Origin of the sequence: Psychrobacillus sp. FSL W7-1493 (assembly GCF_038004905.1) — a bacterium.
Lineage (GTDB): Bacteria > Bacillota > Bacilli > Bacillales_A > Planococcaceae > Psychrobacillus.
This window is the reverse complement of sequence record NZ_JBBOSB010000001.1, coordinates 1692228-1807570: the sequence shown is the minus strand read 5'-3', so window position 1 is coordinate 1807570 and position 115343 is coordinate 1692228. Positions and strand designations below refer to the sequence as shown.

At 36.3% G+C, this 115343-nt stretch carries 122 protein-coding genes, 1 pseudogene and 1 riboswitch (2 of these 124 cut by a window edge); of the genes and pseudogenes, 21 read left to right on the top strand and 102 right to left on the bottom strand.

Annotation, left to right across the window (positions count from 1 at the left end; genetic code table 11):
* The 15 genes from accC to MKX96_RS09070 form a co-directional block, all read right to left on the bottom strand.
* Window positions 1-452: the start of an acetyl-CoA carboxylase biotin carboxylase subunit gene (accC, locus tag MKX96_RS09140; protein WP_340885953.1), read on the bottom strand. 901 nt of this gene lie to the left of the window's left edge; the window shows 452 of its 1353 coding nt (coding positions 1-452); its start codon is at window positions 450-452; the stop codon falls past the left edge of the window.
* Window positions 453-483: 31 nt separating this feature from the next.
* A complete protein-coding gene (gene accB / locus MKX96_RS09135) occupies window positions 484-993 on the bottom strand; it encodes an acetyl-CoA carboxylase biotin carboxyl carrier protein (protein WP_340883272.1) in 510 nt (169 codons plus the stop codon).
* 639 nt (window positions 994-1632) lie between these two features.
* A complete protein-coding gene (locus MKX96_RS09130; protein WP_169358133.1) occupies window positions 1633-2166 on the bottom strand; it encodes a SpoIIIAH-like family protein in 534 nt (177 codons plus the stop codon).
* A 1-nt stretch (window position 2167) separates the two neighbouring features.
* Window positions 2168-2602, bottom strand: a complete 435-nt coding sequence (locus MKX96_RS09125) for a hypothetical protein (RefSeq protein WP_340883271.1) — start codon at window positions 2600-2602, stop codon at window positions 2168-2170.
* 200 nt (window positions 2603-2802) lie between these two features.
* The gene (locus MKX96_RS09120) at window positions 2803-3714 is read right to left on the bottom strand and encodes a stage III sporulation protein AE (RefSeq protein WP_169358131.1); all 912 of its coding nucleotides are present in this window, start codon (window positions 3712-3714) and stop codon (window positions 2803-2805) included.
* Window positions 3715-4115: 401 nt separating this feature from the next.
* The gene (locus tag MKX96_RS09115; RefSeq protein WP_144536004.1) at window positions 4116-4325 is read right to left on the bottom strand and encodes a SpoIIIAC/SpoIIIAD family protein; all 210 of its coding nucleotides are present in this window, start codon (window positions 4323-4325) and stop codon (window positions 4116-4118) included.
* Window positions 4326-4610: 285 nt separating this feature from the next.
* On the bottom strand, window positions 4611-5168 hold the full coding sequence (efp, locus tag MKX96_RS09110; protein ID WP_340883270.1) for an elongation factor P: 558 nt from the start codon (window positions 5166-5168) through the stop codon (window positions 4611-4613).
* 15 nt (window positions 5169-5183) lie between these two features.
* Window positions 5184-6248 carry a M24 family metallopeptidase gene (locus MKX96_RS09105; protein ID WP_340883269.1) on the bottom strand — a complete coding sequence of 355 codons (1065 nt, stop codon included), beginning with the start codon at window positions 6246-6248 and terminating at the stop codon, window positions 5184-5186.
* Between the two features lie 70 nt (window positions 6249-6318).
* Window positions 6319-6741 (bottom strand): DNA helicase, encoded by a 423-nt coding sequence (locus tag MKX96_RS09100; protein WP_340883268.1) that lies wholly within the window; start codon window positions 6739-6741, stop codon window positions 6319-6321.
* 442 nt (window positions 6742-7183) lie between these two features.
* Window positions 7184-7951 carry an HAD family hydrolase gene (locus tag MKX96_RS09095; protein WP_340883267.1) on the bottom strand — a complete coding sequence of 256 codons (768 nt, stop codon included), beginning with the start codon at window positions 7949-7951 and terminating at the stop codon, window positions 7184-7186.
* Window positions 7951-8775, bottom strand: a complete 825-nt coding sequence (locus MKX96_RS09090) for a carbohydrate ABC transporter permease (RefSeq protein WP_340883266.1) — start codon at window positions 8773-8775, stop codon at window positions 7951-7953. Before MKX96_RS09090 ends, MKX96_RS09095 begins: the two co-directional genes overlap by 1 nt.
* 12 nt (window positions 8776-8787) lie before the next feature.
* Window positions 8788-9750: a carbohydrate ABC transporter permease gene (locus MKX96_RS09085; protein WP_340883265.1), complete on the bottom strand. Its 963-nt coding sequence runs from the start codon at window positions 9748-9750 to the stop codon at window positions 8788-8790.
* A gap of 69 nt (window positions 9751-9819) precedes the next feature.
* A complete protein-coding gene (locus tag MKX96_RS09080) occupies window positions 9820-11106 on the bottom strand; it encodes an ABC transporter substrate-binding protein (RefSeq protein ID WP_340883264.1) in 1287 nt (428 codons plus the stop codon).
* A gap of 295 nt (window positions 11107-11401) precedes the next feature.
* Window positions 11402-13969, bottom strand: coding sequence for a vitamin B12-dependent ribonucleotide reductase (locus MKX96_RS09075; RefSeq protein ID WP_298472699.1), 2568 nt, complete (start codon window positions 13967-13969; stop codon window positions 11402-11404).
* Between the two features lie 158 nt (window positions 13970-14127).
* Complete coding sequence (locus MKX96_RS09070) at window positions 14128-14964, bottom strand: lipoate--protein ligase family protein (protein ID WP_340883263.1); 837 nt, start codon at window positions 14962-14964, stop codon at window positions 14128-14130.
* Between the two features lie 103 nt (window positions 14965-15067).
* Between MKX96_RS09070 and MKX96_RS09065 the strand changes: the two genes are divergently transcribed.
* Both MKX96_RS09065 and MKX96_RS09060 read left to right on the top strand, forming a co-directional pair.
* A complete protein-coding gene (locus MKX96_RS09065) occupies window positions 15068-15451 on the top strand; it encodes a rhodanese-like domain-containing protein (RefSeq protein WP_169358126.1) in 384 nt (127 codons plus the stop codon).
* A gap of 73 nt (window positions 15452-15524) precedes the next feature.
* Complete coding sequence (locus MKX96_RS09060; protein ID WP_340883262.1) at window positions 15525-16787, top strand: ATP-binding protein; 1263 nt, start codon at window positions 15525-15527, stop codon at window positions 16785-16787.
* A gap of 244 nt (window positions 16788-17031) precedes the next feature.
* Here MKX96_RS09060 and MKX96_RS09055 read toward each other — a convergent pair whose 3' ends face one another.
* From MKX96_RS09055 to comGA, 16 genes are all read right to left on the bottom strand, one after another.
* Window positions 17032-17820 carry an alpha/beta fold hydrolase gene (locus MKX96_RS09055; protein ID WP_340883261.1) on the bottom strand — a complete coding sequence of 263 codons (789 nt, stop codon included), beginning with the start codon at window positions 17818-17820 and terminating at the stop codon, window positions 17032-17034.
* Window positions 17775-19730 carry an ABC transporter permease subunit gene (locus MKX96_RS09050; RefSeq protein WP_340883260.1) on the bottom strand — a complete coding sequence of 652 codons (1956 nt, stop codon included), beginning with the start codon at window positions 19728-19730 and terminating at the stop codon, window positions 17775-17777. Before MKX96_RS09050 ends, MKX96_RS09055 begins: the two co-directional genes overlap by 46 nt.
* A gap of 283 nt (window positions 19731-20013) precedes the next feature.
* Entirely contained in the window at window positions 20014-20676 is a 663-nt protein-coding gene (locus MKX96_RS09045; RefSeq protein WP_340883259.1) for a suppressor of fused domain protein, read from the bottom strand.
* Between the two features lie 196 nt (window positions 20677-20872).
* Window positions 20873-21439, bottom strand: a complete 567-nt coding sequence (locus tag MKX96_RS09040) for an NUDIX hydrolase (protein ID WP_340885951.1) — start codon at window positions 21437-21439, stop codon at window positions 20873-20875.
* A 377-nt stretch (window positions 21440-21816) separates the two neighbouring features.
* Complete coding sequence (locus MKX96_RS09035; protein ID WP_340883258.1) at window positions 21817-22311, bottom strand: hypothetical protein; 495 nt, start codon at window positions 22309-22311, stop codon at window positions 21817-21819.
* A 403-nt stretch (window positions 22312-22714) separates the two neighbouring features.
* Window positions 22715-24175 (bottom strand): aminomethyl-transferring glycine dehydrogenase subunit GcvPB, encoded by a 1461-nt coding sequence (gene gcvPB / locus MKX96_RS09030; protein WP_169358121.1) that lies wholly within the window; start codon window positions 24173-24175, stop codon window positions 22715-22717.
* On the bottom strand, window positions 24168-25517 hold the full coding sequence (gene gcvPA, locus MKX96_RS09025; RefSeq protein ID WP_340885949.1) for an aminomethyl-transferring glycine dehydrogenase subunit GcvPA: 1350 nt from the start codon (window positions 25515-25517) through the stop codon (window positions 24168-24170). Before gcvPA ends, gcvPB begins: the two co-directional genes overlap by 8 nt.
* A 24-nt stretch (window positions 25518-25541) precedes the next feature.
* A complete protein-coding gene (gcvT, locus tag MKX96_RS09020) occupies window positions 25542-26687 on the bottom strand; it encodes a glycine cleavage system aminomethyltransferase GcvT (protein WP_340883257.1) in 1146 nt (381 codons plus the stop codon).
* Between the two features lie 151 nt (window positions 26688-26838).
* Window positions 26839-26930, bottom strand: a riboswitch (glycine riboswitch).
* Between the two features lie 118 nt (window positions 26931-27048).
* A complete protein-coding gene (locus MKX96_RS09015; protein WP_169358119.1) occupies window positions 27049-27561 on the bottom strand; it encodes a shikimate kinase in 513 nt (170 codons plus the stop codon).
* Window positions 27562-27575: 14 nt separating this feature from the next.
* On the bottom strand, window positions 27576-27782 hold the full coding sequence (locus MKX96_RS09010) for a hypothetical protein (protein WP_169358118.1): 207 nt from the start codon (window positions 27780-27782) through the stop codon (window positions 27576-27578).
* Window positions 27763-28131, bottom strand: a complete 369-nt coding sequence (locus MKX96_RS09005) for a ComGF family competence protein (protein WP_298472918.1) — start codon at window positions 28129-28131, stop codon at window positions 27763-27765. The genes MKX96_RS09010 and MKX96_RS09005 overlap by 20 nt, the downstream gene beginning before the upstream one ends.
* A gap of 56 nt (window positions 28132-28187) precedes the next feature.
* Window positions 28188-28499, bottom strand: coding sequence for a hypothetical protein (locus tag MKX96_RS09000; protein ID WP_340883256.1), 312 nt, complete (start codon window positions 28497-28499; stop codon window positions 28188-28190).
* Window positions 28489-28926, bottom strand: coding sequence for a competence type IV pilus minor pilin ComGD (gene comGD, locus MKX96_RS08995; protein ID WP_340883255.1), 438 nt, complete (start codon window positions 28924-28926; stop codon window positions 28489-28491). The genes MKX96_RS09000 and comGD overlap by 11 nt, the downstream gene beginning before the upstream one ends.
* Window positions 28913-29242: a competence type IV pilus major pilin ComGC gene (gene comGC / locus MKX96_RS08990; RefSeq protein ID WP_169358114.1), complete on the bottom strand. Its 330-nt coding sequence runs from the start codon at window positions 29240-29242 to the stop codon at window positions 28913-28915. The genes comGD and comGC overlap by 14 nt, the downstream gene beginning before the upstream one ends.
* A gap of 13 nt (window positions 29243-29255) precedes the next feature.
* On the bottom strand, window positions 29256-30317 hold the full coding sequence (gene comGB, locus MKX96_RS08985) for a competence type IV pilus assembly protein ComGB (protein WP_340883254.1): 1062 nt from the start codon (window positions 30315-30317) through the stop codon (window positions 29256-29258).
* Window positions 30298-31314 (bottom strand): competence type IV pilus ATPase ComGA, encoded by a 1017-nt coding sequence (comGA, locus tag MKX96_RS08980; RefSeq protein WP_340883253.1) that lies wholly within the window; start codon window positions 31312-31314, stop codon window positions 30298-30300. Before comGA ends, comGB begins: the two co-directional genes overlap by 20 nt.
* A 173-nt stretch (window positions 31315-31487) precedes the next feature.
* On the opposite strand from comGA, the gene MKX96_RS08975 reads away from it, so the two are divergent.
* Both MKX96_RS08975 and MKX96_RS08970 read left to right on the top strand, forming a co-directional pair.
* The gene (locus tag MKX96_RS08975) at window positions 31488-32168 is read left to right on the top strand and encodes a helix-turn-helix transcriptional regulator (protein ID WP_340883252.1); all 681 of its coding nucleotides are present in this window, start codon (window positions 31488-31490) and stop codon (window positions 32166-32168) included.
* A 141-nt stretch (window positions 32169-32309) separates the two neighbouring features.
* Window positions 32310-32549 carry a DUF2626 family protein gene (locus MKX96_RS08970; RefSeq protein ID WP_169358110.1) on the top strand — a complete coding sequence of 80 codons (240 nt, stop codon included), beginning with the start codon at window positions 32310-32312 and terminating at the stop codon, window positions 32547-32549.
* 55 nt (window positions 32550-32604) lie between these two features.
* On the opposite strand, the gene MKX96_RS08965 is transcribed toward MKX96_RS08970, so the two are convergent.
* A complete protein-coding gene (locus tag MKX96_RS08965) occupies window positions 32605-33243 on the bottom strand; it encodes an MBL fold metallo-hydrolase (RefSeq protein WP_340883251.1) in 639 nt (212 codons plus the stop codon).
* A 152-nt stretch (window positions 33244-33395) separates the two neighbouring features.
* Between MKX96_RS08965 and MKX96_RS08960 the strand changes: the two genes are divergently transcribed.
* Complete coding sequence (locus MKX96_RS08960; RefSeq protein ID WP_169358108.1) at window positions 33396-33575, top strand: DUF2759 domain-containing protein; 180 nt, start codon at window positions 33396-33398, stop codon at window positions 33573-33575.
* A gap of 45 nt (window positions 33576-33620) precedes the next feature.
* Here the strand turns inward: MKX96_RS08960 and MKX96_RS08955 are convergent, their stop codons facing one another.
* The 5 genes from MKX96_RS08955 to rpmG all read right to left on the bottom strand — a co-directional run bounded on the left by MKX96_RS08955 (window position 33621) and on the right by rpmG (window position 38181).
* Complete coding sequence (locus MKX96_RS08955) at window positions 33621-34730, bottom strand: YqgU-like beta propeller domain-containing protein (RefSeq protein ID WP_340883250.1); 1110 nt, start codon at window positions 34728-34730, stop codon at window positions 33621-33623.
* Window positions 34731-35054: 324 nt separating this feature from the next.
* Entirely contained in the window at window positions 35055-36956 is a 1902-nt protein-coding gene (locus MKX96_RS08950) for an LTA synthase family protein (RefSeq protein ID WP_340883249.1), read from the bottom strand.
* Window positions 36957-37174: 218 nt separating this feature from the next.
* Entirely contained in the window at window positions 37175-37375 is a 201-nt protein-coding gene (locus MKX96_RS08945) for a YqgQ family protein (RefSeq protein ID WP_340883248.1), read from the bottom strand.
* Window positions 37372-37962: a 5-formyltetrahydrofolate cyclo-ligase gene (locus MKX96_RS08940; protein WP_340883247.1), complete on the bottom strand. Its 591-nt coding sequence runs from the start codon at window positions 37960-37962 to the stop codon at window positions 37372-37374. Before MKX96_RS08940 ends, MKX96_RS08945 begins: the two co-directional genes overlap by 4 nt.
* 69 nt (window positions 37963-38031) lie before the next feature.
* The gene (rpmG, locus tag MKX96_RS08935; protein WP_053588882.1) at window positions 38032-38181 is read right to left on the bottom strand and encodes a 50S ribosomal protein L33; all 150 of its coding nucleotides are present in this window, start codon (window positions 38179-38181) and stop codon (window positions 38032-38034) included.
* 177 nt (window positions 38182-38358) lie between these two features.
* Between rpmG and MKX96_RS08930 the strand changes: the two genes are divergently transcribed.
* Both MKX96_RS08930 and MKX96_RS08925 read left to right on the top strand, forming a co-directional pair.
* Window positions 38359-38715, top strand: coding sequence for a hypothetical protein (locus MKX96_RS08930; protein ID WP_340883246.1), 357 nt, complete (start codon window positions 38359-38361; stop codon window positions 38713-38715).
* Complete coding sequence (locus MKX96_RS08925) at window positions 38712-39179, top strand: hypothetical protein (protein ID WP_340883245.1); 468 nt, start codon at window positions 38712-38714, stop codon at window positions 39177-39179. The genes MKX96_RS08930 and MKX96_RS08925 overlap by 4 nt, the downstream gene beginning before the upstream one ends.
* Window positions 39180-39288: 109 nt before the next feature.
* On the opposite strand, the gene phoU is transcribed toward MKX96_RS08925, so the two are convergent.
* The 5 genes from phoU to MKX96_RS08900 all read right to left on the bottom strand — a co-directional run bounded on the left by phoU (window position 39289) and on the right by MKX96_RS08900 (window position 43651).
* Window positions 39289-39948: a phosphate signaling complex protein PhoU gene (gene phoU, locus MKX96_RS08920; protein WP_340883244.1), complete on the bottom strand. Its 660-nt coding sequence runs from the start codon at window positions 39946-39948 to the stop codon at window positions 39289-39291.
* 18 nt (window positions 39949-39966) lie between these two features.
* Window positions 39967-40767, bottom strand: coding sequence for a phosphate ABC transporter ATP-binding protein PstB (gene pstB, locus MKX96_RS08915; protein WP_340883243.1), 801 nt, complete (start codon window positions 40765-40767; stop codon window positions 39967-39969).
* Between the two features lie 12 nt (window positions 40768-40779).
* Window positions 40780-41658, bottom strand: a complete 879-nt coding sequence (gene pstA / locus MKX96_RS08910) for a phosphate ABC transporter permease PstA (protein WP_340883242.1) — start codon at window positions 41656-41658, stop codon at window positions 40780-40782.
* Window positions 41659-42600 carry a phosphate ABC transporter permease subunit PstC gene (gene pstC, locus MKX96_RS08905; RefSeq protein ID WP_340883241.1) on the bottom strand — a complete coding sequence of 314 codons (942 nt, stop codon included), beginning with the start codon at window positions 42598-42600 and terminating at the stop codon, window positions 41659-41661. It lies immediately after the preceding gene.
* A gap of 76 nt (window positions 42601-42676) precedes the next feature.
* Window positions 42677-43651, bottom strand: coding sequence for a PstS family phosphate ABC transporter substrate-binding protein (locus MKX96_RS08900; protein ID WP_340883240.1), 975 nt, complete (start codon window positions 43649-43651; stop codon window positions 42677-42679).
* Window positions 43652-43807: 156 nt separating this feature from the next.
* On the opposite strand from MKX96_RS08900, the pseudogene MKX96_RS08895 reads away from it, so the two are divergent.
* A pseudogene (locus MKX96_RS08895) lies at window positions 43808-44817 on the top strand (IS1595 family transposase).
* 102 nt (window positions 44818-44919) lie between these two features.
* Here MKX96_RS08895 and MKX96_RS08890 read toward each other — a convergent pair.
* The 11 genes from MKX96_RS08890 to MKX96_RS08840 form a co-directional block, all read right to left on the bottom strand.
* Entirely contained in the window at window positions 44920-45534 is a 615-nt protein-coding gene (locus tag MKX96_RS08890) for a class I SAM-dependent methyltransferase (protein WP_340883239.1), read from the bottom strand.
* 324 nt (window positions 45535-45858) lie between these two features.
* A complete protein-coding gene (locus tag MKX96_RS08885) occupies window positions 45859-46059 on the bottom strand; it encodes a hypothetical protein (protein ID WP_340883238.1) in 201 nt (66 codons plus the stop codon).
* A 15-nt stretch (window positions 46060-46074) separates the two neighbouring features.
* Complete coding sequence (locus MKX96_RS08880) at window positions 46075-46566, bottom strand: peptide ABC transporter substrate-binding protein (RefSeq protein WP_340883237.1); 492 nt, start codon at window positions 46564-46566, stop codon at window positions 46075-46077.
* 545 nt (window positions 46567-47111) lie between these two features.
* Window positions 47112-47879: a CPBP family intramembrane glutamic endopeptidase gene (locus MKX96_RS08875; RefSeq protein WP_340885946.1), complete on the bottom strand. Its 768-nt coding sequence runs from the start codon at window positions 47877-47879 to the stop codon at window positions 47112-47114.
* Between the two features lie 121 nt (window positions 47880-48000).
* The gene (locus tag MKX96_RS08870; RefSeq protein WP_340883236.1) at window positions 48001-48810 is read right to left on the bottom strand and encodes a MerR family transcriptional regulator; all 810 of its coding nucleotides are present in this window, start codon (window positions 48808-48810) and stop codon (window positions 48001-48003) included.
* 337 nt (window positions 48811-49147) lie between these two features.
* Window positions 49148-49357 (bottom strand): hypothetical protein, encoded by a 210-nt coding sequence (locus MKX96_RS08865; protein ID WP_340883235.1) that lies wholly within the window; start codon window positions 49355-49357, stop codon window positions 49148-49150.
* Between the two features lie 236 nt (window positions 49358-49593).
* Window positions 49594-50853: a group II intron reverse transcriptase/maturase gene (gene ltrA, locus MKX96_RS08860; RefSeq protein ID WP_340885944.1), complete on the bottom strand. Its 1260-nt coding sequence runs from the start codon at window positions 50851-50853 to the stop codon at window positions 49594-49596.
* Window positions 50854-51478: 625 nt separating this feature from the next.
* Window positions 51479-53719 (bottom strand): peptidoglycan D,D-transpeptidase FtsI family protein, encoded by a 2241-nt coding sequence (locus MKX96_RS08855; RefSeq protein WP_340883234.1) that lies wholly within the window; start codon window positions 53717-53719, stop codon window positions 51479-51481.
* Window positions 53720-53835: 116 nt separating this feature from the next.
* Window positions 53836-54444 (bottom strand): superoxide dismutase, encoded by a 609-nt coding sequence (locus MKX96_RS08850; protein ID WP_169358095.1) that lies wholly within the window; start codon window positions 54442-54444, stop codon window positions 53836-53838.
* Window positions 54445-54560: 116 nt separating this feature from the next.
* Entirely contained in the window at window positions 54561-55040 is a 480-nt protein-coding gene (locus MKX96_RS08845; RefSeq protein WP_340885941.1) for a DUF456 domain-containing protein, read from the bottom strand.
* Entirely contained in the window at window positions 55040-56650 is a 1611-nt protein-coding gene (locus tag MKX96_RS08840; protein WP_340885940.1) for a Na/Pi cotransporter family protein, read from the bottom strand. The genes MKX96_RS08845 and MKX96_RS08840 overlap by 1 nt, the downstream gene beginning before the upstream one ends.
* Before the next feature lie 196 nt (window positions 56651-56846).
* Between MKX96_RS08840 and MKX96_RS08835 the strand changes: the two genes are divergently transcribed.
* The 5 genes from MKX96_RS08835 (at window position 56847) to MKX96_RS08815 (ending at window position 60281) form a co-directional block, all read left to right on the top strand.
* Window positions 56847-57347 carry a DUF1189 family protein gene (locus MKX96_RS08835; RefSeq protein WP_340883233.1) on the top strand — a complete coding sequence of 167 codons (501 nt, stop codon included), beginning with the start codon at window positions 56847-56849 and terminating at the stop codon, window positions 57345-57347.
* 48 nt (window positions 57348-57395) lie between these two features.
* Window positions 57396-57731 carry a hypothetical protein gene (locus MKX96_RS08830; RefSeq protein ID WP_340883232.1) on the top strand — a complete coding sequence of 112 codons (336 nt, stop codon included), beginning with the start codon at window positions 57396-57398 and terminating at the stop codon, window positions 57729-57731.
* Window positions 57732-57824: 93 nt separating this feature from the next.
* Window positions 57825-58943, top strand: coding sequence for a flavodoxin-dependent (E)-4-hydroxy-3-methylbut-2-enyl-diphosphate synthase (ispG, locus tag MKX96_RS08825; RefSeq protein ID WP_251555618.1), 1119 nt, complete (start codon window positions 57825-57827; stop codon window positions 58941-58943).
* A 12-nt stretch (window positions 58944-58955) separates the two neighbouring features.
* Window positions 58956-59534: a hypothetical protein gene (locus MKX96_RS08820; protein ID WP_340883231.1), complete on the top strand. Its 579-nt coding sequence runs from the start codon at window positions 58956-58958 to the stop codon at window positions 59532-59534.
* A gap of 129 nt (window positions 59535-59663) precedes the next feature.
* Window positions 59664-60281, top strand: coding sequence for an NAD(P)-dependent oxidoreductase (locus tag MKX96_RS08815; RefSeq protein ID WP_340883230.1), 618 nt, complete (start codon window positions 59664-59666; stop codon window positions 60279-60281).
* Window positions 60282-60873: 592 nt separating this feature from the next.
* Here the strand turns inward: MKX96_RS08815 and MKX96_RS08810 are convergent.
* Genes MKX96_RS08810 through MKX96_RS08800 form a run of 3 tightly spaced genes read right to left on the bottom strand, consistent with a single transcriptional unit; the run spans window position 60874 to window position 62893 of the window.
* Window positions 60874-61284, bottom strand: a complete 411-nt coding sequence (locus MKX96_RS08810) for a Fur family transcriptional regulator (RefSeq protein WP_169358088.1) — start codon at window positions 61282-61284, stop codon at window positions 60874-60876.
* Window positions 61281-62129, bottom strand: coding sequence for a metal ABC transporter permease (locus tag MKX96_RS08805; RefSeq protein ID WP_298472822.1), 849 nt, complete (start codon window positions 62127-62129; stop codon window positions 61281-61283). Before MKX96_RS08805 ends, MKX96_RS08810 begins: the two co-directional genes overlap by 4 nt.
* On the bottom strand, window positions 62126-62893 hold the full coding sequence (locus MKX96_RS08800) for a metal ABC transporter ATP-binding protein (RefSeq protein ID WP_169358086.1): 768 nt from the start codon (window positions 62891-62893) through the stop codon (window positions 62126-62128). The genes MKX96_RS08805 and MKX96_RS08800 overlap by 4 nt, the downstream gene beginning before the upstream one ends.
* A gap of 102 nt (window positions 62894-62995) precedes the next feature.
* On the opposite strand from MKX96_RS08800, the gene MKX96_RS08795 reads away from it, so the two are divergent.
* Window positions 62996-63256 carry a hypothetical protein gene (locus tag MKX96_RS08795; protein WP_169358085.1) on the top strand — a complete coding sequence of 87 codons (261 nt, stop codon included), beginning with the start codon at window positions 62996-62998 and terminating at the stop codon, window positions 63254-63256.
* 30 nt (window positions 63257-63286) lie between these two features.
* Here the strand turns inward: MKX96_RS08795 and MKX96_RS08790 are convergent, their stop codons facing one another.
* Window positions 63287-64174: a deoxyribonuclease IV gene (locus MKX96_RS08790; protein ID WP_340883229.1), complete on the bottom strand. Its 888-nt coding sequence runs from the start codon at window positions 64172-64174 to the stop codon at window positions 63287-63289.
* A 12-nt stretch (window positions 64175-64186) separates the two neighbouring features.
* On the bottom strand, window positions 64187-65485 hold the full coding sequence (locus MKX96_RS08785; protein ID WP_340883228.1) for a DEAD/DEAH box helicase: 1299 nt from the start codon (window positions 65483-65485) through the stop codon (window positions 64187-64189).
* A gap of 107 nt (window positions 65486-65592) precedes the next feature.
* On the opposite strand from MKX96_RS08785, the gene vrrA reads away from it, so the two are divergent.
* Together vrrA and MKX96_RS08775 are read left to right on the top strand one after the other, a co-directional pair.
* Entirely contained in the window at window positions 65593-66294 is a 702-nt protein-coding gene (vrrA, locus tag MKX96_RS08780) for a VrrA/YqfQ family protein (protein ID WP_340883227.1), read from the top strand.
* Window positions 66295-66362: 68 nt separating this feature from the next.
* Window positions 66363-67340, top strand: coding sequence for a 4-hydroxy-3-methylbut-2-enyl diphosphate reductase (locus MKX96_RS08775; protein ID WP_340883226.1), 978 nt, complete (start codon window positions 66363-66365; stop codon window positions 67338-67340).
* A gap of 99 nt (window positions 67341-67439) precedes the next feature.
* Here the strand turns inward: MKX96_RS08775 and MKX96_RS08770 are convergent, their stop codons facing one another.
* The 9 genes from MKX96_RS08770 to MKX96_RS08730 all read right to left on the bottom strand — a co-directional run bounded on the left by MKX96_RS08770 (window position 67440) and on the right by MKX96_RS08730 (window position 76718).
* On the bottom strand, window positions 67440-68558 hold the full coding sequence (locus tag MKX96_RS08770; protein ID WP_340883225.1) for a Nif3-like dinuclear metal center hexameric protein: 1119 nt from the start codon (window positions 68556-68558) through the stop codon (window positions 67440-67442).
* A gap of 2 nt (window positions 68559-68560) precedes the next feature.
* A complete protein-coding gene (locus tag MKX96_RS08765) occupies window positions 68561-69253 on the bottom strand; it encodes a tRNA (adenine(22)-N(1))-methyltransferase (RefSeq protein ID WP_340883224.1) in 693 nt (230 codons plus the stop codon).
* Window positions 69254-69336: 83 nt separating this feature from the next.
* Window positions 69337-69714 carry a cytochrome c550 gene (cccA, locus tag MKX96_RS08760; protein ID WP_340883223.1) on the bottom strand — a complete coding sequence of 126 codons (378 nt, stop codon included), beginning with the start codon at window positions 69712-69714 and terminating at the stop codon, window positions 69337-69339.
* Between the two features lie 141 nt (window positions 69715-69855).
* On the bottom strand, window positions 69856-70995 hold the full coding sequence (locus MKX96_RS08755; RefSeq protein ID WP_340883222.1) for an acyl-CoA dehydrogenase family protein: 1140 nt from the start codon (window positions 70993-70995) through the stop codon (window positions 69856-69858).
* A gap of 304 nt (window positions 70996-71299) precedes the next feature.
* A complete protein-coding gene (locus MKX96_RS08750) occupies window positions 71300-71869 on the bottom strand; it encodes a hypothetical protein (RefSeq protein ID WP_340883221.1) in 570 nt (189 codons plus the stop codon).
* 177 nt (window positions 71870-72046) lie between these two features.
* The gene (gene rpoD / locus MKX96_RS08745; RefSeq protein ID WP_169358075.1) at window positions 72047-73174 is read right to left on the bottom strand and encodes an RNA polymerase sigma factor RpoD; all 1128 of its coding nucleotides are present in this window, start codon (window positions 73172-73174) and stop codon (window positions 72047-72049) included.
* A gap of 28 nt (window positions 73175-73202) precedes the next feature.
* The gene (gene dnaG / locus MKX96_RS08740) at window positions 73203-75044 is read right to left on the bottom strand and encodes a DNA primase (protein WP_340883220.1); all 1842 of its coding nucleotides are present in this window, start codon (window positions 75042-75044) and stop codon (window positions 73203-73205) included.
* Between the two features lie 214 nt (window positions 75045-75258).
* Window positions 75259-76068, bottom strand: coding sequence for a pyruvate, water dikinase regulatory protein (locus MKX96_RS08735; RefSeq protein ID WP_340883219.1), 810 nt, complete (start codon window positions 76066-76068; stop codon window positions 75259-75261).
* A gap of 11 nt (window positions 76069-76079) precedes the next feature.
* Window positions 76080-76718: a helix-turn-helix transcriptional regulator gene (locus tag MKX96_RS08730; protein WP_340883218.1), complete on the bottom strand. Its 639-nt coding sequence runs from the start codon at window positions 76716-76718 to the stop codon at window positions 76080-76082.
* 341 nt (window positions 76719-77059) lie between these two features.
* Between MKX96_RS08730 and MKX96_RS08725 the strand changes: the two genes are divergently transcribed.
* Entirely contained in the window at window positions 77060-78442 is a 1383-nt protein-coding gene (locus tag MKX96_RS08725; RefSeq protein ID WP_340883217.1) for a glycine--tRNA ligase, read from the top strand.
* Window positions 78443-78750: 308 nt separating this feature from the next.
* Window positions 78751-79065, top strand: coding sequence for a putative quinol monooxygenase (locus tag MKX96_RS08720; RefSeq protein ID WP_340883216.1), 315 nt, complete (start codon window positions 78751-78753; stop codon window positions 79063-79065).
* A gap of 201 nt (window positions 79066-79266) precedes the next feature.
* Here the strand turns inward: MKX96_RS08720 and recO are convergent, their stop codons facing one another.
* The 22 genes from recO to hemW form a co-directional block, all read right to left on the bottom strand.
* Complete coding sequence (gene recO / locus MKX96_RS08715) at window positions 79267-80049, bottom strand: DNA repair protein RecO (protein WP_169358070.1); 783 nt, start codon at window positions 80047-80049, stop codon at window positions 79267-79269.
* A 32-nt stretch (window positions 80050-80081) separates the two neighbouring features.
* On the bottom strand, window positions 80082-81002 hold the full coding sequence (gene era, locus MKX96_RS08710) for a GTPase Era (RefSeq protein WP_340883215.1): 921 nt from the start codon (window positions 81000-81002) through the stop codon (window positions 80082-80084).
* Window positions 80986-81396 carry a cytidine deaminase gene (locus MKX96_RS08705; protein WP_340883214.1) on the bottom strand — a complete coding sequence of 137 codons (411 nt, stop codon included), beginning with the start codon at window positions 81394-81396 and terminating at the stop codon, window positions 80986-80988. Before MKX96_RS08705 ends, era begins: the two co-directional genes overlap by 17 nt.
* A 14-nt stretch (window positions 81397-81410) precedes the next feature.
* A complete protein-coding gene (locus tag MKX96_RS08700) occupies window positions 81411-81776 on the bottom strand; it encodes a diacylglycerol kinase family protein (RefSeq protein ID WP_340885938.1) in 366 nt (121 codons plus the stop codon).
* Complete coding sequence (gene ybeY / locus MKX96_RS08695) at window positions 81763-82248, bottom strand: rRNA maturation RNase YbeY (protein WP_340883213.1); 486 nt, start codon at window positions 82246-82248, stop codon at window positions 81763-81765. The genes MKX96_RS08700 and ybeY overlap by 14 nt, the downstream gene beginning before the upstream one ends.
* A gap of 19 nt (window positions 82249-82267) precedes the next feature.
* Entirely contained in the window at window positions 82268-84376 is a 2109-nt protein-coding gene (locus tag MKX96_RS08690; protein ID WP_340883212.1) for an HD family phosphohydrolase, read from the bottom strand.
* A 597-nt stretch (window positions 84377-84973) separates the two neighbouring features.
* On the bottom strand, window positions 84974-85927 hold the full coding sequence (locus MKX96_RS08685) for a PhoH family protein (RefSeq protein ID WP_251555578.1): 954 nt from the start codon (window positions 85925-85927) through the stop codon (window positions 84974-84976).
* Window positions 85924-87033 (bottom strand): sporulation protein YqfD, encoded by a 1110-nt coding sequence (locus tag MKX96_RS08680; RefSeq protein WP_340883211.1) that lies wholly within the window; start codon window positions 87031-87033, stop codon window positions 85924-85926. The genes MKX96_RS08685 and MKX96_RS08680 overlap by 4 nt, the downstream gene beginning before the upstream one ends.
* Before the next feature lie 289 nt (window positions 87034-87322).
* Window positions 87323-87790: a hypothetical protein gene (locus MKX96_RS08675; RefSeq protein WP_340883210.1), complete on the bottom strand. Its 468-nt coding sequence runs from the start codon at window positions 87788-87790 to the stop codon at window positions 87323-87325.
* A 27-nt stretch (window positions 87791-87817) separates the two neighbouring features.
* On the bottom strand, window positions 87818-88804 hold the full coding sequence (gene floA, locus MKX96_RS08670) for a flotillin-like protein FloA (RefSeq protein ID WP_340885935.1): 987 nt from the start codon (window positions 88802-88804) through the stop codon (window positions 87818-87820).
* An 11-nt stretch (window positions 88805-88815) separates the two neighbouring features.
* Window positions 88816-90144: an NfeD family protein gene (locus MKX96_RS08665; protein WP_445678183.1), complete on the bottom strand. Its 1329-nt coding sequence runs from the start codon at window positions 90142-90144 to the stop codon at window positions 88816-88818.
* A gap of 467 nt (window positions 90145-90611) precedes the next feature.
* Window positions 90612-91595, bottom strand: coding sequence for a phosphotransferase enzyme family protein (locus MKX96_RS08660; RefSeq protein WP_340883209.1), 984 nt, complete (start codon window positions 91593-91595; stop codon window positions 90612-90614).
* 367 nt (window positions 91596-91962) lie between these two features.
* Window positions 91963-92136, bottom strand: coding sequence for a 30S ribosomal protein S21 (gene rpsU, locus MKX96_RS08655; protein WP_004227078.1), 174 nt, complete (start codon window positions 92134-92136; stop codon window positions 91963-91965).
* Window positions 92137-92249: 113 nt separating this feature from the next.
* Window positions 92250-92921, bottom strand: coding sequence for a deoxyribose-phosphate aldolase (gene deoC / locus MKX96_RS08650; RefSeq protein ID WP_169358060.1), 672 nt, complete (start codon window positions 92919-92921; stop codon window positions 92250-92252).
* 169 nt (window positions 92922-93090) lie between these two features.
* On the bottom strand, window positions 93091-94431 hold the full coding sequence (gene mtaB / locus MKX96_RS08645) for a tRNA (N(6)-L-threonylcarbamoyladenosine(37)-C(2))-methylthiotransferase MtaB (protein ID WP_340883208.1): 1341 nt from the start codon (window positions 94429-94431) through the stop codon (window positions 93091-93093).
* 15 nt (window positions 94432-94446) lie between these two features.
* Complete coding sequence (locus MKX96_RS08640) at window positions 94447-95187, bottom strand: 16S rRNA (uracil(1498)-N(3))-methyltransferase (protein ID WP_298472890.1); 741 nt, start codon at window positions 95185-95187, stop codon at window positions 94447-94449.
* A 13-nt stretch (window positions 95188-95200) separates the two neighbouring features.
* Window positions 95201-96145: a 50S ribosomal protein L11 methyltransferase gene (gene prmA / locus MKX96_RS08635; protein ID WP_340883207.1), complete on the bottom strand. Its 945-nt coding sequence runs from the start codon at window positions 96143-96145 to the stop codon at window positions 95201-95203.
* Window positions 96146-96158: 13 nt separating this feature from the next.
* Complete coding sequence (gene dnaJ / locus MKX96_RS08630; protein ID WP_251555586.1) at window positions 96159-97280, bottom strand: molecular chaperone DnaJ; 1122 nt, start codon at window positions 97278-97280, stop codon at window positions 96159-96161.
* Between the two features lie 152 nt (window positions 97281-97432).
* Window positions 97433-99262, bottom strand: a complete 1830-nt coding sequence (gene dnaK / locus MKX96_RS08625; protein ID WP_169358055.1) for a molecular chaperone DnaK — start codon at window positions 99260-99262, stop codon at window positions 97433-97435.
* 87 nt (window positions 99263-99349) lie between these two features.
* Complete coding sequence (gene grpE / locus MKX96_RS08620) at window positions 99350-99931, bottom strand: nucleotide exchange factor GrpE (protein WP_340883206.1); 582 nt, start codon at window positions 99929-99931, stop codon at window positions 99350-99352.
* Window positions 99932-99948: 17 nt separating this feature from the next.
* Window positions 99949-100986: a heat-inducible transcriptional repressor HrcA gene (gene hrcA / locus MKX96_RS08615; RefSeq protein ID WP_340883205.1), complete on the bottom strand. Its 1038-nt coding sequence runs from the start codon at window positions 100984-100986 to the stop codon at window positions 99949-99951.
* Window positions 100987-101082: 96 nt separating this feature from the next.
* On the bottom strand, window positions 101083-102216 hold the full coding sequence (gene hemW / locus MKX96_RS08610) for a radical SAM family heme chaperone HemW (protein ID WP_340883204.1): 1134 nt from the start codon (window positions 102214-102216) through the stop codon (window positions 101083-101085).
* Window positions 102217-102472: 256 nt separating this feature from the next.
* Between hemW and MKX96_RS08605 the strand changes: the two genes are divergently transcribed.
* Window positions 102473-102805, top strand: coding sequence for a DUF3889 domain-containing protein (locus tag MKX96_RS08605; protein WP_340883203.1), 333 nt, complete (start codon window positions 102473-102475; stop codon window positions 102803-102805).
* Window positions 102806-103267: 462 nt separating this feature from the next.
* Here the strand turns inward: MKX96_RS08605 and lepA are convergent, their stop codons facing one another.
* The 3 genes from lepA to gpr form a co-directional block, all read right to left on the bottom strand.
* On the bottom strand, window positions 103268-105097 hold the full coding sequence (gene lepA, locus MKX96_RS08600; protein ID WP_169358050.1) for a translation elongation factor 4: 1830 nt from the start codon (window positions 105095-105097) through the stop codon (window positions 103268-103270).
* Between the two features lie 61 nt (window positions 105098-105158).
* A complete protein-coding gene (spoIIP, locus tag MKX96_RS08595) occupies window positions 105159-106013 on the bottom strand; it encodes a stage II sporulation protein P (protein WP_340883202.1) in 855 nt (284 codons plus the stop codon).
* 54 nt (window positions 106014-106067) lie between these two features.
* Window positions 106068-107078, bottom strand: coding sequence for a GPR endopeptidase (gene gpr, locus MKX96_RS08590; RefSeq protein WP_340883201.1), 1011 nt, complete (start codon window positions 107076-107078; stop codon window positions 106068-106070).
* 159 nt (window positions 107079-107237) lie between these two features.
* Between gpr and rpsT the strand changes: the two genes are divergently transcribed.
* Window positions 107238-107486: a 30S ribosomal protein S20 gene (gene rpsT / locus MKX96_RS08585; RefSeq protein ID WP_169358047.1), complete on the top strand. Its 249-nt coding sequence runs from the start codon at window positions 107238-107240 to the stop codon at window positions 107484-107486.
* A gap of 193 nt (window positions 107487-107679) precedes the next feature.
* Here the strand turns inward: rpsT and holA are convergent, their stop codons facing one another.
* Window positions 107680-108684, bottom strand: a complete 1005-nt coding sequence (holA, locus tag MKX96_RS08580; protein ID WP_340883200.1) for a DNA polymerase III subunit delta — start codon at window positions 108682-108684, stop codon at window positions 107680-107682.
* A 154-nt stretch (window positions 108685-108838) separates the two neighbouring features.
* Here holA and MKX96_RS08575 point away from each other — a divergent pair, with 154 nt between their 5' ends.
* Window positions 108839-108973 carry a YqzM family protein gene (locus MKX96_RS08575; RefSeq protein WP_169358045.1) on the top strand — a complete coding sequence of 45 codons (135 nt, stop codon included), beginning with the start codon at window positions 108839-108841 and terminating at the stop codon, window positions 108971-108973.
* A 50-nt stretch (window positions 108974-109023) separates the two neighbouring features.
* On the opposite strand, the gene MKX96_RS08570 is transcribed toward MKX96_RS08575, so the two are convergent.
* From MKX96_RS08570 to aroE, 9 genes are all read right to left on the bottom strand, one after another.
* Entirely contained in the window at window positions 109024-111174 is a 2151-nt protein-coding gene (locus MKX96_RS08570; RefSeq protein ID WP_340883199.1) for a DNA internalization-related competence protein ComEC/Rec2, read from the bottom strand.
* Between the two features lie 113 nt (window positions 111175-111287).
* Window positions 111288-111869: a ComE operon protein 2 gene (locus MKX96_RS08565; protein ID WP_169358043.1), complete on the bottom strand. Its 582-nt coding sequence runs from the start codon at window positions 111867-111869 to the stop codon at window positions 111288-111290.
* A 68-nt stretch (window positions 111870-111937) separates the two neighbouring features.
* A complete protein-coding gene (locus MKX96_RS08560; protein WP_340883198.1) occupies window positions 111938-112558 on the bottom strand; it encodes a helix-hairpin-helix domain-containing protein in 621 nt (206 codons plus the stop codon).
* Between the two features lie 79 nt (window positions 112559-112637).
* Window positions 112638-113378, bottom strand: coding sequence for a class I SAM-dependent DNA methyltransferase (locus tag MKX96_RS08555; RefSeq protein WP_298470412.1), 741 nt, complete (start codon window positions 113376-113378; stop codon window positions 112638-112640).
* Window positions 113378-113731, bottom strand: a complete 354-nt coding sequence (gene rsfS, locus MKX96_RS08550; protein ID WP_169358040.1) for a ribosome silencing factor — start codon at window positions 113729-113731, stop codon at window positions 113378-113380. The genes MKX96_RS08555 and rsfS overlap by 1 nt, the downstream gene beginning before the upstream one ends.
* Complete coding sequence (yqeK, locus tag MKX96_RS08545) at window positions 113728-114303, bottom strand: bis(5'-nucleosyl)-tetraphosphatase (symmetrical) YqeK (protein WP_169358039.1); 576 nt, start codon at window positions 114301-114303, stop codon at window positions 113728-113730. The genes rsfS and yqeK overlap by 4 nt, the downstream gene beginning before the upstream one ends.
* Window positions 114293-114865, bottom strand: coding sequence for a nicotinate-nucleotide adenylyltransferase (locus tag MKX96_RS08540; RefSeq protein WP_340883197.1), 573 nt, complete (start codon window positions 114863-114865; stop codon window positions 114293-114295). The genes yqeK and MKX96_RS08540 overlap by 11 nt, the downstream gene beginning before the upstream one ends.
* The gene (gene yhbY, locus MKX96_RS08535; protein ID WP_169358037.1) at window positions 114862-115167 is read right to left on the bottom strand and encodes a ribosome assembly RNA-binding protein YhbY; all 306 of its coding nucleotides are present in this window, start codon (window positions 115165-115167) and stop codon (window positions 114862-114864) included. Before yhbY ends, MKX96_RS08540 begins: the two co-directional genes overlap by 4 nt.
* Before the next feature lies 1 nt (window position 115168).
* On the bottom strand, window positions 115169-115343 hold the end of the coding sequence (gene aroE, locus MKX96_RS08530; RefSeq protein WP_340883196.1) for a shikimate dehydrogenase. It continues 641 nt past the right edge of the window; the window shows 175 of its 816 coding nt (coding positions 642-816); its start codon lies beyond the right edge, outside the window; the stop codon is at window positions 115169-115171.

The following is a 115343-nucleotide window of genomic DNA, read 5'->3' as shown; positions in this document are numbered from 1 at the left end:
ATTTCATTTGCTACCTTAAGTGCATCCTCTTCCGTTTTAACGATACCCTTAGAGCCAGGAACTGTAGGAACTCCAGCCTTTTGCATAGTTTCCTTTGCTACATCCTTTATACCCATGCTTTTGATGGCCTGAGATGTAGGACCGATAAACTTAATATCACATTCCTCACATAGCTCAGCGAATTCTGCATTTTCCGCTAGAAAACCATAACCAGGATGTATTCCTTCACAGCCCGTTAACTTGGCAACGCTGATAATATTTGAAAAGTTTAAATAGGAATCCTTCGATAATCTAGGCCCTATACAATAAGCTTCATCTGCCAGTTGCACATGTAAAGCCTCTCGATCCGCTTCAGAATATACAGCAACAGTTTCAATATCTAGCTCCTTGCATGCTCTAATAATACGTACAGCTATTTCACCACGATTGGCAATTAACACTTTTTTCATGATGCTTACCCCTTTCCTTATTTAATTCATATTTTTAAGCTTTAACTAAGAATAGAGGTTGACCGTATTCTACTAATTGACCGTCTTTAACAAGAATTTCAACGATTTCTCCATCTACTTCTGCTTCAATTTCATTGAACAGTTTCATCGCTTCTACTATACAAACAATTGAATCTGCAGTAACCTTGCTGCCGACCTCAACGTATGCAGGAGAATCTGGTGATGAAGATTGATAGAATGTCCCAACCATTGGAGAAGTAATTTTATGTAAAGAGCTATTTTCCTCTTCAACTGGAGCTTGTTTTGTTACAGAGCTTTCTACAGCCGCTGCTTTTGGAGATTCCTCTACAGCTGGTGTCTGAACTTCTTGTACTTTAGGAAGTTCCCCTACCGAAGAGCTTTCTATCGTTTGAACAGTAGATTTATGAGAGTTTTTATCCCCTCTTTTAATTTTAATTTTTGTCCCCTCTGTTTCGTATGAAAATTCATCTAGTGTAGATTGATCGATCAGTTTAATAATTTCTCTGATTTCTTGGATTTTCAATTATCCCATCTCCTTTTAGTTGCATTTTAATACTTCCTTATTCATTTTAGTCGTTTTTAAGGTAATTGAAAATAGAAACGTGCAAATGTTCTTAACTTTTAGGGAATAAAAATCTTATATAATCCAATAATTGTATTTTATGCAGTAGCTTTAAGATAGTAAAATGTTCCACTTTTTTATCTTTTTATTTCAAAATAAGCTTTGTTAAAGTGAATGGTTGATTTTGGCTAACAATTCTTTTTATTGTGACTGTAAACATAAAAAAAGAATATTCAAGTGGCTATTTAGAACATAAATAGATGATGAAATTTAAGTTGGTTACAGTTTTTTCAGCTTTGTTTATGCGAGTAAATTAATTAGCACTTTATCGATGCTAAAGCTGTTCCCATTTATTGATTGCAGCGCCAGACGGCGACTCCAGCGGGAGGAGGGAGACAGATAAGACATCACAACCACGCGCGTCAGCGATGGGTGGTGGCTTATCGCTCCCCCCGCGGAAAGCGTCCGACTGGTGCGGAAATCAATTCTACTCTCTGCTTTAGGATTTCTTTGCATTAAAAAAGGACTATTCATATACAACAATTCCGCGTTATAACTAATTGAAAACAAAAGAAAAAGTGCCCTTTAAAGGCACTTTTGTTATAGTCCGTCAAATTTCACTTCGACATTGTATGCTTGAGGGTATTCTCGCTTTACTGCGTATATAATAGCATCAGCCTTTTTGGAAGATTGTTCATTTGAAACTACATCGATCAGCACTTTGTTTTGGTCAATACGAACAAGTGCATCGTCATATCCTAATGATTTTATAATTAGCTCCAACATCGCTTCTGTAGAGTTTATCTTTACTAATTGTTCAATTTCGTTGTATGCTTCATTTTTTTCTTCAGGAGAGAAATCATTTGAAGCGACCTTAGATTCTAATTGCTCATGTAACTGTGAACGTTTTTCCTGCACTTCCATACGTAATTCTTCATATTGATTACTGTGAGAAACAAACGATTCTTCATTTGTTGAGGATGTTTCTACCAATTTCACATCATCAACTGAGTCATTAGAAAATAGGGCTATTCCATCAAAAGGGGATGGCTTTTCTGTTGCATAATACACCGTCACTACTGCCACTAAGCTTAGTAAAGTTAAAAACCATACGGATCTTTTTTTAATGTTCATATCATTTATCCTCCAATTCCATTTCTTCTATTACTATTCGATGTGGAGATATTTGCAATACAGATGAAAGGGTTTTAATAAGATTATTTTTTATACGTTTATCGCTCGCTCCTTCCGCAACTACCAGTATTCCAATCAGTTCTTCTTTTTCCATCTTGCTGTCACTTGTCCATTGGAAAAATGATAAATCACTTTCCGTTTTATTTTCAGCTCGTTCTGCGTAATGAAAGTAAATAGATACTTTTCCAACCCCATGGATTTTTTCCAATATAGCGGAAAGCTCATCTTTTGTGTGAACCTCTGGTGGGCTAGTGTTTTTATTTACATCATCCGTCAGTCCGAAAATCTCTGAAAATAAGAGACTAATAACCAAAACCGCTAAACTTATTATTACAAAACGAAAAGTGGGTTTTTTTTTTAATGAGATAGTGTTCACCCTTCTTTTCATATTGGATAACATACTTTATGCAGGACAATCTATTTATATGAAGAAAAAGGAGATAATCCATGAGATTATAGAAAGTTTTATAAGAAAGCTCGTCTTCTCCTTGTCCAAATGATCAATTAGAATAGATAGAATCTCTCCGATTATGACAATCATTAAAATCCCATATAGTAATGTAGAGAAGTTAAACATTATCCCTTCACACCTATCAATAATTTGGCGAAAAGCATGATTAATATCACTGTAAAGAAAAAGGCAAAGGCTATTAATACGGAAATGATAGAAAGTACAAATAGCGTTTTTCCAATATCGTCTAATAGACCACTAATTTGTCCATCTACAAAAGGCTCAAGAATAGCACTTAGAAATCGATAGAGAAAAGCAATCAGGATCGTTTGAATAGTTGGAATAGAAATTAGAACTAGAATTGATATCAAAACAGAATTCCCAGTGACAGCAGCAGCAGTAGATGAGTAGCTTTTCATCGTACTAATACTCTCTGTAAGCAAGGAACCGACAAAGGGAATATTATTGGAGATTAATCTCTTTACTGTTTCGTTTACAGCACCACTTACTGACCAGGTTACTACACCGTTTACGGTTATAAACAGACTATATAATACGAGAATAATAGAGGTAGCCCCAACTAAAGTCATTCGTATTAGGTCAGACATTCGAGAAAAAGATATAGAAGGTTGAATTCTAGTCATAAGATCGAATATAAAGGCTGACAATAAGGCTGGAATCATAATCTTGTCTGCCACAATACTAGTAAAAGAGGCGAAGAGCATTACAACTGGATTCCATAAAGTTATAAGAAAAGCGCCACCCGAAAGTGCTATTCCAGCAGTTAATACTGGATAGACTCCTATAAACACATTAACGAGTTCACCTGTTACTACTTGAATCATCTTTACAGAGCGAAAAGCTGGCTCTAAGCAATAAAAACAAATAATAAGAATAAACAATAACTTAAATAATCGCTTGCTACTGGGAATAAGCCATTCTAAACACATAAATACAAAACCGAACAGGAGAATATAAACAAACGTTTGCAGTACTTCTTTCGCGGGTTGCAAGATTGTTGCAATTAATTCTTCCATTACTGCTCATTCCTTCAAGAGAGTAGTCCCATAAATGAAAAAAAATTTTGATAGAATGGTTCCATATGCTGAATCCATACAACAAGTAATATTGCCTTGGTCGTAATTGTAATTAGTGAGGCTAAACTAGTATATTCATAGTCTTCCAGTAACTCTTCTATTATTTGTGAGATAAATAAAAGGATTACTGAAAATAATAGCAATTTCACAATAGGCAGAATTGCGGCCGGTACGTTTGAAATATACTGGTTTATAAAAGGAATAATGACCGAAGTGGAGAGGTAGGTTAAAAAAAGAAAAATATAAATAGTATAAATTAGGGAATGAAATTTGGGGTAGGTTTCTTTAACTAACTGCAACAAGCAAAATGCAACAATGATAGTAATATAGACAATCATTTGTTAACTCGTCATAACAAGCCATTCTAAAAATGAGGAAATTTCATAAAAGAACAGCCGCAGCAAACGTAGTAACTCAATAGTCATGTAAATATACCCCACAAAAAACAAGAAGAATGCAAACTCTTTTTTTCCAGTCGATTCAAAAAACAAGTGAAGAATTGCTATCAATAAGCCTATACCCGCAACTCGAAGTACATCGTGAAGTTCCACAATGCCTCCCCCTTCCCTATTACGTACTATATGTTGGACAGGTGGAGAATATGAACATACGGTTTGAAATTTACGAGTAATTGAGTGGCTATTTTCACTAGAAATATTGACTGACCTATATCCTTCAAGGGAGTGTTTAGTGAGTTTCAACTAATTTGTTCTGGTTGATGATTACTCTAGTGATTCAGGTTTGCAGGATGCTACTGTGCCATTTTCGATTTTTCCTTGCATGCCCAAAAAAAAAGACATCAAGAGGTTTCCCTCTTGATGTCTTTAAAAAGTCTCTTAAGCTCTTGAAACGTATGAACCTTCATCTGTATTAATAATTAGCTTGTCACCAACATTAATAAATAGAGGTACTGTTACAACTAAACCAGTTTCTAATTTAGCAGTTTTAGATCCACCACCAGAAGTATCGCCTTTGATCCCTGGTTCTGTTTCAATAACTTCTAGTGTTACTGATTTTGGTAACTCTACTCCAAGTGTTTCTCCTTGGTATTGGATTACTTGTAATTCCATGTTTTCACGTAGGAATTTTAGTTCATATTCGATTTGGTTTTCATTAAGCTCTAATTGCTCGTATGAATCTGTATCCATGAATACATGTTGATCTCCACTTGCATAAAGATATTGCATTTTTTTGTTATCAATTTGTGCTTTTTCTACTTTTTCACCAGCACGGAATGTTTTTTCGTTCACAGAGCCGTTACGTAAGTTTCTAAGTTTTGAACGAACAAACGCTGCCCCTTTACCAGGCTTTACGTGTTGGAAATCAAGAACACGGTAAAGAACACCATCTACTAAAATTGTTAAACCTGTTTTAAAATCATTTACTGAAATCATTTATTTCCCTCCAAATTACGATAATATAAGTAGCTCTTTCGTCGAATGTGTTAACTTCTCTAATCCATTCTCCGTAACTAGTGCGTCATCTTCTATGCGCACCCCACCGATGTTCGGCAGATAAATTCCCGGTTCAATTGTTATAACCATTCCTGGCTCTAAAACAATGTCTGATCGGAAGGATAAACCAGGTCCTTCATGTACCTCAAGACCAATACCATGACCAAGTGAATGACCAAATGCCTCACCATATCCTTTTGACGCAATATAGTCTCGTGCAATAGCATCCGCTTCTTTACCTGTCATTCCTGGTTGAACCTTTTCAAGAGCTAATAATTGAGCATCTAAAACTACTTGATAAATTTCTTTTAGTTTTTCACTCGGCTCTCCTACTGCAACTGTACGAGTAGTATCAGAAATATAACCGTTGTAAAGTGCTCCGAAATCTAATGTTACAAAATCGCCAACTTCAATTACTTTATCTGTTGCTACACCATGTGGCAATGCAGAACGCGTACCTGAAGCTACTATTGTATCAAAAGAAGAGGAGGTAGCGCCACGTTTACGCATAAAGAATTCTAGTTCATTCGAGACTTGAAGTTCTGTCATGCCGGGTTTTATGTAAGTCACGATATGCTCATATGCCTCATCTGCAATACGACAAGCTGCCTTTATTATACTAATCTCTTCGTCCGTCTTTATCAAGCGAATTTTTTCTACTACACCTGATAGAGGTACTAAATCTGCTGAAACAGCTTGTTTATATAATTCGTATACACCATATGTTACGTCATCTTTTTCAAAGCCAAGTGATTTAATACCCATTTCGTTTACTTGGTGGGAAATTTCCTCTATCAACGTTTTAGTATGTTGAACTATACGGAAATCCTTAATTTGACTAGCAGCTTGTTCTGTATATCTGAAGTCTGTAATAAAAACTGCATCATTTTTAGAAACTATGGCTACACCCGCTGTCCCAGTGAATCCGGTAATATACCGACGGCTGTAATCATTTGTTATTAATAATGCGTCAACGCCTCTTTCTTCTAATGCTAAACGCAGCTTTTCTAATTTCATCAATTTCCCTCTCCCCATATTCAAAATAAACACTATAGTCTATTTTATCATAGTAAAGAAGGGTGGTAAATTTTCATTTTCTGATGGGCTGATCCTTAGAATGAAAAATAGCTGACTCCATTAGAAAACGCATTCCAATAACTACAATACAAATAAATGGTATGGATAGTTTCTTCATCGTTTTAAGCACTGTAGGGGCATCGATAATTAACCACTCAACAACAAATGCTAAAAGTATCCCAAAAATAAGACTAGATATAGCAATCGGTACTTTGGCAGTTAAAATACTTATATAATAAATAACTATACTAATAGCCCAAATAACTAGAAATAAAACCAACCATCGTAAGTACACATTGGTATCCTCAAACATCTCGAAGGATTTTGAAAAACCTACTGGATTCCATTTAATAAAACTGAATAAGTGTAAAAATTTAAGTAACGCAGTAATGCCAATAGCCGCAGCCAAACTGGTTAATACCGATAAACTTTTCATTTCTGCTCTCCTCCTTTTAGAGACAGTTTGTACCTTTTCTTGTTTTACTAAACAAATAGCTAGAACATTTCTTCAAAAGAGGTTACGTAACATTAAGCGTCATGAAAGCGGGTAGAAAGTTCTCATCCAAAAATCATTCTCGGAAGTTCTACCGCTTTGTATAATTTTGGGGTTCTCTTTCAAATTTCAGTAGTTGTTTTTCGTTACAGCAGTTGCTTTCCGGGCACTGCTCCAATCTCCTCGTCGCTTTGCTCCTAATAAGGCCCCCTGTTCCCGCAAGAGTCGCCGTCTCCACAACTAGAATGAGGAGAATTCCAAATAGCTGCCTTAAAAAGAAAAAACGCGAAATCATGATACTGATTTCACATTTTTTAACTTATTGACTAGTTATGTCCCAGTCTTTTGAAAGGAACAAGTTTTGTTTACAAACATTGTTAATTCCTCACAAAACATCAATTAACTCTCGTATTGAATAAATAACGATATCTGGTATAGGTAAATTAGGAATTTCACTAGTCTTCGTGCCAGTTTCTTTTTGCCACTTGTGTTTATATAACTCTAAAAAAATTGGGTCTTTATTTCTTTCAAAAGGGGAACTATTTTGTAATTGTTTTGGAAGATCACGATAAATGAAAACTGATTTAATATTTATTTGAGCTGCTAAATACACATCATGATCAATTCTATCTCCTACGTGAGCAACCACCTTCCCTTTCTTCATTAAAGACTCAATAATCTTAATATTTGGCTTGGCACAATGTCCTTTTTCCGGAGTAATAAAATAATCAAATAAACCACTCAATTGCAAATGCTCAACTACAGGAAGTTGATACTTTGCATGACCATTCGTTATAACCGCAAGTCTATATCCACTTTTTTTCAACTGATTTAATATTTCTATAACATTTGTTTCCAGTAGTTTAATTTTTGGAGATACTGAATGCTTTTTTACAAGTTCCTCGATATTAACTTCACAATCAATCCCGCTACCATGGAGAAATTCTACTAATATATTATCCCAGTCATATGCTTCCACACTTTTATTTTGTTTCATACGGTTGATATGTTCAGAAAACATTGCATTTTTCACTTCTATCTTTCTCTTCGCCGCAGTTGATACTATCTCCTCGATTTCAGGGAAAACCCATTCTACAAATGGATTTTGCATAAGTGTCCCATCAAGATCAAAGGTAATCCATCGTTCATTCATTACTTCATCGCTCCTGACGTCAAACCATCTATAAACAATCTAGAGGCAAAAATAAATGCTAATAATAAGGGTAATGATGAGATTGTCAATCCTGAAAATAGCAGATTCCACTCTGTATCATACTCACCGAAAAGGGTTAACATTCCGATTGGAATAGTTCTAAGTTCATCAGTTTTAATAAAAATTAAGGGATAAAAAAAGTCATTCCAAACATTTACTAAATTAACAATTCCCACTATTGCTATTGATGGCTTCATTAATGGTAAAACAATTTTGTAGTATACTTGAAAATCATTACATCCATCTAATCTCGCAGATTGTTCTAAATCTTTAGGGAGGGTTTTAAAGAAACCGTAAAACAAAAATACAGCAAAAGGAATCCCACCAGCCACATAAACAGCAATTAATGAATAATGGGTATCTAATAATCCAAAATCTCTCATAATCAAATAAAGTGGAATAATCGCAAGTTTCATAGGTAACATTAGACCAATCATAAAAAAGAACAGAATAAATGCATTCCACTTGAACGAATATCTGGACAAATAAAAGGCAGCTAAGGACGACACAAAAATCACTATGAATACAGAAGCTGAACTAACAAGGATACTATTCCATATGTAATCTGAAAAATTAACTTTTTCCCAAACAATTTGATAATTTTCAAATGATAGCTTTTTTGGTAAACCCAGAGGAGATGTGAAAATTTCAAGTTTAGATTTAAAGGATGAACTAATCATTAAAAAAATAGGATAAGCAATAATAAAAGTCATTATAATTAAAATAAAATACTTTAATAACTGTACATACCATTTTGTCCTCATGCCTTCTCCCTCCTACCTCTCAAAGTCTTTTCGCTTGAAATAAAACATTAGGATAGCTGTTGAACAAGCAATGATTAAAAATAGTACAACTGCAATTGCAGAACCTAAACCTATTGATTGTCCTCCATCAGCTGACCCGAATGCTAACCGGTAAAAATATGTACCTAAAACATCCGTAGAATAATATGGTCCGCCTGAAGAGCCTTGCAATGCAAAAATGAGTTCAAAAGTTTCGAAGCTACCTATAAATGTTAAAACAGCCATAGTCATGATTGCAGTCATTGTCATTGGAATCGTTACTTTAAAAATTAATTTTAAGCCCGAAGCGCCATCTATTTTGGCAGCTTCAAAAATTTCTTTATCTATAGTTTGTAAACTTGCTAAAAAAATCAACATAGAGAAACCAATACCAGCCCAGCTACTAATAAGAATAATTGTAATAAGAGCTGTATTTGTACTACCTAACCAAGGCTGTGCTAAAAAGTCCAACCCTACCGCCTTTAACATTACGTTTAATGCTCCGGATGTTGGATTAAGTATTAAGTTAAATAAAAAACCAATCACGATTACTGAAAGAAGTTTCGGAAGGAAGAAAATGGTCTTGAAAAATTCCTTTCCTTTTAGCCTACTATTAATAATTAAAGCTAAGATATATGCAATTACTAATTCAGAAAATACATTGACTATAAAGAATATCCAATTATGTTTAAATGCATTATAAAAAGTTTCTTTAAAGGGTGATTCGGTAAATATCAAAATAAAGTTATCAATTCCAATAAAGGTATCCCGATTGAAGCCATTCCATGAATAAAAGCTGTTTATTACAGCCGTAATAAGTGGATAAAGCTGAAATATTCCATATAATAAGACCGCAGGTAATAGAAATAAATGAACAAGATGTTTTTTAAAATTAAAATTTTTCTTGAATTTCCTATTAGCAGCACCCATAGATTTCGAAGGCTTAATTTCTACCATTTTATCCCTCCTTAAAATAATTTAGAGCTGAAATTCAGCTCTAAATTAAATTGAATAAATTTACTTCACTTATTTACCGGCTGCTCTATCAGCATTTAGTTGAGACTCTTGAATAACAGCCTCTACCGATAATTCATCTAGATACATACCTTGTAGTGCATTCTCAAAAGTTGTTTTTGTTGTTGGCTCACCTTCACCAAAATGAACTAGCATTAAATATGGAGTTGAGTGCTTTTCACTAGCCTCTGAAACTAATTTAACCAGTGGATGCTGAGGTTCTACTCCATTCACTGCACTTAACCTATTTGATTCGTTTGTAAAAATTTGACCAAACTCTGATGATGTTAAAAATTCCATAAATAACTTTGCTTCTTCTTGATACTCAGAATTTTTAACAGCTGCGTAGGATCCATCCACCCAAGTCACTACTGCAGGATCTTCACTCTCTTCGTTAGACAGACCCGGAATGATACCAACAGGTAAATCCGGAGCAGTAGTCTCAATATTACTCAACCGATAGTCTCCGTTAATGTACATGGCTGCTTGCTCGGTGAAAAACAATGTTTGTGCATCTGAATCTTCCAATGCGATAAAATCTTTCGGGAAAAATTCCTTTAATTCACCCATTCTTTTAACTGATTCCACAAATTTATTATCTTTTAAATTTGTACTTCCAGATATAATTTTTTCTACATATGCATTATTGTCATAAGCACCAGGTGCGATGACTCCGTGGGTCATCGACAACAAGTATGCAGCTCTTCCCGATTGAGCAATTGGAATTATATCTGCATCCTTAAGCTTTTTACATGCTTCTATAAACTCGACCCATGTTTTAGGCTCTTTTATGCCATTCTCTTCTAGAAGTTTTTTATTATAAAAAATAACACCGGCATTTAAAGATAAAGGTACACCATAAACCTTGCCGTCACTGCCTTTAGCTGCATCCAGATAAGTTTCGCTAATATTATCAATTCCATTAAGATCATCTAACGCAAGAAGGTATTCGTTATCAGCTATAGATTTAGCTCCACTGTATGGTCGAAGTTGAATAATATCAGGTCCATCTCCAGAAATCAGTGCATTTGATAGTATCGTATTATACTCAGTAGATTTATATGGCTGAAAATCTATTTTAATATGAGGGTAAGTTTCTTGAAACTTCGTAATTGCCTTTTCATACATTTCTCGGTCCTCTGGTCTCCAGCTATACATAACCAAATTTACTTCCTCTAGAGTTTTTCCTCCATCGGTTTCTTTGTTCCCGTTGCTTGATGTCTCATCACTGCACCCAAAAACTAATAAGCTTAAAATAAATAGAAGAAAAATTTTAGTCATTAACCTTTTTGTTTGCATACAATCAATCCCCTTTCGAATTATTTTGAATATTAACATAATTCAAATATAAGAGAATACATATCGAGCGTCAATATAAAATTTTAGAATTATTTTATATATTTGAAATAAAATACCAAAATAATATTTTAATCTATATAAGTATGATGATGTTGATTTTAAGAAGCACCTATCCCTTATTTAGGTGTTTTGGACATAATAAAACCCCTTTGGATAAAATAATCCAAAGGGGTGTAATTTTATTTGAAATTGTACAAACTTAATTCAAATCCATATCAAATGCTCTCTATAAAATTTACAGTCCACATTTCAACTGGGCATTACAATTTGTACAAGTGTTGCATCCGCCCATTTCCTCTACCGTTCCTTTACGGCAGACAGGACAGGTATTACCAACCTCTGAACCGATTGTAACGTTAGTAGAACGTATATCTTGAATCGTATCAATTAATACGATTGGACGTTTTTCCATCACTTTTTCTTCCTTCACCGTATCATCGTTTACAGTGTTTTCTTCCGCCTTAAGGGTAAGAACTTGGGAGTCACGGCTTCCATCCACATATACTGTTCCGCCTTTTGCTCCACCATTATATAGACGTTCGTAAACACCTTCTACTTGTTCTACTGTATATCCTCGAGGAGCATTTACAGTCTTCGAAATAGAGCTATCAATCCAACGTTGAATGATACATTGTACGTCTGCATGGGCTTCTGGTGGCAATTCCATTGCGGTTACAAACCAATTAGGTAATTCATCTTCTTTGGTATCCGGATTTGCATCCAAGTATTCTTGTACAATATCCGCTTTTACCTCGATAAATTTACCTAAACGACCACTACGGTAATACGTAAATGAATAATAAGGTTCTAAACCAGTAGAAACTCCAACCATAGTACCCGTGGATCCAGTAGGTGCAACAGTCAATAAGTGAGAATTGCGGATACCTTTTTCAAGTACAGCTTCACGAATCTCCTGTGGCATTGTTTGCATAAATCCAGTTTCCGTAAATGCCTTACGAAGTCTGTTCGTTTCCTCTTCTGTTTCTCCAGTCAAGAACGGGAAGCTACCTCTTTCGTTTGCTAGGTCTGCAGATGTTTCGTACGCAGCTATAGCAATCGTCTTGAAGATTTCATCAACAAGAAGATTTCCTTCCTCAGAGCCGTATTCTTTTTGGCAATAGATTAAAAGGTCAGCTAATCCCATGACACCTAGACCTACACGTCTTTCACCAAGTGCTTGAACTTTATTTTCCTCTAAGAAATAAGGCGTAGCATCGATTACGTTATCTTGCATACGAACTCCCACACGAACAGTTTCTTTTAATGCTTCAAAATCAACTGTTTTTGTATCTTTGTTAGCAAACTGAGCTAGGTTGACTGCTGCAAGGTTACATACTGAATACGGAGCAAGTGGCTGCTCTCCACATGGGTTTGTTGCAACAACCTTTTGACCATATGCAGTTGCATTTGTTTTTTCGTTAGCATTATCGATAAAGAATACGCCTGGCTCAGCAGAGTAAGTTGCACAAATATTGATTAAGTTCCACAATTCTTTCGCTTTCACTGTGCGATATGTACGAACCTTGTAGCCCATACGCTCCCACTCACGAACATCACCAATTTTGTGCCAATTTTCGTTATAAAAAGCCATCTCTTCTTCTGTATAAGTTTCTGTTGCAGGGAAGCGAAGAGCGAAGTCTTCATCTTTTTCTACAGCTTTCATGAAATCCTCAGTTAAAGTTACAGAAATATTCGCTCCTGTTAAAAACTCCGGATTGTGAACAGAAAAAGTTCCGCCATCTCTTAGTTTCGTTTGAGCATCGCGTATGATTTCATCGCTAAATCCACCTAAACCAGGGATGTGTTGGTAGTTTACAATTCCTTGGTACATTGCTTCCTCTTGTGCAGTTAGCGGCTTAAACTTAAGCTTGTCCTTTGCAAGTTGTTTGATTGTTTCATCATTTGTGTTCTCAATCAAGAAGCGAAGAATACGTGGGTTTTGCATTTTAGAAATGATAAACTCTGCGATGTCTGGATGCCAGTCTGCAAGCATAATCATTTGAGCACCGCGTCTTGAACCGCCTTGTTCAACTAGGTGCGTCAGCTTAGCAATGTCATCTAACCAAGAAACCGAACCTGAAGACTTACCATTAACTCCTCGAGCTAAAGTATTACGAGGACGTAATGTAGATCCGTTTGTTCCAACTCCACCACCACGACTCATGATCTCCATCACTTGTTTTCGATGATCACTGATGCCTTCACGTGAGTCAGCAACAAAAGGCATAACGTAACAATTAAAGTAAGTTACATCTGTACCTGTACCTGCTCCATATAGCACTCGTCCAGCTGGGATAAATTTTAGCGATACTAATTGCTGATAGAACTTTTCGAACCATTCTGCTCTTTTTTCTTCTGTCACTTCAACAGAAGCTAGTCCAGTCGCATTACGCTTAGCAATTTGCTCATAGAAAACCTCCAAAGGTTTTTCAATAACACTTAAAGGACGGCGTACGATTCCTGATTTAACTTTAGTACTATCATCGATTGCACTACGATAATCTTCCTCGATTAAAACTTCTGCCGTTTTATCTTCCTGGTTAATGGATACAATATAACCAAGACCTCGTGCAGGAAATTTAGGGTCTTCTTTCACCGTTAATACGACAAAATCCCCTACTTTTAGTGTTTTCTTTTCGGTATCCTTGAATGAATATCGATCAATCATCACCAAACGTGACACACCTTTGTGTGTTAGATTCATATCTTCTGTTATTGGATGTACTTGAGGAAATAATTCGATATCGTGATTTAATTCTTTTACATTTAATTTTATTTGAGATTCATTTGTAGTAGTTACCAATTCTTTTCCTCCTTTCTACAACTCGTATTGACACAAGATGTAGTAGTTTCATTTATCATACGGCACTACATATAGAGGTGTAAAGCAATTTAGTTCTTCAAATTAATTTTTAAGTATTAATTCCTATACCTCATATTCTCCATATGTCTTTCATACTTTTATTTTTTAAAATTCCAGGCGTCATTTGCATAACGCCGTCTTTCCAGCATTTTCACGTATTCATTTTGTTCATTATTTAAATGAAATGGCACCAATTCAATGTTTAAGGCTTCCGAAAATCCCTTTTTAAAAGCACCCTTACATATGTCTATTGGTATCGATTTTTGTAATAATTTGTTTATAGCAACAGCTTTTTGATTAATGCTATTTTTCACTTTTTCCCGGACTTCATCGGAAGAAAATTTGAAAGTCTGCACAAGTTTTTCATCATCTAAGTCTAAAAGAATTGCACCATGCTGAAGTATAACACCCTTTTGTCTAGTTTGAGCACTTCCAGCTACTTTCCTGCCTTCTACTACGAGCTCATACCAGCTTGGTGTGTCAAAGCAAACAGCAGTTTTCGGACTTTTTAAGGCTTGTAGTTTATCTGGAGTATTAGGAATAGAAAAATAAGCCTCTAATCCCAGACTTTGAAATCCCTTTAATAGTCCTTCACTGATCACTCGATAAGCTTCTGTCACTGTTGCTGGCATATCTGGATAGTTTTCCGAAACAATCACGCTATATGTAAGTTCATGTTCATGAAGAACTCCTCGTCCTCCCGTCGGTCTGCGGACAAATCCTAAACCGAGCCTTTTAACTGCTTCCATATCTATCTCTTTTTCTACCGATTGAAAGTAACCAATCGATAGAGTTGCAGGATTCCATTCATAGAATCGAATCACTGGTGGAATCAACCCTTCACTATGCCAATCTAAAAGGGCCTCGTCAAGCGCCATATTATAGGACGGGGCGCACGGACCTGAATCAATAAAATACCATTTTGTCTTTTTCAAACTTTCTCCCCCCTAACAACGCTATTCATTTTACCAAAATGATTGAATTGTATCTAGCAAATCTTTTATAATAGATAATGGAAGTATAGAAAGGGGAAAGACCGTGTTAGAGACTCTTTATATTATTATAGCAATATTGGTCGTATTATTAGTTTATGCAGGAATTTCAGCATACCGACTAAAGAAAACAGTTACAAACCTTACGCAGGAGCAATTCATCGAGGGCTATCGTAAAGCTCAATTAATCGATGTACGCGAGCCTAAAGAATTTGATGGTGGCCATATCCTTGGAGCAAGAAATATTCCTTCCTCACAGTTAAGACAACGCCACAAAGAAATTCGCCCAGACAAACCAGTATATCTGTATTGTCAAAATGGTGCAAGAAGTGGACGTGCAGCTATGTTCTTAAAGAAAAAAGGTCATACGCAACTTAACCAGTTACAAGGCGGCTTTAAGGGCTGGACCGGCAAAATCAAATCTAAATAGTATAACATAAGGTTCTTCTTAACAAGAGGAACCTTTTTTGTTTAGAGCTTACACTAAGGGGGCATGAACTACTATGAAAGTATTATTTTCCCATGAAGAACAATTTCGGGAGATTCATCCAAGTTATGAGGATTTTGCTATTCTGACAAGACGAATCACTAATCTTTTAAATGAGGAACAGGCAGGCAACTGGCAAATAGTCAACATTGACAATCAATTTAATCAATTAGATACTAGTCTAATCGAAATGATGGAACATCAATTGATTCCTTATAAAATTTTAGCAAATATTTACGACACTAAGCCTTTAAGTAAAATCTCCAGTAAATCTTTACTTTCCATGGAAAACCATTTGGAAATTGTGAGTACATTTGAAAATACACTTGTTTTGTTTCCAGATTATCAAGTAGCTATCACAATGGCATTTAACTACTCTGAAGGAAACTCTTGGCCGGAATACTTCTTCTTTTCAACTTCACCTAAAGCTGCCCTATTCTTTTTAGAAGAGATAAATGAAAAGCTTCGTGAGCTTCTTATGCAGTCTGTTACTTTTTTAGTAGACACAGAGCACGGGGTGCAACGAAGAAAATATAGTGAACAAGCAGTTGTTCCACGAGAAGAAGTTTTACTAGAGAATCATATTAAACAAGATATTTTTCGTTCAATCGATGAATTTTTCAAAGAGGATGGACATTTTTTCAAGGATTATGGCCTTCCCTACAAAAGAGGGATATTACTATATGGTTCCCCTGGTAATGGAAAGACTACATTAGTTAAATCTATAACCGGATCTACTAATGCCCCCGTTGTGTATTGGCAAATCACTGAGTTCACAGGAAGTCACTCCATCCAAGAGGTTTTTGGAATTGTTTCTAGATTAGCCCCAGCTATTCTGGTGATTGAGGACATTGACTCGATGCCCGAGTATACAAGATCTGTCTTTTTAAACACATTAGACGGAACACAATCTAGAGAGGGTCTATTTATCATTGGAACAACTAACTACCCACAGAAGATTGATCCAGCATTAATTAACCGTGCCGGAAGATTCGATCGTGCATATGAGATTCCTTCACCACCCCAACAAGTGAGAGAAAATTATTTACGTAAGCTTGATATAAAGAAGATTCTTCTTGACCACGTCTTAGTAGATATAGCTAAACGATCAAAAGGCTTATCCGTTTCTCAACTAAACGAGCTGTACATGTCCATTGCACTAAACTGGCATTATGATGGTAAGCTGGAATACGAAACACGGATCGACGAGCTGATTAAACAAAATAAACGAACCATAAAAAATGACTGGGAAGAAGACAATCATTCTATTGGTTTTTAGAAAAAGCAAAACACTCCTAACACTAAAAAAGGGAGTGTTTTGCTTTTTTTAAGATAACATTTAAGGTAAAAAGCATACGACAATTAAATTTTAACTTAAAAAAATATTGAGTTTCTTCTATATATTAGAAGAATTTTGCGTTAATAAAAATTCTGAATAGTAGTTGGGATGCAATGAAACATTCTAACAGTCATTCTTCTTACTAGATTACGTGATTCCTGGTTAAAGAAGCTCCATTATTAGTTCAACATTTCGTTATTACTTTAGTGTTCAGAAGTAGTCCTGCACCTTCTAACCAGTTTTCTAATATATCATTAAAAAACTCTGGAGCTGCTAATGGAATTCCATGACCAATACCAGTGATAGTAATTGCCTGAGCCCTGTCTTGCTTGCATAAAAGGTCAATTGCTGAACTTTTCATCACTTTTCTTTCTTTCTCGCCTACTGTTATTAAAAGCCTTGCTTTTACGTCAGAGTAGGAATCTGGTACTTGAAAAGACATATTCTCTTCTAGAACCATTGTCAATGTATCTAAAGACATTCGATTGCTATCTTTAAAGTATTTTTCAAAAAGGCTTGGACCAATATACAATTGTTTAGCTTGTAGCTTGGAAAAGAATCTATATTTTATCAAAGGATATGTTAACTTTATAGTAGGTTTAACCATTTCCTTTCCAAATGGTACTTTTCTTACGAGAGCACTGTTAATCATTGCATAATCGATTAAATTGGGAGACTGACTAAGCATCTGAATCGCAATTTGGGCACCAAGTGAAAATCCCACGACTATTATCTTTTTATCTTCTTTTTTTCCCTCAAGTAAGTGTAAGAGTTGAAATGCGCAATCTTTAATAGAGACAAAATCAGTCTCCCTACTACGACCATGCCCTGGGAGATCAGGTACTATACAATGATATTTTTCTTTAAAGTACTGAACCTGTTCGTCCCACATCCAACCTCCGACCCCGCCGCCATGTAGAAAGAAAATTATTTGTTCATTTTGTTCGCCATCTTCCTTGTAATATAAAGCCATTTAAACTCCCGCCGTTTCTTTTGTATACCTAACTGCATTTGTTTTTCTGTGAAGCCCTCTGCTATCTTCTGAAAGCTAAAGATAAGCAGCATAAATATAGCTAATGGTGGTAGAATCAGCCATAGTTGTCTCGTTAAAAATACTTCCTTTGCAATAGATATCATTCCAGATAATTCGTAAATGACTGGAGAGAGTCTAGCACTATCTGGAAAGCTTATCGCTCCACCGACAAAAATAGATAAAACCCCTAAATGTACTAGTGTTTGAAGTACTTGTACTACATGCTGAGACCAATATAACCAAAGCTTTCTTCCTATTTGTGGGTTGATATGCTTCAGAATAACCCATATTAATGACCCGCCCATTACAGCAGAACTTTGCACATATTCTTTTTTTATTGCCTCATTCATTTCATTCCCTATAAGACTAGTAGTTATGGGGAGGACTAACACGGACATGATCAAAACTTGGATGAAAAGCCTTTCTCCTAAGCTTGTTTCTAAGCCACTTGTTGAAATAGTTAAAATTGGTAAAAGTAATATAAACATTAATAATGTTAAAGGTAAAAAGTGCATACCATCGGCGATACTATTTATTACCTTCCTCCATCTTTCGTTCAGAAAGAACGCATATAGAATTCCTAGTAAATATCCGCCGCCTACTCTGATCGTAGCGATTAACACAGTCATACCAATTGTATATTTTGTTCCAACAAGCAGTTGCTGAAGAATAGAATATCCATATGGATCTGTACCAAAAATAATACTACTAGATGGAGGAAGTGGTGGCCTACCGATAAGCCTACAGTTCTCACCATATAAAAAATTTACCTGCTCTACATAGTCATGAAAGATAAAATAATAGGCGATGGACACACTGAATAGTCCAACAATTATTAATGCAGGAATTGTTATATCCAGACGTTGTCTGGAGAATATATTGAAGCTCCGTGTATGTGCCTTATTTTTGTATCGAAAAATTGCTTTCCACTGCAGTCGATCTAAGAGTGGCACTCGTAACCCTTCAAATATAACGCTTTTTTCCTGTCGACCCCTTTTAACCAGATTTTCAACAACCGAATAGAATAGAAAAAATGGTATGAATATCGATAGTAATATGAAAGTAATACCCTTTGGACTAAAATCATTCGTTAAATAGTGTAGAATCCCTTCTATCCCAAAAAGATACTCTACTATGAACAAGGAGGACAAAGTGAGCCAGACGATTGATTTTGATTGAAAGAAGACACTCTGCAGAACATTACGGGTACAGTGCTTAATCAGCACCTCGAGATTAGAAAGCCCCTTGGATCTAGCAAGCTCTACATATGGCTGGTCCAGCTCTTGTTTAAATAAAAGCACCAATAATTTATAAAACAAAATGGCTGGCATCACCGATAGGCAAATGATAGGAGCCGCATAAACCCTTTCTCCTCCTAAGCTATAAAAAGAAAGGAGTCGTAAACCTGTCATCGTATACAGTTGTACTACGGCTAATTGAATAAGAAATATGTATGCAAAATCAGGAATCGCACTTAGTATATTTGCAAATCGTAGTAAAAGCTTTTGGACCGGACCATTTGAAATAGTCGTAAAAATAGCTAATATAAATGAAATGAAAAAGGAAAACACAAAAGAGACTATCAATATAGTCATAGAATAGAAATAAGGACCCTTCAAGTATTCCGATATGCTAATCGGAATAATCTCCATTGTTTGCATTACGAGATAGCTAAGATGCCATTCAGATGGTAAAAACAAACTTTTACATACCTCAAAAATTGTTCGTAAATAGAAAGAAAAGTCAAAGAGGCTACCTACTTGAAACAAAACGATGGGAACGCAGCTAATTAAAATAATCCCAATAATACCTAAAAGAAATTTACCTAATATATTAATCCATCTGTGCATATTGTTCCCCCTAGGTAGACCTCTTCTATCGCTCTCTAAGGGTATACGAACCTATTTAGGTAAAAGTTTCAAAAATGTTAAATATTTGTTTCTTAATCATAAATTATCTTTTTCCTCTTTGATTTTGGAGGATGCAATTCCGTTGGGTAACTGATAAAACACCTCCAGTCGCTGTCGCTCGTAAGCTTGTAGCATCTTAACATTCTCATCCCACTGGAATCCTCTCTTACTTACCTCTACAAACAATAAGAAAATGTTGGTGTTTTTTGTAGTTGACGTTATATCAAATATACGACTGAGTTCTTTTCATATCAGTAATGAAATAAGGGTTATCTTTCTTCATTCTCTCAGAAAGAAGCACTACCTTACTTGGATCCTCTATTAAACTCTCTAATTCCCTCTGGGTGATTCCAACCAATTGAAGGAAGTCAACTCTACCATGGAGGCTATCCACCCCTGAGACCTCTGGGTCACCCAAAACAAGTAACGCTGTAATTGCAGAGTCTACTCCAATATGGATAGAACCCCCATTGCCAGCAACATACTGAAACGGCTCAAAAGGTTTTTTCTGCGTATATGTATAGTTGGCAAGATTAGAAAGCATGGATACCGCCCATAAACAATCCTCTACATTTTCCTCTGCCAATTTTATTGTCATTTCATATCCCCAACCACTCCATTTACCCCCAAATGATTGATCATTCACATATAAGTCGGTCATCCCATAAGTCACCATATGCTTGTACCCATTAGGTGACTGATAAATACTATATCCATCAATATATTGGTCTCCACCTAACCAAGCACGAGCATGTAAATCTGTCCCAAAATGAGCCGGCTCTTGATTCGGATACAACTCCTCAAAGACTCTATCTATTACATCCCATCCTGGTGACCAATCCTCTTGTTCCGCTGCTCGCTTTTTATACTCTTCTAGGTTCATCATAATATCTTCCTTTCGCCTTTACCTTTTATTAATGCTACGAAAAAATAGCAAATTAGTTTCAAATATAGGAGATTCTATTTCCTTCACCAACAATAAGAAAATCAAGACCTATTACTTTAGCTCAATAAAAAAGAGTTTACTCCTTCTGGAAGTAAAGCACCCAAAGTTTAAGTGTATAGTTTGGCAAACATCCTTATTATTTTATAATGAATAAACCTGAATGTTCTTTTAACAATTTTGAAAGAAACAATAGTTGAGGAAAAGGTGTTAAAACCAAATCTCTATTTATATTTCCTTTTAAGATCGCTTTTCCATTTTGTTTCATAAAATCAATTAAAGTAATTTTATTATTACAGATAAAATGAACATCTTTTGGAGTTAGTAGTAGAAGTCCATTCGTTTCTGAAGAGGGATTTGGTTCATTCTCAGAGTAGGAAAGATACATAATTGATAAAGATTCCTTTTCATTTCCTATAACTAAAATTGGAGCTATTTCCTCGCCTAGCTTTATTATGGCAGGCTTATTTCCCCACTCACTTATATGATATGTTACTGGAGAATTTAGTGGAGTTATTTTCATTGAAGCCTCTTCAAAAACTTCACGTCTAGCTGTCTGTAATGCGGTTTCTTCAAATTCTTTATGACCTCCGAGTCTAACTACCCCAAGTCTATCTGCCTCTTTTGTAGGACCTACCTGAAAAATAAACAACCCCCGATATAAAACGTAAGCACCTGATGTTTTTACATTTTGATTAATATTAATGTTAATCACTACTCCCCTTATAATTACATGATTGATAAGAATCCTAATCCTCCATGTTTATTCTCTACTCGTATTTCCTATTTCAATAATCCGAGACTTTAAAATAACAAGAAAAAGAATTCACTCTTCCTTGAAGTAACGCATCTGTTAGGGAAATCCATACTTTAGGCTCACTATTCAGTAGTATTCTTTAAAATCCCAAAATTCATAATAAGCAATATAGCTACAATTCCAATTCCATTTTTATGATATTACACAATATTAACTCCACGTTTCACATTCCTATTTTTATTCTTGGAACAAATTTAACTTATTCAACACAAATGCAAAAAACCTTTAATGGATTATTTCACTAACGCACCGGTTAATTGAATAAGTTAGTGGATATTTATGTAGAAAAAATAGCTTACCTTTCCTTCTTCCCAGTTTGCTAAGACTTGGAATATAACTTTCCCTTTGAGCTGTGAAAGATCTAATTCCTCATAAGTCCCAGTTATATTATGTTCCGATTCCCAAATTATGAACTGATAATCGATTGGAGATCTTTCAAATTTTAGTGTAACTTCTGAATTGGAATCTACTTTCGTTACCTTATCAATATTCCCTAAACTTGGTGGCGGCATAGTTTCTGTCTCTATGGCAGCCATGGAGCCTTCATTTTCGTCGTAATAACTCCAAGAGTAACCGAGTAAAAATGTTCTAATAGCCTCTTCGCCAATCGAGATTGTTAAAGTTGGGGGTGATTTGGATGTCATTTTATTTTCTACTGTACCTTTGTCATTATGAAGGTTTTCAATTCTTTCTTCCTTACTCGAACATCCCATTATGAGTGTATTAAGCAACAAGAAATAAACTACTATCTTGACTTTCAATTAGATCCCTCCCCCCTTTCTTTATCAGTCGATACAAATATCCAAAAGTTACATATGTTATTCTTAAGCTATTCAAAATCAAAAACAAAATCCTTCTATTACTAACCGACGACGATATTTTAATAAAAAAAAGCTTTACCCTTTCTTGATGTAAAGCATCCATTAATTGAATAAAGAATTTCAATTTAACTTCGAAACTGATCGCAAATATAATTTATTTTTAAACTAATCTATAAGACTTCCACTAATCTTTATACTGCATTAATGATAAAACGTACTTTTTAAACAGATGTCAGATGTAGCCTATTAGCCTACATGTCACCACCATACCATTTAAAACAATTAACCTTCCTTTTAACATAGCCATAGAAAAAAGTGCGACCCTTAAGGATCGCACTTTTCATTATGCTTTAGTGTATCGCAGTACTGGCTTACGTGCAGCTTTTGTTTCGTCTAAACGATTGATCACTGTTGTATGTGGTGCATTTTGAACGATTTCTGGGTTTTCTTCAACCTCTTTAGCAATTTGAATCATTGCATCACAGAATGCATCTAACGTTTCTTTGGATTCTGTTTCAGTAGGCTCAATCATCATGCCTTCTTCTACGTTCAATGGGAAGTAGATTGTTGGTGGATGATAACCAAAGTCTAACAGACGCTTAGCCATATCTAATGTACGAACGCCTAATTTCTTTTGACGACGTCCACTTAATACGAATTCATGCTTACAATGACGGTTGTATGGAAGGTCGTAATAAGCTTCCAAGCGTCTCATCATATAGTTAGCATTTAACACAGCGTATTCTGTTACTGCCTTTAGACCATCTGGGCCCATAGAACGAATATATGTGTACGCACGCACATTGATACCAAAGTTACCGTAGAACGGTTTCACTCGGCCAATAGATTGTGGACGGTTATAGTCAAACGTATATTTATTATCTTCTTTTACAAGAACTGGACTTGGAAGGAAGGGAATCAGATCCGCTTTCACTCCAACTGGTCCAGAACCCGGACCTCCACCACCATGAGGGCCAGTAAACGTCTTATGCAAGTTTAAATGAACACAGTCAAAGCCCATATCTCCTGGTCGCGCTTTAGACATAACGGCATTTAAGTTGGCACCATCGTAATAAAGCTTACCGCCTACCCCGTGAATGATTTCTGCTAGCTCTAGGATATGTTCTTCAAATAAACCTAACGTGTTTGGGTTAGTAAGCATCAAGGCAGCTGTATCAGGCCCAGCAACACGACGTAGATCTTCTAAGTCTACTAAGCCGTCCTCATTAGACTTAACAGTAATAGTTTCGAATCCAGCTACTGTTGCAGATGCTGGATTTGTACCATGCGCAGAGTCAGGTACGATTACCTTCGTGCGCTGTGTATCCCCATTCGATTCATGGAAAGCACGAATCATCATCAGCGCTGTCCACTCACCGTGGGCACCGGCTGCTGGTTGAAGTGTAACTTCATCCATACCAGTTATTTCAACTAGAGATGTTTGTAATTCATATAATAGTTCCATTGCACCTTGAACAGTTGACTCTTCTTGAAGTGGGTGAATGTTTGCAAATCCAGGGAATCTTGCAACAGATTCATTGATTTTCGGGTTGTATTTCATCGTACAAGAACCAAGTGGATAGAATCCTGTATCCACACCATGGTTTCGGTTAGATAAAGCTGTATAGTGACGCATAATGTCAAGCTCAGATACTTCTGGAAGCTCTGCCTCTTCTTCACGTAACATCCCTGCAGGCAAGATGGATGACAAATCTACTTCTGGAACATCTAGCTCAGGTAGGCTATATCCTACTCGACCTTCTTTTGTTATTTCAAAAATTAGTGGTTGATTGTCCTTATGCATAAAGAGCCCCCATTTCTTGCACGAGTGCATCTATTTCTTCTTTTGTGCGTTGTTCTGTTACTGCAACTAATACGTGGTTTTTCAAATCCGAGTTGATACGACCCAAATCAAATCCACCAATTATACCTTTTTCTAAAAGCTTACTATTTGCATCAGCTACTGAGCCATTCACTTTCACGACGATTTCATTAAAATGAGCTCCTTGGAAAGGTACTTCAAAACCAGCTTTTTCAAATGCTAGCTTTGCATAGTGGGTCTTTGTTATATTTTGAATAGCCATTTCTTTTACACCTTTTTTACCAAGAGCTGTCATCGCTACAGATGCAGCAAGTGCATTTAAAGCTTGGTTAGAACAGATATTAGAAGTAGCTTTGTCACGACGAATGTGCTGTTCACGCGCTTGTAATGTTAAGACAAACCCGCGGCGACCTTCCTCATCTGTTGTTTCTCCAACCAAACGTCCAGGGACCTTACGCATCAGCTTTGAAGTTACTGCGAAGTAACCACAATGTGGTCCACCAAATGCTTCTGCAATACCAAAAGGCTGTGCATCCCCTACTGTAATATCTGCACCAAACTTACCAGGTGGTGTTAAAGCACCTAATGCAAGAGGATTAGCTGAAACAACGAACAACGCTTTTTTCTCATGTGTTACTTGTTCAATTTTTGCTAGGTCTTCAATTTGACCAAAGAAGTTAGGATATTGAACCATAACTGCTGCTGTATCCTCATCGACTGCTTCTTCTAGCTTAACTAAGTCTGTAACCCCATCTTTCATTGGTACAGTAACAACCTCTACATTTTGACCCTTTGCATAAACCTTCACTACATCAATATACTCCGGATGGATTGCCTCAGAAACAACTAACTTTTTGCGCTTTGTGTGTCCTGCTGCAAGGTTACCCGCTTCAGCAAGCGCAGTACCTCCGTCATACATAGAGGAGTTTGCAAGATCCATTCCAGTCAATTCGCAAATCATCGTTTGGAATTCAAAAATAGCTTGAAGCTCCCCTTGAGAAATCTCAGGTTGATATGGTGTATAAGCTGTATAAAATTCAGAGCGTGAAATAACATGATCCACAATGATTGGCTTAAAATGATCATATACTCCAGCACCTAAGAAAGACGCATATTGTCTACTATCTGCATTTTTAGCAGCTAGCTGGCTTAATTCCTTAAGAAGAGCAGATTCTGCTTTAGCAGGTTTAATATTATATTCCCCTTTAAAACGAACCTTTTCTGGGATATCTGCAAACAATTCATCAATAGAAGAAATGCCGATTACGTCTAACATTTCTTTTTGATCTTGTTCAGTCATTGGTAAATAACGATGCTGCTTCATCAATGGACAACCTCTTTCTTTGTCTTATTTTTCTCTTTTATAAAACGGAGTAGCTACAGTTACTGCTTTTAATCGTTTGTTACGTATTTCAATTTCAAGTTCCTGTCCAATTTCAGCAAATGTTGCGTCAATTAAAGCTAGACCGATATTCTTTTTAGATGTAGGTGATTGCGTCCCGGTAGTAACAAAACCAATTTGAACTCCATCTTTGTATACTGGATAACCAGTACGTGGAATTCCTTTATCGATCATTTCGATTCCAATACTCTTTCTCGGAACACCATTTTCTTTTTGTTCTACCAATACTGACTTCCCATTAAAATCCTGCTCTTTATTCAGTTTCACTACGAATCCAAGCCCTGCTTCCAATGGAGTAATATCTTTAGATAATTCTTGACCATATAACGGCAGGCAAGCTTCAAAGCGTAATGTGTCTCGAGCTCCAAGCCCACATGGAAGTAATCCTTCCTCTTTACCTGCCTCTAGTATGCTGCTCCATAAATCTGTTAGATCATTACTAGATGCATAGATTTCAAAACCATCTTCTCCCGTATAACCAGTGCGAGACACGATTACTTCTTTGCCAGCGACTTCTACTTTGTCTTTAAAGCGGAAAAATTTAATTTCTGCTAAATCCTGTGTCGTTAACTTTTGAAGAATTTCTTGTGCTTTTGGACCTTGCAAAGCTAATAGTCCATAGTCATTGGAGCTATCATTTAACTCAACATCATCTATAAGATTTTCTTTCATCCACTCAAAATCTTTTTCTATATTACCAGCATTCACAACCAATAAATAATGCTGATCCTCTAGCTTATAAACTAATAGGTCGTCAACAATTCCGCCGTCTTTATAACACATTACATTATACTGTGCTTGACCATTAACTAATTTAGAAATGTCATTGGTAACTAAACCTTGTATGTAGTTTTCACTTTGTGGCCCACTTACGAAAATTTCTCCCATATGGGAAACATCAAACAATCCAGCCTTCGTACGAACAGCTTCGTGCTCTTCCTTAATACTTGAAAACTGAACAGGTAATTCCCAGCCACCAAAATCGATTGTTTTTCCTCCATACGATGAATAGACATCATACAACGGCGTTCGTTTTAACTGTTCTGACAATTTAAATTCCTCCTTTAAATAGGTAGAAAAAGCATAGGGCATTAAAGGTACATGGTTTGAAAATCACAAAAAGGACAGAAAACCCCCTTTAACTTAACAAGGGTTCTCTGTCCTGGCACCTGAAAGTTTACCATAAGATGGCTTTCCCCTTTGGTGGCTTTCCACTTAACTTTGAAAGCACTCTCCAGAGTTGCGTCCTATACGAGTCCATTTGCCTGAGAGATTCATAAATAATTACTTGCTCCTTCGGCGACGCAGTGATGCGTTCTCTCCCCGTATAATCATCCGCTAAATATAGAAATATCACTAGCTTTGTCTATATCCTAACATTGAACATAAGAGAGCGCAATCATTTTTACAAAAACTATCTAAAGACGAACGAACATTTAACTAAAATGATAAATCATTCGCCTTTGAGTCGATTTACTTGAAATCCTGCGTATTCTGTTATTTGTCGAATATGCCTGTTTTCGGTTCTAATAGTAATATGAGCAGCCTTTTTGTAGCTTCTTCTGCGCGTATTATAAAGTTGCTGTAATTCTTCCTTCGTACTCCTTTGAACGATTGGCCTATTTTTATCCGTTTTTATACGCATCCAAATATCTTCGAATGTTGCGTCTAAAAATAAAACTAGTCCATTATTTCTCATAATTTTAATATTCCGTTCAAGTGTGGCTACACCACCACCCGTAGAAATAATACAAGATTCATTTCGAAAGGTTTGCAAAAACTCCGTCTCTAATTTCCTAAAATATGCCTCACCGTGCTGCTCAAATATTTCAGGTATCGACATTTTCTGTTTTTTGACAATTTCTTTATCCATATCATAGTAAGGCATTTTTAAATGGTAGCTCAGCCTTCTTCCGACAGCGCTCTTACCGCTCCCCATAAAGCCTACTAAATAGATCTTGTACATTTTTCATCAACTCACTACATACCAGGATTATTTTCTTGATCAATAAAAATACTCATTTTATTGATAGTATCACTAATATGACGGATTTCCAACAAATCATACGTTCGATATTTAGATTGGTATGCGGCAGTAATGGTGAGAATGGAAAAACAGACAATGGAAAGTAGGATGGTGGAAGCTAGTAGCAAAGCACCTTTTTGCTCATTTAGAATACGTAACATACATGGTGTGCTCCTTCTGTTGACCATTAAAAAAAGTGACGAAGAATGTAATATTTTGTCCTTCCATACTAACTTTAAGCGCTTGTACATTTAAGAGGAGAGGCTCGTTACCCAATCTATTCTTTTGTTTTCGAATCACGTTTGATGCGTATTCTACATCAAACTCTTCCCCTTCTTTTATAAAGCGGATTCCTGGCTGGCTTTTTTGGACCATGATACTATCTACATTATTTAAGTAAGCTTCCACGTATTGTATGAATAAACCCCATTCCACTTCTTGTGGATCCGTCACCTTTTTTTCTGTCGTATATAACGACCACATTATTAGTACCAGTATTTGAGCAAAGATAATAAATACCGATAGTTGTAAAATACCATCGATAAAAGTATAACCATTTTGCTTTTTTAATTTACCGATGAGATTTCTATACAGTTAATCACCTCTCCTCTCACACCTTGATATTCAACACAAACCTGTTGTTCATCTATTTGAAAGTTAAATGTTACACTTTCTATAGTAAGAGAACCGTTTTTTATATCTTCTGTTACGAACATTTTAGCTGCTTCATTCATGACGATCGCCGAGTGGTATTTCCTCTTTTTGTCTTCAAGCTTTACATTCATATTTGTAAGTAAAGGTAGAAGTATTGTAGCGATCATAAAAGTTATAAATAAAGTTAATATGGTTTCTGCCCATGAAAATCCCTTATTGTTCATACACTAATTTACCAGTACCTATATGCACAGTAACTAGTTTCGTTTCTTTTGAAGTCAAGAAAGCAAAGCTCCCAAAATTTCTAAGCATACCACTCGGCAGAAAAATAAGTTCCTTTAATTTACTGTCCTCCGATAAACTAATATGTGAAGGCAGCCTATTTTCAAATAAAGTTATATTGGAGTTTGTCGTGGAATAGCTTGTTCCTTTGTTTCCAAATTTTAAAACGATATATTGCTCCTGACTTAACGCCAGAGCTTGCGCTCGTTGCACATCTAACTGAAATTGGCGAAAAAATCTTTTTTCCTCTAGCTCGATTACTTTATTAGATGTTCCATAAATAACCGCAGAGCTAATTACCATAACAATCATTAGAATTAACGTAGTCTCGATCAAAGTAAAACCAACTTGTTTTTTAATTTCCTCCATTAGCTACTTCCTTAATAATCACTTTTCCATTTTCAATATCAATTTCATCCCCGTTAGGGCAGCTTTTATTATTTGCTCCCAAATATTCATCTACAGTTAAATCTGAGAGTAAAGGAGTTTTATTATTATCTATTTTATAGGCTTGCACTTGTCCTTCGACCATTTTAATGTAGGCTGCACAGCCCTTCTTATCAATATTTGCTGAATGCTTTGTGACATTTGGAATCGAGATTAATATTAGTACAGATATAATTAGCAGTACAATCATCATTTCAATTAAAGTAAAACCTCTATTAGATTTTAATAAGTTTTTCATTTGATTAGCTCCTTTAAATTATATTAATCATTTCATATACTGGTAGTAAGATTGCCAAATAAGCACCCACTATAAAAACTGCAAGTATTAAGAACATCAAGGGTTGAATAATACTTAAGTATCGGGATAGCTTTTCCTCCACTCGCTTGTTTATAAAGTCACTATAAAGTGTAAGTTCTTTGCCTAGGTAGCCATTATTTTCTCCATGGACAATAAATTGATGAAAGTCATCAGTAAAACAATCCACTAGTATGACACCTTCTGAAAACGAGGAGCCATAAATTACTTTTTCGTTCATCTGAAATACAATGTACTGCAGTATTTTATTTTCTTTTTGGTTGATTAAAGCAGTAAAGGATTCTTGAAGAGACATACCACTCTCTAGTAGTACCCCTATCTCCCTAGAGAATATTCTGGTGACCAGTAAACGAAACCAACTATTCAAAATGGGAGTTCGTTTAAAGAATATAATTTTAATCTCCATACTTTTCTTTCTAAGCAGGAGCCATAGAAATAGACAGAGTAATATCATAGAGAAGAGAGAGACTACAAAGGTGTTAGGAAGGTTAAGTAGGGTATTGGTTAATGAAAGGGAACTGTCAGATTGGGCGGAGTTTTTAGAAAGCAAGGTTTCCATATTAGGAATAAAGTAAATTCGAAAAACAGAAAACAACAAAAATATTATGACAAACAAAAATAAGGGATATAACAAAAGGTTCTTCAAACGTTTTCTTGCTTGCTCATTGAAAGCTGAGTTTACTGCTAAAACTTCTGTTGTCTCCACTAAATGTCCATGCTGGGAAGCCAAATAAATGGGAAGAAGCAAACGATTGGGGAAACCTAGCACCCTAAATACTTCTATTACGCCAAGTCCTCTTTTTTGTATGTCCGTCACTTTCGTTTGTACCACATGTATGTTCTTCACATGAAATGGTAACAACATAGTAATCGCTTCATGAAATGTATATCCCTCATTGAGCAATTCACTTAACCTTTTCAAAAAAGAGGCATGCATAGAAGCGTGGATGGTTTCATCCTTCTTACGGAGATGATCTTTAATTGATTTTAATAACACCTTCCCTGATCCCCCTTTCTATTTGATAGGAAAGAGTTAAGGGAACTGGAACCTTGAAAGTATTTCCTTCACTTATCGAGAGTAATGCACCCTCTAAAACATCATCTGCAATAATTTCATATATGGCAGATAGTTCTGGACTTTTTGTTTTCACTACACTTACCAATCTTTGAGTGACAACACCGGTTACCGTTTGTTTTAATTCATCAATACTAATACCAAGATCCATCAGCCTATATAAAGCGCCTAATCCGTCCTTGGCATGAATCGTGGATACTACTAAGTGTCCTGTTAAGGAAGCCTGTATTGCCGCTTTAGCCGTATCCTCATCTCTAATCTCTCCAATCATAATAACGTCTGGCGAGTGCCTTAAAATGGCTTTTAGCCCTTTGGCATACGTAACTCCTGAGCGCTCATTCACTTGAATTTGAAGTAGATACGACTGACTATTTTCAACAGGGTCCTCTAAAGAGATGACATGCCGGTTCATATTTTCTGCACAGTATTTTGTCAATGAATACATAGATGTAGACTTACCTGAGCCAGTTGGTCCAACAAAAAGAATCATCCCTTGCCGTTGGTTAGCCAGCTCTACAATTTTGTCTGATGCTCCTCTAAATAAGGAAAGTGAGTGGATAATTTTTGCATTGTCATGCTGTTGAAGTCGAATGACTAAGCTCTCCTTTCCATACACAGATGGTAAGGTAGAAACTCGAAACGAAAATTTTTGTGAGTTAAACATATGTTGGAAGGAACCGCTTTGTGGTTTTCGTTTTTCGCTGATATCAAGAGAGGATAAAAACTTGAAGTATGATATGATTCTGATCCCAAGATTCGATGGAAGCTGACCTGCCTCGAACATTTGGGATGTCTTCTTGAAATAATAGATATAATTTTCTTCATTGGGAATCATGTGAAAATCAGAAGCTCCAAATTGATGTGCCTTCTTTAATAGTTGGAAGCATCTTTGTTCCACTACATTTTCTTCTTGTTGCATTTCGTTGTCCTTTCCCCAGTCACAAGCTTGGCCGCACGAAGCTTATAAAACATAGTATACTTCCTATTTCTAAATAAATAAAGTGATTTTTCACAATTTTTATTTATTAGATAATATCATTTGTCATTCTTAAATTCTCCCTTATAATAAAATTAATGGAAGGTGGGATATACTTGTCCGATACATTAAAACTAACAGGTACCCTGGCAGATGAGACTAGATACTCAATCTATCAATATATTATAAAAGAAAATAAGGAAGTAAATGTACAGCAAATTGCCCAACATTTTGGTATTCATCCAAATGTGGCTAGACTACATCTTACAAAACTAAACGAAGCGAAGCTGCTGACTTCGAAATTCGTTAAAAACGAAAAAGGTGGCCGGCCAGCAAGAGTTTATGTTGTTGCTGAAGATCCAATACATTTAAGTTTTCCTAAACAGGAAAATCATTTACTGCTTGAATGGCTATTGGAATTAGTGGATACAATGGGTGAAGAAGCACTTGAAAAAGCTAAGGATATCGCTTATCAAAATGGACAAAAAGTGGTTAATCATACACTAATGGATAGCATGTCCTTTGAAGAGAAACTGGATATTTTAAAGGAAACTGCCCACTCTATAGGTTATATCCCTACTATCATGGAAAAGAACAATAAAAAAGTGATCACTTTTTCTATATTTAATTGTCCTTATAAAGATTTTTTAAATAAATACCCACAATTTATATGTTTATTACATGAATCCTTTCTAAAAGGGCAGTTTGACAAGTTATTCCCAGAGAATTCATTCATCCAGTTAGAGAGTAAGCAAAATCACTGTATTAATTGCGTATATCACGTCGAAGTTCTATAATGAGTTGAAGATGTATCTTAATTGTGACAAACTTATGTTATTCATATGTAGATATTTAATAATCAGTTTACATGTAAGAACACTTTCATTTATAATGAATAGGAGAATTATTTGTATTCTTTGCAAAAGGAGGGACTACAATTGGGCAATATGTATAAAGTAATGGCATTCTGGACAGGGATTTTTGCAGTTATGTTTTATTTAGGTGATATGACAGAAGCGTCTTTACTATTTTTAGCAAATACGGGGTTATTCCTTCTTTTAGGGTTCTTAAACCTATCTGAGCGTATGTATATGTACATCTTCGGGGCTTACTTAATGTTCTTCTTCGCTGGTTTTACATACTACACTACATTCATACATGTACCAGGTGGACATTAATAAAGTCCAAAGCAGCTTCCACATATAATGGAGGCTGCTTTTTATTTGGTCTTTATTAAAACCCATTCAAAAATGGATTGCTGTCCATTTCTGCTTGAACAGTTGATGCTGGGCCATGCCCAGGATATATTACAGTTTCTACAGGAAGTGTTAATAGCTTTGTGTGTATTGACTTTAACAGCTGCTTCTCGTTACCACCAGGTAGATCTGTACGACCTATACTGTTTTGGAATAACGTATCTCCAACAATTGCAAAGCCATCTGATTCAAAGTAATAGGTTATGCTACCTGGTGAATGTCCTGGTGTGTGAGAGATAGTAAATTCAAAATCTCCAATACTCATCTTTTCTTCATGATTTAACATTACGTCGGCTTCTTTAGCAATAATATTTGGAATTTCTGCATATTTGGCAGAACCATTCTTCTCCGCATTAGTTAACCATGATTTTTCTGTGGGATGTATATAGACTGGAATATGATATGCATCTCTTACGTCATCTACAGCCCCAATATGATCAAAGTGAGCATGAGTCAGCAGTATGGCAATTGGTTTTAAATGTAGCCTGTTTAGCTCCTTAATTAACTGCTCTCCGTTGCCTCCTGGATCAAAAATTAGGCATTCTTTTTTAGTATTGGAAATGACGTAGCAATTCGTTTGTATAAAACCCAATGGATATGTACGTATATTTAACATAATTTCACCTCTTCTCTATATTAAACGATTTGTTTACTTTTGTTCAATCTTTCGCCACTTTTATTACTCGACAAAAGAACAGATAACAATTACAATAGAAGAGGAATATGCAATCGCGACATTTATTTTATATGTCGGAAGGAGTGTCTTTCATGAACTTATTAATAGTTATTTTTGGTCTTGTTACAGTGCTAGCTATTATAGGCACTTACCAAGCAATCAAAGAAAAAAATTTACTAAGTGTTTTATTTAACTTTGGTACATTTGCAGTTTTTGGTTTCTTTACAGTTATGACAGTAATCAACCAAGGTTTTCCACCAAGCTTACACTAAAACATACAGAAAAAGCTGTTATACAAAATTGTATAACAGCTTTTTCTATTCCAATATATTTAACCATTTAGCTTCTTTTAAGGTATTTAAGTTAATCCATTGTTCTTTCTCATATCCACCAAGACAAATCATACCGTTTGGCGAGCAGTCAATAGGTCGTTCTATTATTTCCCCATATTGTTTTTCCCCTTCTAGGGAGTACATACCTATTATACTTTTTTCATTTGTTTCATCCTTATTTCCCTTTTCTTTCGCTTGGAAGGCAATAAAGCTATTTGGAGAGATTATTGATATGGTAGGTATAACCCACTCAGAGTAATTACTTACGGCTGGAGATACCCAATCAAAGCTCTTACCATTGCTTTTGTTCACTAAGTGATACTTAAATTGCATGTTTTCTTCATCTATTTGAATATAGACTAGAGAATCTCCTAAGTTTTGGACATCAATAATATTACTCCACTCAGTAGCCTTAATGGAATGATCAGCTATAGAATACTGTTTTAGATAACTTCCATCTAAACTAGTTTCACTCCAATCGAATACCATTAAATTCTCGCTGTCCAACCACTTTACAAATGGATTCTCTACATCAATCGCTTCCATTTCTTGCGTATGTCCATTGTAAACAAGGCTGTTATAACTCCAATCTTCATAAAAAGCAGTGAAAACAATTAAGTTTGGATCTGTTGGATGCCAATCCATGTACAGTTCAGCAGATTCGAAATACAAGCTTTGCTCCACTACCCCGTTCATATGTATTAATTGCACTTCAGCTGAGGAGGAATTGTTAGAAGTATGTAAAACTATCATTTCTTTACTCGGATGAATCATTCCTTGAATCACTGGTGTTTTTGTTCTATAAATCTCTTTCCATTCTTCTTTTGTGACCGAGTAAGATTTTAAAATCCACTCTCCTTTGTCGACCAATATAAGTAAGATTTCTTCATCAGATAACCAGCCAATAACACTATGAAATTTGTTGCGTTCTAAATGAATGGATGGGATATTAACTTTTAGATTTGTGATATCATTTTCATCTGCAGATGTGTGCTGCTCGGAGATATCGTCAGGGGGAACTTCTGGTGACTTCTCTGTTTCTGTGCAGGCCTGTAAAAACATTATACAAAAAATAAATAATAAAGCTTTTTTCAACATTCTCCCCCCTTCATCCTATACACATTAGACGATTCAAACTAAATTTTGTTTCAAAAAAAAGTAAATATCTTATATTTTATTCTCTAACTTTTTCCCTTGAGCTAATACAATAAAATAACAATCGTTATTTTATAGGATAACATAAAAAGTCACACCACTTTACATTATCTAGATAATTTTTAGCTTAAAATTTTAAAAAGGATATATTAAAATCAAGACTTTTCTGACTGCTTAAGATTTAAATAAAAGATGCTAGTAAATTTTACTAAGTTTGGTTTTCAACTAAAAAAGCACAGACTTTTAGTCTGTGCTTCTAAGAAATTATTCAGCTGAATCCTTCGTTTCATCAATTAAAAGATTACCTGTCTTCAAATCATAGAATCGTAGCAAATCTCCATTGATAATTTTATCGGAATAGCCTAGTGCTTGTGTTGCTCTATCAACATATGGTTGACAGCTTTCCATCTCGACCTCAAGACCTGTTCCATTCTCATAACATGTGTTTGCAGTGTATAAATAATCCTCTGTAACAAAACCACCATTACGGAAAATAACAAATTCCTCATGATCCTCAGAGAAAATATCTGCACCTAATTGCATATCCTTATTCGTCTCTAAGCCTAATAAGTGTAAAATTGTTGGACGCAAGTCAATTTGACCGGAGATATCCGTTACTTCTTTTCCGGCATCACTATTTGGAATATGAACGAACATAGGAACGCTTTGTAACTTAGCAGACTCATAAGGCGTGATTTCTTTTCCTAAATACTTAGACATTGCAGCATTATGATTTTCAGAAATACCATAGTGGTCCCCATACATCACAATAATAGAATTATCATATAATCCTTTTTCTTTTAATTCATCAAAGAACACTTTTAATGATTCATCCATGTAACGAACTGATTGGAAGTATCTATTTAATGTTCCAGAATTAGAATCGTATTCAGGTATTAACATATCTTCTTCATCCAATGTAAATGGATGGTGATTCGTCAAGGTGATTAAACGAGAATAAAAAGGCTCAGGCATTTCTGTCATTAAATCTACAGATTGCTCTAGGAATGGTATATCCTTTAGTCCCCAGTTTACTGAGTTTTCATCATTTACATCATAACTCATTACATCATAAAACTTTTGAATATTAAGCGACTGGTACATCATATCTCGGTTCCAAAAGCTTTTCTTGTTAGAGTGCATGACGTTCGTAAAATAACCTTCATCATTTAAACGTTCAGCCATTGAGTGGTATGTGTTTTCTCCGTGTGTAAAGAATACAGCACCGCCACCTAAAGGATAAAGAGAATTTTCTACAAGAAACTCGGAATCAGACGTTTTCCCTAATCCTGTTTGATGATAGAAATTTGAAAAATAGAATGTGTCTTTATCGTTCGTTAAACTGTTTAAGAATGGTGTTACTTCATGCCCGTTCATTTCGTTATTTAAAACAAACGATTGTAAAGATTCCATAGAAACAACAATTAGGTTTCTGTCTTTAGCTAAGCCAAACATTTCCTCATTAGGATCCGCTTGATTTGAGCGTACATAGTTATTTACTTCGACTAACTCACTTCCATCTGCAAGTGCACGTTGAGCATGGGACTTGGATTGAATATAAATGTCGTATAAATGGTAATTGTATGAGCCAAGATTTTTAACAAGCATTTCTCTGTCAAAACTTCTTGTTAGAAGCTGAGGTCTTTCAATTTCAGAAAGTCCTAAGTTTAAAAATAATATAGCAGCAGAAAGCACAAAATATGCTCTTCTTGTTGCTGGTTTAATACTCGTACCTTTTTCTCTAGTTTTTAACCATTTCATCGCGATTAAAATAATCGCAATGTCGGTGAAATAGAAAATATCAGTAAGGAAGATACTTGCTGCTGCAGAAGAACCTAAATCTCCAAAATTACTTGTTTGAAACAAGACTGGAATGGTTATAAAATCCGTGAAAAAGCGATAAAATACAGCATTTGCATAAAGTACTATGGAAAGTATCACACTAGTAATTACTATATGTCTATTTCTAGCCTTATTGGTTTTATAAAATAAAGAAATTCCATAGATCAGGAGCAAAAAGCTCAATGGGTTAATAAATAAAATAAATTGTTGCATTATATTCTCGATTTTCATATCAAAGCTCGTGTGGTACACAATATACGTTTTTATCCAAGTTGCCACAATTGCAATTACAAGAATAGAATGTTTTGGCCAGTTATTTTTCAATGCCTACATCCTCCTTATTTACTCGTTATGTGAGTAAAGTAACAGTGTATATATTAATCCTTTCTTGACAATAAATCAATATCAATGAAATGGGATATTAATATAAAATTTTACAATCCCTTTTTTATATACCCTTTATTAGACGTTCTCAAACCTGAAAAGTTTCATTTATTTTGTAATATAGCTTTTTAGTCTTACACAAGTTTACTATTTCCTAGTTATAAAGTTTTAATAACTCTACTTTTTTCTTGTCTAAGTATTAATATTGCCTGTTGAAAATCTTGAGGTTGAATCATCTGCATAGCATATAATTCTTTTATTTCTTCTTCCATTATTTCAAGATCTGCCACACGATCCTTCGTGTATACATAAATCCCAAAACGTTTTAATAGCTGCATCACATCATATACAGACTTCAATTACTATCATCCTTTTTTCGATATTCATAACATGGTATGGTTGCACTCTCAGTTATTATGCGGTCAACCGGTAGATCGAACTGTTCTCGTACTACTTCATCATTAACCTGCATATCAAAAGCCAAGGACATTGTTAAGCCAAGGTAAGTAGATAAGAATCGATCATAATATCCACCACCGTACCCGATTCGATAACCTGACTTATTATACACAATACCAGGGACTATTAACAACTCAATTGCATCCGAACTAATAGCCGTCGTCACATTTGGATTTGGCTCCCTTAGATTCATGTAGACCGTTTCAAGCTGATCGTAGCTTTCTATATGATAAAAAGTCATCGTTCGACTTTTGGGAGAACATTTTGGTACAACTACTGTCTTCCCCATATCCCAAAGGGCCTTAATAATTCCCTCTGTATCCACCTCAGGATAAGAAGATATAGTTAGGCCAATCGTTTGGAAATTTAAAGTTAAAATTTCTTGTAAAAAGTTTGTTTTTATTTGCTCGGAATATAATATGTATGAATCATGATCTATTCTAGATAAATTCTCCTGCATATTTTTTCTTATTAATTGTTTGGACATAATTTTACCCCCAATATTAGATTAGCTAAAGAAAAAAACCAAAACCACTAAAGGTTTTGGTTTAGGTTATTATTTAGTTTCTCTATGAAGAGTCATTTTCTTTTCACGAGAGCAATATTTTTTAAGTTCAAGACGTTCTGGATTGTTACGCTTGTTTTTCTTAGAAATATAGTTGCGCTCTCCGCAATCTGTACAAGCTAATGTAATATTAACGCGCATGGTTGTCCCTCCCACTCTTTGCCAGGATTAAATATAAAACTTGAGCATGATTTATACGACTAACCAATTATAGCACACAATTGAAGAAAATCTACAATATTATAGAAGAATTTGTTTAAAGTTTTTTCGGATATGGTAGTATAGATAGAAGATATTTAAATTTTGAGGTGAAAAAAAGTGGACTTATCATTTATTATTATGGTTCTCGGGGTACTTTTAATCGCAATTTCTTTCTTTGTTAAGGACACTTCTAAAAAAGTAGAAGCAGAAGTAGAGGATCTTTCTTTTACCGTCTACCAGGAAACAAGTGCTCTTAAACGGAGAATGAAGGTTATTGAAGAAGAATTACTGATAGAACCTATCCATGCTGCCCCTAAAAAAAATCCAACTGTGGTAAAACCAATTGTACATGAAATAATAAGAAATCAGGTACTGGAATTACATAAGCAAGGATACTCCTTAAAGGAAATTAGCACTCGCTCCTCCCTTTCTGTAGAGGAAGTTAAATCAGTAATAGGTGGTTCCCAGGGATGAAAAAAACATCTATTCTTTTCTTAGGCATTGGCTTATTCCTTGCCGGCACCATGATTCAAATAGATCAACGCTTTTTCCAAGAAGATATAACTTCGACTGGGGTTGTTACGAACCAGGCATATGAGCAATCTCAAAAAGAGCTATCGAGTGTCAAAGAACAGCTTGCCCAACTCCAACTGAATTTGGAAAATGCACAAAAAGAGCAACCAAATGAACCAAATGAAGAAGAGAATAAACAACAAGCATCTTCTCCGACTGTTCAAGGCTTTACTTTATCCATCACTTCTGGCATGACCTCCTCTGATATTAGTTCTTTACTTGAGGAAGCTGGAGTTATTCAAAACCAAATGGATTTACACAATTATATAGTAGATCAAAATTTGGCAGGACGAATCCAAATAGGGAATTATGAAGTGGACTCTTCCATGACTATCAAACAAATTACTGAGTTAATCACTAACTAAACATGAGAGTATATACACCTAGAAAAGCTCCTTCAATTTTACCATTCGGTAAGATTGAAGGAGCTTTTTCACTTCATAAAATATAAGTCTCTGCTAGATTACGTATGCTTTAATTGTTTAACTCGTAATGTCTTCCTTTTAGTAAATATAAAAGGCGTTCCGCCATGTTAGTGGCATGATCAGCAGACCGTTCGAGATATCGACAGACAAAGGATAGTTGTGTTACCTGACTCAATTGAGAGGGATCACTTACCCCTACCCCTAATAGAGTTTTAATCGTGTAGCCATACATTTCATCGACCTCATCGTCCAGTTTAGCGATTGCTTTAGCTTCTTCCATATCTTCTTTAATAAACGCTGTTAACGTTTGTTTTAACATAGCAATTGTTTTTACTCGCATTTCATCTAATAAGTAAATGGGTGCAATATGTTCGTCCTTACCTATACGAATAGTTTCTTTTGCGATATTTACCGCATAATCCCCTATACGTTCCATATCTGCAGCAATCTTCACTAACACCATTAACCGTCTTAAATCCGTTGCTACAGGCTGTTGTTTTGCAATTAGTAAAATAACCCGATCATTAATTTCCTCTTCCATTCGGTTAATATGAACATCATTATTAATAATGGTTAATGCACCTTCAATATCATTTGCCAATAAATAATCCATTGCATGGTCAATCGTTTGTATGGAGGTATTACTCATTTCAACCAATAACTGCTGTACTTGTTTAAGCTCTTCATTAAATTTTTCTCTTCCTACCATAATGTTTTTCCCCTTTCGTTATCCAAAGCGGCCCGAAATATAATCCTCTGTGCGTATATCCTCCGGAGTTGAAAAAATAACATTTGTTTGATCAAATTCAATTATTTCGCCATTTAAGAAAAATGCAGTTTTATCTGAAATCCTTGCTGCCTGCTGCATATTGTGTGTAACAATTATAATGGAATAATCCTTCTTTAACTCGGCCATTAATTCCTCTACTTTTAAAGTAGAAATTGGATCAAGCGCTGAAGTCGGTTCATCCATCAGAATTACGTCAGGTTCAATTGCCAGACAACGTGCTATACAAATCCTTTGCTGTTGCCCACCAGAAAGGCTATAGGCATTTGCATTTAAACGATCTTTTACCTCATCCCAAATAGCTGCTCCGCGTAGGCTATTCTCCACAATTTCATCTAGTATTTTCTTATTACTAATCCCATGTATCCTAGGACCATACGCTATATTGTCATATATCGATTTTGGAAAAGGGTTTGGTTTCTGAAACACCATACCTACCTTTGTTCTTAGTTCCTCTACGGTGTAGTCTGCTTTAAAAATACTTCTATTACGATAAGTTATTTCTCCGGAAATTTTTACTGATGAGACTAATTCTACCATTCTGTTTAAAGTTTTGATATATGTAGATTTACCACAGCCTGATGGACCAATGATTGCGGTGACTTCGTTTTCATTTATTTGCAAATTTATATTTTTTAAAGCATGGTGTGCACCGTACCATAAATTTAAATCCTTTGTATCGTATACGATGTTAGTTGATGTGGAATCTTGGGCAGTTCTTTTCTGTTTAGCATAGACCATTGATGGGTCCTCCTAGTATCGTTTTTGGAATTTGTTACGGATTAAAACCGCTATTGCATTCATAAACAACAAGAAAATCATCAAAATTAAAATTCCCGCAGCTGCAACATATTGAAAATCCACTTGTGGTCTTTTTGCCCAATCGTAAATTTGCATAGGAAGAGCTGTAAATTGGCTTAACGGTCCATCGGGGAGAAAATGTATAATAACTGGTACACCTATAACAACTAACGGAGCAGTTTCTCCGACAGCTCGAGATAATGCTAAAATTGCGCCAGTCAACACTCCGGGAATAGCTGAAGGAAGCACGATTTTAATAATCGTTTGCCATTTGGTTGCTCCCATTCCATAAGAAGCTTCCCGAACCTCTGATGGAACAGAGCGTATAGCTTCTTGAGATGCCACAATAATTACCGGTAAGATTAACAAGCTCATAGTAAAGCCTGCTGCTAGTACACTATTCCCTAATGCCAATGCACGCACAAAAATAGTTAATCCTAATAATCCAAAAACTACTGAGGGAACTCCTGCTAGATTAGATATATTCATCCTTATAAAATCATTCCATCTATTTTTCTTTGCATATTCCTCTAAATATATTGCTGTTCCAACTCCTAATATTAAGGAAACTGGAGCGACAACTCCCATTAACCAAATAGATCCCACCAATGCAGCTTTAATACCTGCTTTTTCTGGAAATCTGGACCCATAGTTTTGAAAAAATTCAGGTGTAATGTAATCTGCACCTTGCGAGATAATTCGGTAGAATAAAATACCCAAAGCTAATAAAGCAAATAAAGTAGTTAATAAAAAAATAAATTTAAATACCATATTTATCGTCAGCCTACTAGTCATCCTTTTCACAACCGTCTCATGTTCTACGTATCTCATTTAATATTCCTCCCGAAATCTTTTCGATATAACATGAGCAAGATAGTTCATGAACAACGTAAATAAGAATAATGTAAAACCTACTGCATAGATCGAATAGTAGATGGTGGTTCCATAACCGACATCACCAGAAGACACTTGAACAATGTAGGCCGTCATTGTTTGAATTGATTCTGTAAGATCCCAGTCAAACTTTGGTGTTGAGCCCCCAGCCAAAGAAACGATCATTGTTTCGCCGATTGCTCTAGACATGGCAAGCACAATAGAAGCGATAACTCCCGAAACTGCTGCAGGCAAGACGATCTTTATAGCTACTTCTAATTTCGTTGAGCCAATTGCTATTGCACCTTCTCTAATGGAGTTTGGTACGGATGACATGGCATCCTCCGACAATGAAACAATCATTGGTAAAATCATTATGCCAACGACGATTCCTGGACTCAAGGCATTAAATATTTTTAAATCAGGTATGATCTGCTGCAATAGAGGGGTAACAAAGGTTAATGCAAAAAAACCGTACACAATAGTAGGAATGCCCGCTAATACTTCTAAAATAGGCTTAATAATTCTTCTTGTTTTATCACTTGCATATTCACTTAAATAAATTGCTGAACAAATACCAAATGGGACTGCAACAATCCCAGCTATAAAAGCCACCTTCAATGTTCCTACTATTAATGGCAGAATCCCAAACAGCTGCTCTGTATTTGCAAATGGATACCATTCAGTTCCAAATAAGAATTCTGTAAACGAAATACGTGAAAAGAAAATAATTGTTTCCACTACTAACGTTATTATTATTCCAAAAGTGGTAAGGACAGAGACTGATGCAATAAGCATGAGGATATATGGAATAATCTTTTCAAATTTTTTAGAGTTACCTGCGCGAGATTTTACGATTAGTTCTTGAATGGAAATGCTCTCGGTTAGTCTTTTTACCACAGTAAATCCCCCTTTTTCCAACGAAAGAAATGAGCAGCAGCAAGCTACTCATAAATCTTCCCCATATAAATCTCTATTACTTAAGTGCCTCTAAGTCTGCAAGCCCTTTATTATAGTTTTCTTCAGGTAAACTCACATATCCAACCGCTTCTGCCATATCACCGGCATGTTCAATGGTAAATTTCATGAAATCATAGAAAGCTGGATTTTCTTTAATGGCACGATTGTTAGCGTAAACGAATAAGGGACGTGACAACGGCGAATAATCTCCAGATTCGATTGTTTCGTTTGTAGGTTCAACACCATTTACTTTAACTACCTTTAAAGTCTCTTGGTTAGCTAGATAGTATGCATACCCAAAGAAACCAATCGCATTTTTGTCACCTTGTACTCCCTGCACAAGAACATTGTCATCTTCGGATAACGTTGCACTTTTAACCAAATCCGCTTCATCTAATATTACTTCATCAAAGTAGTCATAAGTTCCAGAATCCGTGCCTGGGGAGTAGTATACAATCTCTTCCTCTGGCCACTCTGGGTTAATATCTGACCATTTTTTCTTTGTCCCATCTTCTATCCACATCTTTTGTAATTCTTCTATAGTTAAAGAATCTACCCAATCATTTTCTTTATTTACTACTAGTGATAATCCGTCGTAAGCAATTTGAAATTCTGAGAAGTCAATATTTGCTTCTGCCAGCTTTTGCTTTTCTTCTTCTTTAATAGGACGTGACGCATTAGAAAAATCAGTATCTCCAGCTATAAACTTTTCAAAGCCTCCACCTGTTCCTGACACTCCTACTGTAACCTGGACTTCAGACTGTTCAGCTGCATACTCCTCTACCACTGCTTCTAAGATAGGCGCCACCGTGCTTGAGCCATCTCCAGAAACTTTCCCTTCCAAGACACCTTCTGCTTGGGGTTCATCCGCTTCTGATGAGCTAATATCGGATTCTGTCTCTGCTCCTTCTGTAGAATCTGATCCGCAGGCTCCCAGAACAAATGTCAATCCTGCCATAGTTGTTAATAAAAAGTATTTCCAGCTTTTCATCAGGTATTTCCCCCTAAAGTATATTTTCTGTCTTACAAGACTTACTTTAAAGTTTGTATATTGAGTGGGTATAAAGGAGATGTAAATAGTTTGTAAATTCAAATATTATAATTTTTACATTTCCTGACTTTAAAGATTACAAAAAGGGCAATTCAAATGACTTTAACGAACATAATAGCTAATATTTCTTCTTTAAATGATAAAGACAAAGAATACACTTCAGATTATCTAACTCGCCATTTTTCGCCGTCTACCTCACAACAAGGAGCTTTAATCGGTAAATTGTGAGAGAGAAAGATTTCAAATGGATTTCATTGTCGGCATTGTGGAAGTACATCCGTGGTTCGTTACGGGAAGCGAGACGGTCGGCAACGTTATAATTGAAAAGACTGTCATAAATTAAGCAGTGATTTGACTAACTCCCCTATGTATCGTTCGAAAAAGGCAGATAAATGGATCCCATTTATTGAGTGTATGTTGAATGGTCTATCACTTCGGGAAACCGCTAAAAATATTGGCAGTACTCAAGTAACTGCATTTTACTGGAGGCATAAAGTGCTCTCTGCACTCGCAAAAGAAAGTATCGGTATATTTGAAGGACTAGTAGAAGTAGATAAAACATACTTCTTAGAAAGCCATAAAGGACGAAGAGTTATTCCGAATCGCAAACCAAGAAAACGTGGCGGTCCTGCTTCCAAAAGAGGTATTTCCAAGGAACAAGTCTGTGTATTCGTAACAAAACAACTCTCTCAAAACGTGTGGGTTCAGGTAGAATTCTAATGGAACAAATTGATAACACTCTTACATCGCATTTTAAGAATGATACGGTGCTTATTTCCTATGCTCACAATTCTTACAAACCTTACACATCTACTAACGATATGGAGCACATCATCATAAACGGAAGTAAGAAAGAATATGTAAAGAAAGGCATCTACCACCTCAATAATATTAATAATTACCATTACAGTTTAAAGAAATGGATAAGTCGGTTTAATGGTTTTTCTACGAGGTATTTACAACTTTATTTAGTGTGATTCCAATTCCTCGACAACAGGAAAATGGAAAGCGATTTAAGCAAGAAAAAGCAAATGCTTATCTTGGCAAGTGTTCATGGAACATGGGAAACCGCAGATAAGTTAAGGTTGAGAGACTATGCATTCTAAAAAAATGTGCACATAAAAATAAGCTTGGAAATGTATCTCCAAGCTCACTGTATCCCACTTTCGATTTTTCACTACAGTTAACTGTTAGTTCAATAAGAACAATTAATGAATTTTAGAAATTACTATTTTTCTATACATTCCATTCATCATAATTGGTATATCCTCTTCTACTTTTATACTTTTTTCAGGGATTAATTCTTCAAAACTCCGACCAATATCAGTTCCTAATACTTCTATAATAGGTCTTAAAAGAACTTTTGTTAACGAAAGCTTTTTATTTTTAGGAGCAAATTTATCGAAAATAATTATTTTTCCTTCATATTTTAAAACTCTTGTAATTTCTTGAAAACATTTATTAGCATCAGGTACAACTGAAAGGATTAGACTTGCTACTACATAGTCAAAGGACTTGTTTTCAAAATCCATATTTTGAGCATCCATTTCCAAAAACTTTATCGTAGATCCCTTGAACTTTGTTTTTGCCTTTCCAAGCATGTCAGGTGAATAATCAATTGCAGTTATATCTAAGTCTGAGTAATTTACTAACTCTAAATCAGCACCTGTCCCTACTCCAACAAACAAGATTTTTTGTTTGTTATCAAATGTTATTGATTGGAATATTTGTTTTCGAGCATTTAAAAAGATCCCCGAATTAAAAAACTTATCGTAAATTGGAGAACCAACCTTATATATAAATTTATTCCAAGGATTATTCAAACTGCTACACTCCCAAATCAACTCAAATTATAGCTATCCTATTATGTGTAGATTCCTTCACAATATTATTCTTATTTTAACATAAATATCCAGTTAAGTTGAAACTAATTTATTCAGATGTAGGGTAGGAATCATCATACGATTTTACGAAAAATCAATCTTTTTCTTTAACATAGCCTTTTTAAATGGGTTTACATCATTGTTCAATATTCTTTGGTTTTTTATAACTGTGTACAAATAGAAAAAGGCCACACCATGAGGTGTGACCCATTATTTCTACACATATATTTGTTTATTAGAGACTTTATTGGAGGCGCTATTTTGCTAGGATTCCCGTTTTTTTAATAACTTTTTTGTTATGAATGCCCCGGCGACCCCTATGGCTCCACCTATAAGACTGGCTATAATTATAAAAAGAATTTCGCCCCAATCAACCTCGTTGTTATTCCATAGACCTTTTGCAATTACTAGGATTATTATTAAACCCATAAATAATGATAAAGCTTTAATCTGTCTTGCAATCATTATTACACCCCTGTTTTAACTAATCGAAATTATTTCTACGTCTTTGGGTCGCCATCCATTGTCTTTATAATGAACTTTACCTTCTACACCGATTGCACCTTTAGCTGAACGGTACTTAGAACCTATGAAGGGTATTTGATTGTTGGACTTAAAATCAATTAATTCTACTTTGAGAAGTACGCCGTCCAAAACCATCGTATCTGAATTAAACAAGCCCTTTTCTTCTAATTGCTCAAAAGTTGCGTCCATTACTTCGACGTTATATTTATCCTTAATGTATTTTACGATTTCTTCTTTGTCACTATCATCTACATCCTTGAAATTACTCATATCAATAGCTATAAATTTCATATGGTCATTCAATGAATTATCCTGTTCCATTATTGAGTCCAATGTAACACTATATATTTCTCCTAGATGTTCCTTCGGCTCAACTGCATTATTACAAGCAGAAAGCAATAGCGATAGGATAACAATCATACCAAAACCAAAATATTTAAGATTCAAGTTAACACCCCCTTTTACCGTATAGACGATAGTAATTATAGTTCCGTTTCAAATAAATTTATTCCTCATTTCATAAATTCCTTATTTATTACAAAGTTCTTGCTCGCTTTGCGGTTTCTTTTCTGTGTGTCGCATAAATATCGTTTTGTAATCTGTGCCACTTCCTGCGGTAACTCTTATCATCGACGATGATCCTTCGTGTATTGTCGTAAGGGCTATACCGCGACGTGACAACGAGATTCCCCTTTTAGTAGATAGTCTCTTAGAAAAAATACACAAAAAAATGAGCTAGGATATTTTCTCCTGCCTCATTTTACTTTGATATTACTTTTCACTAAAGCTACCCGTTAGTTGAATAAGCACCACTAAAAACTTAATTTACTTTATATGTTTTAATTTTTCTATTCAAACTTAACATACTTACTATATGATACAGTTCACTGAAACTGAAACTGTTTGAAGGGACCGCATAAGACGCTAATCATTAGAGTCACATAAACCAAATCTTTGTCCAGTTTTTTGCACAAACCAGATTCTCCATTCAATTACCTGTATAAGCACTTTTTATAATTAACTAAGCTAAAAACTACAGCCACTATTGAATATAATACAGAGGTAACTGTAAGAATATTAAGTACGTTTCCAACTTGAATGCCCATAAAATAATTGAAAAGTTGGTGGATCATAATAGGAATAATGAGATTATGATTCAAGTTATAAATTGCAGTTATGATGATTGATATAGCAACAATGGCACCCAAGAAACAAATGATATATTGCACCAATTGTAACCCAGAGTATCCTGACATAAGCCATAACGGTGTATGCCAGAAACCCCAAACCAATCCAACGATAATGGCTGATTTTAATGGACTGAATCTTTTTTGCAATTCATTTAATACAAATCCCCTCCACCCTAATTCTTCCCCGAGTGGTCCTAAGATTAAATTGTAGCCAAATACGATAAGAAGTGAAGTCCACGAAGGAGTTAATTGTTCATGTATGGGCAAACCCCACACTTTGTTTGTCATTAAAAGACTACCAATCAAAACCAAAAATTGAATAAGGACGACACACAATACCGTTGATATTCTGATTCTTTCCCTAAATTGGCTTTTTATAAAGTTCCATAGATTCCCTTGAGGGTATATTTTACAGAACATTGTTACGAAGACAAATGTAGCCGTCCATGATGATAGCACTATTAATATATCTACAATGGGCTGAGACTTTAATAGAAACATTGTCAGCCCTATGACAATAAGAAAAACAAAGAACATGACATAGGTCCATAAAATATACTTTTTTAACATTCCACTCAAACCAAACACCCTCCTATATATAAAAAACCAATAGAACAGTTTGAACATGTTCCATTGGTTATAAAGATAAACTATGGTGTTACCCCCAGGTCAATATCAATAAAAAGTATTTTTACTCTTCTTCAACAGGAATATATATTTCTAAGAAGGCTCGTTCTTTGGTATCAAGATATGTAATAAGACGAGTATTAACAAAAGCAACACCTTTTGGTTTAAGTCCTTGTTCGTTTCCCCATTCTAAAGTAGATTCAAATACTTTATCTTTAATATCATTATTTCCATTTTGATACCTGCCATCCTCAACGATTGTATAGATACATTTAGAATATTGTAAATAACATCCGCTTTTTTCCTTATGTATCGTTTCATGCTTTTCAACAATATACATCCTAGAATCTAGAAACCCGTTTTTATCAAAAGTAAATTTCCTCATGATTTTGCTAAGAATATCATCCTTCATCATATCCATATTTTCCAATATGGTAGGATATTCCAGAAAGGAATAAAAGTCAGAAAACTCATTGATTACTTCATAGATTGGGAATTTCCTTATGGAGTATTGGTTTAAATGTTCTTTTAATTCCTCACAGAATGCTTTTGTTTCTTTTATTTTTTGAAGCATGAATTTATTATTTCGTATGGTTTCTTCTAATTGTTCGGCTTTTACTTCTAATAAAATTTCCAGTTCTTCTATTGCTCTTCCTTCCTGTAGATTTCTAACTTCTTTCATAGATAAGTTTCTCTTTATATAAAAATCTGCAACCAATAATGTATAAATATCATAATCATTATATTGACGATAATTATTTGATTCATCATGGTTCGGTTTTACAATTCCTTGTTTCTCGTAATACCTTAGTGCATCTCTTGATACACCTAGAATTTCAAATAATTGACTTGTTCTATATGTTTTCCTTTCCATTTCATATTGACCTCCTAAAGATATACTATTCATAGAGTAATTATAAAAATTTTACTACATAATCACGGATTTTATTAATATGATCAAATATATCTTAACAAACTACATAATTATAAAGATATCCAACTAAGGATTATCTACCCAATTAATACTAAGAGAGGATTATTTTAATCAATCTTTATTTATATAATCGAACCTTGTGTTAAACGAACAATCTTTTTACAAAACTACAATTAGGTTCTCTTTTTGTATTCTTATTCAACTAACCTGCGGCGTTGGTTCAATAAGAAATAGGCTTTACTCCTTCTTGAAGTAAAGCACCTCGTTAATAAAATAATCAAAGCAAATTTGATATCCTTAATAAGCCATATAGCATTAGTAGAAGTCCTAAATAAAACAAAGCTGTTAATCCTGTAAAAGGGTCTAAAACAAAATCAAAAAACTCACTCCACTTTTCCTTAGTAGAATCAGCTTTCTTTATACTGGGTATGAACATAAACAACGAAATAACTATACAAATAACTCCTGCAAAGGATAAAACACCCATCAGTAAACCACCTTATTTATGTTTTTATATCTTTACATTTGGAACTCAATCCAATAAAGTTACCAATCGCTTCTTCAACTAAACTGCGGCGTTAGTTTAAGTGTAACACTTCACAAATAAATCTCCTCAAGAAAAAATCAATCCTACCCTTTAACACAGCCAATCGAGTAGGAGGGAGTGATTAACTCCCGACCTCTCACACCACCGTACGTACGGTTCCGTATACGGCGGTTCAATTAAGATGAATGACGCAAAGTTTCGTAACGAACGTGCAGACTTTTCAGCCCTTGGCTTTCCCAAAAGGAATTGCCAAGGGTTCTGTGTAATATGGGGCTTTTAGAAATGCGCCAGTACCCTTTACGGGTATTTCCCCACTCGTATGCTTTTCCATAAGGAACTTTTAATCGAGTAAGATTTCTGACTCTTGTTCGAGGTTTCTTCCAATCCTTCCAAAGGCACATACGTAATCTTCGTTTAATCCAGCTATCCAATATTTTAAATATGGTAGGTGTATCTGCTAAAGCGAAGTATCCACACCAACCCACTAGATATTGGTTTAACTTTTCAATTCTATATTCCATGGAATATGGCATCTTTCTAGAGGTAATTTCTCGTATTTTCTTCTTCATTCGTTGTAGACTTGTTTTTGCAATACGAACCTTCGGTTCTTTATGAGCAGTAAAGCTAAACGCCAAGAATTTTCGATTCCAAGGGCGGTCCACTGCCGATTTCTTTTCGTTAACTTTCAGTCGAAGTTTTCCTTCAATAAATCGTTGTATACTCGCCATTGTTCGTATCCCTGCCCGTTCACTCTTCACATAGATATTGCAGTCGTCTGCGTACCGAACGAATTTATGTCCACGTTTCTCTAACTCTTTATCAAGTTCGTCTAATACGATGTTTGATAAGAGTGGACTTAGAGGTCCACCTTGCGGGGTTCCTTCTTCTGTACTGGAAACTACTCCATTTATCATGACACCGGATTGGAGATATTTACGGATGAGTTTTAGTAAAGGTTTATCTGAAATTCGTTTCGCTAACGTTGCCATTAGTCGGTCATGATTGACCTTATCAAAGAATTTCTCTAAATCCATATCCACGACCCATCGATAACCCTCTTTTATATAACCCTTTGCTTCTCGAATGGCATCATGGGCACTCCGATTTGGTCGGAATCCATAGCTGTATTCTGAAAATGTTTTATCATATTCCTCAGATAATATCTGCGATATAGCTTGTTGAATCAAACGATCTGTCACGGTTGGAATACCTAATAGACGCACACCACCGTCTGGTTTCGGGATTTCGACTCGACGTACTGGCTGCGGTTCATAGGTTCCATTCAAAATCTGCGATTTAATGGTTTCCCAATTTTCGAGGATGTGCTGTCGTAAGGTTTGTACGGGCATCATGTCTACTCCATGGCTTCCTTTATTCGCTTCTACCCGCTTTAACGCTTGTATCATGTTTTTCCGTTCCAGTATCTGATTCAACATCGCCATTTCGTTCCTTTCCGTGAATAACTTATCTTCTTTTGCCCAACTGGACTACACCCTCCGCAAATACCCTCGTGGGATTCACCACTACTTTCTAAGCGTGAGGTTTCTTTGTTTTCTGTGTTCATTCATCCAAGTTGGAAAGCCAAGGGTTATTCTCTCCTAATTGTTCAGTCCTTCCGAATGGTTCTAGACCCATTCGTACTATGACCTCTGCTGACTTCTGATGGTTCAGCCACTCCTCATGGAGTGGGTTATGAAGGGTACTTCACGTTTCCATCAGACCTCCCCGGGTAAGCGCATGCACTTTCACACCATCTATCCGCCTCATTTACTTGGTATGACCTTCGACAGAAAGAGCTTTGTTTTGTTATGCAAACTCACTCAATCATACCTAGCCTTCTATGAGATTCGTGTTCCTCGGACCGGTGATTTGCCTCCAGCTTCCTTCAGATTCCGCGTCACCACGGACACCCTTGCTCTCGGCTAACCTTTACTTCTGTCTTCGGGGTTCGGGACTTGCACCCTATAGTTCATGCGCATGCCGGGCGCACATAAAAAAAGTGAAATTGCACAGTCGCAATTTCACTTTTAATGCGGCAAGAGATTGAACTCTAGCCCTTATTTACTGTTCATCGGTTGTATTTGTTTCTTCACCTTCATCAATTTGGTCATTTGTGAATGCCGGTTTGATAGGAGGTGTTGCCGTAGATTCGTTATTTTCTAACGTACTTTTCTTTTTCTGTATATTAAAGTAAGTATCTACAACCTCACGAGCCATTACACTCGTATAATTTGTTTTATAAGAGGATTCAGTGAATGCATGCGGTACAACAATCGCATAAGCAATCTCAGGGTTATCATAGGGTGCAAATCCTACATGAGTTAAATTAACTGTCCTAACTGATTCTTTCATCGTGTCATCCTTATAATATGACTGGGCCGTTCCTGTTTTACCTGCTGCTGTATAAGGTGCGTTACCAAAAGCTCTAGCACCTGTACCTTGCTTTCCAAAATAAACGCGTTGCATCCCTTTTCGAACATGATTGATCTCTTCCTGCGAATTATCTACCACATTTAAAACGGTCGGTTTAATTTCTTTTACTAACTTCCCTAGAGTGACTCCATCCTCTGATGGTTCACGAATTTCTTTTACGACATGCGGTTTAATACGTTTGCCTCCATTAGCAATAGTCGCAGTATATTGAGCTAACTGTAATGGAGTGTAGGTATCATACTGACCAATACTTAAATCTAGTAATTTACCTGACTCTGTTTTACCGATAACACCAGTAGACTCTCCTGGTAAGTCTATGCCAGTTGGGACACCTAAGCCAAACTGGGCATACCCATTACGCATTTTCAAAAATGCTTCTGCTCCAAAATTGACCGGCTGATTTGGCTGGTATGTTTTGCCAGCCAAGGCATATGCTATTTTAAACATATACACGTTGGATGAGCGTTCTAAAGCTGTTAAATCATTTAAACGAATTCTTGAGCCTCTATTAAATACAGAGCTTTTTGGCGCTGAACCCTTAATACGGATAGGCTCATCTACCATATAATCCCCTATACTAATTGCATTTTCTCTATAAGCGGTTAAAACAGTAGCAGGCTTTACAGTAGATCCAAGCTCATAGCCAGTTTTAAATGCTCCATAGGCATAGTCTTGTACAGCCCATTTACCATTCTCTTTTACTAGTCTTTTTCCTACTAACGATAAGACATCTCCCGTATATGGATCTAATATAACTAAGAATGCACTGTTTAAATAATCTGTTCCTGCATTATTGTTTTTCATTTGAAGAAGTTGTCTTTCAATAATTCCTTCCATTTCTAGCTGAACCTGACTATCGATTGTCAATACGAGCTCATTTCCTGGTTTCCCATCATAAATGGTACTTACATCAATCACTCGACCTTTACCGTCTGTTATATTTTTTACTACCGTTTTTTGTCCTTGTAGTATTTCTTCATATTGTTGTTCAATATAAGAAGTACCTACTCGATCATTACGAGTGTAGTCTCTAGATAAGAAATAATTTAGTCGCTCATTTGGAAGTCCTTTTTTCGGAGAGGATACGCTTCCTAATACTGCTAAGGTTGAGTTTTTCACACGTCTCCAGTCAGTTGTCGTGTTTACCCCGACCATATCTGGATCTCCCAGTCTCTCGGAAACTCTAGCAAATTCCTCAGCTGTGACCTCTTTTATGTCTCCTTCTTCCTTGTTCATTTCATCACCTTTAATAATTTGTGGTGATAAGGCATAGCCTGCAGCCATCTCTCTGTAGATCGCAATAATTTCCTCTTCCTCGGGGGTAAAGGAATTGAGCTGTTCTTCAGTAAGCTTACTTCTTTGTAAACGGTCGATTGCTCTGTTCTTTTCGCTCGTCGTTAATTCTTCGTTAGATTCGATTTTATTACGTTCTTTATCTGTCACGAGGTTCTTAGCTTCTTCAGCATTCTCTCTTAACCAATAGTCTTGACGATCACTTTTTGTAATATTGTCTGTATCCTTTTCAATTAACTTACTCAATTTCTTTGCAGTTTCTAACATATCCTCGGATTTCGTAGTCTGCATTTTTGTATAAGTTATAACCTTTTGTGGTTTATTGTCGACTAGTATACGTCCTTCACTATCATATAATCGTCCTCTTGGAACGCTAGTGTTTACAGATGTCTCCTCCGTACTCTCCAGTTTTTTGACATACTCTTCCCCTTTTACAATTTGAAGGTATCCTAGTCTCAGGATTAAAAGGGTGAACAAAAGAAATATGGAAAAGAAAAGAATGTTCATACGAAAAGTAATGTTTTTCCTTTGTTTTGCTTTTATACTTTGTGCACGTTTTTTTGAAATTTTTCGCATGATCTCACCTACTTGTTAAATAATTTTCTTTACTTACAGTGTAACATAAAAAACACACACTTTTAGACGAAAAAGTGTGTGCTAAGTTTCTTTTTATTGACTTTTTATAATAATAATTATTTTGCTGAAGCGTAACGTTTTGAAACTTCATCCCAGTTTACAACATTCCAGAAAGAAGAAATGTAATCAGGGCGACGGTTTTGGTAATTTAAGTAGTAAGCATGCTCCCAAACGTCTAATCCTAGTAATGGAGTTTTACCTTCCATGATAGGTGAATCTTGGTTTGCAGTCGAAGAAATTTCTAACTCTCCGTTTGATACAGATAACCAAGCCCAGCCAGAACCAAAACGAGTTGTTGCTGCTTTAGCAAACTCTTCTTTGAAAGCATCAAAGCTACCGAATTTTGCATCGATTGCTTGAGCTAAATCTCCAGTTGGAGTACCACCACCATTTGGTGATAATAGTTGCCAGAATAATGAGTGGTTAGCGTGCCCACCACCATTGTTACGAACTGCTGTTTTAATGTCTTCTGGAAGAGCGTCGATATTAGCAATTAGTTCTTCTACTGATTTGTTTTCTAAATCAGCTTTACCAGCTACCGCATTGTTTAAGTTTGTTACATAAGTATTGTGGTGTTTCGTGTGATGAATGTTCATCGTTTCCTTGTCGATATGTGGTTCAAGTGCATCGTAAGCGTAAGGTAATTGTGGTAATTCGTATGCCATTATAGTTTCCTCCTAAAGAATAATATAGTAATTTTCTGCCCATTTATTAGCGTATCAAAATTTGATCAAACGTTCAATTAAAATAGCCTATTATTGTTCTCCTACTTTTGACTGAGTTATACAAAGAGAACAAATACCACTAGCATTACAGTTAATATTACCACTTTAGCTATGGAAGAAGTTAAGAAACCGATTAAAGATCCTATACCAGATTTAAACGCATGTTTTAATCCTTCTCTTGTAACGAGTAATTCAGCTATTACAGCACCAAGGAATGGTCCAATTATGATACCAGCTACAGGAATAACAAAAGGTCCAAATAACAAGCCGATTGTACTGCCCCATACTCCGGCCTTCGTTCCACCAAATTTTTTAACACCAAGCGCATTGGCAGCCATATCCGCTCCAAACAAAAGAATGACAAATAATATTTGGATTGTCCAAAACAGCCAAGTCAATTCGGTGAAAGAAAAGAACAATCCATATAAAATATAACCAAGTAGCATGAATACTACTGAAGGAATAATAGGATAAAAAGTACCGACATAAGCTATTACAAAGCTAGCTATTATTAAAATCCACCCAATAACCTCTATCATGTGCGTCTCCCCAATACGGCTTCTGCCACATTACAAGCATGGTCTCCAATTCGCTCTAAGTTACTAAGAATGTCTACGAACATTATACCTGCTTGACCTGAACATTTACCTTCGTTTACTCGTAAAATGTGATTTTTTCTAAATTGTCTTTCCATTTTATCTATAACATTCTCTTGTTCTGCTACTTCTTGTGCTAATTTTACATCGTTAGTATTCAGAGCTTCTATCGCTTTTTCCACTGTTTTTATCGTTAACTCAAACATTTCAGAAACATCCTCTATTGCATCTGGAGTTAAAACAATTCGGTGAACCTCTTGATACTCTATCAGTTCCAAAATGTTCTCAAAATGATCTCCAATTCTTTCAATGTCACGAACAGTATCCATTAGCATATTATGTCGGCTAGAATCTTGGTCAGACAGTGGCTGAGAGGAAATCTTTACTAAGTAATCTGTAATTTTTTGATCTAAATTATTTAATGCGTCTTCTACCTGATATGCCAGATCTGAATCACGCTTGTTTTTTGTTTTTAGATAAGCATATGTTTTCTCCAAACCTTGTATACTTAGAGCTCCCATACGTAAAATTTCCTCTTTAGCCTGACCGATAGCAATTGATGGTGATTGTTCGATAAAGTTAACATCTAAATGTTTAGGCTTATATTCTATTGAAACATCGTCTCCAGGTATTAACTTAGTGACAAGATACGCCCAAGCCCCAATCAATGGAAACTGTATAATTGTATTTGCTACATTAAAGGAACCGTGAGCAAAAGCTATTTGCATCTTGCTTTCCAAATCTAATACCCCAGAGATCCATTCTATATAGAGAGTAAAAGGAATTAACAAAATTAAAAAAATTACAGAACCAACCACGTTAAATAAAACATGGGTTGCCGCCGCTCTCTTTGCAGCAACAGATGCACCTAAAGATGCCAGTATTGCTGTAATAGTAGTCCCAATGTTATCTCCAAATAATACTGGCAATGATCCTTTTAGAGATAAAAGATCTTCTGCATATAGTCCTTGTAATATAGCAACAGTTGCACTTGAGCTTTGCACTATTAATGTAAAAATTGTTCCGGCCAATAGCCCGAGAACGGAATGATCACTCATTGCCAGAGTGAAATCAGTAAATGCTTCTAACTCTCTTAAAGGCTTCATACCGCCACTCATTAGTTCCAGTCCGAGGAATAACCCACCAAATCCAAATATAACTTCACCTACATTTTGTACAATATGTTTCTTAAAAAAGAAAATTAAAAAAGCTCCTACTGCCATAATTGGAAGTGCATAGCCTCCGACATCAAAGCCGATAATAAAAGCAGTTATTGTAGTTCCTATATTTGCTCCCATAATAACACCAATGGCCTGTCGCAGTTTCATAAACCCTGCACTAACTAGACCTACAGTTATTACAGTTGTCCCAGAACTAGATTGAATCAACACAGTTACAATGATTCCGACTAAAACTCCCATAAAAGGATTAGTAGTATAACGGTCTAAAATATCCCTTAGTCGATCCCCCGCCGCTTTTTGCAACCCATCACCCATATACTTAATAGCGAACAAGAATATACCCAGTCCTCCAAAAAATTCAAACAACATTTGCTGCCAGTTCAATTCCACGATAACCCTCAGCTCCCATTTCGACAAATTAATTCAACTTCTATTATGGTTAAATTATTAAGTTGATGTAAACACCTACTCACTATTCTTTACAATATCTTAACAAAGTAAAATTAAATTTACTTTGGTTACTTCATTCTGATGATGATAATATAGAATTGAAAGGGTGAAATTTATGAATTTATTTCAGCTATTTAAAGCAAGCCTACATAGCCCTAAAAAAATTGCTGCATTTCGACTTATTCCAATCGGAAAGGTTATGCAATACGTGTTTATCTACGTATTTTTCATGACTGCAATCTCCTTTTTCGGATTTATAAACGGTATTTCAGAACAACAACAAAATGTAGAAGGACTAATCGAATACTTTTCCGATATTCAATGGTTAATCTATCCCTTTGCATTTCTATTTCTATTTGTTTTAAATACTATGTTTATATTTGTCCGTATTAGTATCTTTGCCTATTTAGGTACCCTAATACTTCTCTTTTTAAAACGACGTGGTGAATATCGACACCTTTGGAGATCTACGTTGTTTGCTAGCACGGTGCCTATGGTCATTTCTATTGTCATTGCAATCTTGCAATGGTCCAACGATTGGATTCAGCTAGGAATCTATGCTGTTACCTTTGTCTATTTATATATTTCTTTAAAATATTATCCTATAAAGAAATAGCATAATGTCCCCTCCTCCGACATAGAGTTGGTTAGGGGGGATTTTTTTATGAAACTATTTTTAGCAACCATTATACTTTTTATATCGTTTTATATTATTAAGGTAGATTTGTTTGAAGGAACAATCCCACTAGCTTATTCAAGTGAAGTCTCTATAGAAGAATGTATGGAATCTCCAGAATATATAGTTGCTGAGATTATGCCCGGAGAAACAATCTATTCGTTGTTTGCCATTTATCCAACAAGTGAAGAAATTTCTTTCACAAAACGTTTAAATGATTTTTACGAGCTTAATCCGCACTTAAAAAAGCAATCATTTCATGTCGGAGAAAAAGTACTTTTACCTGTTTATACATCACAATCAAACTGTAAAAAAGAAAATTAGAGGTTTCTTCCTTGTCAATTCGTTTGAAAGACTGATAAAATGGTGGATAGTGACGGCATAAAGCCTCAAGAAGGAGAGAATTTCATGAGTGAAATAATTCATCGTTCCAAAACTCGTCCTGTACGAGTTGGAAACTTAACTATAGGTGGCAGTAACGAACTTTTTATTCAAAGTATGACAACAACTAAAACACATGATGTGGAAGCAACCGTAGCTGAAATATTACGTTTAGAGGAAGCTGGTTGTCAGGTTGTTCGTGTAGCTTGTCCAGATGAACGTGCTGCTTATTCGATCGGCGAGATAAAAAAACGTATTAATATTCCATTAGTAGTGGACATCCATTTTGATTATAAATTAGCACTAATTGCAATCGAGCAAGGTGCCGATAAAATTCGTATTAACCCAGGTAACATCGGGCGTAAAGAAAAAGTAGAAGCTGTAGTTAATGCCGCTAAAGCAAAAGGTATTCCAATTCGTATTGGAGTTAATGCAGGTTCATTAGAGAAAAAAATCTTAGAGAAATATGGCTATCCTACTGCAGACGGTATGGTAGAAAGTGCTCTACACCATATTAAAATCCTAGAAGACTTGGATTTTCATGATATTATCGTTTCGATGAAGGCTTCTGATGTTAATCTTGCGATCGAAGCATATCGCAAGGCTTCTGAGGCATTTGATTATCCATTACACTTAGGGATTACTGAGTCAGGAACTTTGTTCGCTGGATCTATTAAGAGTGCTGCCGGCCTAGGAACACTCTTAGCCATGGGTATCGGAAACACATTACGTGTATCGTTAAGTGCAGACCCAGTGGAGGAAGTAAAAGTAGCTCGTGAGCTGCTAAAAGTATTTGGTCTTTCTTCTAATGCGGCTACATTAATTTCTTGCCCTACATGTGGACGTATTGAAATCGACTTAATTTCTATTGCAAATGAAGTGGAAGAGTATATCTCCCATATTAAAGCACCTATTAAAGTAGCAGTACTAGGCTGTGCAGTAAACGGTCCTGGAGAAGCTCGTGAAGCTGATATCGGAATTGCTGGTGCACGTGGCGAAGGTCTATTGTTCCGTAAAGGAAAAATAGTTCGCAAAGTGCCAGAGGAAACTATGGTAGATGAACTGAAGATTGAAATTGATAAAATCGCAGCTGAATATTTTGCGAAACAAGAGTTAGAAAAGCAACAAAAGGAAATTGAAGCTCAACAAGCTTAAGGAGAGATATAAATGACGAATGTACGTTTCGGCATTGATATAGATGGGACAGTAACTTGCCCTACTTCTTTGCTACCTCATATAAATGAAGCATTTAAATGCAACTTGCAATTAGAGGATATTAAAGAATATGACTTAACTAAAGCTTTTGAAGTAGACCAAAAGGAATTTTATGAATGGTTTAAATCCTCTGAGCCAGTCATTTACGCTACATCCCCTATCCAGGCTGATGCGAAAGCTGTTTTATCAGCATGGAAGGAAAAGTATGAGCTATACTTCATCTCAGCTCGTGGAGAAAACGTGATGGATGTAACGCTAAACTGGTTTAAAGAGCAAGAGCTCCTATATGACCATATCGAATTGATTGGTACGCATAACAAAATTGAAACTGCAAGAAAGCATAGGGTTCATGTATTCTTCGAAGATAAGCATGACAATGCTGTTGAAATAAATGAAGAGCTAGATATACCTGTATTATTGTTCAATACCCCATATAACCAGCAGCCAGCTCCTAAGGGAGTCATTCGAGTGAATAACTGGATTGAGGCTAACAATTGGATTGAAAAGGAATTTTCGATGACAATTAAATAAAAAGTTGAAGGGGTAACCTGTTAAGGGTTACCTCCTTTTTTTAGATATAAACCAACTTCATGACTTTGCAAAAGATCGTCCTACAAAAAGCAAAACATTAACCAAAACAAATGAAAAGAGGAATTACGAATGGACATTATTATATTTGGAGCTAGCGGTGGAGTAGGTAAACATTTTACTAAATTAGCATTAGACAACGGCCATTCTGTCACTGCTTATATTCGTACACCTTCCAAGCTAGATATCAATCACGATAATCTAACTATTATTCAAGGAGATGCTTTTGACAAGCAGGCTGTCGAAGCTGCTATAAACGGAAAAGATGCCGTTGTTTCGTGTTTAGGCTCCACTACCGGAATGAAAAAATCTACGCAGCTAGAGAATATGATGAAAAACGTAGTAGATGGAATGGTAGCAAATAATGTAAGCCGCATTGTTTACACTGCTTCAGCAGGTGTAGAAAATGAAATACCTGGGTTAATGGGCAAGATGATGATGAAGATGCTTGGTAACGTGTTAGCCGATCATAAGAATGCGATTGAATATATCAAATCTAATAATTTAACGTATACGATTGTAAGACCTATGGGATTAACGGACAAAGCATTTACAGGGGATTATAAAGAGTCTGCTACAAGCGTTCCTAGTTCCGGAAAATCAATTTCAAGAGCAGATGTAGCTGATTTTATCTACAAGGCGTTAACTGACAGCTCGTATGAAAACACTTCTGTAGGAATTAGCAGCTAATAAATTTTAAAGCGTAAGTAAGTGTTAAATATTTGCGCCGTTAACATAGCCAAATAAAAAAGGAGACTTGAACAAAAGTCTCCTCAAGTAAAATGAAACCATAAGAATAGAGAAATTTTTAATACAAATTAGTCACCTTTAAAAAATAAAGGCTATGTTAAAGGGTAGGGTTGATATCTATGATCAATTCAGAAAGTAGCATTGATTTCCGCGCTAGCCGGACGCTTTCCGCGGGGTGAGCGATAAGCCATCACCCATCGCTAGCGCGCGTGGTTGTGATGTCTTATCTGTCTCCCTCATCCCGCTGGAGTCGCCGTCTGGTGCTCCAATCAATAAATGGAAAAGGCTGTACTGCATCCATAAAGTTCTTAAATTACTCGCATAAACAAAGCCAAAAAACAGTCACCAACCACAATTCAAAATCTATTTATGTTCTTTAGTCATTTGAACGTCACTTTTTTAATGTTTACAGTCACTATAAGAAAGAAATTTTTAGTCAAAATCAACCAATCACTTTAACATAGCCAAAATAAAAACACATGAAATCATTGTTGATTTCATGTCTTTTATTTAACTACTATTTTTGTGATTTTTAATGACACTCTGGACAGTTGCCGTAAATCTCGAACTTGTGATTTTCAATTTCATATCCAGGAATCGAATTTTGGAGCGTTTCCATCGGGCAATAATTTATTTCTTTAATGTTGCCACATTTCAAACAAATAAAATGATGGTGGTGATGGTCTACTTCACATTGCATACGAAAGTTCTTTTCGCCGGCAAGCTCTGTTTCTTCTAAAATACCAAGCTCAACAAAAGTACTAAGATTACGGTAAATAGTATCATAGCTCATGCCTGGATGCTCCTCCATCATGACGTCTAATATATCTCTAGCGGTAATATACTTGGTTGTTTTAGAAAAAATATCAAGAATTTGTTCTCGCTTGTCTGTTTTTTTAAAACCCTCTTTTTTAAGAATATCCCATGCTTTATCTATATTCACGTTGCCACCGCTCCCTTTCTACCCTTCTTTTTAACAAAAATAGCTCCAAGTAAAATGACAATAGATGTAACTACAATGGTACCTCCCGGGGCTAAATCAAGGTAAAATGCACTTACTAATCCGATAAGGACAGCTAACTCACCAAATACTACTGAAAGAATGAGCGCCTGTTTAAAGCTTTTTGACAATCTCATAGCAGCTGCTACAGGTAAGGTCATTAAAGAGGAAACAAGTAAGATTCCCACAATTCGCATAGAGGCAGCTATTACTAGAGCTGTGACTATCATGAATAGCATATGAATCCACTTAGCAGGAAGGCCAGATGCCTTTGCATACTCTTCATCAAATGATAGTACAAATAGTTCTTTAAACAATAATCCTAAAAACAAGAAGACAACCGCTGCTATACAAATAACTATCCAAAGATCTTGTCTACTAACAGCAGACACCGAGCCAAATAAATAACTAAACAGGTCAGAGCTGAACCCTTCGGCTAAGGAGATAAATATGGCACCAAAGCCTAAACCTGCCGACATAATGATTGGAATCGCTAATTCTTCATAGTGCTTATATAAACGACGAAGCCTCTCTATAAAAAGAGAACCAGTAACAGAAGCCACAATGCCTAAATATAATGGGTTTAGTAGCGCAAGTGCTCCTACAGATTGACTCAGGTAAAGACTGCCTGCTATTCCGGCAAGTGTTACATGACTCAGTGCATCAGCGATTAAGGATAATCTTCTGACAACAATAAACACACCTAATAATGGAGCAATAATTCCAATAATCAACCCGGAAGCAAATGCATTTTGTAAAAACTCATACTGAAAAATAGACTCTATCATGACTGTACCTCACCCTGGTGTTCTACTTTACGGACCGAATGACCGTACCACGATTCTAATTGTTCTTCGCTCATTGATTCCATATCTTTTTTAAAGCCGTGAAAATGAATTCTCTGATTTAGGCAAGCAACATGGCTAATACTTGTTGATACTGCGTCTACATCATGTGTAACTAATACGATGGAAATGTTATGTTCACGATTTAAATGTACTAACATATTATAAAATGAACGAACATTTTTACTATCAATTCCAACGGTAGGCTCGTCTAGTATTAACACTTTTGGATTACTTATCAAAGCCCTTGCGATAAATACGCGCTGTTGCTGGCCTCCAGAAAGCTCTCCAATATTTTTTTGAGCGAAGTCTTCCATTCCTACTGCTTTTAATGCTTGACGAACTTGTATTTTAACATCATCCGGAAAACGCTTAAACAGACCTATTTGTTTAACAACTCCACTTCTAACAACTTCACTAACGGTTGCTGGAAATCCAGTATTGAATGAATTGGACTTTTGAGAAACATATCCGATCCATTCTCTTTCCTTAAACTGATTAGCCGGCTTTCCAAAGAGAAGTACATTTCCGTTTGATGGCTTCAATAAGCCCAACATTATCTTTAATAAGGTTGATTTCCCAGAGCCATTGGGACCGATAATAGCTAGAAAATCGCCTTCCTTAATAACTAAATTGATATCGATTAAGGCTTGTGTTTGTTCATACTTGTATGAAATATTATGTAATTGAATTAATGGTAAGGCCAATTTGTTTCCTCTATTCTAATTAAGAATGATTACGATTTACAAAATAAAAGTATAGAGGATAAATCGTATAGTGTAAATAAAAATGCTTGAAAGGATGTTCTAGTGGATATTGCTAAGTTTATTATTCAGCTACAAACCTGTTCAAAAAAAGAGTTTAAGAAAATACTCAAAGGGTTTGATGTGAAATTATCAGATAAAGAAATAGAGGGCGTCTATCCCTTACTGCAAGAAATATCTATTACTTGGTTGGTTTTAGGTGTGCCTAATGCTATTCAACAAAAACTTATAAGCATTTTAGGAGAAAAACGTGCAATTGCTTTATACGAGCAATTGAAAGAAAAAGGCCCCTCTTCTTTTCAATGAAAAGAGAGGGTCCTAAATAATTGAATCTATTTAAACAGTTAGTAGATCTAATGCATTTGGGTCAAAAGTTTTCGAGCGTAGCATCTCAATCTCCATTTTATATGGAGCTTTCTTTGATTTGGCATCCACACCAACGAAAGGAGTCTCTAAAATTTTAGGGATATTTATCAGCTGTGGATGATGCACTACATATTGCAATGCCTCAAAGCCAATTTCACCAAACCCTATGTTTTCATGACGATCTTTAGCTGCTCCACAAATATTTTTACTATCATTGATGTGTAGAACTTTTAATCGGTCAATTCCAACCAAACGATCAAAATGATTTAAGACGCCATCAAAATCGTTTACAACATCATATCCGGCATCATGGATATGACACGTATCCATACAAACCGACAAGCGATCATTATTTTTCACACCATCAAATATTTGTGCAAGCTCTTCAAAAGTCTTACCACATTCAGAGCCTTTTCCCGCCATTGTTTCTAAAGCAATTTGAACAGGATAATCAGAGCTTAATACTTCGTTTAAGCCTTCGATAATCTTTTGTATACCAGCATCAGCTCCAGCACCAACATGTGCACCAGGATGCAATACGATTTGTGTAGCTCCTATAGCTGCAGTGCGCTCTACCTCTTTTTGTAGAAAGTCTACACCTAAAGCAAACGTTTCTGGCTTCGTTGTATTCCCCAAATTAATAATATAAGGTGCATGAACGACAATATTATTTATGCCGTTTTCCTTCATATGCGCAAGGCCAGCTTCAATGTTTAACTCATCTATTGGTTTTCTGCGTGTATTCTGTGGTGCACCTGTATAAATCATAAATGTATTGGCACCGTACGACGCTGCCTCTTTACTAGAAGCTAGCAACATTTCTTTTCCACTCATGGAAACATGTGATCCTAGTAGCATGGAAGTTCCCCCTTATTTCTTACGGTTTTTGATGCGACGTTCTCTTTTCTTAACTTTATCCATTTCCCATTTCATGTTTCGTTTATATCCTGGTTTAACCTTTTTAGGCTTTCTAACCAACGCTTTTGCTTTTGCATCTATCTCATTTTCGACTTTAGTTCTATTTTTTCTAGCATGTCTCTCTTTCAATTCAGACCATTCGCCATTACTTACATCTTTATGCTCAAATGTAATCCCCATCTTTTCAATACGGTTTAAAGCATCTTCATCAGATGGTTCAAATAAGGTAATAGCTGTTCCGGTTAGTCCTGCGCGGGCAGTTCTACCAACTCGGTGAATGAAAAATTCAAGGTCATCAGGTATTTCGTAGTTTATGACATGGCTTACTCCTGGAATATCGATTCCACGAGCTGCTAAGTCAGTAGCCACAATGTATTGATATTCTAATTCGTGAATTTGCTTCATCACTCGTTTACGATCACGTGGAGAAACATCTCCGTGAACAACGCCAACTTTTATGCCGTTTCCTTGTAAATAGTGTGCTACTTCATCCGCATTCTGTTTCGTATTAGCAAAGATAATCGCTAAATAAGGATTAATACCTTCAATAACGTCTAATAATCTTTTTTTACGAGATTTACTACGCACTGGAACAACAGTAAAGTCTATGCCATCAGCGACCGCACGTTTATTGCCTATTTTAATATGCACAGGTGAATCCATGTATTTCTTAAGGAATGGTTGTAATTTTTCTGGTATCGTCGCAGAGAATACGAACATTTCTAATTCATCTGGCATTTTTGATGCAAACTGATCGATTTCATTGATAAAACCTAAATCAAATGCAAGATCGGCTTCATCTACCACTAATATTTTTGCGGTATGAACTAAGAGTGCCTGCTCAACTGTTAAATCACGAAGTCGACCTGGAGTACCAACGACTATTTGAGGCTGTGTTTTTAACTTTTCGATTGAACGAGCTTTATCAGTTCCTCCGATAAATAGCTTAGTTTGGATTTCAGTGCCTTCAATTAACTTGTTCAACTCTTTATATATTTGAGTTGCGAGCTCTCTAGTCGGAGAAGTAATTATTGCTTGAACTGCTTGCTTACTAGCATCAATTTTTTCAACAATTGGTATTAAGAAACTATGTGTTTTCCCAGTTCCTGTATGCGCTTGACCAATTGCACTTTTACCTTTTAAGACTAGTGGAATCATTTCTTTTTGAATTGGTGTTGGTTCTTGGAAGCCTAATTTATTTATAGCTTCTAGTAAAAACGGTTGAAAATTATAATCTGTATATTTGGACATTTTAGTCCCTCCCTATCATACCTATATTGTAACACGATTTGTACATAAAACCGATAATTTGCATAGAATAGAATAGTCTGTTTGTTCGAAAGGAGATGAGAAATAAATTGCGCTATGAATCATTTTATCCATTTGCTCAGAGAAGAAACAATTTCTCTAATTTTGGCAATCCAAATTCTTTCCAAAACACGCCCCCTCCTCCACCTAATTTCAATCAAGCACCAAGTGGGCAAGCGAGTGGACCAATTTCAAATTTTATAAGACAATTCCAAGGCAATGGTGGTTCTGCAGATGCTGTTCCTACTCCACCAATTGGTGGATTTAACCAAGGAGGTCCACCGGTTCCAAATGATTTTGGTCAAGGCCCTCCACGTGCAGGAGGATTTAATCCAGGAGGCCCGCCTAATTTCGGTCCTGGGCCGCAAGGATTCGCTCAAGGAGCCGCTACGGCAGGTGCCGCAACTACAGCAGCGGGTGCAGCGGCAGCAAGTACTGGAGGATTAAGCAGTAAAACCATGTCTTATTTGCAAACAGCTGATAAGTTTATAAATACTGCACAACAAATTACACCTATGGTTAAACAATGGGCTCCAATGCTTCAAAACGTCCCTGCTCTATTAAGACTTTACCGTGGATTCTCTGCTGCCCCTGCTGCAGGTGCCGCAGCGAGCGCTGCAACTGCAGCAACAGCAGCGGCTACTGCGACTACAGCAACTTCAGCGGCAGCTCCGGCTGCTGCCCGAGTAGCTAATACGGTAGCTTCTACAGGCGGTGTTTCTTTACCGAGAATTTTCCAGCCACCATTTTAATATTTTGTAATCATCTCGTACCTCCGCTATAATATGAGTATGCTCGTATTGAAGGGAGTTTCTTAAAGATGATTGTACAAAAAATTTCGCCTAGAGGATATTGTTATGGTGTGGTGGATGCAATGGTTATTGCAAGGAATGCAGCAATGGATTCATCTCTTCCACGTCCAATTTATATATTAGGAATGATTGTTCACAATAAACATGTAACAGATGCATTTGAGCAGGATGGAATTATTACTTTAGATGGAGAAAATCGTTTAGATATTCTATCGAAGGTCGATACAGGAACGGTCATTTTTACTGCACATGGAGTTTCACCAGAGGTAAAGGAATTAGCTCGCAAAAAAGGATTAGTATCCATTGATGCCACATGCCCTGATGTTACCGTTACCCATGATCTAATAAAAGAAAAAACTGCAGAAGGCTATGATATTATTTATATCGGGAAAAAAGGTCACCCTGAACCTGAAGGGGCGATCGGGGTTGCCCCAACTAAAGTCCATCTTGTCCAAACAAATGAGGATATCGAAAGTCTTTCCCTTTCTAACACAAAATTATTAGTAACAAATCAAACGACTATGTCTCAATGGGATGTTGTTCATCTCATGGAGAAGCTAAAAGAGAAATTTCCTGACATTGAGGTACACAAAGAAATTTGTCTTGCTACTCAAGTGAGACAAGAAGCGGTTGCAGAGCAAGCAGGAGAAGCAGAGCTACTTATCGTTGTCGGTGACCCTATGAGTAACAATTCTAATAGACTTACACAAGTTTCAGAGGAAATTGCAGGAACTCCATCTTACCGAGTTGGCGATATATCTGATCTTAAACTAGAATGGCTGGACAATGTAACTCATGTAGCAGTGACTGCCGGAGCCTCTACGCCAACACCAATAGTAAAGGAAGTTATACAGTTTCTAGAGAAATACGATCCAAATGATCCTACAACTCATGATACAACGAAAAAAGTGCTTCCTGAGAAAATTCTACCAAAAATTAAAGTTCCAAAACCAGTTACTAGAATAGAGCCTTATACAGTTAACTAACAAAGTAACTTGATTATATAGAGGTCGATTTAAAAGATACTCTAAAAATAAGCTTCGAAAATTTACTAATAGTAAAATTTTCGAAGCTTTATTTTTTAGCTAAATAAGTTTAAAAGGTTCTGTAGATATCTTAGAAGCGATGAATTCACAGTCCAGTTTTTTATTTAGACACTCCGCTTGCATATATCTTGCAACGCCAATTTTCATAATTTGTTCTATATGGTGGCCAGGATCAATAACAGCAAGTCCCATCGCTAATGCATCTTGTGCAATATGAAAATATAAGTCCCCCGTTATAAAAACGTCTGCCCCTGCCCTTTTAGCAATCGAAATATATTTGTTACCGTCTCCGCCTAGCACTGCCACCTTTTGAACTGGTTTATCTAGCGGTCCAACGACTCGAACAAAAGGCACGTTTAGCAATGATTTCACGGTATTTGCATAATCCGCCAAAGAAACTTTGTTTGGTAACAACCCTATTCTTCCGAGTCCCATTTCATTGACCTTAGTATCAAGCTTCATCATATTGTATGCAGGTTCTTCATATGGATGGTTATTAAGCAATGCTCTTAATACTTTATTTTTCTTTGAAGCCGGTAGCACTACCTCTATTTTATCTTCTTGCACAACCGCTAACTCATTTGCCTTCCCGATATAAGGCTCTGCACTTTCCTCAGGCTTAAAACGGCCTTCTCCAGAGGTTGTAAAGCTACAGCTATTGTAATCCCCTATATTACCTGCTCCAGCCTCTGCTAGAGCCTTTCTAACAGTTTCAGTAGCTTCTTTAGGAGTGAATACTTCAAGCTTCATTAAGTTTTCGGAGGTTGTTGGTTCTAATATAGAAATATTCTCTAGCTTCAGTGCTTCAGCTAATAAATCATTAACGCCTCCACTGGCAATATCCAAATTCGTATGAGCAGCGTATACAGCAATATCATGCTTAATCAGTTTTTCAAACAGACGTCCTTGTGGCATATCTGTACGTATATTCTTAAGCTTACTGTAAATAGGAGGATGATGAGCAATGATTAGCTGACACCCTTGCTCAATTGCTTCATCTACCACTTCGTCGTTCACATCTAATGTCACAAGCACCTTCGTAACAAGCTTATCTAATCTACCGATTTGAAGGCCTACCGAATCTCCCTCTACCGCTAAGGAGCGTGGTGCCCATTCTTCAAAGATAGAAATAAGATGTTGTCCATTGGTTTGCTTCATGTTTACAACAGCTCCTTCACTAACGAGATTTTATTCTCTATTTCCTCTACTTTTTGTAAAACTTCCGGAGATGGTGGAATATTTTTTAATTGAGTCAATATTCTTTCCCATTCTTTCATTTCGACTGACCATTTTTTCTGAAATACACTTGTGCAGCTTTGCATTAAAATTGGTCCTAATAAAAGCTCCTGTTCATTAAGCACCATATTTCCTTTTTTAAGTACAATTACTTCATAAATTTTGGAATGCTCCTCCAAAATTGTTTCTTGATCAATATTCCAGCCTTCTCTAATTGCCCATTCTCTAATTGCTTTTGCGTGAATGTTCGGTTGAAGAATTAGCGTGTGAACGTTAGTAAGTTTATGCTTACCTGCTTCTAGTATGGAAGCAATTAACGGACCACCCATCCCAGCAATTGTAACGGTGCCCACTTGGTCCTCGTCTTCAATCACTTGCAGTCCGTCTCCAAAACGCACTTCAATTTGCTTTTCCAGGCCTTCACTTTTCACTTGCTTCACTGCAGATTCAAATGGTCCCTTTACTACCTCTCCAGCAATTGCTTTAGAGATTATGGATTGATGGACCAAGTAACATGGAAGATAAGCATGGTCACTTCCTATATCCGCTAAAATTGTATCCTGTTCGACAAAGGATGCTACGATTTTCAGTCTATCTGATAAGTTTTTCGCATTCATTTTATACACCTCACCATTATTATAACAAAAATAAAAAAAGACCTCGATTCTTAAAAAGAATCTAGAGGTCTTTTCTTAAAATCTTATTCACCTAGAGATTTGACCCAAGCAGCCATTTCATCAAGGTTTTCTTCTGGTACTAAACCACCAGGCATCATGCTACCTTTACCGTTAGCTAAAATGTCTTTAATTTCATCTTCAGACAATTCAAGACCAACTAAAGATGGTCCCATTCCGCCTTCATAAGTGTTACCGTGACAGCTGATACATTTTCCTTGAGCAAGTGCTTCAGGATCGAATTCACCAGCAGTAGCTTCTTCTCCACCTTCAGCGGACTCTCCGCCTTCATGTGACTCAGCAATTTCTGCTTTATTACCTACTCCATCGATAGATAGGAAGAAAATTAAACCGATACCAAATGCCATAATAAGTATAAATGGGATAATTGGATTCTTTTGCATAGTTAACCCTCCTTCTTTTATACATTCTTTTCTAATATAGAATTAGTCAACACTCATATTGTACTCCATTGTGTCGAAAACGAAAAGTGTTATTGAAGAAAGTTTTAAAGCTTTGTGACAAAATCGACATATTTTTAATGTTTAACAACCAATATGTCTAGCTATTACCATTCGTTGGACCTCGGAAGTACCTTCTCCAATTTCAAGTAATTTTGCATCTCTCATATAGCGTTCCACTTCATATTCCTTCATATATCCATATCCGCCATGAATCTGAATCGCCTGATCAGCAACCTCCATTGCGATTTCAGAAGCGTATAGTTTACACATAGACGCTTCTTTACCAAACGGACGTCCTTGGTCCTTTAACCAAGCAGCTTTATGCACCATTGTTCTTGCTAATTCAATCTTCATTGCCATATCCGCTAGTTTAAACTGTGTAATTTGAAACTCTGATAATGTTTTTCCAAATTGTTTACGTTCCTTGGAATACTGTAGTGCTCGGTCAAATGCAGCTTGAGCAATCCCTACTGCCATTGCACCTATTCCAATTCTTCCACCATCTAATGTAACTAGAAACTGTCTAAAACCATTTCCTCGTTTACCTAATAAGTTTTCTTGAGGTACTCTAACATTTTCTATTACTAGTTCAGTGGTGTTGGAAGCATTTAACCCCATTTTTTCATAGTTATCAATTACTGTAAAACCATCTGCATCAGTTGGAACTATAATAGCAGAAATCTCTTTTTTACCATCTGACATACCAGTGATAGCAGTTAGTGCAAGATGTTTTGCATAACTAGCGTTTGTAATAAACGCCTTGCTTCCATTTATAACAAAATCATTACCTTCTTCTTTTGCAGTTGTTTGAGTACCCCCAGCATCCGATCCAGCATTGGGCTCCGTTAATCCAAAAGCACCTAAAGATTCTCCCGTACAAATTGGAACTAAGTACTTTTGTTTTTGTTCTTCTGTTCCGAACAAGCTTAGCGGTGCACCGCCTAGTGATATATGAGCTGAATAGGTAATACCAGTTGATGCACAGGCACGACTCAATTCTTCAGTCACAATAGCAAAGCTAACTGTATCAGCTCCTGCTCCACCATACTCCTCTGAAAACGGTAAGCCCATCATCCCCATGTCGGCTAACTGTTTAAAGATATCTTTTGGAAATTCCTTCGTTTTGTCTCGCTCAATTGCTCCGGGAGCTACAACCTCACTAGCAAACTCTCGAATCGTTTTACGAATCATTTGGTGTTCCTGCGTTAAATCAAAATTCATTTTATTCCATCCCCTTTGTAAATAAAAACGCTTACTTTTTTATTATACAAAAGATTATGTAAATAATCATATTAAAACGAATTTGAATCTATTTTTCTTTATTAATCTTTTAGTTCCAACAGAGAAATATAAAAACTTCATACATTTCACAGAAAGTACAATTGATTTCCACTCCAGTCAGCTTTCTATGGAGCACACGATAAGCCATCATTCCATTGCTCAGGCGCATGTGTAGGTTCATTAACTCAAAAAAAAAATGAAATTCCACTTGTAACGTGAAATTTCAATCATTAAAAATTGTATTCTATGTAAAAAATGTAATAGAGATGTATATAAATATCAACAAGAGTCCCACAATACCGGAAATAGTAAAATAAATTAGCTTCAATCGTAAGCCAGAAAATAACCATAATATGCAGTTAACTGCAATCATAATTACTAGTGTAGTAGGCTCCGTTATGAAAAAGGCTTCCCATATTTTAAAAGTAATTCCTAATAGTAATAACGCAGAAAATACTAATAGCAAGGGTGATAAGATTGAACTTTTACTAAACTTTTTAATAGATAGGTACGTAAAAACTAGAATTGCAAGTCCCGATAAAATAATAGGTATTATAATGGCCGTTGTTATGAAAACTAGTGAGCCTAAAAGTGCGAGAGTAATGAGACTTATAACGGAAGTAGCCGAGATTACTTTCAGCTTTGACTTTTTCGCTTCCTCTGCTAGTATACCTTCGTTGATTACTTCAGTTCCCTCTCCTTCCCCTTGAGCATAAAGAGCTGTAAGAAAATCACAGTAATGCTCGGGAAGTAGCTTGTTTTGCTTCCAAAAAGCAATTTCATTCAATATTACTTTTTTTCGTTGAATAGACATATCCATCCTCTTTTCCCTTATATCTCTTTATACTAATCTTTTCGGCTAGTTTCAAGTGCATTTTTACGAACACCTTGAAATAAAAAGAAAAGTGAGATGGGTAATCCCTCTTTTCAGGAGAAATAAGGCACTAAAAAATACTGTAAAAAAGACACCCTTTATCAGGATGTCTCTTGATTATTCTAAGAAATCTTTTAAACGCTTGCTTCTAGAAGGATGGCGTAATTTTCTTAAAGCCTTCGCTTCAATTTGACGAATACGTTCACGAGTAACACCAAAAACTTTTCCTACTTCTTCTAGTGTTCTTGTACGTCCATCATCTAAACCAAATCGTAAACGGAGTACATTTTCTTCACGGTCAGTTAATGTATCTAGTACATCTTCTAATTGCTCTTTAAGAAGCTCATATGCTGCATGATCAGATGGTGACTGTGCATCGGCATCTTCAATAAAATCACCTAAATGTGAGTCATCCTCTTCCCCAATAGGTGTTTCTAAGGAAACAGGCTCTTGAGCAATTTTTAAAATTTCACGAACTTTTTCTGCTGGAAGATCCATTTCTTCTCCGATTTCTTCTGGAGAAGGCTCACGGCCTAAGTCTTGAAGTAATTGACGTTGCACACGAATCAGCTTATTAATAGTTTCAACCATATGCACTGGTATACGAATAGTTCTTGCTTGGTCTGCAATTGCACGAGTTATGGCCTGGCGAATCCACCAAGTTGCATACGTACTGAATTTAAAACCTTTTCTGTGATCGAATTTCTCTACTGCTTTAATAAGACCCATATTTCCTTCTTGAATTAAATCTAAGAAAAGCATACCACGACCAACATATCGCTTCGCAATACTTACAACTAGACGTAGATTCGCCTCTGCTAGACGTTTTCTGGCTTCTTCATCACCTTGCTCTATTCTTTCAGCAAGTGCAATCTCCTCTGATGCCTTTAAAAGATCTACTCGACCAATTTCTTTTAAGTACATACGTACAGGATCGTTGATTTTAACACCTGGGGGGACACTTAAATCATTTAGGTCAAAAGTTTCTTCTTCCTTACCCTTCATCAAACGATCTAAATCTTCCTCATCTCCAGCTTTACGCCCAAGTTCAATACCCTTGCCTTCTAGCTGATCAATGAATTCCTCGATTTGGTCTGATTCTAAATCGAAAGATGCTAATTTATCTGCTATATCATGATAAGTTACCTCACCATTCTTTTTACCTAACTCAATCAGTTGTTTCTTTGCTTCTAATAATGATAATTCTATGTCCGTTTCTTTTGTACGTTCAGACTTGTCCGCCATAAGAATTCCTCCTTTTACTACCGGATGATTATTGAAAATTTACTAAAGATTTTTTTAACTGAATGGCCTCTTGTGCCAGTTTTAGCGCTTTAGTTATATCCGTCATTTTTTCAGCCTCTTTAGCTTCATGTAACTTTTGCCCAATTTGCTGCTCAATCCGGTATTTTCTAATATGGCGCAAACAGTCCATGACTTCCTCAGTTTCATGTTCTGGATCACGTTCTGAGAGCGCAGCTTCCATTACTATTTTCCTTAATTCACCGTCGTTTAATACTTCTAAAAACCGTTGATAGTCACCTTCTGGATAATCTTCGTAATACCCCATCAAACGAACGTACGCAGCTTCGTATGCGTCCCTTATAAAACATGGGCCATCACTTATAGTTCTAATTGCAATGTCAATTACCTGCGGATTATGGAGCATATGTGCTAATAATATTCTTTCTGCTCTTTCATCTGCTGAAAGGGTTCGTTTCTTTTTAGGCAGCTCTTGAGGAGCAGCTAAAGGAATTGAATTGTTGCTATGATTACTACTTTTAGTGTCTCTTGCTTTTTTCCCCTGTATTTTCCGTAAATGTTGATAGATAGCTTCTTCGGATACATTTGTTTCCTGAGAAAGCTGTCGAATATACAGATCCCTTTCTACAGAAGAACTTCTCTCACTCAGTATTTCCAATATTTCTTGAATATACTGAAGGGTATCATTTTCGTTATTAAAATTCTTATCTCTTTTGGAAACAATCATCATAAATGAAAGATAAGAATGGGGCTTTTCAATAATTTTCTCCTTAAAAGCTTCTTCCCCATAATTCTTAATATAATCATCTGGATCCATAGCATCCGGAATAATAGCAACCTCTGTCTGAATATTTTGCCCTTGTAAAGAGATTGCTGCTCTTTTTGCCGCTTCCATCCCTGCCTTGTCTCCATCGAAACAAAGGGTCACATTGGAGGTTAATCTATTCAGCTTGGTTATATGTTGAGACGTTAATGCTGTTCCCATTGTTGCAACACCATTTGTTATACCCGCTTTAGACGCCGATATAACATCTAAAAAGCCTTCAAAAATAACCACGTTGCGTTTTTTCCTAATGTCTAGTCTAGCTTTATCTAAGTTATAGAGTATCTGGCTTTTTTGAAAGATAGGAGATTCAGGACTATTTAAATATTTGGCTTCATTTTCTTTCTTACCAAGAATCCTTCCAGAGAACGCAACTACATGGCCAGTTTCGTCGAAAACAGGAAACATAATTCTTCCACGAAAGCGGTCAAAATACTTCAATTCATTTTCTTTTCTAATAATAAGTCCAGTTTTCTCAATTTCTTGCAAATCCATACCTTTTCTCTCTAATAAGGTAGTTAGGGCATCCCAGCTAGGCAATGACCATCCTATTTTATACTTTTCGATGAGTTCGGTAGAAAACCCTCTTTCTTGTAAGTAATGTAATGCATTTTCTCCTTCCTCCGTATGAAGTAAAAGATGATGAAAATATTCGCTAGCAAATTCATGCGCTTTTTTCATAAGAGATACTTCTTTGGAGACCGGTGCTTTCTCTTCAGAGTTTTGGGTTGCCTTATGTTCAATCTGCATTCCAAGGCGGCTACCTAGTTTACTAACTGCTTCATGGAATGAGAGATTCTCAATGTCCATTAAAAATGTAATTACATTTCCGCCAGCCCCACAGCCAAAGCAATGAAAAATTTGCTTTTCTTGAGTGACAGAAAAAGATGGGGTTTGTTCACCATGAAATGGACAAAGGCCGAAAAAGTTTCTACCTCTCTTTGTAAGCTGAACAAATTCACTGATAACATCAACAATGTCTGTATTATTTCTAACTTGTTCGATTACTTCTTCTTCTATACGATTCATGATTTCACCATCTTTACTTACTACTTAGTATTAATTCGAGAGACTGAAGAAAAATCCTGCAAGAATCGACAAAATATTTACATGATAATACGAAAAATTTCTTTTTTCCACAAATAAGTATTATAAAACATTTCAATATATTAATCTATACTTTAATTCGCTTTCGTACATAAAAAAACCTTTTCACAATTGTGAATCGGTCCAAAATTTTAAATTATTTTTGCTGAATTTGAGTGATTACTAAATTTGCTGTTTCTTCTACTGCTCGATTCGTCACATCAATAACTCTACAGCCAATTCGATCCACCACTTTTTGGAAGTGCGCTATTTCTTCATTAATACGTTCCACTTTGGCATAGCTAGCATCATCCTTAAGACCAATTGCGATTAATCTTTCTCTTCTTATGGAGTTTAATTTATCGGGAGTGATTATAAGACCGAAGCATTTCGAAGGATCAATTTGGAAAAGTTCTTCTGGCGGCTCTACTTCCGGTACTAAAGGTACATTTGCAACCTTGAACCTTTTGTTTGCTAGATATTGAGATAAAGGTGTTTTGGAAGTGCGTGAAACCCCGATTAAAACAATATCGGCCTGCAGTAGCCCTCTTGGATCTCTGCCATCATCATATTTTACTGCAAATTCTACTGCCTCAATTTTCTTAAAGTAGTCTTCATCAAGCTTACGTACAAGACCTGGCTCTTCAAAAGATTTTTCCTCTAGTTTCTTTTCTAAAAGATTAATCACAGGGCCTATCAAATCGACGCACTCTAATTCATATTCCTTGCAATACTTAACGATTGCTTCTCTCATTTCCTGTTGAACCAATGTATATAAAATACTTGCATTCTGTTCTTTAGCTAAAGCGGTTATCTCTTTAATATGATCCATAGAATCGATATGGGTAAATCTTTTTAACTTTGTATGTTGCAGACCTGGTCTGAACTGACTTACCGCAGCTCTAGCTACTAGCTCGCCAGTCTCTCCTATAGAGTCTGAAACAATAAATAGGTTTAACATTTTCATTCTTTCACTCCTCATAAATCATGGTCATCAGCTAAAGATAAGAAAGCCCGAGTAATATTTGTCTTAGTAATTCTTCCGACAATTTCTAAACCGTCTTTTGCTTCTTTTACCACTGGCAATGAGTCTATTTGGCGACTCATTAACTTATTTGCTACCTCAATTAATGTATCTTCCTTCAGACAATACGTAATATTTGGCATCCTAGTCATAATCATATGTACCGGCATTTTAGTTAAGTCTTGGTTTCCGATACTTGTTCGTAAAAAGTCTTTCCTAGAAAGCACACCGGATAATACTGATTTTTTATCAACGACAAACAAAGAGCCAACATCCTCTAAAAACATATGGCATATTGCATCGTAAACCGACATACTTTCTTCTACAACAACGGGGATAGACTGAAAATCCTTTACGAGCATTTGTGCAATGCTATCAGAGATTGCCTGACTGGTTTTCTTACCTGAGTAAAAATAACCTACACGAGGTCGAGCATCCAGGAAGCCAGCCATCGTTAATATCGCAAGATCAGGTCTTAGAGTTGACCTAGTCAGATTAAGTCGTTCTGCAATTTGTTCACCAGTAATAGGTCCATTCCCTTTTACAATGTCCAAAATTTCGACTTGCCGTTTGTTGAGTTCGATTGGACTCACCGCCTCAAAGTTTATACTTAGTTATACTTATTCTAAATAATTATATACCATTATCCATCACATTGCTAAATAAAGAAGCATATGATACAATCATCAGTAATATTAAAGCGTTGAAGAGCATTATAAGTACTGTAACATAAAGCGAGTGGTGATAGTGCAAGACCACATCTACAGGAAACGGCAGCTTGGAGCTTAAGTTTTTAAAGAGGGTTGTCATACATACAACCAATCGGGGTGGAACCGCGGGTTATAAACTCGTCCCCGGGCTATTGAGGCCCGGAGACGAGTTTTTTGTTTCATTTTTTTCTTTAAAAGCTTTTATCAAAATGGAGGTATGTCAAATGGAATTTTCAATGGAAAATGTAGTAAGTTTAGCAAAACAAAGAGGCTTTGTATTCCCTGGCTCTGAAATTTATGGAGGTTTGGCAAATACATGGGATTACGGTCCACTTGGAGTAGAGCTTAAAAACAACGTTAAAAAAGCTTGGTGGAAAAAATTTGTACAAGAATCACCTTATAATGTAGGGTTAGATGCTGCTATTCTTATGAACCCAAAAACATGGGTCGCTTCAGGTCATATTGGTAACTTCAATGATCCAATGATCGACTGTAAAAAATGTAAATCACGTCACCGTGTGGATAAAATCATCGAGGATGTATTAGATAAAAAAGGAATTGAAATGGTAATAGATGGCCTTTCCTTTGAGAAAATGGAAGAAATCATGAAGGAGCATAATGTAGTTTGTCCTTCTTGTGGTGCATATGATTACACGGAAATTCGTCAATTTAACTTGATGTTCAAAACTTTCCAAGGTGTAACGGAATCTTCTACAAACGAAATCTTTTTACGTCCAGAAACGGCACAAGGTATTTTTGTAAACTATAAGAATGTACAGCGTTCTATGCGTAAAAAAATGCCCTTCGGTATTGCCCAAGTCGGAAAAAGTTTCCGAAATGAAATCACTCCTGGTAACTTCACTTTCCGTACAAGAGAATTTGAACAAATGGAGCTAGAGTTTTTCTGTAAGCCCGGCGAAGACATGGAATGGTTCGAGTTCTGGCGCAATTATTGCCGCGAATGGTTACTAAACTTAGGTGTTTCGGAGAATAGTATTCGTCTAAGAGACCACTCTGACGACGAGCTTTCACATTACTCGAATGCAACAACAGACATTGAATATAAATTCCCATTTGGTTGGGGTGAGCTATGGGGTATTGCCGATAGAACTGACTTCGATTTAAAACAGCATATGGAACACTCTGGTGAAGATTTCAATTATATCGACCCAGTAACCAATGAAAGATATGTACCATATTGCATCGAGCCATCTCTAGGAGCTGACCGTGTAACATTGGCATTCTTATGCGAGGCTTATGACGTGGAGCAGCTAGAAGGCGACGATCAACGAACAGTTTTACGTTTCCACCCTGCTCTAGCTCCGGTAAAAGCAGCAATCTTGCCTTTATCGAAGAAGCTATCTGAAGGTGCAACAGCAATGTTTTCTGACCTTAGCAAACATTTCATGGTTGATTATGATGAGTCTCAATCCATTGGTAAACGTTACCGCCGTCAGGATGAGATTGGTACACCATTCTGTATTACGTATGATTTTGATTCCGAAACGGACGGCCAAGTTACAGTGCGTCATCGTGATTCTATGGAACAAACAAGAATGCCTATTTCAGAAGTAAAAGCTTATATTGAAGAGCAAATACAATTTTAATTAAAAGCATTCTAAAATAATTTAAGCCTGCAAAACAAATCCAATTTCGGATACAATTTGCAGGTTTTTTTGTTTATATTTTTTCCAAAACGTATATCGAAATACAATCCGTAATGATTGTTTAGTTATTAGGACTTTCACCCGGCTGCCAGGACTTACAGCGTTGGCCGAAATAACTCATCGCTTTAGGTATGTTGTTATAAACCCAGGAAGTTAAGTAGTTGAGATAACGTTAATAACGGGAATAATAGGAGAATGGAATCGGAATATAGAATTACTTAAGTAATGACAAATTTAAGGAGAATGAAATGAATAAATTTAGCCTACTTAATAAATTTATCGTTCAAGAAGGAAAAAAAGAAGAAATGGTTAATATTTTGATAGAAGCAGCTGAATCAATGGAAACTTTAGATGAATGTGAAATATATGTAGTGAACATTGCCGATAATGAACCAAATTCAGTTTATGTTTATGAAGTTTGGACTGATGAAAGTTCCCATCAAGCCTCTTTAGGTCTTGAGGTTACTCAAAAATTAATCAGCCAAGCAAAACCCATTATTACTAGTATAGAAAGAATTAGCACGCTAAAAACAAAAGGTGGAAAAGGTGTATCTAAAGAATAAAGTCTAGACGGTTTGTATACAAATATACTTAACCTAAAGGAAAATTTAGGGCAACAAGTTTTAATAAACTATACAAAATAAAACCCAAATGTAAGTTTGGGGACGGTTTATGTAATAGCGTTTCGTGCATTTTCTTGTGCACATTATAAAAAACAACAATTAAATTTAACAGAGCCTTTCCAATAAAAAACTCATCCGGAATTATTCTTCCGAATGAGAATCTTTTTTAGGCTGGAAAAACTCTGGTGTTTTTTCCATTTGGTCTAGAAACCCTTGAGATTTTAAACGAACTCCAACTTGCTCATTGTATATGGTCCGTACGATTTTTTTTATAAAGCCCTTCGTCTCTTTTTTCAAAGTTAGCTTACCAACCTGGTCAATAGGAACGGTATAAAATGTTCGGATTAACTTCACCTGTGAGGGTGTTAAACGGATTAAATAAGGGTCAATTGTAAAACAACGATGACATAAAAAACCGATTTGAGCAAAAGAGAATGCAAATTCCCCATCTGTTGCTCCACAATTGGCACACTGATGGAGTACCGGATAAATTCCAGCTACGGATAACATCTTCCACTCAACAAACAAGCTAATGGCTTCTGGATCATAGCCCTCAGATATTGCCTCTAATGCTTGCTGTAAAATTGTAAACACATGTGGTTTAGGAGATTCATCATCAATTAGTTTATCTACTAGCTCCATTATAAAACTAGCATAAGCTGTAGTAAAAATATCTTCTCGAATGACACGCATCGAATCAATTATTTCACCTTGTTGAAGAGACCCCATCCCTCTCCCTTGTTGTATTAAAAAATATGCATAGGTAAAAGGCTGAGAGATCGAAGAAAGACGGCTAGTTGGCTTTTTAGCTCCGCGAGCCATCGCAGCCCTTTTTCCAAGCTCTCGAGAGAATATAGTTACTACTTTATCTGTTTCTCCGTAGGAGGAGGTTCGTAAGACAATCCCTTCTACCTTTTGAAGCAAAAGCCTTCCCTTCCTTCTATGCTTCCTTTATATTAATATTCGTCTTCTCTAAATCCATAATCTTTTAGGTGGGCAGATTTATTGCGCCAATCCTTTTGAACCTTCACCCAAAGTTCTAGGAATACTTTAGTTCCTAAAAGCATTTCAATATCATGACGAGCTCTTGTCCCAACTTCTTTTAGAAGTGCACCTCTTTTACCGATTACAATACCTTTTTGAGAATCACGTTCTACAATAATAGTAGCCATAACACGGATCATCTCTTTATCTGTATCTTCTTCTTTTTTTATCTTGTCAATTACAACCGCAATTGAATGTGGTATTTCTTCTCTAGTCAAGTGCAATACTTTCTCACGGATCAGTTCAGAGATGATAAATCTCTCTGGGTGGTCAGTTACTTGATCCGCTGGATAATATTGTGGACCTTCCGGTAAATATGATTGAATTGTTTCTAGTAGTCTTTCTACATTGTTACCTTGAAGAGCAGAAATAGGAACGATTTCAGCAAAATCATATTTATCTTTATAAGATTCAATAATTCCGATTAAATCATCTGGATGTACTTGGTCTATTTTATTGATCACTAAAAATACGGGAGTTTCGTTTTTTTCTAATAGATCAATGATAAATTCATCACCTTTACCTCTAGGCTCTGTTGCATTTACCATGAACATGATAACATCTACTTCACGTAGCGTATTTTTAGCAACTTTTAACATAAAGTCACCTAACTTATGCTTCGGTTTATGAATACCCGGAGTATCAATAAAAATCATTTGACTTTGGTCTAGAGTAAGGACTCCTTGTACCTTGTTGCGAGTTGTTTGTGGCTTATCACTCATTATTGCTATCTTTTGCCCTATTACACGGTTTAGAAATGTAGATTTACCTACATTTGGTCGTCCGATTATTGATATGAATCCTGATTTATATCCTTTATTGTTTTCCATCATAATTTAAATCCTCCGTTGTAAAAGCTCCAGGCAATAATTCTGACACCGTCGTTTCTGTTACATTTCCTTTTAAGTTTGTTAAATATACGGGCATGTTAGGCTCGCAGAACTCCACTAAAACTTGTCTACATGCTCCGCATGGTGAAATTGGTCCATCTGTATCTCCGGCGATAGCTATTGCTGTAAAGTCTTTTATACCTTCTGACACAGCTTTAAAAACGGCAGTTCGCTCAGCACAGTTTGTTAACCCAAAAGATGCATTTTCAATATTACAGCCTAATATAACATCTCCACTTTTAGTAAGTAAAGCTGCTCCCACAGGAAATTTCGAATACGGAACGTATGCTTTTTCCATGGCTGTGATAGATGCTTTTAGTAATTCTTCTTTCTCCATATAAAATCACACCTTTAAAATAAGATTACCGACCATTTCGGTATGAATATAATTAAACCTACTATTACTGTGCAGATCGCATAGACTAAACATGCGCCTGCAGCAAGATCCTTAGCCTGTTTGGCTAAAGGATGGAAGTCCGGAGAAGCAAGGTCTACAATTCTTTCTACGGACGTATTCACTAATTCTATCATGAACATCCCAAAAATGAGCATAACAACGATTATCCATTCCCATTTAGAGAGGCCAGTTAATAAACTTGCAAGGAATACTATACCTGCAGCAAACAAATGCAGTCGAAAATTTTGCTCAGTCTTTATTGCATGTATAACTCCCTGTGTAGCGTAGACAAAGGACTTCCCAAACTTATGAAAGTTCATGGCCTTCACGCTTCAAACCAAACTCCTGCAAAATTTTCTCCTGTAGACCAAACATTTCTTTTTCTTCTTCTTCCGTCCCATGATCATATCCTAATAGGTGTAAAAAACCATGGACGGCTAAAAAAGCAAGCTCGCGTTCAAAGGTATGCCCATATGCTTGTGCTTGTTCAATCGTACGTTCTACAGAAATAATGATATCTCCAAGCAATATGGGTATGTCAGCGTCTTTAATTTCAATTTCACCTTCACCCATTTCTTCCATAGCAAAAGATATTACATCTGTAGGCATATCTTTGTTCCGATAGTTTTTATTGATTTCTTGGATTTGATCGTTTGTAACGAACGTAACACTTACTTCGCTCTCGTTTTTTACATTCAATTGCCCTGCTGCGGATTGTAGTACTTTTTCTACTAGTGCAATAGCTTCTTTAGTTAATGTATTTGTTTCGTCCATTAAATCGAGTTCTAGCATATTATTGACTCCTTACTATTTATTTAGGGTATTCTATTCTCGAATGGAATGTGCCATTCATAGTAGAACAGAAGCTTTCTTCAATTTTCTTTATTTCTTTGAATGATAAGTCGCATTCGTCTAATTGTCCATCAATTACCTTATCTTTAATAATGGATTTAATCAGACTGTGGATTTTCTCTCCATTTGGCTCCTTCATGGATCTTACAGCCGCCTCTACGCTATCTGCAATTGAAATAATTGCAATTTCTTTCGTCTGTGGCTTTGGCCCAGGATATCTATAGGATTCCTCAGTAGTATTAGGATTACTTTCTTTTGCTTTATAATAAAAGAATTTCAATAAACTAGTGCCGTGGTGCTGTTCCGCCACGTCTATGATTTCTTTCGGCAGCTTATGTTTCTTTAAAATATTCGCTCCATCTGTTGCATGAGAAATAATAATATCCCTGCTAGCTTCTGGAGAAAGGTTATCATGTGGATTATAGCCGTTCACTTGGTTTTCTATAAAGAACCCAGGTCGATTTGTTTTTCCGATATCATGATAATAACATCCAACTCTAGCTAGCAAGCCATTCGCTCCGATTGCCTCACAAGCTGCTTCTGCTAAGTTTGCCACCATCAGACTGTGATGATACGTACCAGGGGTTTCAGTTAAAATTTTCTTAAGTAATGGATGATTTGGGTTAGAAAGTTCTATGAGCCTCATTGTGGATAAGATTCCAAAAAGCGACTCAAAGAAAGGCAAAATACCAAGTGTAAGAGCCCCGGATAATATACCAGATATTAAGGCAGCGCCAATATAGAAAGCTACATCAACAAACTCATAAGTTGTCTTTGTCATTAACAGATAAAATAAGATAAACGTTAAATTTATAGACGCAACGATTAAGCTTGAACGTAAAATTTGAGAACTATTGTACATACGCTGTACGGCAAAAATCCCTGCTATACCACCAAAGAGTATGTATAAAGCAACTTCCATTTGAAAGATATTCGTATATCCTTCTTGAAAAATAATCCCTGCATAGGCAGCTACGACAAAGCTAGATATAAAAGCCGCTCTTTCATTGACTAGAATATAAACTAACATGGATACCATTGCAGTAGGAAACAAAAATGCAATAACAACATCAAAATTGTACGCTACTGATTGTAGCACTTTCATCATCAAGACGGATACAATAACACTAAAAGCCACAACAATCAGATTTTTCACATTGATAACATTAGGGTCTTTAAAACGAATGGTTTGTCCGAATAGCACCCACATTGTCATCAATACAAAAAGAGCTACACCTATATATTGTTTATAAGATGATTTATCAGTCAGCATTCCTAATAGATCTAGTTGGCGATACACATCTTTACTGACAATTTCCCCTTTTTGAACGAGTATTTGACCTTGTAAAATTCTAGTTGGTTCAACGCTAGCTCTAGCTTGTTCCATGCGTAGCTCAGTTAGTTCATCGTTTTTTGTTTCTGTAGCTATAATGGAGCCCCGAGCTATAGAAACTAAAACGCTCATAAAACTATCTGGGTAATTAAAAGTAGTTCGGACTTTCTGAACAACCTTATCTCTTTCTGTACCTAAGTTTTCATTCCTAATCGGTTCACTTAATGTTTCTTCTACTAGGATAGGAAGCTTTTCTTTAACATCATTTATAGTTGCTATGTTTTGACTTAATAATATACTCAGTGCATCGTCAGTTAACGGTACAAAGCTAGCATTTTCTGCTAGAACGTTCATTTCTTTTTTTAGTCTTTGAAGACTATCTGTTGCCGCTTCAGGCTCATCACTTGTGATAGATTGCTTAATCTCTATTACACTATCGAAAATAGACTCAATGATAGTGGCCTGATTTTCAGCTGTTTCATCCTGAAATTGATAGACAGGATTAACTTCTGATGCAGCCTGGTCTTTTTCTTCTTCAGTTTTTACTGGGTCTTCCATCGTTTTAACTGAACGGATGGTTTCAGGTGCTAAATTCATTAAGGATATATCATATGTATTTTCTTGCACGCTTCCCTTAACCAGTAGAAACATGCTTATGGAAGTTAGAAGGATAATAATTAAAGGGAGATATTTACTTTCTCGCCATTTTCTCCACTTGATCATTAAAGACTTCATCCTATCATCCCCTCGTCTACTATTCTCTTTATTATACCTTATATTTTCAAAATTTGACCAATTTATCTGAATTGACCGGTTTACAGTTAGAATGATGACGTTATCGGGCTGTAATTGGTTCATCTTCTATTCGAGGTACCTATTTAGTTTAGATCCTAACTAGTAACTGAAGGTCCGGTTGTGGATAGTTACTTACTTCGAAGGGCAAAACATATTGCGGACCCAAGACTCAGAAGGATTCACTCACTACTAAGTAAGTATAGACGTTAATGTAAGCCAACAACTACAAATAAATAAAAGAGCCTAGGACCAAACTTCCCCAAATTAAAAAGCCTCAAAAAATCTACGATGTGTTAAAGTTTTCAGGGCTTCTATTCCAATTATATAGTTGTTTTCCTTTTGGTGGGATACTTCCCTAGGGGCACACCTTCCAAATTTTCGTGGCATTTACTCCTGCTTATGTTTCAGCTCGAGTTATTCTCACAGAATTGCACTTCCTCTCAAACAGCTAGTATGGAGAGGCTTCTAAGAAATTAACTGTCTTTAAAAAGAAATAAAAACGTGAAATCAAGTCGCTGATTTCACGTTCTTTATTGACTACTGCTCTTCATATGCAGATATAATTTTAGCAACTAATGGGTGACGAACAACATCGCCTTGCTCTAAATATTGGAAGTGTATGCCAGAAACTTGATGTAGTATTTTTTCTGCTACAATGAGACCTGACTCTGCACCCTTTGGCAAATCTATTTGAGTTTTATCTCCAGTTATAACCATTTTTGAACCAAAGCCTAATCGTGTTAAGAACATTTTCATTTGAGCTTTTGTAGTATTTTGGGCCTCGTCCAGAATAACAAAAGCATCATCTAACGTTCTGCCGCGCATATAAGCAAGGGGAGCAATTTCTATTGTTCCACGTTCCATAAGGCGATCCGTTTGCTCCGTTCCTAATACATCATGTAATGCATCATATAAAGGGCGTAAATAAGGGTCTACCTTCTCTTTTAAATCTCCTGGTAGGAACCCTAGACTTTCCCCTGCCTCAACTGCTGGACGTGTTAAAATGATTCTTTTAACGTGTGCATTTTTTAAAGCTTGTGTAGCCATTACTACAGCAAGGTAAGTTTTTCCGGTACCTGCTGGTCCAATTCCAAACGTTAAATCAGTATGTCTAATTCCATGAACATACTCTCTTTGACCAATGGTTTTAGCCCGTATTGCTTTCCCTTTAGTATTTCGAGCTATTTCTTCATCATAAAGACTTGCAAAATATTCAATTGTCCCATTTGCACTCATTTCTATAGCTGTGGTAACGTCTCGAAGGTTAATATTAATACCTTTTCGTATCACAAGTAGAAGCTGTATGATTAGCTGCCTTGCATCTTCTACATTTTGTTCTTCACCAGCAATTTGTATTAGTTCTCCTCTGGTGATCAACTGCACCTTCAACTCTTCTTCAATCAGTTTAATATTCTTATCTGAAATACCAAGCAGCATCACTGCTTCAGTTGGATCTTGTAAATTAATATCTAATTGTTTTTGTTGGCTCATGTGTCGTCTCCTTGGGGTATAACTTGTGGTGTTGCAATATTTTCATTTATTAGTAATAATATCTTTCCTTTAACTTTATCATTTTCTATAGACATCTGTAAAACTTTATCTTCTAATATTTGAGTGCCCCGCGGTAAATCATTCATAATTTTTTGAAATAATAAAGGTCGAACTAAATGCTCTACGGATTCTTCATCTAAGTCATAGGTAACTTTTTCACTACCTTGCACATAGCCCGCTTTAAAATATGGCTGTAAGAATCGAGGCATAGCTATTTCCTTCCAATATTCATTGCTGTTATTAGATTTTTTCTCAATCAGTACTTCTCTAGTAGTTGGTTTTACAATGGTCACTTTTTTGGGAAGTTCGAAGTTAAGCTCTATCCAATAACTTGCATAGACCTTGCCCTCTGCGCTAGTTATAATTCGTTTTTCTCCTTGAGTAACAAAGCCGTTTACAAGTATGTCACCTTTTTTTACAGCTGCATTCTTATCTACAGCTCTAACTCCCTTTACTAGCTCAAAGTCTGTAATCACACCGCTTCTTTTAGCAATAAGATGAGACGCGGGAGCATTTTTTACTTCTCGTTCCTTCGTGACTGGAGCAAGCATCGGAGTCACTGTTAAAGTGGAACCTGATTGCGTGAAGTGTATCCAAGAGAACTCCTTATGCTTTAAAAGTAGCTTTTGCCGAATTTCTTGCTCTGACGGTAAAGAAGAAATACGTATACGTTCTTTAATTTTCATTTCTTTCAGTTGTTCTGTAATTAGAATATTGCTTTCTGGCGTATAAGAGTCTATATTGATCTTCCATATAAATTGCGCCAAAACCACTGGTATTATGAAAAAAAAGATTACCCCGATTATGGAATATGAATATAAAGAAATCGTACGATTTTTTGTCTCATCTTTTAAGTGTACAGGAATCTTCAATGTTTTCCTTATCTTTCTAAACTCTTTAAGATCTTTACGTTTGATAGAAAAGAACAAGCTTTCTTCTGTGCTATACACCCGATATACTTCAATTTGTTGTGATAACAGCTTTTGAAATAATAGAAACTGATCAGTAGAGCTTGGCAATTGGATCCTAATTAATTGTTGTGGCATCAGCTGCTTTCCTTCCTAGTAAGTTTAAAGTGAAGGAGTTTGTCTACCTGAAGATGAAGGCGCTCCATCGACATGGACTTTATAGACAAACGGTCTGCTTTTATTTCTAGAAGATAATGGTTGTAGGAACAGACTAACTCCGTATCTGTTAACCGAAGAAGAGAAATTTCATAATCTAATATAATATCATCAAAATTATCAATCATAATACTCGCATGGAGTGGAAATAATTGTTTGATAAAAAACACCCCTTTACATGAATTTATGCATGTAAAGGGGTGTTCATGAGTTATCTTTTAGATTTTGGCGGAGCTAATATTTCCGATAAGACAATTGCGCGCATTAGCTCCTCTTTTGTATCAGGCATTATGTTATGAACTACAGATTTTTTAGTTATATCAGTCGTTCCCACTTGATGAACAGAAAGACGGCCAGTTGACCTTGGCACACCTTGGTCTCTCCCCGCTTCTCTTCCAGCTTTTTGTATTACTGGAGGTACCTCTGCCTGTACTACTTGTTTTGGAGCTTGCTTTCTAGATGTTTGTTTTCTTTCGGGTCTAGCTTGTTGTTGCTCCTGCTGAAACTCTTTCGCTAAATCCCCTAAGCTTTTAAAAGGATTTTGTGCGACAGGCTTTTGCTGTGGAGCAGGTTGAATATCACGTGAAGCAGGTTTGGGTGCTGGTTTCTCATCCGGCTTCTTTCTCCCAAACAATGAACTAAGGATAATAATTATTAATGGTATTATTAAACCTTCCAAGGAGAAGTCCTCCTTTCTAAGCTAATACTAGTCTTTCAACTCATCCGTTGAAGGCTTGTCATTTCCTACCTTGCTAATTGAGTCTCTCATACCAGTGTCCGCTTTGATGTTGTTATAATTCATATAATCCATGACTCCCATATTACCTTCACGAAGTGCTTCAGCCATTGCGCGAGGAATCTCTGCTTCAGCTTCAACTACTTTAGAACGCATCTCTACAACTTTAGCTTTCATCTCTTGCTCAGATGCTACAGCCATTGCACGACGTTCTTCCGCTTTAGCTTGCGCAATTTTCTTGTCAGCTTCAGCTTGCTCCGTTTGAAGCTCTGCCCCAATGTTTTTGCCGACATCAACGTCCGCAATATCAATCGACAGAATTTCAAATGCAGTACCAGAGTCTAATCCTTTAGATAAAACTGTTTGTGAAATTAAATCTGGATTTTCTAATACACGTTCATGACTTACACTAGAACCAATTGTACTTACAATACCTTCACCAACACGGGCTACGATTGTTTCTTCACCAGCACCACCGACTAAACGATCGATATTGGCACGAACTGTAATACGAGCTTTTGCTTTTACTTCGATCCCATTCATTGCCACACCAGCGATAAACGGTGTTTCAATAACTTTAGGATTAACAGACATTTGTACTGCTTCTAATACGTCACGACCTGCTAAGTCAATAGCAGCTGCACGTTCAAACGTCAACTCGATGTTTGCACGATGTGCAGCGATTAATGCATTAACAACACGGTCAACATTACCACCTGCTAAGTAATGGCTTTCTAATTGATTGATCGTTACATTTAATCCAGCCTTATGTGCTTTAATAAGCGGGTTTACGATACGTGACGGAATTACTCGACGTAACCTCATCCCTACTAATGTGAAAATACTAATTTTAACTCCTGCAGCCAATGCTGAAATCCAAAGTGCTATCGGGAAAAATGTTAAAAATACCGATAACAATATGAATGCAATGACAATAATAACTATAGTACCAATCATGCCTCCAGTAATCATTGTGTTGCCTCCCCTTCTCTTGCTTCTCGAACGACAATTCGAGAGCCTTCCACCTTGATAATTACTACTTTCTTATCTTTGCCGATAAAACTACCATCAGATACCGCATCGATACGTTCATTCTCAATACGTATAGTCCCTGAAGGTCTAAGCTGTGTCATTGTCTCTGCTATTTTCCCAACTAAATCTAAACGATTTTGATTAGAAACATACCCTTGTTCAGTAGTAGTAGCATCTGTCAAAATCATTTTATTCAACAACCTCACTCTTTTACCAAAGAATTTCACAATAATCACCATTCCTAATATAGCTACTGTTATTGCAATTAAAACAGCAACACTCATGTAAAAAAGATTACCACCTGCTAATATTATACTAAATAAAACAGCTGCTAAACCTATTATACCAATAATACCTCCCGGCACAAAAAATTCAGCGATAATTAATATAATACCTATTACCAGTAAAATAATGGATTCATACCCTGCCAACCCTGCTACAAGATGCCCGTAAAAGAAAAGACCTAACGATAGTAATCCGACCGATCCAGGAAGTCCAAAACCTGGAGAATATAACTCCAGTACCAAACCTAAGCTTGCAAGAGATAATAAAATCGGCACTACTACTGGATTTGTCACAATTCTTGCGAGCGTTTCTACAAAGGCTTGCTCTATTTCTACTACTTTTGCACCTTCAAGACCACTCTCTACCAACAACTTATCAAACGTAGCAACCGTACCCTCGGAATAACCTACTTCTATGGCCTCATTTGCTGAAAGCGTTAACAATTCTCCGTTTCCCGCTCGTAGCTGAGGGAGATCGACAGATTCATCAGCCATTGCCTGAGCATAAATAGGATTCTTTCCTGTTCTTTCCGCTGCATTTATCATTTTAGCCTTCCACGCACTAGTTGCTTTCATGTCAGCAGCATTTCCGGCACTATCAATCACAGCGGCAGCTCCTATGGAACCATTGGGTGACATATAAATCTCATCTGTGTGTAGTGCTAAATATGCACCTGCTGATAATGCCTCTGAGTTAATATAGGCTATTTTACGAATGTCAGTCGAATCTAACAAATTCACGATACTCTCTGCAGAATTTACAAACCCTCCTGGCGTGTTTATATCGAAAATGATGGCATCTGCTCCTGCTTCCTCCGCTTCCTTTATAGAGCGTTTTAAAAAAGCATACAAACCATTCTCTACTTCCTTATAAACAGGAACTTTATAGACTAACTTGGAGTCTGCAGAAAAAGTCGGAATCACTACAGCAAAAGCGGCAAGTAACAAGCAAAAAGATATAAATAGCCGCGCTAATTTCACACTTAAACCTCCCTTCATCTATATGTATATTATTGTTTACGGATGAAAATCTTAAAAGTTTCATTTTATTAAGAAAAATATTTTGATTATGAGATATTTTTTTATATTCATGTCAATGGAATTAGAGATATTATAGAAGGCCACTGAAATACCAAAAAAATTAAGAACAGCCGACCCCTCTCTAATACTTTTGGTTGACTACTTCATTCATTTTAAATTGTATGGAGTATAGACTTAATACCTGCTGCAAGCGAATAAAACGTGATTGAAAAAAATGCCCAGGCATAAAAGCCTGGGCATTTTCATTGTTTTTTATACTGTCAATTCTGCTGCTATTTATATGCTATGCTAGTACAATTGTTTGTAACGTTTTCGCGTTTTCTCTCCATCAACCCCGCAAGCATAATGTCCAGTCTCTTTTTTCTATTCATTTGTACTAAAGCATCCCTTTATATACCATATTGTATTTACCATGGCTTTTGAAAGGACATTCTTAAATCATCTGTCACACGCATTAACTTTCCCCTTAATCCATCATACCAAGACGGAGCATCAATGATGACTTCATGATCTAGTGAACTCAATAACTTGTAGAATTTATATAAATTCGCATATCTTTGAAACCGTGGAAATTGAGCCACTATATCATTTTCTAGATTCATTTTGGAGCGATAACCATTCAAAAAAGACTGCATTAATACTTTTGAAGAAGGATTTTCCTCGCCAATAAAATCATCAAGGGCTGTTACAATATCAATCGCATACCAATGGTATATAGCATCATCAAAGTCGATTACATTAAAACAATTTCTTTTCTCTTCAAAAAAGATATTATCCAGCTGGAAGTCATAGTGTATGAGTCCAAACGTATCATTATCCGACGGTAGCGATTGAAGCCATGAGGTAACTCTATTTAGCTCCTCTAGGGCAATACAATCAGCAGGATGCTTTTGAAAAATACCTTTCATGAGATCCACTGTGTCCAACCAACTTTTTCTTCTTACAAATTCAGGCTCGAATTTTTTCGACAAAGTGTGTAGTGAGCCAAGTGATTCTCCCCACTCCTCCATCTGTATTTCAGTAATATCATCCGGATCCAGGTTAATTCCATTTGCTTTACTAAAGACAACTGCCATATACGTTCCTTCAGGTGCCATTAGTGTTTCAATTAATTCTCCATTCTTTGAACGAATTGGTACGACAGATGGAAAACCATTTAAGGATAAGTATTGCATATAATCTAACTCAGCTTTTAATTGGTCCATAGTTTTATCCTGTTCTAAATTAAATCGCAAAAAATATTGAATTTCATTTTGTTTAAAAGCATATACAAAGTTTGAACTTGCGCGCCATAGTTCTAATGAACCCTCATCATTTCCCCAAAATTCAACGAGGTTTTGGGCCACCGTATTTGAAGCTAATACGTGTACCATGTTTTCTAAATTCATCATCTTTAATTTTTCCTCCCATTACCTTGAGAGGTTTATACCCTAGTTAAGAAGTAATACCTCTCATTAGTATGCTCTTTTGAATTTTCTTCATTTTCAATATGTCACCCCTTCCAGAAGTTTCGGCCATAAGAATTCATAGCCAGGTATCTTCTAAATTCTATATATAATTACAAATCCCTCTTTTACTCAAAAAAACAAAAAAAGCACTCGAACGATGATCGTTCGAGTGCTCAGTATATTACATACAGCTAATCTCTTTTAAACTATAAATTAAAATAAACCGAGAAAATAAATTTTCTCGGTTTACATAATTGTAAATGTTAATCATACAGTACGTGTTTTGAACGTAGGGATGGTTGGGATTAAATTACCACTTACGTTTACGTGCAGCTTCTGATTTCTTTTTACGTTTCACGCTTGGTTTTTCATAAAACTCGCGCTTTCTAACCTCTTGAATTGTACCACTTTTAGATACAGTACGTTTGAAGCGGCGAAGAGCATCTTCAAGCGATTCGTTTTTGCGAACGACAGTTTTTGACATCTCTCTTTCCCTCCCTCCGAACACACGTCAGTACATAACCAAGTGTTATGTACTAAAAAATTATACCGTATATTATAGACTTGGTCAATACTTTGGTTTTAAATATTCACCAATTAATAATCTGACTTACTTTCTAAGCCATTTACAATATCTACACCAGAACTTGCACCTATTCTAGTAGCTCCTGCTTCAACCATAGCTTCTAAATCAGCAAGACTTCTAACTCCTCCAGAAGCTTTCACACCTAGCTCAGGACCTACTGTTTCGCGCATTAATTTAACTGCTTCGACAGTTGCTCCTCCAGTTGAAAATCCAGTAGAAGTTTTGACAAAATCTGCCCCAGCTAATTTAGATAGTTCACTAGCTTTAGCTATTTGCTCATTTGTTAATAAACAAGTTTCTAAAATTACTTTTACAATAGCTTTTCCTTTAGCTGCTTGTACTACTGCTTCAATATCCTTTTGAACATAATCAAAATCGCCGTCTTTTAAAGCTCCAACGTTTAAAACCATGTCTATTTCATCTGCACCTTTTTCAATAGCATCCGTAGTTTCAAATGCTTTTACTTCACTAGTGCTAGCCCCTAGTGGGAATCCGATTACTGTACATACCTTAACCGGTGAGTCTTTTAATAGAGAAGCACTTAAGCTAACCCAAGTCGGATTAACGCAAACAGATGCAAATACATGTTGTTTTGCTTCCCCACAAAGTTTTTCAATTTGATTTTTAGTCGCATCTTGTTTTAATAACGTATGATCTATAAGTGCTGCTATATTATTTGTCATTTTAAAATCTCCTTCTTAGTTGTACGTACCTCTTAATATTACTAGTAAACATAAGAAAAGCCAAGCAACTATGTTTCTTCCAACAAAAAAAAGGAAGTAACATGGGTGCACTTGCCTTTAATGCCCCCCTTGTCTTTCCTTTTTCATGTAAAAAAGCTAGTGACCTAAGTCAAACTAGCTCTTTTACTTCTTCTAACACACGAACAAATTGACCAATATTTTGAGGATAGCCTGCTCGCGTTATTTTTACTCTTACTAATTTTCCGATCAGTTCTTCAGAGCCTGGTATAGCAACTTTTAAGTAATTATCCGTATAGCCTTCTACCATGGTTTCTCCCGTTTCTGAAGTGATAACTTCCTCTGGGATGATTTCCAGAACTTCTCCCTCGAAGCGAGATGCATATTCTACTGCCAGTTGATCATTCAAAGTAATAAGTCGGTGTACTCGTTCGTTTTTAATTTCTTCATCCACTTGATCTTCCATTCTAGCGGCAGGGGTACCTGTACGTTTTGAGTATGGGAAAACATGTAGTTCAGAAAATTTTTGATCACGAATAAAGCTATATGTTTCCATAAATTCTTCTTCAGTTTCTCCCGGGAATCCTACAATCACATCTGATGTAATTGCCAAATCAGGAAGTGCATCTCTTAAACGGTCTAAGCGATTCGCAAAAAATTCCATTGTATATTTTCTACGCATTCTTTTTAGAACAGTATCTGAGCCTGACTGAATTGGTATGTGTAAATGTCTTACAACTATATTCGATTGCTTTAAAACATCGATTACTTCATCTGATAGCTGACTAGCTTCTATTGAACTAATTCGAAGACGTTTAAGTCCCTTTACATTTGTTTCAATATCTCTTAATAGTTGAGCAAGATTATAATCCTTTAAATCTTCTCCGTATCCACCAGTATGTATACCAGTCAAGACGATTTCTAGATAACCAGCATCAACTAACTGTTGTGCTTGTCTAACTACTTCTTGTGGGTCTCGGGATCTCATCAAGCCACGTGCCCAAGGAATGATACAAAAAGTACAGAAATTGTTACATCCTTCTTGTATTTTAAGAGAAGCACGTGTACGGTCAGTAAAAGCAGGTACATCCAGCTCTTCATATACACGATTTTTCATAATGTTTCCTACCGCATTAATAGGTTTACGCTCCATTTTGTATTGTTCAATGTAACCAAGCATTTTTGTACGCTCTTGGGTACCAACGACAATATCAACACCAGGAATCGCCATTATTTCTGCAGGAGAGGTTTGTGCGTAACAGCCGGTAACACAAATAACAGCATCAGGGTTTTGACGAATAGCTCTTCGTATAACCTGTCTACTCTTTTTATCACCAGTATTTGTTACAGTACATGTATTAATTACATAAACGTCTGATTTTTTTTCAAAGTCTGTACGTTCATAACCATTTTCTTTAAATAGTTGCCAAATGGCCTCTGTTTCATAATGGTTTACCTTACAGCCTAATGTATGGAATGCAACGGATGACATATCCTTACACCTCTTTCATTCATATTCATAGGAAATAGCAGCAAGCGCATATAACGGCGCAGTTTCAGTTCTTAATATTCTAGGACCAAGTGCAATGGGTTGAAAATCATTGTCTAAAAGTTGCTTAACCTCATGTCTATCTAGTCCACCTTCCGGACCAAAAACAATAAGTATCGATTGTTTATCATACACCTTTTTTAATTGGTCAGCAAACTTTTGTCGCTCAGTTAATTTTGCATCCTCTTCATCAGCAACAAATTTAACGTCATATTGCTTAGAGACTTCTATTAGGTCTTTCAAGCTCTTAGGACTATGTATGTGAGGAATAGATGAGCGATGGGACTGTTCCGCCGCTTCTTTTGCAATCTTTTGCAGTCTTGCTATTTTTTTCTCGTTTTTTTGCTTGTCCCATTTCACGATAGAGCGCTTTGCTTCAAAAGGAAAGAGGGAATGCATACCAAGTTCAGTGGCCTTCTGTGTGATTAGTTCTAGTTTGTCACCTTTTGGTAATCCACAGGCAATAGAAACTTTAATTGGCATTTCATTTGTTTTTAATACTTTTTCTTTTGTTTCTAAAATGACTTCTTTGCTAGTTCCAGAAAGAATAGTCATAATATACGTTTCTTTAGCGGCTACTATATACACTTCATCACCAGGTGACATGCGCATCACTTGAATCATATGATGCGCATCGTCTCCAAGTATTTTTATAGTAGAATTCTCATCTAACGGTTTTTCTGTAAAATAACGTTGCAAGACAACTACTCCTTTACTTAACAGGCTTTCTTGAAATGATAGTTACCCAATCTTCCATCATCATTATTTCATCTATTTCAAAACCAGAATTTTGAAGAGCAGTTTTCACATCATCTTTTTTAGTCGAAATTATTCCAGAAGTTATGAATTGCCCACCAGGCTTAACAATAGTATAAGCATCATCGGTAAATGTCATAATGATTTCAGCTAAAATATTGGCAACAACTATATCTGCTTGTTCTGTAATATTGTCTAATAGATTACCATGAGTAACTTTTACAATATCGCTCACTCTATTGATCGCAATGTTTTCTTGTGCAGATCTTACTGCCACTTCATCTAAATCAAGTGCGTGAACTGTAGCTGCCCCTAGTTTAGCTGCTCCAATAGATAACACACCAGAACCAGTGCCTACATCGACAACTGATAGGTTGGGCTTCACTGTTTTTTCAAGTGCCTGCAAGCACATAACGGTAGTAGGGTGTGTCCCTGTGCCAAACGCCATACCTGGATCTAACTCAATAATTAATTCATCAGAGTTCACTCTATTATATTCTTCCCAAGTAGGAACAATTGTAAATCTGTTAGAGATTTTAACTGGGTGATAATACTTTTTCCATGCAGTCGCCCAATCTTCTTCGTCTACTTCGGTTACGGTAATAATATTATGTCCAAGGTCTATATTAAAATTTAGTAAGTTGTTGATCGCAAGTTTGATCTCTTCCACCGTTTCTAATAGAAAGCTTGTTTCAGCCAAATAAGCTTTAATACGCACTCCGTCTACTGGAAAATCATCTGGATTTAAGCTGTAGATCTCTCCAAAAACATCTTCTCTATCTCTAGCCAACTCTTCTGAATCCTCAATTACTACTCCACTAGCACCAGCTTCATGCAAAATATTGCTTACTGCTTCCACTGCCTCATTAGTAGTATGAATGGATAGCTCAGACCATTTCACTTGCTCCAACTCCTTATTCGCCTTTTATCGTTCTCTTGATTTTGTCAAATAATGTACTACCTTGCTCTTCCGGTATATCACCGCTGATTTCTGCAAACTCACGTAATAATTGTTTTTGTTTTTCAGTCAATTTCTTAGGCGTGATTACTTTTACGATTACATGCTGATCTCCCATGCCATAGCCATGCACATTTTTTACGCCTTTTCCTTTAAGACGGAATTTAGTAGAAGACTGCGTGCCCGCTGGAATTTTTAATTTTACTTTTCCTTGGACAGTTGGAATTTCTACTTCATCCCCAAGTGCCGCTTGTGCGAATGTCAAAGGTAATTCGTAATAAATATCGTCACCATCACGTTCAAATCTTGGATCAGCTTTCACTCTAAATACAACGTATAGATCTCCTGCTGGACCACCATTTACCCCTGGTTCACCTTGACCGCTAACACGTAATTGTTGACCATCATCTACACCCGCTGGAATAGTGATTTTGATCTTCTTGCGTTTATTAACTGTTCCATTACCATGACACGTTGAACATTTGTCTTTGATAATTTTCCCAGTTCCTTCACAATAATTACATGCTCGTTTCGTTTGAATTCTTCCGAAAGGAGTATCTTGTGTAACATTAACTTGGCCGTTTCCGTTACAGTGTGTACATTTTTCTGGATGTGTGCCTTTTTTAGCTCCAGTACCATTACACGTATCACAAGTTTCTTCTTTAGCCACTTCAATCTCTTTTTCCATACCAAATACTGCTTCTTCAAATTCTATAGTCATAGAGTACTGAAGGTCGTTTCCTTTTCTAGGAGCATTCGGGTCACGACGACGCGAACCTCCTCCTCCAAAGAACGAGCTGAAAATATCTTCAAATCCAAATCCATCCGCGCCACTAAACCCGCCACCAAAACCTTGGTTAGGTCCTGCATGACCAAATTGATCGTATTGTGCACGTTTTTGATCGTCGCTTAATACTTCATATGCTTCTGAAATTTCCTTAAATTTATCTTCAGCGTTAGCATCCTTATTGATATCTGGGTGATACTGTTTAGATAATTTGCGATACGCCTTTTTTATCTCATCTCCAGAAGCTCCCTTGGCTACTCCAAGGACTTCGTAATAATCACGTTTGCTCATAGTTCACTCTCCTGCTCTGTTAACTTACACATAAAGATAATTGTAACATGGATAAATTCCTAATAGCAAAACAAATAGCGTATTTCTCCAATGCTACTAATTACATGGAAAAAGCCAAAGCCGAAAACGGTCTTTGACTTTTCCTGTTGACATTACTTGTCTTTATCGTCCTTTACTTCTTCAAACTCTGCATCGACTACACCGTCATCAGATGGCCCGTCTTCTTGTTGTCCGTTAGCCGCTGCATCCGCTTGTGCTTGTTCATAAAGCTTCATAGTCAACTGTTGAACGATTTCGTTTAATTTATCTTTTTTCGCTTTAATATCTTCTAAATTTCCAGCTTCTAGAGCTGCTTTTAACTCTTCTTTTGCATCTTCAGCAGATTTTTTCTCATCGTCTGAAACTTTGCCTTCCAAATCTTTCAGTGTTTTTTCAGTCATAAACACTAATTGGTCCGCTTCATTCTTAACTTCTGCTTCTTCTTTGCGAACTTTATCGGCGTCAGCATTTGCTTCCGCTTCTTTTACCATACGTTCAATTTCTTCATCAGATAAAGATGAATTAGATTGAATTGTAATTGTTTGCTCTTTTTGTGTTCCAAGATCTTTCGCCTTAACATTTACGATACCATTTTTGTCGATATCAAACGTTACTTCGATTTGTGGTACTCCACGAGGTGCTGGTGGAATATCCGCAAGTTGGAAACGACCTAGCGTTTTATTGTCAGCTGCCATTGGTCGCTCACCTTGTAATACATGGATATCTACTGCTGGTTGGTTATCAGCAGCTGTTGAGAAAGTTTGAGATTTAGAAGTTGGTATGGTTGTATTACGTTCAATTAACTTCGTAAATACTCCGCCCATTGTTTCAATACCTAAAGAAAGTGGTGTTACGTCTAAAAGTACTACGTCTTTTACGTCACCAGTTAATACTCCACCTTGTACTGCTGCTCCCATTGCTACTACTTCATCTGGGTTAACACCTTTATGTGGCTCTTTACCTGTTTCTTTTTTAATCGCTTCTTGTACAGCTGGAATACGTGTAGATCCACCAACTAAGATAACTTTATCAATTTGTGAAGAAGATAATCCAGCATCTTTTAATGCTTGACGAGTTGGAACCATTGTACGCTCTACTAAATGAGCTGTTAAATCATCGAATTTAGCACGAGTCATTGTAACTTCTAAGTGAAGTGGACCTGCCTCACCAGCAGTGATAAATGGTAATGAGATTTGTGTTGAAGTAACACCTGAAAGATCTTTTTTAGCTTTTTCAGCAGCATCTTTCAAACGTTGCACTGCCATTTTATCTTTAGAAAGATCAATACCGTTATCCTTTTTAAACTCTTGTACTAGGAAATCCATAACTACTTGGTCAAAGTCATCCCCGCCAAGACGGTTGTCCCCAGCTGTAGCTAGTACTTCAAATACGCCATCTCCAAGTTCAAGAATAGATACGTCAAAAGTACCTCCACCTAGATCATAAACAAGGATTTTTTCATCGTGATCCATTTTATCTAAGCCGTAAGCTAGCGCTGCAGCAGTAGGTTCGTTAATGATACGCTCAACTTCTAGACCCGCAATACGTCCAGCATCTTTTGTAGCTTGGCGTTCTGCATCATTAAAATATGCAGGAACAGTGATTACTGCTTTTGTAACTTTTTCTCCAAGGTATTCTTCTGCGAAACCTTTTAAATATTGAAGGATCATTGCTGATACTTCTTGTGGAGTATAGTCTTTTCCTTCAGCACTTACTTTTTCGCTAGTTCCCATTAAACGTTTAACAGAAGAAATTGTATTTGGGTTTGTAATAGATTGACGTTTAGCTACTTCCCCAACCTGTTTTTCGCCATTTTTAAAAGCTACTACAGATGGAGTCGTACGATTTCCCTCTGGATTTGGAATTACTTTTGGCTCTCCGCCTTCTAGTACAGATACACATGAGTTTGTTGTTCCTAAGTCAATACCGATAATTTTTGACATACAATTTTCCTCCTAATAAATACTGTTATATGCAATTTATATTATAACTGGCAACCTAATGGACACCAATAAAAATCAGTTTATATTTTATTCGTTTACTTTTACCATTGCTGGTCTAAGAATTCTATCCTTCAGTTTGTAGCCTTTTTGTAGTTCTTGAAGAACAATACCTGAATCTTGGTTTTCGTCTTTTTCCTGCATAACTGCATGATGAAAATTTGGATCAAAAGGTTTCCCCTCTGACTCAACTGATTCCAATCCTTCTTTTTCAACAGCTGCTACAAGAGAACGATAAACCATATCTACACCCTTAGTTAAAGAAATCGCTTCTTCAGATGTAGCTTCAACAGCAAGTGCTCGTTCTAAGTTGTCTAATACAGGTAAAAGATCGCTAAGTAAAGATTGGGCACGATATTTATAGTCTGCTTCTTTATCCTTTTGAACACGACGTTTGTAGTTTTCAAAGTCAGCACGCAGTCTTACTGTACGATCTTGTTCTTCTTCTAATTGCTGTTTCAAAAGAGTTAGCTCGTCTACTTCTTCTACTTCAGTAGCTTCTTCTGATACATCTGCTTCTTTAGTTTCGTTAGTTTCTTCAGTTACCATCTCTTGTTCTGCTGATTCTTCTTCCGTCGATACATCTTTTACTTCTTCTTTTTGATTTTCCATTTAGCAGCAACTCTCCTTTATTCGTGTTGACCTCGTAATATTCTAGACAACTCTCTAGATAAGTCCCCACTCATTACATCCAACAAAGATACTACACGTTTGTAATCCATTCTCGTGGGACCTATGATGGCAATAGAACCACTTTGTTCTTCTCCAATATCATAAGAAGCTGTGATTATACTGCAATTATCCATTCCAAATTGGTTATTCTCAGAACCAATACTGATATTGATGCCTTTTTTGTTCAAATGGAAAAGTCCAGGGAATTCATTGACGTGTTCCATCCAATACATAATGCTTTTTGCTTTTTCCACATCATTAAATTCAGGCTGGCTTAACAATTGCATTTTTCCACCATAGTACACTTTATCCTCATGCTCGATTATCATCGCTTGGTTTAAAGAACCAAGAAGGTCATTTAACCGACCGTTATTCTGACGTAAGACGAACTGAGTGACAGCTTCTAACTTCATTTGTAGCTCGTGTAAATATACACCAACTAAATGTTCGTTTATGATATTGACCATCTTTTCAATATCAGAAGCAGAAAAGGCCTCAGGAATAGAAAAAACTCGATTCTCAACATGACCACTGTCCGTAACGATTATAGCTACTGCCGAATCGTCTGTAAGAGGAACGATTGAAAATCTTTTGACTCGATGCTTTCTCACATCTAAGCCTAACATAATAGAGGTATAGCTCGTTAGTTCAGACAAAATATTAGCTGACTTTCGAATTATTTGCTCCGTCTCAACCTTTCTTTCTTCGAAAACAGAACGAATTTGTTTAATCTCTTCTTTTGAAACCATTTGTGGAGTTAGTAAGTTGTCTACATAGTAACGATAGCCTTTTTCTGATGGCACACGGCCAGAAGAGGTGTGAGTCTTTTCTAAATAACCCATATCTTCTAAATCTGCCATTTCGTTTCGAATCGTAGCAGGACTAAACGGTACTTCCTCCTTTTTCGAAAGTTGACGAGATCCAACTGGCTGAGCGGTATCAATAAAATCATCTACCGTTACTTGCAATATTAATAATTGCCTGTTAGTTAGCATGATTATCACCTCTGTTAGCACTCATCTGTAGAGAGTGCTAATACTCATATAAAACTTATCAAATCTAAAGAAAACTGTCAACGATTATGCGCCAAATTATTTAAGGAAATATTGAAATACTTCATTACCTACAAAACGTCCTCGAGTTGTAAGGAAAATGTGGTCTTCTTCTAAAGCCACAAGCTCTTTATGAATTAGCTCTTTGATTTCTTTACCGTATACCTCATGTAAGGTCTTGCTGTATTTTTGTTCGAAGACGGTTAAAGAAACTCCTCTGTTTTTTCGAAGACCTAAAAACATTTCTTCTTCCATTTTCTCTTCATAAGTAACCTCTTTTTGCATCATAATAGGCTTTTCACCTAAATCTAGCTGCTGCATATACTTTTTAAGAGGACCATGATTAGAATATCGTATTCCATTTACATAGCCATGGGCACCAGCCCCTAATCCAACATATTCGTCATTGTTCCAATATAAAAGATTATGCTCGGAGGCTTTTCCCTCATGAGAAAAATTACTAATCTCATATTGGTGATATCCGTTCGCTTTCATTTCATCCATTAAGAATCCATACATTTCAGCTTCTAAATCTTCACCTGGTAATGATAATTTCCCTTTTGAAAGAAGGTTATAGAATATGGTCTTAGGCTCAACTAGTAACGAGTATGCAGAGATATGAGGTATCTTCAGCTTAAAAGCCTCTTGGAGGGATTCCTTCCATTGCTCCATCGTTTGATTTGGCAATCCATACATTAAATCAATGCTTATAGAGGGGAAATTTGTTTCCTTCGCATATTCAATTACTTTATATACATGTTCATTGGAATGGGTTCTACCTAATATTTTTAACAAGTCTTGATTGAAAGTTTGCACTCCCATGCTTAATCTATTCACACCAAATTTTCGCATGAGCTGCATTTTTTCCAGGGTAAGCTCATCTGGATTAGCTTCTGATGAGAACTCCTTTACATGATCCAGTGGGATATGCTCTTGGATAAGTGTTAACAACCGATCTAACTGTTCAAGTGATAAAGAAGTTGGAGTTCCTCCACCAAGAAAAATAGTTTCTATATGACCTTTCGATAAGTCGTCTTTCCAAAGAGCCATTTCTTTTCCTAAAGACTCAATATACTCATCTACTGGCTGATTATGAAAATAGAATTTATTAAAATCACAATAATTACATATTTGATGACAAAAAGGGATGTGTATATATACTCCGCGTACCATTTATAAGCCTTCTTTCTACGTTCTTTTATAAATACGAAGAAGGAGGCAAATAGTGCCTCCTTCTCCTAGTTATTTATCAAGCATCAAATATTGCACTAATTTGAATACTGTTTTCCGTAATTACCTACATAAATTATAGCTTATAATTCATGTTCCTTCAAACTATTGAAATTACACAGGGTTTTCCGATTTATTTATTAAGTTGGAATGATTTTAAGCAAGATAACCATCTTAAAGAAAAGGAGATGGTATGAAGATGATCAAAAAAGTGTTTATAGCCATAGGTATATGTATGTTAGCAACCACTGTGTCCATGAATATGTATTCAAGCACATATGCTCAAGACCAAGTTCCAGCATATGCGAAATGGGGAAAGCTAGCGGTAAAGGAGACACAAACTAAATATCCAAATGCGACTATTATTGACTACTTGCATATAGGAAGTGAAACAAAAGAGGATTCAACCATTGAAAGGTTTAAATTGTGGATGAAGGATGGCAATAAGGAATTTGGAGTTTTTATAAATATTAAATATACAACGGTAACAGGTAAATTAGTTAATATTGAATTTCAGGAAACTTCTCGATAATAAGAAAAGCGAAACCGCCTATGTCTGCCCCGACAGGCAAATGGAGAAAAGCGAGGAGGCAGTTCCTCAGCCACCGGAGCTTTTATCCATTTGACCCCGAGGAGCAAGGCGGTGGAGCTAGACATCAAGAAAAGCGCAACCGCCTATCCCTGCCCCGACAGGCAAATGGAGAAAAGCGAGGAGGCAGTTCCTCAGCCACCGGAGCTTTTATCCATTTGACCCCGAGGGGCAAGGCGGTGGAGCTAGACATCAAGAAAAGCGCAACCGCCTATCCCTGCCCCGACAGGCAAATGGAGAAAAGCGAGGAGGCAGTTCCTCAGCCACCGGAGCTTTTATCCATTTGACCCCGAGGGGCAAGGCGGTGGAGCTAGACATCAATTTATCAACAGGTCCGAGTTTTATAATTTCCTAAACAAATAAAAGCCATGGAGGGTTTAAAAACTTCTCCATGGCAAACTAAATTTATTTATTCGGCTCATCCATCTTAAGGACTGCCATAAACGCTTCTTGAGGTACTTCTACAGAACCTACTTGTTTCATACGTTTTTTACCTTCTTTTTGTTTTTCAAGAAGTTTACGTTTACGTGAGATATCTCCCCCGTAACATTTAGCTAAAACGTTTTTACCCATAGATTTGATAGTAGAACGTGCAATAATTTTTTGTCCGACTGCTGCTTGAACTGGTACCTCAAACTGCTGTCTCGGAATTAGTGCTTTCAGCTTCTCAACAATCAGCTTCCCGCGCTCGTATGCAAAATCTCTGTGCACGATAAAGCTTAAAGCATCTACTTTTTCCCCGTTCAATAAAATATCCATCTTTTGTAGTTTAGATTCCTTGTAACCGATAAGTTCGTAGTCAAAGGAAGCATAACCCTTAGTGCTGGATTTTAATGAATCAAAGAAATCATAGACGATCTCGGATAGTGGAATTTCATAGATAATATTTACACGAGCAGAAGATAAATAATCCATTGTGATGAAGTTACCACGCTTACGTTGGCAAAGCTCCATAACAGATCCAACATAATCCTCTGGAACCATGATAGAGGCTTTAACATAAGGCTCCTCTATTGCGTCTACCTTTTGAACGTCTGGCATCATAGAAGGATTATCAACTTTTAAAGTCTCTCCACTAGTCAACTTTACATTATAGATAACGCTTGGTGCTGTCGTAATAAGATCAATTTTAAATTCACGCTCGATACGTTCTTGAATAATCTCCATATGGAGCAATCCAAGGAAGCCACAGCGATATCCAAAACCTAGGGCTTGGGAAGATTCAGGTTCAAACTCTAGTGCAGAGTCATTTAGCTGCAGTTTTTCTAATGCATCTCGAAGATCATTATATTTAGAGTTATCAATTGGGTACAATCCACAGAACACCATTGGATTCATCTTACGGTAACCCGCTAATGCCACTTGTGCCGGATTATTCGCCAAAGTAATAGTATCCCCAACACTCGAATCGCCAACATCCTTCATAGAGGCTGTTAAGAAACCAACATCTCCGACAGTCAATTCATCACGTTGAGTAGTTCTAGGTGTGAAGACCCCTGTTTCTACAACATCAAATTCTTTGCCCGAGGACATCATTTTAATGCGATCTCCAGGTTTTACGGTTCCTTGCATAATTCGAATATAAACAATTACACCACGGTATGGATCAAATAATGAGTCAAAAATCAATGCTTCTAAAGGTGCTTCTGGATCACCAGTTGGCGCAGGAACTTTTTCCACGATTTGCTCTAAAATTTCTTCTATACCAATACCAGCTTTTGCTGAGGCATGAACAGCTTCTGAAGCATCTAAACCAATTACTTCTTCCACTTCTTTTTTTACACGCTCTGGATCAGCTGCAGGTAAATCAATTTTATTGATAACTGGTAAAATCTCTAAATCGTTATCTAATGCAAGATAAACGTTAGCTAACGTTTGTGCCTCAATTCCTTGTGCAGCATCAACAACTAAAATAGCACCTTCACAGGCTGCTAAGCTTCTAGATACCTCATAAGTAAAATCGACATGTCCAGGAGTATCGATTAAATGGAAAATATATTCTTCCCCATCTTGTGCCAAATACTTTAGCTGAACTGCATTTAATTTAATTGTAATTCCACGTTCTCTTTCAAGATCCATAGAGTCTAACAATTGGTCTTTCATTTCTCTAGATGTTAACGTCTTTGTTTTTTCTAAAATACGGTCAGCAAGCGTTGACTTCCCATGATCTATATGGGCGATTATAGAAAAGTTTCGTATCTTTTTCTGTCGTGCCAGTCTCTCTTCATTATTCATGCTTGTTCACTCCTAATTAAACTATTATGAATTATAGCAGTGAACAAGCGATACATCAATGTTAGGATGCATTTTGTTGATCAAAAACATTTGAAACTGCTTTCGCTAAGATTGCAATTGTCCTATTTAGTTCGACTTCTGTACTGTCAATGCCACCTAATTCAATAAGTATAGTGTTTTTATTTAGGTCTTGATTGTAGACTCCATCTACACCTTTTCCAGTTTTCAAGAAAACGCCTCTTGATATACCTGGCACTATTGTATTCATTTGTTCCGATAGTTTGTTAGCTAGTTGCTCATTCCATTTATAGTTCGCATGCTCGCCGCCTACAACAAGCATGATTTTTGCATAGCTCTCTTCTCCAACTTTTAACGTAGTCACTTTTGCTTTTGCAGAGTCTCGGTGAATGTCTAGTACAATATCATAATTGTTTTGAGATAAGGCTTTCTGGACTAGAGGTCTAACCGAGTGATAATCTTTTGTACCATGTGGATTGTCGCTTGTTAGAAAATCAGTTTCTACATTATGAAAAGCAAACTGAGCAGTAATTTGCTCTTGAAAATTAGTAATATTTTTTTCTGGATGATAGATTTCAATTTTTTCTCCGCTGGCAGCTAATATTGGTTTAAAAGCTTCTTGCCAATGGGTAAAGTACACGAAAGCTTTTCTTGGCGGTTGCAAAATTTCTGCTACCGGATCGGCTTTAGCTTCCGTTTCAGTTTCAGTTTCGGTCTCAGTTACCGGCGGTGTTTCAATTTGTGCCGCATAAACAACCGGGATATCCTCTTTTTTCTTTTCTACTGCTTTTTCAGTTGTTGCGTCCATGCTTAGAGGTGTTTGGACTGTTGCAATAATAATAGGCGCCAAAAATAAGAGTAATAAAATCGTAGTTAGCTTCTTTAACGTATTAGTCATAGGTTCCACTCTCCTCACACAATCGTATGAGAAGAGAAGGATTTTTAGAACGACCTATTTACTTACAAGCCAGGTTTCAATACCCGTAGAAAGCATGTAAGCATACTGTTCCACCCATAAATCTGTTTCCTTTGGCGTAACAAATAAGGATGGATTTTTTCCAACAAATACTTCCTCAAATAATTTTCTTTTTTCATCAGTTGACCAGCCAACCCATTCACCAAAGATAGGCTGAAGGACTTTTTTATCAATGTTCGTCTTATTAGAAACCATAGGAGTAACTGCTAAGGCAGAGGAAGGTTTCCCTTTTTCCTCTACACGTGCTGCAACATGATGAATAACCTGCTCTACCGCATCTGCATATAACACAGGTCCATCTACCACCATAGGTATACCAATTGCAGTAACCGGCACATTATATACCTCTTTAGAAATTTCCTTACGCTGGTTACCTACTCCTGACCCTGGATGAATACCTGTATTAGTTATTTGGATTGTCTTACATAAACGTTCGCTATTCCTTGCAGCAAGAGCATCCATCACTATTATTAAATCAGGTTGAAATGCTTCACTAATCGCACTAACAAAATCGCTAGTTTCGAAACCAGTCTGACCAGTAACACCCGGCGCATACATAACTACCTTTACTCGTTCATTGTTGGTCAAGGATGAATTTTGAAGATACTCGATTGCCTTGGGACCAATTGCATCAGGAGTAATAGTTGCATTTCCAAGTCCAATGATTAATATTTTAGATTGATCTGTGAGTTTAATATCTTGATGCATATTCCGAAGATGGTCGACAAAGGCCCTGGCAATATTCTCAAAGCTCTTCTCATCATCTGGACTTAAGGTTAGATCAGTCAAGGTAATGTATTTCCCTTGTTTTTTACCTATTTGTTTCTCCCCTTCTGCATCCACTTCGATCGATGTAACCAATACGGCTCCATTCCTTGATTCCTCAAATTTTATACCTTTTGATTTTGCCAATGTATCTTTTTGATTTTCCGATCGATGCTTTACCATTTCATCCGATTCATCGATTAAATCAGTTCTTCCCCACATAATTATCACCTCTGAAATAGTTTGTTCAAAGTGTCAAGTAAATATTCTTTGCATTTATATATTGCAATTTGTTTTTTCGTTTGTTAAAATAATGCTTGTTGTATAAATTCAGTTACCAACAAAATGTATCATCTCAGACCTTACTAGGAGGTGAAAGGTATGCCAAACATTAAATCTGCAATCAAACGTGTTAAGAAAAATGAGACTTTAAACACTCAAAATGCAAAGGCAAAATCAGCTATGCGTACTGCTGTCAAAAAAGCTGACACTGCTGCACTTAATAACGATGAAAACGCAAAAGAACTTATTAAAACTGCGATTCAACAAGTTGAAAAAGCAGCTTCTAAAGGTTTAATTCATAAAAACGCAGCTTCTCGTAAGAAAGCTCAATTAATGAAAAAAGCGTAAATAAAAAAGACTGTTCCGATGTCAAACTCGGTCAGTCTTTATTTTTTTTCATTAAATCATATTTTCTAAGAAGTTTCAGGAATAGAAAAAGAGCTTGGAAAACTATTTCCAAGCTCTCTATTAATTTTCTCTTAAAATAATTCCTTATACTCCCCTGTCGAACTCACATGTTAATCTTTCAAACCAAATGCCATTATTTTAACAAAAATAATTCAAGAATACGGTCTCTATTTGTATTCAATGACTTTAACTGCAAATCTACTGTAGCCAAGTCATTTAATGTATTTAAGAGCTTTTCCTCTTGATGTAACAATGGATTGTCGAATAACAATTTCACTCTGTAAGGGTGCACCTTCAATTGGGTCGCAATTTGTTGCGCATGATAGCCTTTTTTCTTTAGATGACTCACCTGAATCATTAATCGCACTTGAGAAGCGATCAAGGCATTTAGCTTCAAAGGATCTTCCTTACGCTTAAGTAAATCATGATAAATCGCCATTGCTTCACTCTTTCGTCCAGATAAATACGCGTTCCCTAAAGTGAAAACGTCCTCCTCTAGCGTTCTGACAAGTAAAGATTTGACGGTATCTGCATCAATCTCATTCTCTTCTCCGATATATGTCGAAATTTTAGCGATTTCTGTTCTTAGGTGAACTAAATTTGTTCCTCCACTTTCAATTAGTCGTTCAATACCTTCATCTGTAATCGTTTTTCCTTCATTTGAAACTTCATGTAACACCCAGCTTTTTAAGTCATGAATTTGTAGACCCGCAGCTTCGATCACATTTGCTGTTTGCTTTATAGCCTTTGTTATCTTTTTGCGTTCATCCAGCTTTTCATAAGGTGCTACAAACACAACAACGGCAGTAGAAGAAGGATCTTTAAGCCAATTTTCTAGTAGAGCTGTATCGTGAACAATTTTTTCTTTGCCTTTTTCCAAGGCTTTTAAGAAAAATGCATTTTTTGCGATTATTAACTTTTTCTCAGAGAAAAAAGGAAGTGTGTCTGCCTCGTAAATGACATGTTCAATATTTTTTTCCTCTAAATCGAAGTAAATGACTTCTGCCTCTCCATCTTCTTCGAGTTTATTCTTTAATTTTTTTATTGTTTCTTCGATAAAATAAGCTTCCGTGCCATATAATAAATAGACGTTTGATATTTTACCGTTAGAGATTTGCATCCATTTTTCTGAAATCATTTTGAATCTCCTTGCTCATCATTAGTATATTTATTATAACGCAATTGTAGTGAAAACTTTGTGACATTATGTATTAATAGTGAAAAAGAAAAGTTTGTGTGTAGATTTTTTTTGCGCTATCCTATATAATTATGTGGAAATAGGAGGGGTAACAATGAATGAGTTTGAACAAAATGTACAGTCGAAGCGTAATGACGCTATCGATTCTGGCGTAGGTTTTGTAGTCTCCTTTGGATTTTTTACAATTATGTTTGTAATTGCAGTAGTTATTGAGTTTCTTGCTCGATAATTCATGAGAAGGGTTTTGTCTAGTATATAGACAAGACCCTTTTCTCTATTCTAATGTGGAAAAATAGTTACTTCCCCTTTTTTCGTTATTATAACCTCAATAGACCCATCCTTCCCTGTTTGAAAATAGGGTATGTCCAATTTGTTAAGACGCTCTACAACTTCAGGGTGCGGATGTCCATAACGGTTATTCAACCCGGCAGAAACTATGGCAAATTTAGGATTAGCTCTCTCCAAAAAAAGCTGCGTACTAGAAGTTTTACTTCCATGGTGGCCAAGCTTAAGTATGGTTTGTCCCTCAATCTGCTTGGAATACTCTGTAGCTAACACTTGCTCTCCTTTGCTCTCTAAATCTCCTATAAACAACCCTTTAAAATATGCATTTTCCATAGAAAGCACTAAAGAATCATCATTCCCTTCATAGTTTACATCCTTTGGATATAAATAAATAAGCTGATAATAGGACGACTCAATCACTTCTCCCGCCCCTTTCTCAAAAACTGAGATTCTTTGCTTATTAATTTCTTCTCTTAAATCTGTCATAGCATCTTCCTCATAAGAACCTGGAGTAATATGTACTTCCTCAACTTTTATCTCTTGAAGAATTTCCTCTGCTCCCTCCATATGGTCTGCATCGGCGTGAGATAAAATCATTACGTCAATTTTACTGATACCTCTCCCTTTTAAAAAAGGGACGACGACTTGTCTACCAACCTCATACATATTTTTGTTTTCCATCCATTCTTCCTGATCAAATCTTAATAAACCACCAGCATCAATTAAAATAACCTTCTCCCTTTTCGGCATTTCGATAAGAATAGAGTCCCCTTGCCCTACGTTTAAATAAGTTATTCTAGTCTTAGTATCAAAATAGGGAGATAAATGGAGTATAACGATTGGTACAAAAAGAATGCAGAGTGATAGAGAAACCTTAGATTTGTTCTCTACTAAAATGAAAAAAGTAAAAATACTTATATAAGCCATCACGACTAACCAAAGCTCAGGCTGTCCAGGATTCCACATTTGAAATGGCAATGCACCTAAAAAAATGATGAAATCATCTAGCCAAATTCGTAGTGGCTCATAGATTCGAAAGATAATATTGCTGATTATGGGAGAAAGAAAAGTCAACGGGAGCATAAAAATATTAATTGGTAGTATAACAAATGAAAATAGAGGAACAAACAAAAGGTTGGCTAAAAAAGAAGAAAGAGAAATCTCATAAAATTGATAGATTAAGAGAGGGTATACCATCAGCTGACAAATAGCTGTAATAAGAAAGGACTGAGCTAAAGGATTTTTGCTTAATCTTAACAAGCTTGAGGAAAATATAAGTGAAAAGGCAGCTAAGTAGGATAATTGAAAGCCTGTTTGATAAACAACCCAAGGAGAGTAAAACAAAAATAAAATGAAACTTAAAGAAAATGCATCTGAAATGATTAACTTATTTTTTATTAGACTACTGATCAACAAAATTTCTGTTACAGAAACAGCTCTCCACACCGAGGGAGCTCCTCCAGCAATAAATCCGTATAAGGGTAATGCTAAAATTAGAAGCCAATTTGCGGTTTCTCTTCTCACACCTAGACGTACCATTACTTCATAGAGCAACATAACTACTAATGCCACATGTAAGCCAGAGATTGCAAATAAGTGAGTGATACCTAGGGTGAGATATGCATCCTGAAGTTCTAGAGGCATACTTTCTCTGCTCCCTATTAGTAAAGCTTCTGCTTCGGCTTGGAGGCTTGCTGGAAAAGTAAGTTGAATATGCTGCTTTAGTTTGAAGCGTTGTTTAGCCATATAAGTACTAAATCCAGTCTTCAAAGTTAACATGTTATATTCTTCAACGTCTATTTGACCAATAGCCCCATGACTCTTTATATACTTTTCTATGTCAAAAGCATATTTATGAGAAGCTGGTTTTCCTATAGCCTTATCCACATTAACTTGTAGCTCCATACCAGTTAAAGAGTTATTAGAAAAGTAGTCTTTATCGTCTTCGTTTAATATTTTTAGCTGAACATACCACTTTTGGTTTGTATCTGAAGTAGCAAAGCCTCTTATAAATCTTCCGTTAATACGATAGTTATCCGTCCAAGTAATCGTTTTTACGTCGTTATGTTCGACCTTTTCTGGATTTATATGATCTACATAAAAAAAAGTAAAGAAGCCTATAGAAATAATAGTAATAGTTAACATTAACGAAATTTGCCTATAAATAAACCAACAGAATAATAGTACGAACAAGATTAGTAGCCTTGTCGATTCAAATGCTGCTAGAGTAGCAAGTAAAATGGACAAGGCTACATATATTACATTACCTTGGATTCCTCCAAACCGAATAATTCTGCCACCTTCCTCTCATAAGGCAGAAGTTCCTCCTCACTTGCTCCCTTGTCCCTTAGCTTCGTTATAAGCTCCATATAAAGGGTTACCTTCTCGTCACTAAGGAAATCAATCTTACGCTCGTCAAAGGGCACGTGAATGGTCTCTACGCCTGCTTTGTTCAGTAATTCTATTGCATAGGAATTATTTTTATAGTCTTGCGCATAGTACAATCTTGCAATACCAGCTTGAATGATTGATTTCGTACAAGGTAAGCATGGGAAATGGGTCACATATAAGTCTGCTCCACCGACTGTAATACCATATTTTGCACATTGTAAAAGTGCATTCATCTCAGCGTGCACAGTTCTAACACAATGGTTATCAACTACATAACATCCATCATCGATACAATGCTCCCCACCCGATATGGACCCATTATATCCTCCAGCCATGATTCTTCTATCCCTTACAATGGTAGCTCCAACTGCTAAACGTGTACATGTGCTTCTTAGTGCTAATAAGTGGCTTTGTGCCATGAAAAATTGATCCCATGTAATTCTCTCCATATTAAATACCCCCTAAATAATACTTCTTTTAGTTTAAATCTTTCATGGATAAACTTCAATCAAGTCTATTATTTAACAGTGATATAAGTTTCAAGCTTTTCAAAAGTCTTTTGACCGATTCCAGTAACCTCCATTAAATCCTGAACAGATTTAAAACCACCATTTTCCTCTCTATAAGAAATAATAGCTTCAGCTTTTGCCGGACCTATTCCAGGTAAAGAGGTCAAGCCTTGTATATCTGCTTTATTAATGTTAATCAGCTGATCTTTTGATGAACTGGTAGCGGAATTAGCAGGGGTTACAACCTCTTCACCAACTAAAGGGACATAAATTATCATCTCATCTTCTACTTTTTGAGCATGATTAATTGTTTTACTATCACCTTCAGGCAAATACCCACCCGCTAGTTCTATAGCAGTTAACACCCGATCACCATTTTCGAGTTCATAGACTCCTGGATTTTGGACAGCTCCTTTAACTTCTATAAATATGGAGTTATCTTCTTCAATGTTTATTGTTTCTACAGTTTCTTGTAAGTTTGTATCGTCTAAAAGGGAGGGTTGTATTGGTTCAGCCGAGGGGACAGCTGAAAAAAATTGCTTTTGAAGAAATAGAAACACTAGGAGAGTTAATACTCCAATAGGGAGTATCAGCTTTTTAAGCTTACTAGGTTTAATCTTGGGGATCATGCATCAGCCTCTTTTCTTAAAGAGGTAAATGATATGGAGATGTACAAAATATACCAAATTTACCTCTTCTTGAAAAGAGTTATTTCACTGCACGTATAAAATATCTTTCAATTTCATCGGTGGGCTGTTCGTCAAAAATATTCGTTTCCGTATAAACTTGCGAAAATCCTACACGCTCTAGAAGTTTTATATAAACTTCAAGAGGAAAACTTCTTTGGTAATGGGATTCCTCAAATCTTTCGTAATAGCCTGATGCCGCATCACGGACGAAGAAAGTAATATCGTGGTAAATAGAATGTTCTTCTTCTCCTTGCTCCGTGTTCCATATATAAGCTACCTGCTCATCTTCATATGTAAATGGTCCATCAGGAAATATATGATTCATTTTATATTCCGAATGAATGTCAAAGAATAACTGACCTTCTTCATTCAATGTAGAATAGACCTGTAGAAAGGTTTGTTCTACCTCTTCTAAAGTTTCCAGATAGTTTAATGAATCTATCGCTATCACTGCAACGTCTACATCGGAAACACCATCTATATCGGTCATAGACTGGCACACAAACGTTATATCTGTATTCTGCTCGGTGCTTCTATTTTGGGCAACTGTCAGCATTGACTCAGATAAATCAATGCCGATCACTTCATACCCAGCTTTTGCAAAGCTGACACTTAGTACACCTGTGCCACAGCCTATGTCCATTAAACGTTTATTTTTCAAAATAGGTGCTTTAGCCAGCACCCATTCTGCATATTTATCATATGGTATATCTGACATCAACGAATCGTAGATGAAGGCGAACTGGTCGTAAGTAGACATTATGCGTCATGTCCTACTTCAATCATTGGAGCATCGCCCCATAGACGTTCTAGGTTATAATAAGAGCGCTCATCTTTATGGAATACGTGTGCTACCACGTCTCCCATATCAACTAATATCCAACGAGCCTCATCGAAGCCTTCCATACGTTTTACATTGAATCCAGCTTTATCTGCTTGTTCAAACAGTTCCTTTGCAATCGCTTGAACTTGACGATCTGAGTTAGCGTGACAAATTAGAAAGTAATCCGCAAGTAAAGATACGCCTTGCATATTTAAAATTACAATATCCTCCGCTCTTTTGTCGTCTGCCGCTTTATAAGCTATTTCTACTAATGATTTGTTTGAAGTCATTCTTTCACTTTTCCTCTCTTTTGTATCAAGTCATTATAACAATGAAATGAATCCGGAAAAACCGGCTGTCTTTTTTTGATCAAAAATGTCATGCTGTGCTGGACGCAACTAAGCATCCCTTCTTCTAAATCTTGATTTGCAATTTCCCTTAATACTTCTACTCCAGGGAAACTTCTACTAGGTTCAATCATATCTGCAATATAGACGATTTTTTCTAAGTTAGACATCCCTGCCCGGCCCGTCGTATGATACTGAATAGCATTAAGAATATCCGCGTCTTCAATATTAAACTCCTGCCTTGCTACATAGCTTCCCACAGGAGCATGCCATAATTCATGATGAAAATTTAAAAGCATCGGGTCCATTTGCTCTGAGATAATTATTTCTTTCAGCCAGGACTTTTCTGCATATTTTACACTGTCATGTAATATGCCAGCAATTTCAGCTTTTTCTATATCCTCACCGTATTTAGCTGCAAGCTGTGTAGCTGTCTCGGCTACACCTCTCGTATGGATAAAACGGCGCTCCGGCATTCTGTCTTTCATTTGAAGAAGCATAGATTCAAATTTCATACAGATTCTCCTTTTGAATGTATTCTCTAACCTGAGCAGGAATTAGAAATTTTGTTGTTTCTCCATTCTTCAGTCGTTCCCGTATGACAGTAGAAGAAATATCGATCTGGGGAATATCTAAGGTAATAATAGGATATGCAGAAACGATAGAGGTATTTGGTCTTGCAACACCAACCAAACGCACTAATTTTAATAGATCGTCAATACGGTGCCATTTAGATAAATACTCTACCTGGTCTCCGCCAATGATGAAATAAAACTCGGTGTCTGCTTCTTGCTCTGTTAATATTTGCATCGTGTCAACAGTATATGAGGTTCCCCCTCGAATAAGCTCAATCGTTTCAATAGCCATATATGGCACCTGTTCAATAGCAAGCTTTAGCATTTCTAATCGCTGTTCAGAAGTCACTCTTGTATCCTTTGATTTATGTGGAGGAATAGCATTCGGCATCAGTCTTACTTCATCTAAATGAAGTGCATGAAACACTTCATTTGCAATGATTAAGTGGCCAATATGTGGAGGGTTAAAAGTCCCCCCCAATATCCCTACTTTTTTTGTCATGCACGATTCACTTTTGGAAGCTCAATTCGTTTGTTGTTTTTAGACTGCTTGTACAAAACAACCGTTAAACCGATTAACTGGACAAGCTCTGCTCTAGTGCCTTTTGCAAGTGCTTCTGCCACCTCGTGCTTTTCATCCTCACAGTTTTGTAAAATACTGATTTTGATCAATTCACGTACTTCCAATGCTTCGCTAATTTGCTTAGTCATTGCATCATTTACTCCACCTTTACCTACTTGAAATATTGGTGATAGATGGTGAGCTTGACTACGTAAAAATCTTTTTTGTTTACCTGTTAACATATTATCCTCCTAATTGCTCTGTCAATCGTTGAATCATATCATCTGTATTCGGATAACTTCCGTTCCAATATGAAAAAGCTAAGGCACCTTGATGTACAAGCATACCTAAACCGTTAATTGTTCGAACATTGTACTTTTCTGCTTCCTCTAAAAAAGGGGTAACTAAAGGATTATAT

What these genes read in the sequence shown, in the direction of transcription:
- grpE (WP_340883206.1), bottom strand. Translation starts at nt 99,931, where the DNA reads ATGGAAAATCAAAAAGAAGAAGTAAAAGATGTATCGACGGAAGAAGAA.
- dnaK (WP_169358055.1), bottom strand. Translation starts at nt 99,262, where the DNA reads ATGTCAAAAATTATCGGTATTGACTTAGGAACAACAAACTCATGTGTA.
- MKX96_RS09050 (WP_340883260.1), bottom strand. Translation starts at nt 19,730, where the DNA reads ATGCACAGATGGATTAATATATTAGGTAAATTTCTTTTAGGTATTATT.
- MKX96_RS08570 (WP_340883199.1), bottom strand. Translation starts at nt 111,174, where the DNA reads ATGTTAACTATTACTATTATTTCTATAGGCTTCTTTACTTTTTTTTAT.
- MKX96_RS08560 (WP_340883198.1), bottom strand. Translation starts at nt 112,558, where the DNA reads ATGATCCCCAAGATTAAACCTAGTAAGCTTAAAAAGCTGATACTCCCT.
- MKX96_RS08725 (WP_340883217.1), top strand. Translation starts at nt 77,060, where the DNA reads ATGGAATTTTCAATGGAAAATGTAGTAAGTTTAGCAAAACAAAGAGGC.
- rsfS (WP_169358040.1), bottom strand. Translation starts at nt 113,731, where the DNA reads ATGACTTCAAACAAATCATTAGTAGAAATAGCTTATAAAGCGGCAGAC.
- MKX96_RS08705 (WP_340883214.1), bottom strand. Translation starts at nt 81,396, where the DNA reads ATGGAGAAAGAAGAATTACTAAAAGCATCTATCACAGCCATGGAAAAA.
- MKX96_RS08680 (WP_340883211.1), bottom strand. Translation starts at nt 87,033, where the DNA reads ATGCCACAACAATTAATTAGGATCCAATTGCCAAGCTCTACTGATCAG.
- floA (WP_340885935.1), bottom strand. Translation starts at nt 88,804, where the DNA reads ATGATTGGTACTATAGTTATTATTGTCATTGCATTCATATTGTTATCG.
- MKX96_RS08770 (WP_340883225.1), bottom strand. Translation starts at nt 68,558, where the DNA reads ATGAAGCAAACCAATGGACAACATCTTATTTCTATCTTTGAAGAATGG.
- MKX96_RS09000 (WP_340883256.1), bottom strand. Translation starts at nt 28,499, where the DNA reads ATGAACAATAAGGGATTTTCATGGGCAGAAACCATATTAACTTTATTT.
- MKX96_RS08700 (WP_340885938.1), bottom strand. Translation starts at nt 81,776, where the DNA reads ATGAACTTTCATAAGTTTGGGAAGTCCTTTGTCTACGCTACACAGGGA.
- MKX96_RS08605 (WP_340883203.1), top strand. Translation starts at nt 102,473, where the DNA reads ATGATCAAAAAAGTGTTTATAGCCATAGGTATATGTATGTTAGCAACC.
- MKX96_RS08900 (WP_340883240.1), bottom strand. Translation starts at nt 43,651, where the DNA reads ATGAAAAGCTGGAAATACTTTTTATTAACAACTATGGCAGGATTGACA.
- comGD (WP_340883255.1), bottom strand. Translation starts at nt 28,926, where the DNA reads ATGGAGGAAATTAAAAAACAAGTTGGTTTTACTTTGATCGAGACTACG.
- MKX96_RS08685 (WP_251555578.1), bottom strand. Translation starts at nt 85,927, where the DNA reads ATGAGCCAACAAAAACAATTAGATATTAATTTACAAGATCCAACTGAA.
- ltrA (WP_340885944.1), bottom strand. Translation starts at nt 50,853, where the DNA reads ATGTTGAATCAGATACTGGAACGGAAAAACATGATACAAGCGTTAAAG.
- MKX96_RS08940 (WP_340883247.1), bottom strand. Translation starts at nt 37,962, where the DNA reads ATGTCCAAACAATTAATAAGAAAAAATATGCAGGAGAATTTATCTAGA.
- MKX96_RS08960 (WP_169358108.1), top strand. Translation starts at nt 33,396, where the DNA reads ATGAACTTATTAATAGTTATTTTTGGTCTTGTTACAGTGCTAGCTATT.
- gpr (WP_340883201.1), bottom strand. Translation starts at nt 107,078, where the DNA reads ATGTGGGGAAGAACTGATTTAATCGATGAATCGGATGAAATGGTAAAG.
- hrcA (WP_340883205.1), bottom strand. Translation starts at nt 100,986, where the DNA reads ATGCTAACTAACAGGCAATTATTAATATTGCAAGTAACGGTAGATGAT.
- dnaJ (WP_251555586.1), bottom strand. Translation starts at nt 97,280, where the DNA reads ATGAGCAAACGTGATTATTACGAAGTCCTTGGAGTAGCCAAGGGAGCT.
- era (WP_340883215.1), bottom strand. Translation starts at nt 81,002, where the DNA reads ATGATGGAAAACAATAAAGGATATAAATCAGGATTCATATCAATAATC.
- MKX96_RS09130 (WP_169358133.1), bottom strand. Translation starts at nt 2,166, where the DNA reads ATGAACATTAAAAAAAGATCCGTATGGTTTTTAACTTTACTAAGCTTA.
- MKX96_RS08720 (WP_340883216.1), top strand. Translation starts at nt 78,751, where the DNA reads ATGAATAAATTTAGCCTACTTAATAAATTTATCGTTCAAGAAGGAAAA.
- MKX96_RS09060 (WP_340883262.1), top strand. Translation starts at nt 15,525, where the DNA reads ATGAAAGTATTATTTTCCCATGAAGAACAATTTCGGGAGATTCATCCA.
- rpoD (WP_169358075.1), bottom strand. Translation starts at nt 73,174, where the DNA reads ATGGCGGACAAGTCTGAACGTACAAAAGAAACGGACATAGAATTATCA.
- ybeY (WP_340883213.1), bottom strand. Translation starts at nt 82,248, where the DNA reads ATGCTAGAACTCGATTTAATGGACGAAACAAATACATTAACTAAAGAA.
- cccA (WP_340883223.1), bottom strand. Translation starts at nt 69,714, where the DNA reads ATGCAAAAGAATCCAATTATCCCATTTATACTTATTATGGCATTTGGT.
- yhbY (WP_169358037.1), bottom strand. Translation starts at nt 115,167, where the DNA reads ATGTTAACAGGTAAACAAAAAAGATTTTTACGTAGTCAAGCTCACCAT.
- MKX96_RS09120 (WP_169358131.1), bottom strand. Translation starts at nt 3,714, where the DNA reads ATGGAAGAATTAATTGCAACAATCTTGCAACCCGCGAAAGAAGTACTG.
- MKX96_RS08540 (WP_340883197.1), bottom strand. Translation starts at nt 114,865, where the DNA reads ATGACAAAAAAAGTAGGGATATTGGGGGGGACTTTTAACCCTCCACAT.
- MKX96_RS08555 (WP_298470412.1), bottom strand. Translation starts at nt 113,378, where the DNA reads ATGTCTACTTACGACCAGTTCGCCTTCATCTACGATTCGTTGATGTCA.
- MKX96_RS09080 (WP_340883264.1), bottom strand. Translation starts at nt 11,106, where the DNA reads ATGCAAACAAAAAGGTTAATGACTAAAATTTTTCTTCTATTTATTTTA.
- rpsU (WP_004227078.1), bottom strand. Translation starts at nt 92,136, where the DNA reads ATGTCAAAAACTGTCGTTCGCAAAAACGAATCGCTTGAAGATGCTCTT.
- MKX96_RS08820 (WP_340883231.1), top strand. Translation starts at nt 58,956, where the DNA reads ATGACGAATGTACGTTTCGGCATTGATATAGATGGGACAGTAACTTGC.
- MKX96_RS08735 (WP_340883219.1), bottom strand. Translation starts at nt 76,068, where the DNA reads ATGAAAATGTTAAACCTATTTATTGTTTCAGACTCTATAGGAGAGACT.
- MKX96_RS09010 (WP_169358118.1), bottom strand. Translation starts at nt 27,782, where the DNA reads ATGTTACGTATTCTAAATGAGCAAAAAGGTGCTTTGCTACTAGCTTCC.
- MKX96_RS08830 (WP_340883232.1), top strand. Translation starts at nt 57,396, where the DNA reads ATGAAACTATTTTTAGCAACCATTATACTTTTTATATCGTTTTATATT.
- MKX96_RS08765 (WP_340883224.1), bottom strand. Translation starts at nt 69,253, where the DNA reads ATGAATGCGAAAAACTTATCAGATAGACTGAAAATCGTAGCATCCTTT.
- MKX96_RS08755 (WP_340883222.1), bottom strand. Translation starts at nt 70,995, where the DNA reads ATGAATTTTGATTTAACGCAGGAACACCAAATGATTCGTAAAACGATT.
- MKX96_RS09090 (WP_340883266.1), bottom strand. Translation starts at nt 8,775, where the DNA reads ATGAGGACAAAATGGTATGTACAGTTATTAAAGTATTTTATTTTAATT.
- holA (WP_340883200.1), bottom strand. Translation starts at nt 108,684, where the DNA reads ATGATTTCAGAAAAATGGATGCAAATCTCTAACGGTAAAATATCAAAC.
- rpmG (WP_053588882.1), bottom strand. Translation starts at nt 38,181, where the DNA reads ATGCGCGTTAATATTACATTAGCTTGTACAGATTGCGGAGAGCGCAAC.
- MKX96_RS08575 (WP_169358045.1), top strand. Translation starts at nt 108,839, where the DNA reads ATGAATGAGTTTGAACAAAATGTACAGTCGAAGCGTAATGACGCTATC.
- MKX96_RS08885 (WP_340883238.1), bottom strand. Translation starts at nt 46,059, where the DNA reads ATGATTGCAAGACAGATTAAAGCTTTATCATTATTTATGGGTTTAATA.
- MKX96_RS08775 (WP_340883226.1), top strand. Translation starts at nt 66,363, where the DNA reads ATGATTGTACAAAAAATTTCGCCTAGAGGATATTGTTATGGTGTGGTG.
- MKX96_RS09015 (WP_169358119.1), bottom strand. Translation starts at nt 27,561, where the DNA reads ATGTACAAGATCTATTTAGTAGGCTTTATGGGGAGCGGTAAGAGCGCT.
- dnaG (WP_340883220.1), bottom strand. Translation starts at nt 75,044, where the DNA reads ATGAATCGTATAGAAGAAGAAGTAATCGAACAAGTTAGAAATAATACA.
- MKX96_RS08750 (WP_340883221.1), bottom strand. Translation starts at nt 71,869, where the DNA reads ATGTCTATTCAACGAAAAAAAGTAATATTGAATGAAATTGCTTTTTGG.
- lepA (WP_169358050.1), bottom strand. Translation starts at nt 105,097, where the DNA reads ATGAATAATGAAGAGAGACTGGCACGACAGAAAAAGATACGAAACTTT.
- pstB (WP_340883243.1), bottom strand. Translation starts at nt 40,767, where the DNA reads ATGGTCTATGCTAAACAGAAAAGAACTGCCCAAGATTCCACATCAACT.
- MKX96_RS08850 (WP_169358095.1), bottom strand. Translation starts at nt 54,444, where the DNA reads ATGGCATACGAATTACCACAATTACCTTACGCTTACGATGCACTTGAA.
- mtaB (WP_340883208.1), bottom strand. Translation starts at nt 94,431, where the DNA reads ATGTCATCCGTTGCATTCCATACATTAGGCTGTAAGGTAAACCATTAT.
- MKX96_RS08690 (WP_340883212.1), bottom strand. Translation starts at nt 84,376, where the DNA reads ATGAAGTCTTTAATGATCAAGTGGAGAAAATGGCGAGAAAGTAAATAT.
- MKX96_RS08815 (WP_340883230.1), top strand. Translation starts at nt 59,664, where the DNA reads ATGGACATTATTATATTTGGAGCTAGCGGTGGAGTAGGTAAACATTTT.
- MKX96_RS09100 (WP_340883268.1), bottom strand. Translation starts at nt 6,741, where the DNA reads ATGAAAAGTTTATCGGTATTAACCAGTTTGGCTGCGGCTATTGGCATT.
- deoC (WP_169358060.1), bottom strand. Translation starts at nt 92,921, where the DNA reads ATGACAAATAATATAGCAGCACTTATAGATCATACGTTATTAAAACAA.
- gcvT (WP_340883257.1), bottom strand. Translation starts at nt 26,687, where the DNA reads ATGCCCTATGCTTTTTCTACCTATTTAAAGGAGGAATTTAAATTGTCA.
- spoIIP (WP_340883202.1), bottom strand. Translation starts at nt 106,013, where the DNA reads ATGACTAATACGTTAAAGAAGCTAACTACGATTTTATTACTCTTATTT.
- comGA (WP_340883253.1), bottom strand. Translation starts at nt 31,314, where the DNA reads ATGCAACAAGAAGAAAATGTAGTGGAACAAAGATGCTTCCAACTATTA.
- phoU (WP_340883244.1), bottom strand. Translation starts at nt 39,948, where the DNA reads ATGGTAGGAAGAGAAAAATTTAATGAAGAGCTTAAACAAGTACAGCAG.
- MKX96_RS08965 (WP_340883251.1), bottom strand. Translation starts at nt 33,243, where the DNA reads ATGTTAAATATACGTACATATCCATTGGGTTTTATACAAACGAATTGC.
- pstA (WP_340883242.1), bottom strand. Translation starts at nt 41,658, where the DNA reads ATGAGATACGTAGAACATGAGACGGTTGTGAAAAGGATGACTAGTAGG.
- MKX96_RS08870 (WP_340883236.1), bottom strand. Translation starts at nt 48,810, where the DNA reads ATGGAAAGGAAAACATATAGAACAAGTCAATTATTTGAAATTCTAGGT.
- yqeK (WP_169358039.1), bottom strand. Translation starts at nt 114,303, where the DNA reads ATGAAATTTGAATCTATGCTTCTTCAAATGAAAGACAGAATGCCGGAG.
- MKX96_RS08565 (WP_169358043.1), bottom strand. Translation starts at nt 111,869, where the DNA reads ATGGAGAGAATTACATGGGATCAATTTTTCATGGCACAAAGCCACTTA.
- MKX96_RS08840 (WP_340885940.1), bottom strand. Translation starts at nt 56,650, where the DNA reads ATGTTGTTTGAATTTTTTGGAGGACTGGGTATATTCTTGTTCGCTATT.
- MKX96_RS09045 (WP_340883259.1), bottom strand. Translation starts at nt 20,676, where the DNA reads ATGATGAACCTAGAAGAGTATAAAAAGCGAGCAGCGGAACAAGAGGAT.
- MKX96_RS08805 (WP_298472822.1), bottom strand. Translation starts at nt 62,129, where the DNA reads ATGATAGAGTCTATTTTTCAGTATGAGTTTTTACAAAATGCATTTGCT.
- MKX96_RS08875 (WP_340885946.1), bottom strand. Translation starts at nt 47,879, where the DNA reads ATGTTAAAAAAGTATATTTTATGGACCTATGTCATGTTCTTTGTTTTT.
- hemW (WP_340883204.1), bottom strand. Translation starts at nt 102,216, where the DNA reads ATGGTACGCGGAGTATATATACACATCCCTTTTTGTCATCAAATATGT.
- MKX96_RS08835 (WP_340883233.1), top strand. Translation starts at nt 56,847, where the DNA reads ATGAATTTATTTCAGCTATTTAAAGCAAGCCTACATAGCCCTAAAAAA.
- gcvPB (WP_169358121.1), bottom strand. Translation starts at nt 24,175, where the DNA reads ATGCATAAGGACAATCAACCACTAATTTTTGAAATAACAAAAGAAGGT.
- comGC (WP_169358114.1), bottom strand. Translation starts at nt 29,242, where the DNA reads ATGAAAAACTTATTAAAATCTAATAGAGGTTTTACTTTAATTGAAATG.
- rpsT (WP_169358047.1), top strand. Translation starts at nt 107,238, where the DNA reads ATGCCAAACATTAAATCTGCAATCAAACGTGTTAAGAAAAATGAGACT.
- MKX96_RS08925 (WP_340883245.1), top strand. Translation starts at nt 38,712, where the DNA reads ATGAAAAAAACATCTATTCTTTTCTTAGGCATTGGCTTATTCCTTGCC.
- MKX96_RS08785 (WP_340883228.1), bottom strand. Translation starts at nt 65,485, where the DNA reads ATGTCCAAATATACAGATTATAATTTTCAACCGTTTTTACTAGAAGCT.
- MKX96_RS09085 (WP_340883265.1), bottom strand. Translation starts at nt 9,750, where the DNA reads ATGGTAGAAATTAAGCCTTCGAAATCTATGGGTGCTGCTAATAGGAAA.
- gcvPA (WP_340885949.1), bottom strand. Translation starts at nt 25,517, where the DNA reads ATGAAGCAGCATCGTTATTTACCAATGACTGAACAAGATCAAAAAGAA.
- MKX96_RS08865 (WP_340883235.1), bottom strand. Translation starts at nt 49,357, where the DNA reads ATGGGTGTTTTATCCTTTGCAGGAGTTATTTGTATAGTTATTTCGTTG.
- efp (WP_340883270.1), bottom strand. Translation starts at nt 5,168, where the DNA reads ATGATTTCAGTAAATGATTTTAAAACAGGTTTAACAATTTTAGTAGAT.
- MKX96_RS09095 (WP_340883267.1), bottom strand. Translation starts at nt 7,951, where the DNA reads ATGAATGAACGATGGATTACCTTTGATCTTGATGGGACACTTATGCAA.
- MKX96_RS09055 (WP_340883261.1), bottom strand. Translation starts at nt 17,820, where the DNA reads ATGGCTTTATATTACAAGGAAGATGGCGAACAAAATGAACAAATAATT.
- MKX96_RS08660 (WP_340883209.1), bottom strand. Translation starts at nt 91,595, where the DNA reads ATGATGAATTTAGAAAACATGGTACACGTATTAGCTTCAAATACGGTG.
- MKX96_RS08855 (WP_340883234.1), bottom strand. Translation starts at nt 53,719, where the DNA reads ATGCGAAAAATTTCAAAAAAACGTGCACAAAGTATAAAAGCAAAACAA.
- MKX96_RS08790 (WP_340883229.1), bottom strand. Translation starts at nt 64,174, where the DNA reads ATGCTACTAGGATCACATGTTTCCATGAGTGGAAAAGAAATGTTGCTA.